Origin of the sequence: Rhizobium vallis (assembly GCF_003985155.1) — a bacterium.
GTDB lineage: Bacteria > Pseudomonadota > Alphaproteobacteria > Rhizobiales > Rhizobiaceae > Rhizobium > Rhizobium vallis.
The window spans coordinates 899,701-1,011,980 of sequence record NZ_ML133686.1 but is presented as its reverse complement, the minus strand read 5'-3'; the positions used below and the strand labels follow the sequence as shown (position 1 = coordinate 1,011,980).

Below are 112,280 nucleotides of genomic sequence, written 5' to 3'. Positions count from 1 at the left end.
CCCGGCCGATCGGCGAGACCAACGAGACCGAGCTGATCGCGCTGATGATCAATCGCTCGATCGAGCAGATCTACCACAAGGAAGACATTCCGATTGGCCAGACGATCGTCGACGTCAGGGGCCTCACCGGCCCGGGCTTCGAGGACGTGTCGCTGAGCGTCAAGGCAGGACAGATCGTCGGGCTCTATGGCCTGATCGGTGCCGGGCGCAGCGAATTTGCGCTTGGGCTCTATGGGCGCCAGCCGACAAGCGCCGGCGAGATCCACTGGATGGGCAAGCGCGTCGATATCAGGAACGAACGCACCGCGATGGAGCTCGGCATTGCGCTCGCGCCCGAAAGCCGGCGCGACCAGGGGCTCTGCCTCAACCTGCCGATCGGCCTCAACATCAACCTGCCGGTATTCGGACGTCTCAGCAACGGCCCGGTCATCAACCACGCGCGCGAATCGACGAATGCCGACAAGCAGATCCGCGATCTCAGCATCAAGACGCCGAGCCGGCGCGTTCCGGCCTCCAGCATGTCGGGCGGCAACCAGCAGAAGATCGTCATCGGCAAGTGGCTGAGCCACGGCGCCCGGCTTTTCATTTTCGATGAGCCGACCGTCGGTGTCGACGTCGGCACCAAGGCGGAAATCTACCGGCTCTTCGCCAAGCTTCTGAAGGAAGGGGCGGGCATCATCCTGATCTCCTCCTACCTGCCCGAGGTCTACGAACTGGCCGACCGGCTGCACGTCTTCCGTGGCGGCAAGCTCGTCGCGAGCCATGATTTCCACGCGGCGACGCATGAAGAAGTGCTCAGCGAAGCCATCGGCGTCTGAGCCAAAAGACTAAGAGGGAGAAAATCCATGACTGCCACCCCCACCGAAATCGTCGCACCGCCGCCGCGCCGGAAAATGAACATCCTGTTCGGCCTGACGCTGATCGGGCTGCTGATCTTCCTCTGGGTCGTGCTCGGCTTCGTCACCGAGAGCTTCTGGACGCCGCTCAACATCTCCAACCTGCTGCGCCAAGGGGCGATGACGGCGATCCTGGCGCTTGGCCAGACCTTCGTCATCATCACCGCCGGCATCGACCTTTCGGTCGGCGCCATCGTCGGCTTCTGCACGGTCGTCATCGCGTGGCTGCTGCAGGCGGGCATACCGCTCTGGGCGGCGATCGTGCTGACGTTGGCAATCGGTGTGGCGATCGGCGCCTTCCATGGCTTCGGCATCGTTCATATGGGCCTGCCGCCCTTCATCATCACGCTGGCGACGCTGACATCGCTGCGCGGCATCGGCCTGCTGATCACCAACGGCTCGACGATCAGCATCACCGACGAAAGTTTCAGCAATTTCGCCCGCGCCGATTTCCTCGGCGTTCCAAGCCTGTTCTGGATGGTCATTCTGGTGGCGGTCCCCTCCTTCGTCTTCCTGCATCTGAGCCGCTGGGGCCGCTATCTCTTCGCGGTCGGCTCCAATGCCGAGGCGGCGCGCCTTTCCGGCGTCAACGTCAAGGGGATGATCTACCTTGCCTATATCCTTTCGGCCGGCTTTGCAGCCTTCGTCGGCGTCCTGCTCGCCTCGCGTATTGCAATCGGCAACGCGACACAGGCCGACGGCTGGGAACTGCAGGCGATCGCCTCCTCAGTCATCGGCGGCACCAGCCTGTTCGGCGCGGTCGGTTCCGTGCATGGCCCGCTGATCGGCGCCTTCATTCTCGCCACCATCAACAACGGCGCGAACCTTCTGAACGTCAACTCCTTCTGGCAGCGCATCATCACCGGTCTGCTGATCATCGTGATCGTGTTCTTCGATCAGTTGCGCCGCCGCAAGAGCAATTGAGCGACAAAAGGACAGCCGGCCCTATCAGGCCGGCTTCCTCAATTCTAAAGCGCGTCGCAATCTTACAGATTGGCCCCCGCGCTTTAGGTCTTTGTTTTTACGCATGTCGTTATCGCAAAACCGCTCACACTTTTGCGCGACACGCCTTAGGAATGCGAGACCCGTCATGAAAGCAGTTCTTTGCCGGGAGCCCGGCGTGCTCGATATCGTCGAGCGTCCTTCGCCTGCGGCTCCCGCAGCGGGTTGGGTGCGCCTTGCCGTCAGCCATGTCGGCATTTGCGGCACGGATTATCATATCTTCGAGGGCAAGCACCCTTTCCTCGAATATCCCCGGGTGATGGGACATGAGATTTCGGCGACGGTGCTGGAGGCCGGCGATGGCGTGAGCCTAGCGGTCGGCACGCCCGTCATCGTCAATCCCTATCTCTCCTGCGGCCAATGCGTGGCCTGCCGCCAGGGCAAGCCGAATTGCTGCACCAACATCAAGGTGCTCGGCGTTCATACGGACGGCGCCTTCTGCGAAGAGATCTCCGTTCCGGCGGGCAATCTTTATCCCGCCAAAGGCCTGAGCCTCGAGGCGGCGGCAACGACGGAATTTCTGGCGATCGGCGCCCACGCGGTGCGCCGCTCGATAACAGGCGCCGGTGCGCGGGCGCTCGTCATCGGCGCCGGGCCGATCGGGCTCGGGACGGCGATCTTCTCACGCATCGCGGGCCATGATGTAACGCTGCTCGACACTAGCACCGAGCGGCTGCAGATGGCCTCCGAGCGCTTCGGTTTCACGTCAGGCATCGTGGCGAATGAGACGACGGCGGATGTCGTGCGCGAAAAAACCAATGGCGACGGTTTCGACGTGGTTTTCGACGCGACCGGTTACGGGCCGTCGATGGAGAAGGCCTTCTCCTTCGTCGCCCATGGCGGCGCGCTGGTGCTGGTCAGCGTCGTCAAGGACGACATCCGCTTCTCCGATCCCGAATTCCACAAGCGCGAGATGATGGTGATCGGCAGCCGCAACGCCACCCGCGTCGATTTCGAGCATGTGGCGGATTCGATCGCCAAAGGTCTGGTACCGGTGGAAAAACTCATCACCCACCGCACGACGCTTGCCGACGCGCCGCGTGATCTCGCCCGCTGGGCGCATGAGAAGAACGGGTTGATCAAGGCGGTGATCAGTATCGCTTAAAGGGTCGCCGCGATCGCGCGGCGCATCTCGCTCACCACGGCGACATCCGTCCGGTTCGTGCTTTTCGCCTCGAAGCCAAAGGCGACCGCGCGTGGATCGGCACTTTCGACCGGCGAACTGCAAGACCCGTGAACCTCGCGGGCGCCGGTCGCTCGCAGGATATGGCCAACATTTGCCGGGCGGATGCCGCTGCCGGGCATGATCGAAATACGGCTGGCCGCCTTAACCGAAATGCGCTTCAGCGTGTCGATGCCGTCTGCCGCCTTCAACGCGCAGCCTGATGTCAGGATGCGTTCGCAGCCGAGTTCGACCGCCTGCTCCAGCGCCTGATCGGCATCCGGCACCAGATCGAAAGCGCGATGCAGTGTCGAGCCGAGTCCCGCTGCGCGCTCCTTCAAACGGTGGATCAACGGCATGTCGAGCGTGCCATCGGGCCGGTTGGCGCCGATGACGACGCCGGCAAGGCCAGCGGCGCGCACAGCGTCGATATCAATCATCATCGCTTCCTCATCCGTCCTGCCGAAGATGAAGGGGCCGGCGTGCGGGCGGATCATCGCGTAGACCGGAATGGGCGCCCGGGCGGCGATCTTCATCAGGCTCGGCAGCGGCGTCAGACCGCCGAGCTCCAGCGCTGAACAGAGCTCGATGCGGCCGGCACCGCCTTCGATGGCGGCAGCAAGGCCGTCGGCGCTGTCCACGCACACTTCCAGCAAGATCGTCACGCTGCAGTCTCCCTGGTTCCGGCCGCCTGCCTCGCGGTTTGCGCGACGGGTTCCGACGTAATCCTCGCCGCCGTCTCGATGATGACAGTAGAGGCATCCGCGGCGGCTTTGCGATGGTTGAAGGCGACGTGATAGGACATCGGCAGATGCACGTCGAGATCGACGATGCGCACCCTGTCGGCGATCGGCAGGGCGCTGACCCGGCCGAGGAAGGAGACGTAGCCGTGATTGGCGACAAGGTCGACGATGACAGGCAGTGAATCCGCCGCGGTGATGTCCTGATTGCGCAGGCGCCGGTTGGGCGCGCGCCCATAACTGAAGGCCATCGCCGCATGACCGAGACCGGTGCGTGGGCTCGGCATGCAGATCGCGTGGCCGGCGACGAGGTCGGCGACGCTGGTCTCGGTACTGTCAGGCGGGGCGATCACCACCATCTCGGTCTGCAGCAGTTCGCGATGCCGGAAGCTTTCGAGGCCGAAGACCGAATCCAGGATCGCGACATCGATGCGGCCGCTCTTCAGTGCCTCGCGCAGGTCGTCGGCGGTCATCGACACCAGCGAGATCGCGTTGTTGTTGCGGCGGAGATTCCACTCGGAAACCAGCGAACCCAGGCAGCGCGCCACCCAGCTTTCCGATCCGGTCGGGATGATCGAGCCGATGCGCAGCGACCGGGCATTGCGCTGATAGCGCTCGTCGGCCGAGGATTTCAGCTCGTTCCACGCTTGGCTGATCGCCATGAAGATCTGGTAGGCGCGCCTGCCCTCCTCCGTCAGCACCGAGCCCTGCGCCTGCCGCTCGAAGAGGCGATGGCCCGAAAACTTCTCGAGATTGGCAAGCTGCAGCGAAAGCTGCGGCTGACCGAGACGAAGGCGGCGGGCGGCGCGGTTGATGCTGCCCTGGTCGGCGACTTCGAGAAAGCGCTCCATCGTGACGATCTTGACGGGAATGCGGGATGCCCAGGCCTCGTAGACATCAGCGGCCGCTACGCTGTCCTGGCCGCTCAATTGGCCGAACTCAGCAATCGCGGCGGTGATTGGCTCCAGGCCTTCCAGTACCCGGTCGCTTGCGAGCAGAGTCACCAACTCGCCGGAGGTGCGTTCCGTCAGCTTGATCGCCAGTTCGATCTCGAGATTATGAATTGCGGTGGACACGGTTGAGGGCGACAGCTGGAAGCGCCGCGCAGTCTCGCGGACGGAACCTGATGTCAGGACATGGCTTGCGATGAACAGGGCACCGAGATGCAAACGGCTACCTCCGGAAAGCGCTGGAAAAACCGGACGATATGATGTGTTCATGAAAAAAGATATCCCTGCCTTGGAATAGGCGGGCTATCGTTCCCGTCATAAAAAATCCGGGCGGCGGGAAACCGTGAAAGAGCACCGGAGCATCGTGGAAACACGCAAGGGGACAAAAACAAATCGCGCCGGCCTTGGAAAAGGGAATGCGTTTCCGCGCGCGGAAATGCATTCGCCGCCATAATCGTGCCGCGACCGCAAATACTGGAGGGCGCTTGCATCGATTTTTCGGGTAGGCACGCTATTTCCATGACGCACGTAATTCCGGCATGATGGCGGCCTCGTCGCCCTCGCCGGTGGACTTCATGTGCGCAAGTTTCCCGCCCGGGGGCTCGCGTCACTGCATAATTCCTGAAATCGGGACCGATTTCTGGATAAATTATGCAGCAATTCAAAGTGCTGCAGCGTCCTTCGCACGTTTGAAAAACGCGCGGCGCTGCAGGGTCAACGGTTTTGAAAAAGGGGATATTCCATGCTGAAGAAACTCGCACTTGCCGTTTCGCTCTCCGCCTTCGCGATAGGTGCGGCCCAGGCCGCCGACGTCGTCGTATCGTCGAAGATCGACACCGAAGGCACGCTGCTCGGCAACGTCATCGCGCTCGCTCTCGAAGCCAACGGTATCAAGACGCAGGACCGCATCGCGCTCGGCGCGACACCGGTCGTGCGCAAGGCGATCACCGCAGGCGAAATCGACATCTATCCCGAATATACCGGCAATGCCGGCTTCTTCTTCAACAAGGCCGACGATGCGGCCTGGAAGAACATCGACCAGGGCTATGAACTGGCGAAGAAGCTCGATTACGATGCCAACAAGATCGTCTGGCTGACGCCGTCGCCCGCTAACAACACCTGGGCGCTCGCCGTGCGCAGCGACGTCGCCGGCCCGAACAAGCTGAAGAGCCTCACGGACTTCGGTAAATGGGTTGCCGGCGGCGGTGCCGTCAAACTTGCTGCCTCCGCCGAATTCGTCAATTCGGCCGGCGCGCTTCCGGCCTTCCAGACCACCTATGGCTTCCAGCTGAAGCCCGACCAGACGGTCGTTCTCTCCGGCGGCGACACGGCGGCGACGATCAAGGCGGCCGCCGACCAGACGAATGGCGTCAACACCGCCATGGTCTACGGCACGGACGGCGCGATCGAAGCGGCGGAACTGACCGTTCTCGAAGACGACAAGAACGTGCAGCAGGTCTATGCTCCGACGCCGATCATCCGCGAAGAGGTGCTGAAGGCCAATCCGAAGATTGAGGAAGTGCTCGCGCCGATCTTCAAGAGCCTGACCGCCGACGAATTGCGCAAGCTGAACGCCAAGATCCAGGTCGATGGCGAGCCGGCAAAGTCCGTCGCCGAAGCCTATCTCAAGGAAAAGGGCTTCCTGAAGTAGTCATCGCTCGCTCCGCCCGATTGCGGGCGGAGCCTCCCTTTACTGACAGGGTTGGCCAGACAGGGTTGAATTGATGGAAGAAACTTCAGCGGTCCGCAGGTTGGATCGGCTCGGCGTGGTTCTGGTGGTCGGCGGTATTGCGGCGACAGCTCTGATGCCCTTCATCTATGTGAAGGCGAACCGCATCGCCGCCGGCAAGCCGATGTTGCTGATGCAGCTTCTTCCCCAACCCTCGGTCATCATCCTGACCGTCCTTCTCCTTCTCACCGCCTTCGCCACGCTGTTCCTGCGCAATGCCTTGGCGCGGCTCGTCATCGCGACCCTCTGTCTTGCGGCGCTGATCGTTGCAATCGGCCTGGTCTCAGCCGCGGCAACACCGCCCGGCAGCACAGTGGCGCGCATGACGCCCGGCGGCGGCTTCTGGGTGCTGTTTGCCGTGATAGGGCTCGTCATCTCGGATGCGCTTATCAAAATCCGGCTGGCGCCCTGGATGCGGGTCGCAGCCCTTGCGGCCTATACCGCGCTGCTCTTCCTCTCGCTCTCCTCAGGCCTGCTCGACAGCCTTTCGATCATGAAGGAATTCTCGACACGGGCCCCGCAATTCGAGACGGAGGCGATCTCGCATCTGCTGCTGGCGTTCGGCTCGCTTGCCATCGCCATCGTGCTCGGGCTGCCGCTCGGCATCCTCTGCTTCTGGGTGCCGAAGTTGCGCGCCGTCGTGCTGCAGGGGCTGAGCCTCATCCAGACGATCCCGAGTCTCGCGCTCTTCGGCCTCTTGATGCTGCCGCTCGGCTATCTCGCCACGCATGTGCCGCTTGCCGCCGCTATCGGTATTCGCGGCATCGGCACGGCGCCGGCTTTGATTGCGCTTGTGCTCTATTCGCTGCTGCCGATCGTCGCCAATACCGTCGTCGGCCTTCAGGGCGTCGACCCCTCGGTGCGCGACGCTGCGGCCGGCATGGGGCTGACGCGCTTACAGATCCTTGTTGGTATCGACATGCCGCTCGCCTTCCCGGTCATCCTCACCGGCATCCGCATCGTGCTGGTGCAGGCGATCGGCATGGTGACGATCGCCGCGCTGATCGGCGGCGGCGGCTTCGGAATCTTCATCTTCCAGGGGCTCGGCCAGACGGCGATGGACCTCGTCCTGCTCGGCGCCGTGCCGACCGTCTTTTTCGCCTTCTCATCGGCCGTCATCCTCGATGCGGTCATCGACAGCATCCGGGGGTCCGCCGCATGACCATGATCGAGATCAGGAACGTCACCAAGCGCTATGGCGCCGCCACCGTCGTCGACAATGTCTCGATGAGCGTCGAGAAGGGTGAGATCACCGTCATCGTCGGCACCTCGGGCTCCGGCAAATCGACGCTGATGCGGATGATCAACCGGCTGGTGCCGATCACCGAAGGTCAGATTTTCGTCGGTGGGCAGAACGTCGTCGATGTTGAGGTGACCGAGCTTCGCCGCAAGATCGGCTATGCCATCCAGGGGCACGGCCTCTTTCCGCACCGGACCGTGGCGCAGAATATCGCCACCGTACCCCAGCTTCTCGATTGGGATTCCACCCGCATCGCCAGACGGGTCGAGGAGTTGCTCGGGCTTTTCAACCTCGATCCCGCGACCTTTGCCGACAAGTATCCGCATCAGCTCTCCGGCGGCCAGCAGCAGCGTGTCGGTGTCGCCCGGGCGCTCGCGGCCGAACCGGAACTGCTGTTGATGGACGAGCCCTTCGGGGCGCTCGATCCCGTCATTCGCGGCAAGGCGCAGGACGACCTCCTGGCGATCCAGAAGCAGTTCGGCACGACTGTCATTCTCGTCACCCACGACATGGACGAGGCCTTCCATCTCGGCAACCAGATCGCCGTGATGAGCCAGGGCAAATTGCTGCAATGTTCGACGCCGGAAAAGATCCTGACCGAACCGGCCGATCCCTTCGTACAGCAACTGACCGGCACCTCAGACCGGGCGCTGAAGCTGATGTCGCTGCTGCCGCTGAGGGAAAGCATGGAGCCGGCCAAGGGCGGTCTCACTTATGCCCTGCCGCAATCGCTCAGTCTGCGCGATGCACTCGCCGAAATGATCTGGCAGGGGGTCGATGAGGCGGCCGTTCAGGACGCCGAGAAGGCGCCTGTGGGATCGATCTCGATGAGCCGACTTCTCGAACTGGGCCGCAAGGCATGAAACTCCTCGTCGCCAATCTCTTCCGCCTGGCGGCGCTCGCCTTGCTGCTGATCCTGCTGTTCAGGACGGAGTGGCTTTCCTTCCTGCTCACGCCGCTCACCAGCAACAACGCGCCGGCAGTCTATACGCAGAACAGCCTTGCCTCGCTTGCCGCCGGCCACCTGCAGCTGGTGGTCGGGTCGATCATCTGCAGCGCCGTGCTTGCCGTTGTCGGCGGCATCTTCGTGACGCGGAAAAGCGGGGCTGACTTCCTGCCGCTGTCGCGCGCCATCGCCAATGCCGGGCAGACCTTTCCGCCGGTCGCGGTGCTGGCGCTCGCCGTCCCCGCCACCGGCTTCGGCGCGATGCCGACGCTGATCGCGCTTTTTCTCTACGGCCTGCTGCCGATCTTCGAAAACACCGTTGCCGGCTTGAACCAGGTTTCGCCGCAGGTGCTCGACGCTGCCGACGGAATGGGCATGAACGGCACGCAGCGGCTCTTCCGCGTCGAGTTGCCGCTGGCCCTGCCGCTGATCCTCGAAGGGCTGAAGGTCGCGACCGTCATCAATATCGGCACCGCGACGATCGGCTCGACGGTTGCGGCAAAGGGGCTTGGCGAGGTGATCATCGCCGGGCTGATTTCCGACAATACCGCCTTCATTCTGCAGGGCGGCCTGATCGTCGGCCTGATGGCGGTGTTGATCTATGACGCCATGGGTCTTGTCGAAGCAGCGATTACCCGAAGAATCGGCTTGCGCGCGGCGTAAGAGGACGGGTACCAAGGCTGCAGTAATTCAAAGTGCTACAGCGTCCTTTGCGCGTCTAAAAAGGCGCGCGGCGCTGTAGTGCAATGGGAGGCAGCCTTGGCGAAGATGATCCACTCCATGATCCGCGTTCTCGACGAGACGCGCTCCGTCGATTTCTATAGTAGGGCGTTCGGCCTTGCGGTCGCCGACCGCGTCGATTTCGACACCTTCACGCTGATCTACATGAGCAATGTCGAGACCGGCTTCGAGCTGGAACTGACGGTCAACAAGGGCCGCATCGCGCCCTATGAGCTGGGCAATGCCTATGGTCATCTCGCCGTTTCTGTCGAAGAGGTGGCAATCGAACGCGAGCGGTTAACGAAACTAGGCCTCCATCCCGGCGAACTGGTGGAGCTCAACCGCGATGGCAAGCTCTTCGGCCTGTTCTTCTTCATCAGTGATCCCGACGGCTACAAGATCGAAGTGCTCCAGCGCCACGGCCGGTTTCTCTGACGCTTCTCAGGGCAGCACAGTTCCAACCCCAGATAATCCCACAGCCTCGAGCGGCATTATTCAGGAGCCCGCCATGATCGAGAAGACCGCGCTCAATTCCGGCTGGACGCTCTCCTGCAACGATACAGGAAGATCCGGTTTGCCGGCTGCAATAGCTGCGACGGTGCCCGGCTGCGTGCATCTCGACCTCCTCGCCAACCGGCTGATCCCCGATCCCTATATCGACGTCAACGAGATCACCAATGACTGGATCGGCAAAACCGACTGGACCTATTGCTGCCGTTTCGAAGCGGTGCCGGATGATGGCAAGGTGTGGGAATTCGTCTTCGACGGGCTCGATACGATCGCAGTGATCTCCCTCAACGGCGAAGAGATCGGCCGCACCTTCAACATGCACCGCACCTATCGTTTCGATGTGTCGGCACTGCTGAAGGCCAGTGCGAACGAACTTACCGTCACCTTCCGCTCGGCTTACGCCTATGGCGCGGAGATGGAGAAGCATTACGGCTACCGTCCCAATAACTATCCGGGACCGGGCAATCTGATGCGCAAGATGGCCTGCAATTTCGGCTGGGATTGGGGGCCGACGCTGGTGACGGCGGGCCTCTGGAAACCGGTGCGGCTGGAAAGCTGGGATCGGGCGCGGCTTGCCGAAACACGGGTATCGGCCACGCTTGCCGGCGGCGACGGGTTGGTGAAGGTACATGCGACGCTGGCGCGGCATGGCGATAAGGCGGCGTGCAGTCTAGTCGCCGAAATCGGCGGCGTGACTAAGACGGTGGCGATCGGCGCCGACGAAGACGAAATCGCCTTCGAGCTTACCCTGCCCTCGCCGCAGCTCTGGTGGCCGCACCATCTCGGCGCGCAGCCGCTCTACCCGATGACGCTGAAGCTGATTGACGATGCCAGCGGCGATCTGCTCGACGCTTACGAGCGCGAACTCGGCTTTCGCTCGCTGCGGCTCGATACCTCGGCCGACGAACACGGCTCGGCCTTCACCTTCGTCATCAACGACGTGCCTCTGTTCATCTGCGGAGCGAACTGGATTCCGGACGATTGTTTCCCTCCGCGGGTGACGACTGAGCGTTATGCCGCGCGGATCGAGGAAGCAAAGGCCGCCAATATTCATATGCTGCGCGTCTGGGGCGGCGGCATCTTCGAGACTGACGAATTCTACCAGGCATGCGACCGCATGGGCATGCTGGTCTGGCAGGATTTCCTCTTTGCCTGCGCCGCCTATCCCGAGGAGGAACCGCTCAGAAGCGAGGTCGAGGCGGAGGTGCGCGACAATGTCGTGCGGCTGATGCCGCATGCGTCGCTCATCCTCTGGAACGGCAATAACGAGAATATCTGGGGCTTCGACGAATGGGGCTGGCGGCCGATCATCAAGGCGGGCGAGAGTTGGGGGCTCGGCTACTATCTCGACCTGCTGCCGAGACTCTCAGCCGAACTCGATCCCGATCGGCCCTATTATCCCGGCAGCCCCTATTCCGGTTCGATGGAGATCGAACCCAATGCCGACGCACATGGCTGCAAACATATCTGGGACGTCTGGAACGATGTCGGCTACGAGGTCTACCGCAATTATATCCCGCGCTTCTGCTCCGAATTCGGCTGGCAGGCGCCGGCAGCCTGGGCGACAATCGAAGAAAGCGTGCACGATCAGCCGCTGACACCGCAATCGAACGGCGTCTTCCACCATCAGAAGGCGACCGAGGGTAACGACAAGCTGATCCGTGGCCTCGCCGGCCATCTGCCGGAACCGCAGACGATGGACGATTGGCACTTCGCCACCCAGCTCAACCAGGCCCGCGCCATCCGCTTCGGCGTCGAGCACATGCGCTCGCATCGGGACATCTGCAAGGGTGCGGTGGTCTGGCAGTTCAACGATTGCTGGCCGGTGACCTCCTGGGCCGCTCTCGATTCGGCCGGGCGCCGCAAGCCGCTCTGGTACGCGCTCAAGGCCGCCTATGATCCGCGCCTGCTGACGATCCAGCCACGCGGCAATGGACTTGCGGCGGTCGCTGTCAACGAACGCACCTTGTTCTGGCGGGCAAAGATCAGCGGCAAGCGCGTCAGGCTCGATGGCACCGTGCTGGCGGAATTCGAGTTCTGGCGCCTGCTCTGCGACCGCTTCGAGGCAAAGGAATTTCCGTTGCCCGGGGATATCATCACTCCCGACTTACCGAAGGACGAAGTGGTCGTCGTGCAGATGCTCGACAGGCGAGCCTTTCACTATTTCGTCGAGGATATCGACCTTGCCTTATCGGTCCCGCGGCTGGCGATCGATATCGCCAGCATCGAGGGCGGGTTCGCGGTGAAGGTGACGGCGCAAAATTTCCTGAAGGATCTTTGCCTGATGGCGGATCGGCTCGACCCGGATGCCGTTGTCGATTCGATGCTGGTGACGCTGTTGCCGGGAGAGAGTCATGTGTTTGCAGTGAAGACGACGAAGGAGATAGTGGCAGAAGATATCACCATCGGCACCGTGCTGCGATCGGCCAATGATCTCGTCGCAGGTTCGCGCTAGTGGCTGCCGAGCCACGACATTTGTCACGAACACCAAAAAGGCCCCGCACCCGCGGAGCCCTTCCAGTTCAGCCTATCGGACGAGATCACATCCAGTAGGGCGGCACACCATAGTAGTCATAGACGCGGCGGCCATTGTCGTTGTACCAACTGTCGTCATCGTCCGAATAGCTCGGTGCGCCTTCGATCTGCTCCTTGGTCAGGTCGATGCGATAGCCATCCAGCTGCGTGTCGTAATTCAGCTTTTCCCAGGGCAGCGGATAGTGGTCGTGACCGATGCCGAGGAAGCCGCCGAAGCTCAGTACCGCATAAGCGACGCGGCCGTCGAGCTTTCCGATGATCAGGCGTTCGATCGAGCCGATATGCCTGCCATCCGCACCATAGACACGGGTGCCTTCGACGCGGTCGCTGGCGATCAGCGAATGCGTGACCTTGGCATTCGGGTCACGGCGGCTGGCGTCAGTGTCCTGATTCAACATTTGCATCTCCTTCTGGTGTTCCTCAGGGTTGGGTATGCAAGATCAACGCCATGGCGGACTCAAAGTTCCCGACCCTTCGCCTCCCGCGCGACGACCGAATGTTGACGTTTACGTCAAGGTTAGTATAGCTTCATTCGGCTTGAACCGTTCAAGCAATGGCATAAGCTGCCGGACTGAGAGATGGAGGATCCTTCAGTCGATTCCCGGCAGCACGCCGGTGCAGCGGCCTCAAGGGAGAGAGGACACGATGAACAGCATTTCCGTCCATCCGCACGGAGATAAGCCCGGTAAGCCATGGCTTGCCAGTTATCCCGACATCATTCCGGCCGAGCTCCCGCCGCTGGAACATGCCTCGCTTGCCGAACTCCTCGAAAAATCCTGCGCCCGTTACGCCGACCGCATCGCCTTTTCCAGCATGGGCAAGACCGTGAGCTATCGCGAGCTGGAGAGCCAGACCCGCAAGCTCGCCGCCTGGCTGCAAAGCACCGGCCTTCAGAAGGGTGACCGCGTCGCCGTGATGATGCCGAACGTGCTGCAGAACCCGATCGCCACCTACGCCATCCTGCGGGCCGGCCTCATCGTCGTCAACGTCAACCCGCTCTATACGCCGCGCGAACTCGAACACCAGTTGCGGGATTCCGGCGCCAAGGCGATCTTCGTGCTGGAGAATTTTGCCCGTACGGTGGAGCAAGTTCTCAACAAGACGGACCTGCGCCACGTCGTCGTCACCTCGCTTGGCGAAATGCTGGGGCCGAAGGGGCTGATCGTCAATTTCGTCGTGCGCAAGGTGAAGAAGCTCGTCCCCTCCTGGTCGATCCCCCGGCACAAGAGCTTCAGCCAGGTGCTGCGCGAGGGCGCCGGCAAAAAGCTTCAGCCGGTGTCGCTTGCAGGCGGCGACATCGCCTTCCTGCAATATACCGGCGGCACGACCGGCGTTGCCAAGGGCGCGGTACTGACGCATCAGAACCTGCTCGCCAACAAGATGCAGCTGTCGTTGTGGCTGCGATCCGCCTTCGAGCGTAAGAAACAGCCGGAGGTCCTGAATTTCCTCTGCGCCCTGCCGCTCTACCATATCTTCGCGCTGACGGTGAATTCGCTGATGGGCATGTCGCTCGGCGCCCATAATATCCTGATCGCCAACCCGCGCGACATTCCCGGTCTCGTCAAGGAATTCGAGAAGTCGAAGGTGCATATCTTCCCCGGTCTCAATACGCTGTTCAACGCGCTGATGAACAATGCCGATTTCGCCAAACTCGACTTCTCTCCGCTGATCATGTCGCTCGGCGGCGGCATGGCCGTCCAGCGCCCGGTCGCCGAACGCTGGTTAAAGATAACGGGCACCGCGGTGACGGAGGGCTATGGGCTTTCCGAGACCTCCCCTGTTGCCACCGCCAACCGCTTCGATTCGCCCGAGTTCACCGGCTCGATCGGCCTGCCAATGCCCTCCACCGACCTCGACATCCGCGACGAGGCGGGCCAAACGCTGCCACTTGGCGAAATCGGCGAGATCTGCATCCGCGGGCCGCAGGTGATGGCCGGCTATTGGCAGAAGCCGGAAGAAACCGCGCGGGTGATGACGGCCGATGGCTATTTCCGCTCGGGCGACATGGGTTTCATGGACGAGCGTGGTTACACCAAGATCGTCGATCGCAAGAAGGACATGATCCTCGTCTCCGGCTTCAACGTCTATCCGAACGAGATCGAGGAAGTCGCCGCCATGCATGCCGGCATCCTCGAAGCCGCGGCGATCGGCGTGCCGGACGGACATTCCGGCGAGGCCGTCAAGCTTTTCGTGGTCAGGAAGGATCCGAACCTCACGGAAGCGGAGGTGAAGGCCCACTGCATCGCCAACCTCACCAATTACAAACGCCCGCGCTTCATCGAGTTCCGCACCGAGTTGCCGAAGTCGCCTGTTGGCAAGATCCTGCGCAAGGATCTGCGCGGCTGACTTTGACGATCTGATGAAATTCAGGCCATCCGCTTGCCGCGGGTGGCTTTTTTCATATTTGGAGCCATGGCTGAACTTGATTTGCGCTTGAGAAAGCGAATAGTTTCCGCAACCTTTCCGCCTCCAAAGGAGCCTGCCATGAACGCCATCGTCGACCAGCTGAAAAGCACCGCTGACGCCACCAAGGCGACCGATATCCGCGCCGCTTTCGCCGCCGATCCGCAGCGCTTTTCGCGTTTTTCCGTCTCGCTTGACGACCTGCTGATGGATTTTTCCAAGACGGCGGTGAACGACGACATTCTCAAGCTCCTGGTGAAGCTCGCGGAAGAAGGCGGCGTCGAGAAGAAGCGCGAGGAAATGTTCTCCGGCAAGGCGATCAACTTCACCGAGGACCGCGCCGTCCTGCACACGGCCTTGCGCAACCGCTCCAACACGCCGGTTCTGGTCGACGGCAAGGACGTCATGCCCGATGTCAACGCGGTGCTTGCCGCCATGGGCAAGTTTGCCGACGAGATCCGCTCCGGCACGTTGAAGGGTGCCACCGGCAAGGCGATCACCGACGTCATCAATATCGGCATCGGCGGCTCGGATCTCGGCCCCGTCATGGCGACGCTGGCGCTTGCGCCTTTCCATGACGGCCCACGCGCGCACTTCGTCTCCAATATCGATGGTGCGCATATTGCCGATATCCTGAAGCTCGTTCAGCCCGAAACGACACTCTTCATCGTCGCCTCGAAGACCTTTACGACCGTGGAGACGATGACCAATGCGCAGACGGCGCGCAACTTCATCGCTAAGGCGCTCGGCGAAGCGGCCGTGCAGCACCACTTCGCCGCCGTCTCGACGGCGCTCGACAAGGTTGCCGCCTTCGGTATCGACAGCGCTCGCGTCTTTGGCTTCTGGGATTGGGTCGGTGGCCGCTACTCGATCTGGTCGGCAATCGGCCTGCCGCTGATGATCGCCGTCGGCCCGGAAAATTTCGGCAAGTTCCTCGATGGCGCCCACGCCGTCGACAATCATTTCCGTAAGGCGCCGATTACCGGGAACCTGCCGATGCTACTCGGCCTGATCGGCTTCTACCATCGCAACGTGCTGGGTTATCCCACCCGCGCCATCCTGCCTTACGACCAGCGCCTGTCGCGCTTCCCAGCCTATCTGCAGCAGCTTGACATGGAATCGAACGGCAAGGGCGTCACCATCGACGGCACGCCGGTCGAGGGCAATTCCGGCCCCGTCGTCTGGGGCGAGCCCGGCACCAACGGCCAGCACGCCTTCTATCAGCTGATCCATCAGGGCACGAGCATCATCCCGGCCGAATTCATGATCGCCGCCAACGCTTTCGAGCCGGAGCTGCGCCATCAGCACCAGCTTTTGATCTCGAACGTTCTCGCCCAGTCGGAAGCGCTGATGAAGGGCCGCACCTTCGCGGAAGCCAAGAAGCAGCTGACCGACAAGGGCATGGACGACAAGAAGGCCGATTTCATCGCCCCGCACCGCGTCTTCACCGGCAACCGCCCGTCGATCACCTTCGTCTACGACAAGCTGACGCCCTATGCGCTCGGCCGCCTGATCGCGCTCTATGAGCACCGCGTCTTCGTCGAAGGCGTGCTCTTCCGCATCAATTCCTTCGACCAATGGGGCGTCGAACTCGGCAAGGAACTGGCAACGGGCCTGCTGCCGGTCGTCGAGGGCAAGCAGAGCGCGGCGTCGCATGACTCGTCCACGCAGGGCCTGGTTGCGGCGCTGGCGAAGCTTGCGAAATAAGCGGTCGAAATTACCCTCTCCCCGTTCTGACGGGGAGAGGGTGCCGACAGGCGGATGAGGCGCGGACTAAGGCTTAAAGCCCGATTTCTTTCGCCCAGGGCGGATTGGCGCCAGCGCGGGAGACCGTGACGGCGGCAGCTTTGGCGCCGAGGGCCAGGGCGTTGCGCAGGGCCTGTTCGTCAAGATTGGCGACCTGTGCCTTGGTCAGCAGGTTATCCATCTTCAGCGAGGCGAGGACCCCGGCATCGAACGTGTCGCCGGCGCCGACCGTATCGACGACGGTGACGCGCTGGCTCGGGACCGTCACCTTGCGCTCCTTGGTATAACCGGAAGCGCCTTCCGCACCCTTGGTGATAACGACGAGCTTGGCGCCATGATCAAGCCAATGGGCGGCGAGCGTATCATGATCGCCTTGCAGACCGAACCAGTCGAGATCCTCGTCGGAGAATTTGACGATGTCGGATTTGGCAGCCATGCGTTTGATCCGGGCCATATGCGACGGCTTGTCCTTGATGAAACCGGGACGGATGTTCGGATCGAGCGAGATGACGCGGCTTGCGGCTTCGCGGTCGAGCAGCGCTTCGTAGGTTTCGCCGCAGGGGCTTGGGATGAGGCTGATCGCGCCGAAATGCAGCGCCTCGCAATCATCGCCGAGAGCAGGCAGATCGGCCGTGGTGATCATGCGGCCGGCCGTGCCCTCATCGTAGAAGGCATAGGTCGCCTGGCCGTTGACGAGCTTGACGAAAGCGATGGTCGAGGGACGCTGCGTGATGGCGCAAGGGCTATAATCCACATTGCTCGCCTTCAGCGTCTCGAGCAGGATCTCGCCCATCATGTCATCGGCAATGCCGGTGAAGAAGGCCGTGGGAATGCCGAGGCGGCCGAGCGCGATGGCAGTGTTGAAGATCGCACCGCCGGCATAGGGCGCAAAGCCCTTTTCACCCAGGGTGGTGTCCCTCGGCAGCATGTCGATCAAGGCTTCGCCGCAGCACAAAATCATCGAATTCCTCCCAACAGCATTTATATGTTCATCAACCGCGTAAGTGAGCTTTTGTCAACCAGCTAGAGCGAAAGCTCACTAACGCCACCATTCCTTCCCGACCAGGCAAGCGGAGCATCGAGGAAGGCCTCGACTTCTTCAAGCGTCTTATCGTCGAAGAGCTTCTGCTCCTTGGCGACGGCGAGAACATTACGCCAGGTGGCGATGTGATGCAGGCGGACCTTGCCGTCGGCAAAGCGCTGCTGGCCAAAGATGCCGTAGAAGAACAGCGCGATGCCGTGATCGACGATGCCGCCTGCGGCACGGACTGCCTCGATGAACTTGAACATGCTGCCGCCGGCTGTCGTCAGGTCTTCGATGACGAGCACGCGCGAGCCTTCCGGCATGTTGCCTTCGATCTGAGCATTGCGGCCATGACCCTTCGGCTGCTTGCGGACATAGATCATCGGCAGGCCGAGGCGATCGGCAAGGAGGGCGGCGAAGGGGATGCCGGCGGTCTCGCCGCCGGCGATGCAATCGAACTGCTCGAAGCCGGCATCGCGCAGCAGGGTGCTGGCGGCGAAATCCATCACCGTCGAACGGATGCGCGGAAAGGAAAGCAGCTTGCGGCAATCGATATAGACCGGGCTCGCCATGCCGGAGGAGAGTTTATAGGGCTGGGCGGCATTGAAATGCACCGCCTTGATTTCCCAGAGCATCTTGGCCACCAGTTCGGCCATCACGGCGCGGTCGGGAAATGTGGTCTGGATCATCCGGCTCTCCTTCGCTTCGATCCCTGCGGCATAGCAGCAAGAGCCTGCAGTTTCCAGATCAAAGGCGGGGCACTCACGACAGCAGGCGACCGATATCGGCGATCTGCATCTTCTTGAACAGGGCAACCGCCTGAGCGCCCTCCTCGGTGTCCAGCGAAACCGCATAACGCACGGCAGCGGCAAGCAACTGCATCGCGAGCCGGGCGATCGCCAGCAGCGCCTCGCGGTCGCGATCCGGCCAAAGGCGGACAAGCACGGCGAGAAATGCCTGGGCATGAAATTCCATGTCCTCGGCATCGACCTGTTGCAACAGCTTGTCGGTATGGGTCGCATGCCAGATGTCGCGCATCACAGGCTCACGGCGGAAAAAGGCATAATATTCGTCGACGATAGTGGCGAGCGCGCCCTGCAGGTCCGCGGGGTCGGCGACCTTCGCCAGTTCCGCCTCGACGCACCGTCTGCCCTCTTCATTGAAGCGCTCGGCCAATGTCCGGATGATCGAGGTCTTGTCGGGAAAATATTGGTAGAGCGCACCGAAGGAGAGGCCGGCCTTTTCAACGATCTCGCTCATCTTCAGGCTGTCGCTGCCATGGCTTTCGATCAGCTCAGAGGCGACTGCGAGAATCTTTTCGAAACGTTCGCGACCGCGCTGCTGGCTCGGAATGCGGCGCAGCTGGCCGGAGTGCTGCGACTGGCGCCTGCGCGTTGCCACCGGCTGTTCCGACATCGTCTGCTCCTTTTCCAAGTTGACAAACAAAATAAGAGAGTTTATCTCATTTTGCAAATAAGAGAGTTTCTCTTGTTTTCAACATTTGGAAGGAGCTTCGACATGCAGAATTCCGAAATCGTCCTCGTCGGTGGATCGGGAAAGACCGGCGGCCGCATCATGAAACGTCTGGAGAAGCGTGGGCTCACCGTTCGCGCCGCGTCGCGCTCCAGCGTCCGTTCCTTCGACTGGGAGGACAGGTCGACCTGGCGCGGCGCGCTCGAGGGCGCATCAAGCGCCTATGTCGCCTTCCAGCCGGATCTTTCCGTCGCCTGGGCGGCGGACGCGATCGGGGCACTCGCCAAGGTCGGTCGAGAATGTGGCCTTGACCATATCGTGCTGCTTTCCGGCCGTGGCGAAGAGGGCGCAAGACATAGCGAGGCGGCGCTGAAGGCCTCCGGCATTGACACTACCATCCTGCGCGCCTCCTGGTTCTGCCAGAACTTCAGCGAGGGCGCGTTCGTCGAGCAGATCCTCGCCGGACGGCTGCAGTTGCCGGCGGGCGAAATCAGCGAACCCTTCATCGATGCCGATGACATTGCCGATGCCGCCGTCGCCGCCCTGACCGATCCCAGCCATCGCAACAAGACCTACGAACTGACCGGCCCGCGGGCGCTGACATTCCGTCAAGCGGTTGCCGAAATCGCTCAGGCCGCCGGTCGGCCGATCGAATATGAACAGGTCTCGATGGCTGAATTCACCGGTGGGCTCGCCGCCGCCGGCCTGCCGCAGGGCCTGATCGATCTTCTGGAGGAGCTCTTCGGCCAGGTGCTCGATGGGCGCAATTCCAACACGATGAGGGGCGTCGCCGACATTCTTGGACGCCCCGCAACCGATTTCAGCCAATATGCGCGGGAGACCGCAGCGACCGGACTATGGAGTGCCTGACCATGCAGATCCTTCTCGTCATATGCCTCATCGGGGCCGCTATCGGCAGCGGCCTCGTCGCCGGCATCTTCTTCGCTTTCTCGACCTTCATCATGACCGCCTTTTCCAGAATCCCGGCGGAACAGGGCATCGCCGCGATGAACTCGATCAACGTGACGATCGTCCGCTCGCCCTTCATGGCGCTCTTCGTGCCGACGTTGATCCTCTGCCTCGTCATCGCCGTACTGGCGGTGATCGACTGGCGTGGCGGGCTATCTTCGCTGATGCTGGTCGGGGCGGCATTCTATGTTATCGCCTCGTTCCTCTCGACCATCGTCTTCAACGTGCCGATGAACGATGCGCTCGCCAAGGTGAGCGGCAACGGGCCGGAAGCGATTGAGCTCTGGGCCACCTATCTCCGGGACTGGACATGGTGGAACCATGTGCGGACCATTGCCTCACTGCTTGCTTCGGTCGCTTTCGTTCGAGCGCTGATGATCGTCTGAGAAATGGCGGAGGAGCTATGGCCCTCCGCCCTTTCTCTATTTCTGCTCGCAGAAGGCGATGCGGTTGCTGAACGGGTCAGTGACGGTCATCTCCAGCCCCCAGGGCGCTTCTTCGACGCCGGGCTTCATGTAGCGGTAGTCCTTGCCTGAGAGTTCGGCATAGTAGGCCCGGACATTGGCGACGCGGACGAAGGCCTTGGCGCCGGGGCTGGCGTCGCCGGAATGTTCGCTGAGGTGCAGGACCATGCCGTCACGCGAGACCTGGCAATAGAGCGGGAAGTTTTCGCCGAAGCGGTGCTCCCAATCGAGAGTGAAGCCCAGGAAGCCGCAATAGAATTCCATCGCCTTTTCCACAGAGAAGATCCGGAAGATCGGCATCGGCGGCTCGATGCCGACGGCGGAGGAGGAAGCGCCTGCCGCATCGATCTTTGCCGAGAGGATATTCCACTGATCGAGCCCGAACTGGCGGGCGACGATTTCGAGCGTCTCGCTGTGGGTGAGAGAAATATCGCGGTCGGCGAGAGCCTGCCGCAATGTCTTTGCCATGAGCTTGGCATCGCGAAAATCGCGCATGATGTCATCCTTCCGTTGGCGGCAAACAGGAAGATCAGTGCCCGCGTCTGCTGACCCGTTCGCCATCAATCGCCAAACGGCAAGGGATGTGAAGGATGTATCTGGATGCATTCACCATAACGCCGAAGCATCGCGGGGCGGCTGGCCGCATCCGACCGGGGGCGATATTATGAGAGCGTCGGCCAGGAATCAAGACGCGGTGCGCGATGCCTCGAGCGGAACGGCCTGCAGGTGGCTCGCCAGCTCGATCCGGTTGCGGCCGGCGCGTTTGGCGACGTAGAGCGCCTTGTCGGCGACGCTCAGCATGGCGTCGAAATCCAGTGGCTTCGAGCGGCCGGGCGCAACGCCGACGCTGACCGTGCATTTCAGCACCTCGTCATCGATATGGATCTCGCGCGCTTCGAAGGCCCTGCGGATGTGCTCGGCTGCCAGTTCCGCCCGGCCGGGCATGATCTCCTTCAGCACCAGCGCGAATTCCTCGCCGCCGACCCGCGCGGCAATGTCGCCCGGGCGGCAATGGGCGGCGAGTTCATCGGCGAAGACCTTGATCACGTGGTCGCCGGCGGCGTGACCGAAGCGGTCGTTGACCGATTTGAAATGGTCGATATCGAAGACGATGACGGCGGTGGTCGTGCCCATCGGTCGCGTGCCGTATTCCTCAAACAGGGCACGGCGGTTGAGCAGGCCCGTCAGCGGATCGGTGATCGCCTCGAGGCGATGGCGGGCGGCAAGCCGCCATTGATGCAGCGCCAGCGATAGCGCGCCGATCCCGGTCATTCCGGCGATGCAGACGGCGAGGCTCAAATCCTCGGCCCAATTGCTGGGCGCCTTGCCGAGCACCAGCTTTCCGTCTGATATCAGCACGGCGGCGCAGAGGACGAAGGAGATCGCCGTCAGCGTATAAAGTGCAGTGAGGCCGAGGAGCGGCGCAGGCGCCTCGGCGCGGGCGAGCCAGTATTGCCGGGCGGTGGCAAAGAGCAGCAGGGCGATGGCGATATTGTCGGCGATGAAGGCGAGACCGTCATAGCCTGATAGCATCGGCACGACAGAAAAGATCATCGCTGCCAGCGCCCGGACCACGATGGCCGGGATGGACAGGCGACCCGTGAGAAACTGTTTTCCGGCTCCCCATATCGTGGCAAAACCGGCATGAAACAGCACGAAATTGGCGACGCCCAGCGATGTCTCCGCGGTGTCGACATAGGCGCTGTAGACAAAAATGCCGGCAACGACGAAGACTAGGCCGACAGTGGCGGTCAACAGCACCGTTTCGGCGCGGCGGACAATCCAGCTGCCCATCAGCGTCACGGCAAGGCATGCGGCGGAGACACCGAGCGCCAACAAGAGGGAGTTGTAGTCAAGCACCATGCTTTTCATCTCCGCAGCTATTCACGATTCTGCCAGCGTTCTTTGCGCATCTGAAGAGACGCACGGCGCTATGGTGTCGCGCCGGATGTTGACAGCTTATGGGGTCCGCGACGAAGAATGTCTTATGCATCCGTTAACAAATGATGCACTGCACAATGCAAATGTGATGCGTTTCACATCGCGCCGAGATTTAGAATGAATATTCCATTTAAAATTGAATTCTGAAAGCTTACGCCTGTCGTACCACTTGCCAATGCAGGGGAAACATCGGATCGAAGACCGACACGGGACCGGCACCAGTTTCTATCTTGGCGGGAAAGACGACCGGCTCTTCCTGGCGTGACAGGGTGATGCGCTCCTCGTTCGGCGCCAGACTGTACCAGGCCGGTCCGTTCAATGAGGCGAAGGCTTCAAGCCTGTCCAGCGCGCTTTCCTGTTCGAAGACATGGGCAAGGCAGCTCATCGTGTTGATCGAGGTGTAGATGCCGGCGCAGCCGCAGGCGCATTCCTTCAGCGGATCGACATGTGGAGCGGAATCCGTGCCGAGGAAGAAACGCTTGTCGCCGCTGGTGGCCGCCGCGCGCAAGGCCAGCCGGTGGTTTTCGCGCTTGGCGACCGGCAGGCAGTAATAGTGCGGACGGATGCCGCCGACGAGGATGGCGTTGCGGTTGATGATCAGGTGATGGGTGGTGATCGAGCCGGCGAGATTGCCCTTGGCGGCCTTGATGTAATCGACGCCGTCTGCCGTCGTCACATGCTCCATCGTCACCTTCAGCTCCGGCAGGCGCTTCCGCAGCGGATCGAGCACGGTGTCGATGAAGACGGCCTCGCGGTCGAAAATATCGACGTCAGGTGTCGTCACCTCGCCGTGGACGCAGAGCGGCAGACCAATCTCAGCCATGCGCTCCAGCACCGGCATCGCCTTTTCCATGTCGCGTACGCCGCCATGCGAATTGGTGGTGGCGCCGGCGGGATAAAGCTTGACGGCAGTGATGAGGCCGCTTTTGGCGCCCTCCTCCACGTCGTCGGGACTGGTATGTTCTGTGAGATAAAGCGTCATCAGCGGCTGGAAGCGGTGACCTTGCGGCAGGGCCTTGAGGATACGCTCTTTGTAAGCCTTGGCGTCTGATGTCGTGACGACCGGCGGCACGAGATTGGGCATGATGATGGCGCGGGCGAAAGTGCCGCTCGTATCGGCGATCACGCCTTCCAGCATGGCGCCATCGCGCAGATGCAGGTGCCAGTCATCAGGGCGGCGGATGGTGATCGATTGCATGGCAGACCTCCGAAGCGATGCGTCTGCGGTCTCGATAACACTAAAGCGCGTCGCATTGAAATCGATTCATGCGACGCGCTTTAGCTCTTTCATTCATGCATGTCGCTATCCCGGAACCGCTGCACACTTCCCGGCGACATGCATTGGCTTTTACAAGAAAACAATCACTGCCGCATCACGCCAGCGCGATCTCCAGCGTCACATCGGCCGGGCGGCGATTTTCGAGGATCAGCCGGCCGTTCGGCAGGTCGTTGCCGTAGACCTTGGCGCTGGCGGCCTCTTCGCTCAGCTTATAACCGCGCCAGCGCTCCCAAAGGCGCTCTTCCAGCACCTCGATCGGCGGGGCGAGCATGATCGTGAAGTCGAAGATGCCATCGAGTTCAGCCCATTTGCCCTGCGTGAAGAGCAGATAGTTGCCTTCGATGATGATGAAACGATCCTTCGGGTCGATCGGGCGGGCCGAGGCAATCGCAAGCTCGCGCGAGCGGTCGAAGACGGGGACGAGAACTTCCTGATCTGCCGGGCGAACCGCGCGGACGATATCCAGGAAGCCGCGTACATCGAAGGTTTCCGGAATGCCCTTGCGGGCAAGCAGGCCACGTTCAATGAGAACGGCGTTGTCCATGTGGAAACCATCCATGGGCAGCACCGCGACGCTCTCCCCTTTCGCCTTCAACGCGTCGGCGAGATTGTCGGCCATGGTGGATTTGCCGGCACCCGGCGGCCCGGCGATCGCGATCAGGAAACGCCTGGCATCGCCGGCGCGGTCAAGCACCTCGCCGGCGATTTCGTCGATGCGTGCGCTCATGCAGCGACGGGCTCCGTCGGCACCGCCTTGGCGCCGGTCATGAAGGCGACAGCGTCGGACATGGTGTATTCCTTCGGATCGATCACCGTCAGCCGCCGGCCGAGACGGTGGATATGGATCCGGTCGGCCACTTCGAAGACATGCGGCATGTTGTGGGAGATCAGCACGATCGGCAGGCCGCGGGCGCGCACGTCGAGGATCAGTTCCAGCACGCGGCGGCTTTCCTTGACGCCGAGCGCCGCCGTCGGTTCGTCCATGATGATCACCTTCGAGCCGAAGGCGGCGGCGCGAGCCACCGCAACGCCCTGACGCTGGCCGCCGGAGAGCGTTTCCACCGCCTGGTTGATGTTCTGGATGGTCATCAGGCCGAGTTCGGTCAGCTTGTCGCGTGCCAGCTTTTCCATGGCCGGCCGGTCGAGCATGCGGAACAACGACCCGAGGGGACCGGGTTTGCGGATCTCGCGGCCGAGGAACATGTTGTCGGCGATCGACAGCGCTGGCGACAGAGCAAGGTTCTGGTAGACGGTCTCGATGCCGGCTTCGCGTGCCTCCATCGGCGAGCGGAACTGCACCTGCCGGCCTTCGAGCGTGATCACGCCCTCGTCGGGAGTGACCGCACCTGAAATCGCCTTGATCAGCGAGGACTTGCCGGCGCCGTTGTCGCCGATCACGGCGAGGATTTCGCCGGGATAGAGGTCGAAATCGGCATTGTCGAGCGCGGTTACGCGTCCGTAACGCTTGACGAGACCGCGGGCGGTGAGAATGGGTTCGCGAGCCATGGTTACACCGAAACCTTTCTGATCCACTGGTCGATACCGACGGCGGCGATGATCAGCACGCCCGTCAAAAGGACTTTCCATTGCGGGTCGGCGCCAAGCATATTGAGGCCCATCGACACGACACCGACGATCATCGCGCCGAAGAGCGTACCGAGAATGGAGCCGCGGCCGCCGAAGAGCGAGATGCCGCCGATCACGGTCGCAGTGATCGCCTGCAGGTTATAGTCGGTGACCGCCGAGGAGGGTGAGATCGAGCCGTTGCGGCCGATGGAGATCCAGGCGGCGAAGGCAGCGATCACGCCCGATATGGTGTAGACGGTCAGCAGCACCTTCTTGGTCTGAATACCGGAGAGTTTGGCCGCCTCCGGATCGTCGCCGACCGCATAGACATGGCGGCCCCAGGCCGTGTGATTGAGGACGTACCAGAGCAAGAGGACGAGCAACACCATGGCGATGACGCCGAGCGTCAGAACGGCGCTGCCGAGCTTGAAGTTCGCGGCGAAGAGATGCAGCAGTGGCGCCTGTTCGTCGACGTCGGTGTCGCGGATCGTCTCGTTGGCGGAATAGATAAAATTCGTCGCCATGACGATATTCCAGGTGCCGAGCGTGACGATGAAGGGCGGCAGTTTCATGAAGGCGACGAGGGCACCGTTCAGCAAGCCGCACAGGCCGCCGACCAGGAGGCCGGCTATCACCGCGAACGGCGTCGGTATGCCGTAGGTGACGGCGACATTGCCCATGATGACGGCCGAGATCACCATGATGACGCCGATCGAAAGATCGATGCCGGCGGTCAGGATGACCAGCGTCTGGGCAGCGCCGAGAATGCCGACGACAGCGATCTGCTGCAGGATCAGCGTCAGCGTGTATGAAGAGAAGAAGCGCCCGGGAAGCGCAATCCCGAAGATGATGATCGCCAGCAGCAGCACGATCAGCGGCACGGCCGCCGGCGTCGAGTGCAGAAAATGCTGAATCCGCTTTATCAGCGAGACTTTCTGGTGCTCGAAGGACGCGACATTCTTGTCGCTGCCGTCGAGAACGCGTTCGAATTCCTGTGCTCCGGTCATTGTTCCTCCTCCGCATCCGCGCGCCGAATTCGCGCAGAGGCCGTCACCCTTGTTAATCCGTTCGTTGCTTAGCCGGTGGGGCGACGACACATCGTCCGTCCAAAACGGCCGGGGATCAAGCCCCGGCCGTTCTCTCTTTCAAAAGATCGGGCTCAGCCCCAGCACTTGGCAGTGCCTTCCTTGGTGTCGATCGACTTGACGCCGGAGACCGGCTTGTCGGTGACGAGCGAAACGCCGGTGTCGAAGAAGGACTTGCCTTCGGTCGGCTTCGGCTTTTCGCCGCTGTCGGCGAACTTCTTGATCGCCTCGATACCGAGCGACGCCATCAGCAGCGGGTACTGCTGCGAGGTGGCGCCGATGACGCCTTCCTTAACCGACTTCACACCCGGGCAACCGCCGTCGACCGAGACGATCAGCACGTTCTTTTCCATGCCGACGGCCTTCAGCGCCTGGTAGGCACCAACTGCGGCCGGTTCGTTGATCGTGTGGATGACGTTGATGCTCGGATCCTTCTGGAGAAGGTTTTCCATGGCCTTGCGGCCGCCTTCCTCATTGCCGTTGGTCACGTCATGGCCGACGATGCGCTTGTCGTCCTCATCGCCGATCTTGTCCGGGTTCTTCGGGTCGATGCCGAAGCCGATCATGAAGCCCTGGTCGCGCAGAACGTCGACCGTCGGCTGCGACGGGGTCAGGTCGAGGAAGCCGACCTTGGCGTCCTTGGCCTTGTCGCCGAGCGTTTCCTTGGCCCACTGGCCGATCAGCTTGCCGGCGAGCAGGTTGTCGGTGGCGAAAGTGGCGTCGGCGGCATCGGCCGGCTCAAGCGGCGTGTCGAGCGCGATGACCAGCACGCCGGCATCACGCGCCTTCTTGACCGAAGAGACGATGCCCTTGGTGTCGGAGGCGGTGAGCAGGATGCCCTTTGCGCCGTCGGCAATGCAGCTTTCGATCGCCGCGACCTGGCTTTCGCTGTCGCCGTCGACCTTGCCGGCATAGGACTTCAGCGAAACGCCGAGTTCCTTGGCCTTGGCCGTCGCACCTTCCTTCATCTTGACGAAGAAGGGATTGGTGTCGGTCTTGGTGATGAGGCAGGCGGAAACGTCAGCCGCCATCGCCGGAGCGGAAAAAGCGACACCAAGCGCGAGCGCGCCGAAAGCGAGAACTGATTTCTTCATGGACTCCTCCCAGAGTTTGCCGGCACCGCCCCTGCGGTCCGGAACTGCTAAAATGACACTTCGCCGTGGAGCGCCCAAGGCCTCCACAAGCTGTCCCGTGCCCTTGACGATGGCAATTAAGAGCGAAAAGAAATCGGCTTGTCAATAAATAAATCCGATTGAATTATTAATTCGATATGGCATGCTCGGCGCAAATCAGGCATAGGCCAACGATCGGGAGGAGCGGCCATGTCGTCCTTGGATGGACCGGAGCACACACCGGGCCCGCCGCCAATTCTAAATCCGGCCGGAGGTGCGAACCAGGTCAGGGTGCGGGCCTATAACGAACGGCTCGTGCTGTCGCTGGTGCGCCTATACGGCGCGCTGTCGAAGGCCGATATCGCACGCCGCAGCGGGCTTTCGGCGCAGACCGTCTCGGTCATCATGCGGGTCCTGGAAAAGGAAGGGCTGCTTTCGCGGGGCGCACCGGTGCGCGGCCGGGTCGGCCAGCCGTCGATCCCGATGCATCTCAACCCAGACGCCGTCTATTCCTTCGGCCTGAAGATGGGCCGGCGCAGCGCCGATCTGGTGCTGATGGACTTCGTCGGCCGCATCCGCATGCAGTTGCACCAGACCTATGCCTACCCCCTGCCGAACGAGATCCTGGCCTTCGTCACCTCGGGCATCCGGGAGATTGAAGACCGGCTCGATGAGAAGCAGCGCGGGCGCATCGCCGGCCTCGGTATTGCAGCACCTTTCGAGCTCTGGAACTGGGCAGACGAGGTGGGGGCGCCGCCGGGAGCCATGGAGGTCTGGCGGGACGTCGACCTGCAGGCGGAGGTCGCCGCGCGCGTGCCCCATCCGGTCTTCCTGCAGAACGATGCGACCAGTGCCTGCGGGGCCGAACTCGTCTTCGGCGTCGGGCCGTCCTACCCGGATTTCGTCTATTTCTTCATCGGCTCCTTCATCGGCGGCGGCATCGTCCTCAATTCGGCAATTTTTTCCGGCCGCACCGGGACGGCAGGCGCAATCGGGCCGCTGCCCGTGCGCGGCAAGAATGGCGAGACGAAGCAGCTGCTCGAAATAGCCTCGATCTTCGTGCTCGAAAACATGCTGCGCGAGCGCGGCATCGATCCCGAGCCGCTCTGGTATTCCGCCGATGACTGGGTGGATTTCGGCGAGCCCATGGAAACCTGGATCCAGGATACCGCCAAGGCGCTGGCGCAGGCGATCGTGGCGGCTGCCTCGATCGTCGATTTCAGCGCAGCGGTGATCGATGGCGGCTTTCCCAACTGGGTGCGTAGCCGCATCGTGCACGCGACGATCAATGAAGCCGCCAAGCTCGACCTGCAGGGCGTCGTCATGCCCGATATCATCGAGGGCGCGGTCGGCGCCCAGGCGCGTGCCATCGGCGGCGCCAGCCTGCCGATTTTCGCGCGCTACCTGACCGACCAAAACGTACTCTTCAAGGAGGTTGACCATGCTGAAGGAACTTGATCCGCTTTTGAGCCCGGAGCTGCTTTTTACGCTTCGCGCCATGGGCCACGGCGACGAGATCGCCATCGTCGACGGCAATTATCCCGGCGTCGAAGATGCACGCCGTCTGATCCGGCTCGATGGCCACCACCTCATCCCGGTTCTGAACGCCGTGCTCAGCGTGCTGCCGATCGACGATTTCGTGCCCGAAGCGATCTTCCGCTCGACCGTCAAGGCCGAACGCGACAAGCTCGACCCCGTGCATGAGGAGATGATCGCCTGCTGCGCCAAGCACGAGCCCCACCGGCAGGTGGTGCCGCTCGTCGGCCAGGATTTCTATGGCCGGGTAAAGGCCGCCCACGCGCTGATCCAGACCAGCGAGCCCCGGCTCTATGCCAACATCATCCTGCGCAAGGGCGTGATCTATCCGAAGGAATCGGGCACCCACACAGAGGTCGATCCCTTCGTTTATTAGAGCCCGTCAAATCGAGGCGCAGCCTCAATCAGCTTCCAACAGGCGGTCCACTAGTCCTTCTCGTGAACCGGCGTGGCAGGCGGCGCTTCGGCAGCCGCGAGCCGATCGAGGTTTGCGATCAAGCGCGTCAGCAGGTCAACGAGCAGCACGACCTCCCCATCCGTGAAGCCGCTCAGCACCTCCTGATTACCCCGAAGCAAGACGGCAACCGCGTCCGGCAGGCGCGCTTCTGCGGCCTCCGTCAGCGTGATGCGGCTGCTGCGCCGATCGGTCGGGTCGGGCGCACGCTCAATCAGCCCGTCCCGTTCCATGCGGGCAAGCATCTGCGCCATCGGCGGCTGCTCAATCTTGGCGAAGCGGGCAAGATCACGCTGCGTACTTGCCCGGCCATCCTGAAGTGCGACCAGCACCGGCAGATGTCCAACGCCGAAACCAAGCGGCTTCAGCCGCGCTTCGCTGAGACGGGCGAAACCGCGAGCCGCAAGGCTGATCAGGTGTCCTGGCGTCGAGAGTACATCCAAATTCATTCTACCTCACCCATCGTACCTTGCCCTTGCCCGCATCCAGATATATATGTGCATATATAATTGAGTCAGCATCCGCCGCAAGAGCCGCACCAAGCAAGGAGAGACCCAATGGACGATGACGTCAAAACCCTTGAACGCCTTTACGATCGCTTCAACGCGCGGGATATTGACGGGGTGCTGACAGCACTGACCGATGACGTCGCCTGGGCCAACGGCATGGATGGCGGTCATGTCCATGGCCGCGAGGCGATACGGGAATACTGGACGCACCAGTGGGCCATGATCGATCCGCACGTGGAGCCTGTGCGCTTCGATCGAACTCAGGATGGCGCGATCATTGCAGAAGTCCGGCAATCTATCCGCGATCTCCAAGGCAACCCGCTCCAGGAGCAGAGGCACGGTCTCAGGGACAAGACAGTCGGACATGTTTTTCGTTTTCGAGACGGCAAAGTGGCCCGCTTCGACATCGAAGATGCCGCTTAAAGCTTGAAAATCCTTCCGAGCTTCCGACACCTGCCCTGAACGCTCAAATCTCTCCGGTCGACAGGCCCCAGACGTCCGTCAGGACATCATTCAAACGGACTATCTTCAGAGAAAGGCAAACCAATGCCGTGCTCGTGAAGGGTCGACTTATAGTGACTAAGGTAAGACCAAAGCGTATTGCGAAGGTCGTTCAAATCCTCGTAACCCGGCTTTCCGCGACCAACTTTTTCGCATCCGACGTCAGCCTGGCAGCACAAGGCATAGAGGCTGTCACCTTGGACGAGAATACCGGGAAACCTTCGGCCGGGATGGCGCATCACGGCGGCATTGGTCCGGTCCGAAAAAATCTCGACGTCTTCGCTGTGCATCGGTTACTCGCATCATATAGATTGGGTTAAGGAATTTGAGCCTATCCGAACAAGAAGTTAAAGGGTTCTGCGCTTCCGTAAAAGGCTGAACCGCTCAGATCTCCCCGGCCGATGGTCCCCAGACATCCGTCAGGGCGAAACCGCCGGGATGCGGGTCGAAGGGGTCGAGGGCCACCTGGGTCAGGCCGAAGGTGAAACCGCGGCCGGTGATTGTCGGGATAACCGCCGGACGGCCGGCCACTTGGGTCACCGCCTGCAGGCCGACTTCGAATTCCGAGCCGATGATCGACTTCGAAATGAAGGTGTCGCCGACCTTCGCCCTGCCCCTGGCATGAAGGGTAGCAAGATTGGCGGAATTGCCGGTGCCGCAGGGCGAGCGGTCGGCGCGGCCGGGCCACATGGTGGTGCAGGTGCGCACCGTGCCGTCGGCCTCGGTGTCGCGGAACATCACATAGGCAACGCCTGATATCGCCGGGATCTCAGGATGGACAACCTTGATGTCGCGGTTGATCAGTTCCTTGAGAATCATGCCGGCCTGGACGAGACCGGCAGCATTGGCCTTCTCGATCGTCAGACCGATCTGGCCGACATCGACCAGCGCATAGAAAATGCCGCCATAGGAGATATCGGCCTTGATCTTTCCCCAATGCGGCGTCTCGACCCCGACATCAAGCTCATGCACGAAAGACGGCACCATGGTGAGCCTGACCTTCTCGCAGCGCCCGTCGCGGCAGGTTGCCGTCGCCTTGACGAGGCCGGCTGCGGTTTCGAGGGTGACAATGGTCTCCGGCTCCTTCATCTCGACGATGCCGGCTTCGAGCAGGGCCGTGGTCACGCAGATCGAATTCGAGCCGGAGCTCGCATGCGCCTGATCGGGCTGCAGGATGATGAAGGCGGCGTCTGCTTCCGGATGCCGCGCCGGCAGCAGCAGGTTGACGGAGCCGATCGGAGCGCCGCGCGGCTCCAGGCAAAGGAAGCGGCGAAGCTCGTCGCCCTTCGGATCGGTGTTCAGCCAATGCAGCTGGGCGGCGATGGTCTCGCCGGGGATCTTCGGCACGCCGCCGATTGCGACGCGGCCGATCTCGCCTTCGGCATGAACATCCAGCAGCTGGATCGTGCGCTTCCATCTCATATCGAAACCTCCAGATCAGACGTGAATATTGAATTCAAAACAGCATTCAGATTCTAAACCGATCGGCTTGCAATCATCCTGTTCTAGTATCGGTCGATGCGGAACGGGGTCATATCGAGGGACGGTTTCACTCCGGTCACCATATCGGCGATCATTAGCGCTGTCGTTGCCGAAAAGGTCAGGCCGAGATGGCCGTGGCCGGTCGCGTAGAAAACCTCAGGCATCTTCGACGACCGCGAAATGATCGGTATCGTATCCGGCAGCGCCGGGCGATGCCCCATCCATTCCGTCGTCTCCTCGACCTTCAGCCCCGGCAGCGCGCGCTGGGCATGGCGTACCAGCACCCTCGGACGACGGAAATCCGGAGCCGCATCGAGACCGGCGAGTTCGACATTGCCGCCGACGCGGATGCCGCCCGCCGTCGGCGTCACCATAAAGGCGCGATGCGGCCAGATCACCGAATAGCGCATGGAGATGCCCGGCGTCATGATCTGGGTGTGATAGCCGCGCTCGGTTTCGAGCGGGATCGGCTCGCCGAGCTTTTCTGCAAGGAACCGGGTGTGGACGCCGGCGGCCAGCACCACCGAACCCGCCTCGACACGTCTGCCATCCTCGAGGAGAACGACGGCAGTACCATCGCCCTTGCGCTCGATGTTCCTGACGGCCCCGGAGACGAAGGCTGCGCCCGCAGCGATGGCCGCGTCGGCCAGCTTCACCACCAGCTTGTGGGGATCGCGGATCGACTTGTTGTCAGGCAGCAGCACGGCCTTGGCGATCGCCGGCGAAAGGGTAGGCTCGTAATATTGGATGGCGCCGTTGCTCAAGACCTCGAATTCGAGACCGTAGCGCTGCATCATGGCGAGATGGCCACGATCGGCGGCAAATTCCGCCTCGGTCTCGTAGATGGCGAGACAACCTTCCTCCGTCATCAATTCGGGAGCGCCGATCGCCTGCAACATTTCTCGGAAATCGCCGAGCGCCTGGCGCGACAGGCTCATGCCGGCATCCTCAATTTCTCTGAGGCGCGAAGGCCGGCCGGCGGCGAGGAAGCGCAGGAACCAAGGCAAAATCCTGGCCGCATAGGACGGCCGCAGCCAGACCGGGCCTTCGGGATCGAGCAGCCAGCCGGGGATTTTCTTCCAGGTCGAAGGGCCGGAACCGGCGGCAAAATCGAGGGCGATGCTCGCCATATTGCCGAACGAGGCGCCGCGTCCCGGTTCACTCTTGTCGATCAGCGTTGCCTGCAAACCACGCCGCTGCAGCTCGAAGGCGATCGCGGCGCCGATCACGCCCGCGCCGACGACAACAACGTTCTTCTTCGTCTCATCCGCCATGAATCAACCCATCGCACGGCAGACAGAATTGCCGCGGGGATGTGATATATCACAACGGCTGTGATGCCTATGGAATTTTTACTGGCTTTCGGGCAGGCCAGCTCCGACGCTGTCGCCGACCGAACCGACGGTATTGTTCATCGACTGGCCGAGACGTTTCAGCTGGGCGTCATAGTTGCGCCGGGTGCGCGGATCGAAGATCGCGATCGGCGTGCTGACGGCGACGCTGACCGCACTTCCGGCGGTCTGGGCAGCCCCCATCGCCACGGCACCGACGGCCTCGCCGAGACCGACATTGGAATCGGTGATCGTCTGGCCCGCAATCAGCCGGTCGCCGATCAGCTTCACCACCTCAGGGCTTTCGGCGAACTTGCCATGGTTCAGCCGATCGCCGCCCTTGAGCTTGGTGAGGTCAAGCACGGTGATGCCGGCGGCCTCGAGCTTGCTGCGATAGGGTTCGGCGGAGGGATCGATCTGGCCGAGCCGATCGACATTGCCGGAGATGCGCCGCGACAGCGCCAGAGCGCGGTCGTCCTGCGAGACGAAGATGGTAAAGTGCGGCTTTTCCTTGCCGAGGCTCATGAATTGGCGGCCGAAGACATCGACGTCGAGATCCGGCGAGGCAAGGATGACGTTGTTGATCTTAGAGGCGACGTGACCGTTGCGGATCGCCATCTGCCTGAGCGCTTCGACGGTGAGCCAAGTGCCCATTGAATGCGCCATGATGGTGACGTCGCTGACCGCGGGATTGGCGGCGGTGCGGGTCAGCAATTCCTCCAGCGCGTCGCGGGAATAGTTGGTGCTTTCCTTGTCGTAATTATAATCGAAGATGCTGGCACGCGAAGGCCATGTGAAGACGACGGGGGCGACGTCAGCATGGGAATCGTGAACGATCTGCGCGAAGCGGTAGACGGCATCCTCATAACGATTGTTGAAACCGTGCACGAAGACCAGCACGCGGCGGCTTTTCGGCATATGGCTCTTCAGCCAGGTCTCACCCGCCCGCTCGCCTTCCAGCGGATCGACGGATACGGTGACGAAATCCCGCAGCGGATCGGCCGGCAGGCGTTTTGGCCACTGCACCTGGCCGACCTTGCGGTTGGCTTCCGGCGGGATCGAAACATCGACGGCATTGACAGTGAGCCCGGTGCCGCGCTCGCCGGAGAAAAGCACAGCGGGATTGTCGTCGGCAGCGCGCGTCGTCGCCACGAGAAGATCGACCTTCGACGTGCCGGGCGGCACGGTGCCGGCCGCCTGCATGACGCCGATCGGCCTGCCGCCGCAGCCGGCGATGACAACCGTTGCAACCAGAAGAGCTGTCAGAGCCGAATGCGAGGCGCGCCATTTGCCGATCATGACCAAACTCCAACCGGTTCATGCGCCGGACAGGCTGCACACGTTCAAATAGTCCGACGTCGCTTGCCGAGTCAAACCGGATGAGATGGAAAGCTTTGGGGGAAAAGAAAAGAGCCCGGCGCGGGAGGAGGTGCGCCAGGCTCTTGATCCTGACTGACAACTGGGAGGAGGAGTGTTGTCAGTCCGATGTAAGAGCGCTGGGAGGAGGAGTGCGCTGCTTACGAAGATAGTAATACCTAATTCATTCGATGGAGAACAGCGAAAATACCGCAATGCAGCAATGCATATAGCGCAAGGCTTGCCTCCAAAATAACAGGTCAACGCCTCATTTTACAGCATGTTTGACCAGGTGGTCAAAATTCTGCTGAAAAATGTGGCCCCGGGAAGTTTGCGCCCGCCCCTCATCCCGCAGCCGCCCCCTCTCCCCGTTTCCACAGGGAGAAGGTTAGGGTGAGGCGCAGCCACTAGCGCAAACCGGACTGCGTTGGCGCTTCCATCAAGCTGCCTTGAAGACCTTCCGCCCCTCGGCATCGAGAGCGGAGAACTCACCGTCTGACAGCGTGATATCAACCGCCGCGACATTTTCCTCGAGATGCTTGACCTTGGAGGTGCCGGGGATCGGCAGCATCACAGGGCTGCGCTTCAGCACCCAGGCAAGCGCGATCTGGCTTGGCGCGGCGCCATGTTTTCTGGCGATCGTATCGAGCAACGAGCCCGGCTTGGCGAGATCGCCGGCGGCGAGCGGATACCACGGGATGAAGCCGATATTGTGCTTGGCGCAATAATCGAGCACGTCCTCGCTGGTGCGATCGACGAGGTTGTAGCGGTTCTGAACGGTCGCGACTTTGAAATGCTTCGAGGCAGCCTCGATCTCGGCAACGGAAACTTCGCTCAAGCCCGCATGACGGATGAGGCCGGCATCGAGCAGCGATTTGATCGCGTCGAATTGCTCCTTGGCCGGCACCTTGGGGTCGATCCGGTGAAGCTGCCAGAGATCGATCTGCTCGACGCCGAGATTGCGCAGGCTCTTATGCGCCTGCTGGATCAGGTATTCAGGCCGGCCGACCGGCAGCCAGATATCAGGACCGTGACGGGTCAGGCCGCCCTTCGTTGCGACGATGGACTTGCCACCATAGGGATGCAGCGCTTCTCTGATCAGCCATTCGGAGACATCCGGACCATAGGAATCGGCCGTATCGATGAAGTTGACGCCGAGCTCCGGCAGGCGCTTCAGCGTGCGGATGGATTCGTCGTGATCGGCAGGCTCGCCCCAGATGCCCTTGCCGGTGACGCGCATGGCGCCGAAACCGAGACGGTTGATCTCGATATCGCCGCCGATCTTGAAGGTGCCTGACTTGGCCGCATTGTAATTGGACATGGTCTTTCCTCTCTCGGTCAATGAAATCGTTCTAAATCGGTGGAACTGTCGGAAGCGGGAAATGCCTCCGCGTTCGAAATTTCCGCCCGATCGACAGCAACGCCCGGCTGGTGATGACCCGCCCATCGAGGTGATATCGAGAAATGTGGCTGCTTGTGACGCTTGCACATATAGGACGGCGCCGACCGGATAACAGTGATGGGGCTGAAAATCGCGATCGAATTGACGGCTTGGTCACGGTGAAACCGGATAGCGAATTTCACCTACGGCCGGCTGCGCCGCATGAGATGATGCCGATGCTCAGCTGACCTGCGTCAAGATCTGTTCTTCGCCTGGTCGCCGAATTCCGCCAGCATCTTCCAGAGCTCGGCGAAAGTCTCGTGGACAAGATCCTGCAGCGAGGCACCCGGCGGGCGCTGCTGCCAGAGTTCGCCGCCGACGCGCATCGCGCCGATGATGATCGCGGCGAGCATGCGCATGCGGGGCTGCTCTTGCGGATCGTTTCCCTTGCGCAAAAGCAGCGCCTCGGTAAGCTTCTGCTCAAGCTTGGCATATTTCAGCTGATCGCGAGCCTTGAGCGCTGGGGTGCGATGAATGAGCTCATGAAGCGCCAAGCCGCTCTCATCTATCGTGCCGGCAACAGTTGCCGTGATCGCCGCCTCCACCGCCTTGACGGACGATTCTTCCACAGGCCTCGCCGCGACCGCCGCCATCAGGCGATCAGCAAAGGAATCCTGCCAGGCGAAAACGACCTCTTCCTTCGACGGGAAATAATCGAAGAAACTGCGCTTGGAGACATCGGCAGCCTCGGTGATGTCCTCGATCGTCGTGGCTTCAAAGCCGCGCCCCAAGAAGAGAGCCATGGCGGCCTGCTCGATGCGCTCGCGCGTCTGCCGCCGTTTGCGTTCCCGCCTGCCTTCCGTCGTCTTCGTCTGCTTGTTCTCAGTCATTCCCGCCCGACGATACTATTCAGCCGCCCGCTTCATTGGAGAAGGCGGCGACATCGTCGATCTCGGCTTCGCTCTTCCGATACCTCAGACGCTCGCGCGAAAGCTCCAGCGGCTCGCGGCGTGAAATCCTGTAGACCGAGGCCGGCGGCAGATTGCGCACGGTGCCGCCGATGCGCATCGCCTCCAATCCAAGACGATCGAGTATCGGCCGAGGCACCGGGCAACGCGGGCCATAGGTAAACTGATAGACGGCCCCGCCCGGCCGCATATAGGTGAAGACGCCAGCCATGATCGCGGCGATCTTGTCCGGCGACATGGACAGCAGGGGCAGGCCGCTGACAACGGCGCCGACCGGCTCGCCCTCGAAGATATCGGCCTCGGCGAGATGGGCTGCATCCATCTGCAGGAGCCGCGCCGTAGGGAAACGCGACTGCAGCGCTCCGATGAATTCCGGGCCATACTCGATCAGCGTCAGATCGGCCTCACTGACCCCGCGCGCCAGGAGCGCGCGGGTGAACACGCCCGTTCCCGGGCCGAGCTCGATGATCGGCCCGTCCAGCGCTGCAATTTCACTCGTCATGATCCTGGCAAGCGAATCGCCCGACGGCGCGATGGCGGCGACCCGAAGGGGATTGCTGATCCAGGAGCGGAAAAAATGCAGGAAATCGGAGCATGCAGTCTTTGCGATCATGATTGTCCCACCTGTCTGAAATTCGATTGATTATGAATGCGACCATCGCGGCTAGCATGGCAATTCCAAGGCAAACAGCGCTCCGCACCCCTGTTTCCACGACCTTTCTCTATCAGCATTTAGTGTATTTTTGCATTTAATGCAATATTTATTGAAGCAGGCCGCAAAGCAGCAGACTTTTCTGGAGGCGCAAGGCTCGCCGAACTTGCAAAGACCCCTGCCCCAGGCTTCCGGCCTATTGGAACGAAAAAGGCGGCCCTGGGCCGCCTTTCACGAACGCCGCGGCGTCCTCAGTAGTTGCAGCTGGAGCTGCTCGTCGGGTTGAAGCCGAGCTTGCAATCCATGTTCAGCGGCTTCTTCGATCGCATCATGTAAGGCATCGTCGAATCAGTGTCTGCGTTGCGCTGGCCGATCGAACCGGTCGTGCGCCTGTCGTGCTGTATTCTGGTCCCGTCCTGGGAAACCGGACGCTCGGCTGCGGGCTGTTCGACAGCGCTTGACTGAAGCGGAGCCGCTCCGGCCGAGAAAGCCGAGAGGCCGAGGATTGCGCCGAAGGCAGCGGCCATCAGGCCGCTCTTGAGGATAATGGTCATTTTCTTCTCCTTGGGAGGATTCAGGGAATTTACGCCGAGGAGTTAGGAAGCGGATCTGTCACATACTACGGCGCCACAAGGGAGGTCACAGAGTTGTGAGCGGCGCCCCGATCATGAAAAAGGCGACCGGTGGCCGCCTCTTTCATTTGCCGGCTCAATAGCCGTTATCACACGGCATGCTTCCGGGCCCGATCGATCCTGAAAACGTAGGGTTGCACATCGTCGCGGGTGCAGGCTTATTCACCGGCTGACGGACGACGGAGCCCGTGGTGCCTGCCTCGACGCCGAACGCGGCAAGCGGATACCAATAGCCATCGGAATGACGGCGCGTTCCGGGACGCTCCGTACGGAAGCCTCGATACCCGTTCCAAATGCCGGCATGATCTTCATTCTGCACCATTTTTACATCTACGACAGCGGGCGCCGAAGCCAGCTGAACGGGCGCTGCCTGCGCCGGGGCGGCCGGCGCGAGGGCAAGAAGGGCACAGATTGAGACGGTGGAAAAAACAATATTGGGCATTTTCATGATAAACCCTCCTTCGTGGATTTATGTCAGAAAAATGCCTTCTCGGCCTGCGGAGTTCCACCGTTCGGCGCAACTTCCAAAACTCGTGATTGCAAGCGATCTGGCGTGACTAAATCGCCTAAAAACGTGAAAAGTCGCGATTGGAGGAAGCGTTCGCAGAGCCTTCGGGCAGCCTTGCTACGAAACGTGAATTCTCTGTTCTCAATTCGCGTATAATGGCCGGTAGCCCTGGCCGGAGATGCAGGCCACATATTGCCTGTGAGCTGCGGCACGCGCGATCGTTTCCGCATCCAGATCATCGGCCTGCGCGTATCCCGTCAGTTGCGCGCGCAACTGATATTGCTTCCTCGCCTCGTCATACATGGCGTTGCCGTCGGTCACGCAAATACTGTTTGCGACGCTCGCCGGATTAACCGGCACACCGATCGCCAGGAGCACGGGCTCGTTCGCATGGTCGATGCAGCCGGCGAGAGCCGCCATCATGGCCACGACACCCAAAGCCCGAAAAATTCCCAACGCCATTGCATTCCTCCGGCCGACACGCCCGCAAATCATCAGACCCGCAGATACATCAGGAAGATTGCGCGAAACTAGGCTGGCGGTAAAACCAGCGTCACCGCCCAACAACTTCGGAATGGCATGCGCTGTGAAACAACAATGAGTTGCACAACAGCAGGAAGCGTCTAGAGTTTCCAGCACCGATCCTAATAGAGCGGGATCAGAGCTTCATCATCAAGGGTATCGTGATGAGCAAGGACGAAGGCCAGGCACCGAAGAAATCGTTTCTGGAGCGCATGACGGGTACGACCGCCCAGATCACCGCGCTGCTGATCGCCCTGACCGCGTTGCTCACGCAAATTCCAAGTCTGACCAAGACCGGCCACGACGCCGTCTGCGCCATGCTTTCCTGTTCCGGGGAATCCGCGCAATCAGCGGTCAACGGCAACTCGGACGCGCCGCTGCCATCAGGGGATTCCAATAGCAAGCTACAGGCGCTGGAAGCGGTAGGGATCAGCCGTGGCGTGATTCAGCCGGACTGGCTCAACAATGAGTATAGTCCTTATCCCTTCATCGGGGACGCGCTGCTAAAGCTGCTGGATGGCAAACGCCTCGTCCGACCCGTCGCGATAGACACGGTCGTCGGAACCTATGAGTACCAGACCAAATCGCCGCGCAGCGCCGCCGAAGTCGATCTCAAACATCTGAAGGCGTCGGTGGTCATGACCTACAACGAGACCTACGGCGAGACGCAAAGCGATTTCCAGGCGCTGCTTCGCACGCGTTAGGAAAACGGCCGACAGCGCCCGGTTTCCGGGATGCCTGAACAATCATTTTAAGCATTGAAAGAAATGGCGCACCCGAAGAGATTCGAACTCCTGACCCCCAGATTCGTAGTCTGGTGCTCTATCCAGCTGAGCTACGGGTGCGCTTGCAGAAGCGGCCGTGCCGCTTGCGTGGGCGGTTCTCTAAAGGGTCCTTTCGGACAATGCAAGAGCATTTCTGAAAAAATCGCGTGTTTGTATGCTGGCGGCCGGCGCGTTGCGAAACCGTCTCACTTTTCCAAGTTTGCCCGGCTGCGGTAATCCTCCAGCGAAACCGGGCGATCGGGGATCTCGATGCGGAACTGCGTGCCGACCGTCGGTTTTTCCACAAGCGCTATCGTGCCGCCATGGGCGAGCACCAGCTCGCGAGCGATCGTCAGGCCGAGGCCTGTGCCGCCGGAGCGGGCAGAACCGCGGAAGGCGGCAAAGAGGTTCTGGCGCGCCTTCAACGGCATGCCGGGGCCGGTATCATCCACGGTGATGCTGACGACGCTGCCGACGCGCTGGGCCGACACGGTGATGCGCCTGATAGAACCCGGGCCGCCCTCGCCCGGCGACGTCAGCGCCTGCAGCGCGTTGCGGCAGAGATTGTGGATGACGCGGAAAAGCTGCTCGCTATCGGCATCGACCTCGAGATCGGCGCCGATCTGCTCTGCGAATTCGATACCGGTCTGCGGCTCGATCGCCAGAATATCTTTGACCTCCTGGGTCAACTCCAACAGGTGGATGCGGCGGCGGCGCGGCGCCGATTCGCTCGCCTTGCCATAAGACAGCACCTCGGTGGTGTAGCCGACCGCGCGGTCGATGGTGCGCAGGAGCTTCGGCGCAAAGCTTTTGACCATGGGATCGTCGACGTCGACCAGCCGGTCCGACATCAGCTGTGCGGAAGCCAGGATATTGCGCATGTCGTGATTGATCTTGGAAACGGCAAGCCCGAGCGCGGCAAGGTTCTTCTGCTGCTTCAGGGTTTTCTGCAGCTCCATCTGCATCGAAGTGAGGTTGCGACCAGCCACCGCCAGCTCGTCACGGCCACCGTCGCCGATATAGACATGGGCCGGGTTCTCAGGATCGGAAGAGAATTGCTGCATGCTGCCGGTCAGCCGGCGGATCGGACCAATGAGGATGCGGTTGATCGCAAAAAAGATCAGCGTCGCCGTGAAAAGCGAGATCAGCACTGACAAGAGGAGGACATTGCGGGAATAGAAGAACATCGCCGTGCGCAGCGGCCTGTCCTTCATCACCACCTCCACGCCGGTGTTGGTGTCGCCGACAGGCCCATAGACGCGGATCATCCTGTTGCCGCCGAAGACCAAGGTGTCGAGTGCATCTCCTATTGCCGTCAGCGGCGGCACGTCGGTCAGATCGTAGGATTCGTCGACCGAGGTCGGCATGTCGGTCGTCGCAAGCAGCCGCGACGTGCCCTCCTTGCGCAGGACGATCGCCTTGGTGCCGGTCGCCTCCAGCGTCTCCTTCTGCAGCGCGCGCGGCAGTTCGATCGGCTGCAGCCCGTCGATGACGATGGCGGCGGCAGCGGCCGTGTTCAGCCTCTCCTGCAGCCAGCGCAGGCGCATGCTGGCGACCGAGGGGAAGAAGATCAGCACTTCGGCGAGCATGATGAAGAAGACGGTGAGCCAGAGCAGCTTGCCGGATAAGCCGCCGAACATGCCGGCGGACGGGCATCGTGCCCTTACGGCCTCGCCGGCCGTCGGGATTTCCGCGGAAGGATTGTCGCCCTGGTCTCGAACCGGCATTCTGGTCTCGCCCGATCGGCGGCACGCAGCCGCCCTCACCATTGGAGCTCTATATTAGACCAATACGCTCCGCTTTCAAATCTTTGCGAGCAGCGTCACGTCGCCACAAAGAAAACGCGGCCCGGAGGAAGGCCTCTCCACAACCCCTCCCCACAAGGGGACGGACTAATCTGCGGCGCCAGCGCGCAGCAAATATCAGCCTTTCCACGGATGAAACGATGAAGTGGGAAGCACCGCTGCGGCAGGTTAAACCCCTCCCCTTCTGAGGAGGGGTTTAGGGCGGGGTCTTTGCCCGGCGCCGACCGGGCAGCGGTGGCACAAGCTCAAAGAGCACTCCGAACGATATTGTCAAAAAACTAACGCCGCCCGGAGGCGGCGTTAGAAGACGGCGTGATCAGTAAAGCTTAGAACTCTTCCCAGCTCTGTTCGGCTGCGGCTGCATTGCCGCCGAAGGCGCGGGCGACCTTGCCGATCGCCCGACGGGCGGGCGAAGCGACGGGCCGGTGCGGCTCGTTGCGGACGAGCGCCACGGATGCCGGTGCATTATCCGACAGTTTGAAGCGGGCAATGAGGCCCACCAGCCCATTGGCTTCAGCCGAAAGCCTGTGCGTGGCGGCGGAGGTCTCTTCCACCATCGCGGCATTCTGCTGGGTCACCTGATCCATCTGGTTGACGGCGGTATTGACTTCCTTGAGGCCAGTCGACTGTTCGGTCGCTGCGGTGGCGATCGAATGGATATGGTCGTTGATGGCGATGACGCGGGTGCCGATTTCGGCCAATGCCTCGCCGGTCGCCTGCACCAGCTTGACGCCGACCTGCACCTCATTGCCTGACTTGGTGATCAGCGCCTTGATATCCTTGGCGGCCTTTGCCGAACGCTGCGCCAGTTCGCGCACTTCCTGGGCGACCACCGCGAAGCCCTTTCCGGCCTCGCCGGCGCGCGCCGCCTCGACGCCGGCGTTCAGCGCCAGCAAGTTGGTCTGGAAGGCGATCTCGTCGATGACGTTGATGATCTGGCTGATTTCGCGCGAGGCCTGCTCGATGCGGCCCATGGCCTCGACGGCATTGCCCACGACGACGCCGGAGCGGCCGGCATTCTCCTTGGCTTCGGACACCATGATGGTTGCTTCATGCGCCCGCTCGGTGGAATTCTGGACGACGGCGGTGATCTCGTCGAGCGCCGCCGAGGTCTCTTCGAGGGCGGCGGCCTGCTGCTCGGTACGCTTCGACAGATCGTCGCTGGCATTGCGCAGCTCGGCGGTGTTGCCATTCATCGCCTCCGTCGTCTGGCGCACTTCGCGCATCGTCGCCTGCAGCGTTGCGAATGTATTGTTGACGTTCTGCTGCAGTTCGGCGAAGGCGCCCTGGAAGTTGCCGCTCATCGTCTGGGTGAGATCGCCCTCGGCAAGGCTTGCGACGACGCGGCGGGTCTCGCCGATGCCGGCGTCGACACTCGACAGCAGCGTGTTGATGTTGCCGGCGAACTGATTGAGGCTCTCGTCCTGGTAATCCTTGCTGATGCGGTGGCTGAAATCGCCCGCCGCCGCCGCAGCCACGACGACCGACATGCTCGACTGCAGGTCGTCGCTCTTGGCGCGCATCGCCGCTTCCTGGGCGTTCAGGCGCTTCACGGCCAGGCCGTTCGCCTTGAAGATCGCGACTGCTGCGGCCATTTCGCCGATTTCATCCTGACGGCCGGCAAAGGGGACCTCGGCCTCGAAATTGCCGTCCGCGACCTGCTTGATCGCATGGGTAACGCGTTTGATCGGGCGGCTCAGATGGCTGGTGCCGATATAGAAGCCCATGCCGATGCCGACCGCGATACCGATGCCGGTGATGCTGAGGACGAGCATCAGCACCCAGGTGCGGAAACTCTCAATCTCGGCATTGACGGCTTCAAGTGCAGCTTTGTCGGTGGTGACGACCGCGTCGATTTCCGCCTGGAACGCCTTGCGGTTGGCGCGGTTGGCCTCATTGTTGCCCTGCTGGCTGGCAGCCTCGGGGCCGACTTCCGTTCCGAGACGGGCCGTTTCCGCGCGGAAGCTACGGAATTCCGCAGCGCGGGAGACGAGCTTGGCAAAATTGTCCTTCTCAGCTTCGGGAACAAGCGGCGCCCAGCCGGCGATGACCTTATCGATCTCGTCGAGGTCGGCCACTAGGCCTTTGGCGAAGTTCGGCGTATCCTTGATCTCCTTGGCGGCATAGATGCCGCGGGATTCCATGACCACAGCCGTGACAAAACGGTTGAGGCGTTCGCCGGCATAGGCGCGGGCAGCGGCGTGCTCGTAAGCCGTGAGGTTGCGATTGTACTCGTGCATGGCGGACAATGCCGTTGCACCGATCAGAAGCGCCACCGCGCCCATCACGGAAACCAGCAGGTTAATTTTGCCGCGGATCTTCAATGAAATGCCTCCTAGCTACATCCTTGCCTGGAAAGCAAATTCCCAGCCGATGATCGAATATCCGCTAAATTTCTTAAAGTTACATTTCTAATGTTTACGATTGTAGCTACCGAAAATTAGCCCTGCCGGCCTGCTCGGCGCACCTTCATATCCTTGAAAAAGCAGGCCACCCGCCGAAAAATCACCTCTCGTGACGGTGGCGTACAACCTGTCGGAGTGCATCGAAATTCTTAACACCAGAGTGCGAAAAATCACACCGAAGCGGCGCGTTGCTTGAAATTCTGCGGTATAATTGACTTTCGCGACCGTCATCCGTATAAGCCGCCGCACGTCCGGTCATTCAGGCCTTTCATGGCCTCGCCCGTTCGAAAAACAACGCTCCTTGCATAAAGCAAATTCAAGAAGGGCCGCACTCCGCGGTGTTTAAATAAATGAAGCGTACCTACCAACCATCCAAGCTTGTTCGCAAGCGTCGCCACGGCTTCCGTGCGCGCATGTCTACGAAGGGTGGCCGCAAGGTCATCGCTGCCCGCCGCGCGCAGGGCCGCAAGCGTCTTTCGGCCTAAGGCCGGGTTGCCCGATAAGAGATGGCGGGCGAATTGACGACCAGAAATCAGAAACACGCTGTCGGGCGGCTGAAAAGCCGCCCGCAGTTTCTTGCCGTCCGCGAAGGCGAAAAACGCCGGGGCGGCCTCTTCCTTCTCGAAGTCCTCGACCGGAAGGAACCCGACAGCCAAGCCCGCGTCGGTTTTACAGTCACCAAAAAACATGGCAACGCGGTCGAACGGAACCGCATGCGCCGCCGCCTGAAAGAGGCGGTGCGGCTTCATGCGGGGTTTGCAATGCAGCCCGGACACGACTATGTGGTTGTCGCGCGCAGGGACGTGCTTGAGGCGTCCTTCAAAGAATTGGCTGCGGAACTGAAATTTCGCGTGGAAACCAAGCCGAAACACCGGCGCTCCGGAGACGGGCGCCCCAGGAACGTATGATGGAAAACAACCGCAATTACTTCATTGCGATCGCTCTCTCGGTGCTGATCGTCCTCGGCTGGCAGTTTCTCTATATGAATCCGCGCATCGAGGCTCAGCGCAAGGCGCAAGAAGCCCAGAAGGCGCAGCAGCAGACCGAACAGGTTCAGCAGCCCGCGGCAAGCGGCCAGACGCCGGCCCAGACGAGCGGCGCGGCACCTTCCGGCCAGGCAGAAGCGACGGCGACGCGTGAGCAGGCACTTGAGAAGACCCCGCGCGTTGTCATCGACACGTCAGCGCTTTCCGGCTCGATCAACCTCGCCGGCGCCCGCCTCGACGACCTGAAGCTCAAGGCATATCACGAGACCGTCGACGACTCGAGCCCGACCATCACGCTGTTCAGCCCGGCCGAAACCAAGGACGGCTACTTTACCGAACTCGGCTATATCGGCGGCGACGCAACGGGCGCCGTTCCCGGCCCCTCGACGCTCTGGACCGCGCCCGAAGGCGCCAAGCTCACCGAAAAGACGCCGGTGACGCTTTCCTACACCAACGACAAGGGCCTGACGTTCACCCGCACCATCTCCGTCGACGAACGCTACATGTTCACCGTCGTCGACAAGATCGAAAATACCGGCCAGGCTCCCGCGTCACTTTCCTCCTACGGCCGCGTGACGCGCTACAACAAGCCGACGACGCCGTCCGCCTACGTTCTGCATGAAGGCTTCATCGGCGTCATCGGCGACGATGGCCTCGTCGAAACCAAATATACCGCCACGGAGAAGGAGCCGGTAACGCCGGCGAAATCCACCGGCGGCTGGCTCGGCATCACCGACAAATACTGGGCTGCAACGATCGTTCCGCCGCAGAGCTCCGCCTATGAGGCCCGCTTCTCGCATTTCAGCGATGGCCAGCCGCGCTATCAGGCCGACTATAAGGACGATGCCTTCACGGTTGCGCCGGGCCAATCGATCGAGCTCAAGAACCTCGTCTTCGCCGGCGCCAAGGAAGTGCCCGTCATCGACGGCTACGAAGTGTCCTACTCGATCCCGAAGTTCGACCGCCTGATCGACTGGGGCTGGTTCTATTTCATCACCAAGCCGATGTTCAAGCTGATGGACTTCTTCTTCCGCTTCTTCGGCAATTTCGGCGTGGCAATCCTGTGCACCACCATCGTCGTCAAGGCATTGTTCTTCCCGCTCGCCAGCAAGCAGTACGCTTCGATGGCGAACATGAAGCGCATGCAGCCGAAGATGGAGGAACTGAAGGCGAAATTCGGCGACGACCGGATGGGGCTGCAGCAGGCGACGATGCAGCTCTACAAGGAAGAAAAGATCAACCCGATCGCCGGCTGCTGGCCGGTGGCGCTGCAGATCCCGATCTTCTTCTCGCTCTATAAAGTGATCTACATCACCATCGAGATGCGGCACGCGCCCTTCTTCGGCTGGATCAAGGACCTTTCGGCGCCCGATCCGACGTCGATCGTCAATCTGTTCGGCCTGCTGCCATTCGAGGCGCCGACAATGTTGCATCTCGGCGTCTGGCCGCTGATCATGGGCATCACCATGTTCGTGCAGATGCGCATGAACCCGACGCCGCCCGATCCGACGCAGGCGATGATCTTCAACTGGATGCCGCTGGTATTCATGTTCATGCTGGCAAGCTTCCCGGCCGGGCTCGTCATCTACTGGGCCTGGAACAACACGCTCTCGGTGCTGCAGCAGTCGGTGATCATGAAGCGCCATGGCGTCAAGATCGAGCTCTTCAACAATCTGAAGGGCCTGTTCCGACGAAAAGCCGCGCCATCGAAGTGATGCCACTGTCGTCAAGCCCCGCTCCGGCGGGGCTTTTCATTTCCGACTGGCCGCCGGATGAAACAAGACATCACCACAAGACCGCCTGCAAGCTTGACATCTCCTTGCAAAACCACGAAGCCCGATAGAAGACCGAACCCGGAGATTGCAGAGCCCGCATGCCCGAAACCGAAAAGCCGCTCTTCGGCCACCCCTGGATTTTCATTCGCGGCGTACCGTCGCTCAACTTCCTGCCGCCGGAAGGGCCACTTGAGGTGGCCTTTGCCGGGCGCTCGAATGTCGGCAAGTCGTCACTGATCAATGCGCTGGTCGGTCAGAAAGGTCTGGCGCGCACCTCGAACACACCGGGACGCACGCAGGAACTCAACTATTTCGTTCCCGACGGCTATTCCGGCGAAGGCGATGACCTGCCGCCGATGGCGATCGTCGACATGCCTGGATATGGTTACGCGCAGGCGCCGAAGGAGCAGGTCGACAAATGGACCAAGCTCGTCTTCGATTATCTGCGTGGCCGCGCGACGCTCAAACGCGTCTATGTGCTGATCGACAGCCGCCACGGCATCAAGAAGAACGACGAGGACGTGCTGACGTTGCTCGACAAGGCCGCCGTCTCCTATCAGGTGGTCCTGACCAAGACCGACAAGATCAAGGCGCCCGCCGTGCCGAAGCTGCTTTCCGAAACGGCGGAAAAGATCCGCAAGCGCCCGGCCGCCTATCCCGCAGTGCTGTCCACCTCGTCGGAAAAGGGCGACGGACTGGACGACCTGCGTCAGGCGATCGCCGAAACCGTCGGCATCGCCAACTGGAAATAGAAGGGGCGCCCCGAAGAGCGCCCCATGGCCTCTGCCGATACGGATGGATTTACATCTTCGGCAGCAGCACCGTGTCGACGACGTGGATGACGCCGTTCGACTGTTTGACGTCGGCGATCGTCACATGAGCGACATCGCCGTTTTCATCAGTCAGCGTGATCTTGCCCATGCTTTCCCTGGCTTTGAGCACGCAGCCGCCGACAGTCTTGATGTCGTGCTCGCCGCCGTCATCCTTGATCATTTTGGCAACAGTCTTGGACATCGCGTCTGCCGCAACGACGTGGCAAGTCAGGACCTTGGTCAACTTTGCCTTGTTTTCGGGTTTCAGCAGCGCATCGACGGTGCCCTTCGGCAGGGCGGCGAAGGCTTCGTTGGTTGGCGCGAAGACGGTGAAGGGGCCTTTGCTTTCGAGTGTGCCGACGAGGCCGGCGGCCTTGACGGCTGCGACCAGTGTCGTGTGATCCTTGGAATTCATGGCGTTTTCGACGATGTTCTTCTTTTCGAACATCGCTGCGCCACCGACCACCGGGTTCTTCGCATAAGCGGTGAAGGCGACGGCCGACATGGCAGTGGCGAGCGCGGCGACGCGCAATGCAGACTTGATCATGATTTTCTCCTCTGGCCGGGCACCGTCCGCCGGCTTTATGCCTCAAGCGTCGTCCGGACATTTCGAACTACGGAGGGCCGTGCCGAAGAGTTTCAAACAGGAGAAATTGTTTTACGGCCGGCGCAGGGGGCCGCTTGCGATGACAGGCCCGGTCGCCTGTCCGGTCGGCGAGCCGCCGAAGGGTTCGAGGCTGACGGCAAGAGTGGCTCCATCAGCGACATGGCTGCGCAAATCGGCGGGAATGAGAAGTTCACCGCCTTCGCCCGGCTGGAAGACACCGAGCGATTTCGGCACGCCGCTGCCCGGCACCAGCCAGAGTTCCAGCGACTTCTCCTCCGGCTTGCCGGCCGCGACCGGCACGATCTTCAGCCGGCCGCTCTGCACCTCGAAGGAGGCGCGCAAATTGATGACGTTGTTTTCGCCCGAAAGCTCGGCCACCAGCGGTGCCGGCCCATGCGGCTGCGGCACCATACCGGAGGCGAAGATGACGGCGCTGACGGCGACGACGATGCAGGCAAAGGCCAGCGAGCGCCAGAAGACGGCGGAATTCCAGAGCCCCTGCGAAAAGGACGGGCTCCTTTCGCCGTCGCCGAAAAGCCGCGCCTCGATCTGCTTGAAGGTTTCCCGATTCGGGGCGACGCCTTCATACTCGTCATTGAAGGAGGAAAGGTTGGCTTCCCAGCGGCTGACGATCGCGGCGAATATTCGATCGTGGCGCATGCGCTCTTCCACCACCCGGCGATCCTGCAGCGACAGGACCCCAAGCACGTATTCGCCGGCGAGAACCTCGTCGCGGGAGCGGTTTCCCTTGCTTTTGTCGGGCGATGTCATCGTTCCATGCACTCTCTCAGTTTCAAGAGGCTGCGCCTGAGCCAGGTCCGCATCGTGTTCAGCGGGACACCAAACTGATCGGCCAGTTCCTGATAGCTCAGCCCTTCGACATAAGCCCGTTTCACCGCGACCGCACGATCAGCTTCCAACTCTTCCATGCAGGTGTCAATCCGCCTTCCTTCATCCTTTGTGACCGTCTGCTTTTCCGGGTCGGGTGCGGAATCGGCAAGATCATAGGCGCTGTCCAGCTCGTCGGCGATGGGCTTGCGCGCCCGCAGCACATCGATCGCGCGGTTGCGTGCGATCGCCGCCAGCCAGACCGACGGCGCACCCGATGCGGCGGAGAAGCTCCCGGCGCGCTGCCAGATGCTGATATAGACTTCCTGCAGAGCTTCCTCGGCTTCTGCGCGATCCCTCAAGATACGCAGGCAGATCGACAAAAGTTTCGGCCCGGTCTGGTTATAGAGGGCAACAAAGGCCCTGCGGTCGCCGAGCGCGACGCGGCCGATCAGGTCTGTGATCCCATCGCCTTGCATGCCGTTCCCCATTTCGTGCTTGCGGCTTTGCCGGACGGCGAAATCCGCCGGCTCCGCGCCACATACGAAAAACTATTGCATCCTGGATTATTCCCTCTGTCAGAAACTTGGGATAAAAGGCCGCGATCAATTCTGCGGAGTCCCCATGAACGAGTCCGAAAGCGAACTGCAGGCACGGCTTCTGGCCAAGGCGCTGCCTTTCATGCAGCGTTACGAGAACAAGACGATTGTCGTCAAATATGGCGGCCACGCCATGGGCAATCCCGAGCTCGGCAAAGCTTTTGCCAGCGATATCGCACTGCTCAAGCAATCGGGTGTCAACCCGATCGTCGTTCACGGCGGCGGCCCGCAGATCGGCGCCATGCTGAACAAGATGGGCATCGAATCGAAATTCGAGGGCGGGCTGCGCGTCACCGACCAGAAGACGGTCGAAATCGTCGAGATGGTGCTCGCCGGCTCGATCAACAAGGAAATCGTGGCGCTGATCAACCAGACCGGCGAGTGGGCGATCGGCCTCTGCGGCAAGGACGGCAACATGGTCTTCGCCGAAAAGGCGCGCAAGACCGTGAAGGATCCGGATTCGAATATCGAGCGCGTGCTCGATCTGGGCTTCGTCGGCGAAGTGGTCGAGGTTGACCGCACGCTGCTCGATCTGCTCGCCCGCTCCGAGATGATCCCCGTCATCGCGCCGGTCGCTCCCGGCCGTGACGGCGCGACCTACAATATCAATGCCGATACCTTCGCCGGCGCCATTGCCGGCGCGCTCAACGCTACCCGCCTGCTTTTCCTCACCGACGTGCCCGGTGTTCTCGACAAGAACGGCCAGCTCATCAAGGAGCTTTCCGTCGCCGAAGCGCATGCTCTGATCGCCGACGGCACGATATCGGGCGGCATGATCCCGAAGGTCGAGACCTGCATCGATGCGATCAAGGCCGGCGTGCAGGGCGTCGTTATCCTGAACGGCAAGACCGCCCATTCCGTCCTGCTTGAGATCTTCACCGAGCACGGCATCGGCACGCTGATCGTTCCCTGATCGAAAAGGTGCGCCCTTCACCGAGGTAAAGGGCGTAGTTTTTCGCCGTCTGTGGGATCGGCGTCAAAGCGGGCTGTAGATCGCCGCCGCGTCCTGCTTCAGCTTTTCCATCATCGACCGGTAAGGTCCCGGACCATAACTGACGCGGCCGACGCCGAGTTTTGCCAGCGTCTTCACGTCGGGGGCGCCGGTCCTCATCATAATATTGACCGGCAGCGGCGATGCGGCACAGATCTTCTCGATCAGGCCGGGGTCGATCAATCCCGGAACGAAGAAGCCGCTGCCGCCGGCCGCCGCATAGGCCCTGCCCCGCTCGATCGCCTCGTCCACCAGACCGGCATGTTTCGAAAGATCGCTCTCCGCGAGGAAGAGGTCGGTGCGGGCGTTGATGAAGAAGGGGATTCCCTTGCCTTCCGCCATGGCGCGAATGGCGCGGATGCGGGCGGCCTGCCTGTCGATGGGATAGAGCCCGCCGCCGCCGACCACCTGATCCTCGAAATTGATGCCGATCGCACCAACCTCCACCAGCTTGGCGACGTTGGCGGCCGCACCCTCCGGCTCGGCCGAATACGCGCCCTCGAAATCGACCGAAAGCGGCAGGTCGATGACAGCGGTGATGGATCTCGCCGTCTCGACCAGCACCGACATCGGCAGTTTTTCGCCGTCAGCATAACCGTGGGCGGCGGCAACCGACCAGCTGCCCGTCGCAAGCGCCTTGGCGCCGGCATCGGCCACCGCCTTCGCCGTGCCGGCATCCCAGATGTTGTAGAGAACGACCGGGTTGCCCTTTTGGTGCAATGCGCCGAATGCCTCGGCCTTTTGGTTCTGGTTCATGCTGTCTCCTCCATCTTTGCCTGTGTGCTGATTTTCTCTTCATGCCGCAGCAGCCATTGCTTGCGCCAGAGCCCGCCGCCATAGCCGGTCAGCGAACCGTCCGCGCCGAGGATGCGATGACAGGGCACGATGATGGCAAGCTGGTTGGCGCCATTGGCGCGACCGACGGCGCGCACGACTTCGGGACGCTCCATTTCCCTTGCGAGATCCCCATAGGCCCGCGTCTGACCGGCGGGGATTTCGACAAGCTGTGCCCAGACATGTTTTTCGAAAGGCGTGCCGCCGAGTGCCAGCGGCGTCTTGAAGACGGTGAGCCGCCCTTCGAAATAGTCTTTGATCTCAGCCTCGATCTGATCAATCGCTGGTGTGCGACCGATCGCGACCGAAGATCGGACGCGTTTCTGCAGCGCCTCGAGCTCTGTCGGCAGCGCCTTACGGTCGTGAAATTCGAGAAGGTGCAAATGCGTCTTGTCGGCAACTGCGATCATCGGTCCGAGCGGCGTCTCGAACCAGTCGGCAAAGAGCAATGCGCGGTTCTGCGAGAGCGACGGCGCCTTGCCGACGAGCCGCTGGAAAGCTGTCCGGAAGCCGCTTGGAGATTCGTATCCTGATTCGATCTGCGCATCGATGACGCGCGCGCCATCGGCGAGCTGCCGGGCCGCCTCGCCCAGCCTGCGATAGCGGACGATATCATGGAAGGTCATGCCGAGCGCCCGTTTGAAGGCGCGGCGCACGGTCGATGGATCATGGCCTCTGCGCACAAGCTCATCCTCGGTCCAGCGAACCTCCGGCTCGCTGTCGAGCCGTGCCAGCAGCTCATCGACAACAGGCTCCCTACCCGGTTGCTGCAGCGGTCTGCAGCGCTGGCACGGGCGAAAGCCGGAATGCATGCAGGCGGCAATCGTATCGAAGAAGATCGTGTTTTCCCGCTTCGGCTTGCGCGCCGGGCAGGTCAGACGGCAGAAGATGCCCGTCGTCTTGACGCAGACATAGGCCTGTCCCTCGTAATCCGCGCTGCGGGCGATCAGGGCGTCATAGAGCGTATCGTCGTCGGGGCGTTCGAAAAGCATGTCGGCTTTCTAGCATCCCGCGCCTGCGCCGTCCGCCGAAAATCGGGCGTCTATTTTATTCCGCCGCGTCGAGGCTTTTCACATGACGTTGCGGGCGCAGCATTGATTCCTCCTCTGCATCCTGTGGCGCGCCCCAGAAATTCTCGAGCGTCGGGCCATTCTTGAGATGGCGACGGCGGAAGAAAAATTCGACAATCTCGTGAAACCATACGCGGCGGCCCATCTGCGTATACCAGCGCATGGAATGGCGCTGTTCCGGATCGCGGTGGAAGAGAATACGCAGCAGCGCCTTCGGGCGCGCCTGAACTGCGACCTCGATCAGCTTGACGCAGGCGACGAGCACGATCGGATTCAGATGCCGCATCTTCAGGACCTGATGCTTGTAGTCCCATTTGCGGATATCGGTCTCGATCACCTGCCGATCGCGGGCGATACGGAAGAAGGGCGTCCAGCGATGCGGCGTCACGTAGAGCGCCTGGATCTGGTCGGGATCATAGGAGAGCAACTGTCGGAAGCCGCGCCAGAGATCTCTCAGCCTCTCCTCCTCGAAACCGACGACCCAGGTCGCCATGGAGAGGATGTCGTGCTGGCGCAGGAGGCGGATCGCTTCCCGGTCGGTTGTCTTGGCACCGCCCTTCTTGATCAAGGCGAGCGTCGCCTCATCGGTGTTTTCCATGCCGAGCAGCCAGCGCACGACACCCGCTCTTCGGTAGAGGTGCAGGATATCGGCATCGCGGACGATATCGTCCGCTCGGGTCGAGCCGACGATCTGCACCGGCACGTTCTCGGCGATCATCGCTTCGAGAAAAGCCAGCCATGCCTTGCGCGAGGAGGTCGGATTCTCGTCCGCCAGATTGATCAGTTCCACACCCTCTTCGCGATAAAGCCTGGCGATTTCGCGGGCAAACAGTTCCGGCGAGCGGTGACGCCAGCGGGTCCAGAAGCCGCGCTGGCCGCAATAATTGCAAAGGTGCGGACAGCCACGTGAAAACTGCATGACGACGGCACGCTTGCTGCCCCAGTAGCTGTAACGGCGATGATCGATCAGATCCCAGCCGACGCGATAGGCATCGAGATCGGCGATCGCCTGCGCCGGCTGCGTCGCCAGGATTTCGCCATGGCCATCGCGAAAGGCGATGCCGGGAATGGTTGCGAGCGGGCGGTTCGTCGCCAGGCAGTCGGCCAGGCGCCGCATCGTTTCCTCGCCTTCGCCGCGCACGAGAATATCGAATGCCTCCGTCTCGGCCAGAACCTCACGCCAGTGATAGGTCGGGAACACCCCGCCGTAGACAATGGAGATTTTGTGATCGCGGCATTTGATCGCCTCTGCGATCGCACGGGCAGTGGGATGGGCCGAGGTGGAGCCGGAATGGCCAATCAGCACCAGGTCTGGGTCACTCGCCAGCACCTCGCAGACAATGCCGGCAATTGTCATCGGTCCGAACTCGGCATCGATGAGACTGACGATATGACCGTCGTCGATCAGCGGGCCTCCGACCGAGAGAAGGCCGAGTGGCGGAAGATGATCATCGGGAATGCGACTGCCGATCGCCGTATGCGGCGGATTTATCAGAACGATCTTCATTGCGACTTTTACCCTTGCGGGTCCCCCTGTCTGACGCAGACAGAAGTCATCAGCGATCAATGGCGATATTCAGCCAAAATCTTCTTAAAGTTGTGAAAATCTGGCGGCATTTTTGCGGAAACCCACGTCCGGCGTAGGCCTGAGGCAAAAGCCTTTGGTTTCCGCAGCAGCCGTGCCATAAGACCGCCATGACAAAGATCGACCGCACGCCTGATAAAGCCGATTTCGAGCACGTAACCGACTGGGTCTTCGACCTCGACAACACGCTCTACCCGCATCATGTCAATCTCTTCGCGCAGATCGACCAGAATATGACCGCCTATGTCGCGGCGCTCTTACAGATGGAGCGGGAAGAGGCACGCAGGCTGCAGAAACAATATTACCTGGAGCACGGCACGACGCTGCAGGGGCTGATGATCCATCACGGCATCGACCCGAACGACTTCCTCGAAAAGGCGCACGCGATCGACTATTCGGCGCTGACGCCACAGCCGGAACTCGGCGAGGCGATCAAGGCGCTGCCGGGGCGCAAGTTCATCTTCACCAACGGCAGCGTCAAACATGCCGAAATGACGGCTGGCGCGCTCGGCATTCTCGAGCATTTCGACGACATCTTCGATATCGTCGCCGCCGACTACGTGCCGAAACCGGCGCAGGCGACCTACGACAAGTTCACCGCGCTGAAACGCGTCGAAACGAACAAGGCGGCGATGTTCGAGGACCTGCCGCGCAACCTCACAGTGCCGAAAGCGCTCGGCATGCAGACCGTGCTGCTCGTGCCGCGCAATCTGGAGCAAACGGTCGTCGAATGGTGGGAGAGGACCAGCGGCGAAGAGGATCACATCGATTTCGTCACCGACGATCTCGCCGCCTTCCTCGGCAAGATTACCGGCTGACGGCGGTCACGTTACGAAAGTTTCATTCAGCTTACCGATGTTTAACTGGGGCTTTCGGTCCTGCCGTCATAGCTTCTTCGTGAGGGGACACCTCACGAAAGGCAAACACGATGTACCGCAACAAGCTGATATTGGCAGCGCTTTCCTCTACCCTCATCTTCGGCGCAGCCGCCGGGACAGGTTTTGCAGCACCCGGTGACGGGCCGCGTCAGCATCCCGGCATGCACGGCCCGGGGGCGGCCGCCTTCCGCGAAATCACCTATGTCCGAATGCTCAAGCAGTTCGACACCAATAAGGATGGACAGGTCACCAAGGACGAGGCGACGGCCGGCGTCGACAAGCTCTTTGCCGAAATCGACACCAACCATGACGGCTCGCTGACCCCTGGCGAAATCCGCGAGTACCGGAAAACGCAGATGCAGGCGATGAGAGATCAGCGCAAGCAGGAGGCCGGCGACAACAAGGATGCGAACGCCGCGCCCGAGACATCGGACAATAACGATCAAGGACGACCGCCGCGCGATGGCCAGGATGGCCGCAACGGTCACGGCTGGATGCACCACGGCGGCAACATCATGCATGCCTCGCTCCTGATGGAGCGGATCGATACCGACGAGAACGGCCAGATTTCCAAGCAGGAAGCCGTAGCCGCCATGGACAAGCTTTTTGCGCGGATGGACCGCAACAAGGACGGCGTCATCTCGATCGACGACATGCCGGACCGGCCGTTCCTGTAAGGCCGGACGAACCATTGCCTCGGCTCTTTCCCTGCCACCGCGGGGAAAGAGATCTCTTGTCTCTCATGCAATCGAGACGCTGCGCTTGAGCCGTTATTCGCGGCGTTCGTAGAAATCCTGCACAATCTTCCATGCGGCTTCGGCCGTCTCGACGAAGCTGATCAGCTTGACGTCATCGGGCGCGATCGTGCCGAATTCGGCCAGTGCGTCGAAATTGATGATCTTCTTCCAGAACGCCTCGCCGAAAAGGATCAGCGGCAGGCGCTCCATGCGGCCGGTCTGGATCAGCGTCAGGCATTCGAAAAACTCGTCAAGCGTTCCGAAGCCACCGGGGAAGACCGCGATCGCCTTGGCGCGTACCATGAAATGCATCTTGCGGATGGCGAAATAGTGGAAGTTGAAGCTGAGCTCCGGCGTCACATAGACGTTCGGCGCCTGCTCGTGCGGCAGCACGATGTTGAGGCCGATAGACGGTGCACCCTCGTCGGCCGCGCCGCGATTGCCCGCCTCCATCACGCCCGGGCCACCGCCGGTGACGATGACATATTCGTGGAAATCGAACGTGGCCGAATATTTCGAGCAGAGTCGGGCGAATTTGCGTGCCTCGTCATAATAGACGGACGCCGCCTCCAGGTTGGCGCGCTGGATATCGTTGCGGGCCGCCCAGGCGCTCTGGCCGGGGGCAGGTATGCGGGCGCCGCCAAACATGACGACGGTCGACTTGATGCCGCGTTCGGTCAGCAGCATTTCCGGCTTCATCAGTTCCAGCTGCAGGCGGATAGGCCGCAGCTCCTCACGGCAGAGGAAATCCTCGTCGACATAGGCAAGGCGGTAGGCGGGCGACAATGTCTGCGGCGTCTTCGGCACCGCTTCGGCGCGCTGCCTGTCGGTCGAGCTGCTCTTCAGCGGGTCCCAGACGCCGTCCTTGCGCCGCGAACCGCCGTTTCGTCCCTTCGCCATGTCGAAATGCCTTTCAGTATTGCCGGTTGTGAAACCGGATATGTCGCTACAACGCCTTGAATCCAGATATGATCTTGTCGGAAAAATCATTCCGTTCTACGGGTGCATGCTGTAGAGCAGGACACACCGCCGCCGATCGCAACTCCGGAGACTGCTGTCTCCACGATAAAGATCGAAGTTTAAGGAATTCTCATGAGCGCCATCGACCTCGCATCCCTCGAAAAGATCATCGAAACCGCCTTCGACAATCGCGACAATGTGAACACGTCGACGAAGGGCGAGGTTCGCGATGCGGTCGAAGCGGCGCTCGATTTGCTCGATGCGGGCAAGGCCCGCGTGGCGACGCGCGGCGCCGACGGCGCCTGGACCGTCAACCAGTGGCTCAAGAAGGCCGTACTGCTTTCCTTCCGTCTCAACGACATGGAAGTGGTCAAAGGCGGCTCGGCCAATTCCACCTGGTGGGACAAGGTGCCTTCGAAATTCGAGGGCTGGGGCGAGAACCAGTTTCGCGCCGCCGGCTTCCGCGCCGTGCCGAACTGCGTCGTGCGCCGCTCGGCCTATATCGCTCCGAATGCGATCCTGATGCCGTCCTTCGTCAACCTCGGCGCCTATGTCGGCGAAGGCACGATGGTCGACACCTGGGCGACGGTCGGTTCCTGCGCGCAGATCGGCAAGCATGTGCATCTCTCCGGCGGCGTCGGCATCGGCGGCGTCTTGGAGCCGATGCAGGCCGGCCCGACGATCATCGAGGACAATTGCTTCATCGGCGCCCGTTCGGAAGTCGTCGAAGGCTGCATCGTGCGTGAAGGTTCCGTTCTCGGCATGGGCGTGTTCATCGGCAAGTCGACCAAGATCGTCGACCGCGCCACCGGCGAGATCAGCTATGGCGAAGTGCCGCCCTATTCCGTCGTCGTTGCGGGCTCGCTGCCGTCCGACAAGACCATGGCAAACGGCCAGACCGCGCCGAACCTCTATTGCGCCGTGATCGTCAAGCGCGTCGACGAGCAGACCCGCTCGAAGACCGGCATCAACGAGCTGCTCAGAGATTAATGACATCGGCAGATTGATCCGGTAAACAGACGGCGTCTTTTTACGCGAGGCGCCGCCTTGCCATGTCTTTGCCATTCCCGCCGGATAGTTCGACCACCATGACCGCTACCGATCCCGTCGCCAATCTCCAGACGCTGATTCGCTGCCCTTCCGTGACACCCGCCGAAGGCGGTGCGCTCTCGGCGCTGGACGCAATGCTTTCGCCGCTCGGCTTCAAGATCGACAGGGTGAAGGCGAGCGAAGAGGGGACACCCGACATCGAGAACCTCTATGCGCGGCTCGGCAGCGACGGCCCGCACCTGATGTTTGCCGGCCATACCGATGTCGTGCCGGTCGGTGACGAAGCCGCCTGGACGCATCCGCCTTTCGCCGCCGAGATTGCGAATGGCGAACTCTTCGGCCGGGGCGCCGTCGACATGAAGGGCGGCATCGCCTGTTTCGTCGCCGCCGTCGCCCGCCATATCGAAAAGAACGGCCCGCCCAAGGGTTCGGTTTCCTTCCTCATCACCGGCGACGAAGAAGGCCCGGCGATCAACGGCACGATCAAGCTCCTGCAATGGGCCGCCGAACGCGGTGAGCGCTGGGATGCCTGCCTCGTCGGCGAGCCAACCAATCCGGATCGCCTCGGCGACATGATCAAGATCGGGCGGCGCGGCTCGATGTCGGGCAAAATCACCGTGCACGGCGTACAAGGCCATGCGGCCTATCCGCACCTCGCCGACAATCCGGTGCGCGGCATACTGCAGCTGACGCAGGCGCTGATGGATCCGCCCTTCGATGGTGGCACCGCCGATTTCCAGCCGTCGAACCTCGAGGTGACCACCATCGATGTCGGCAATCCCGCGACCAACGTCATTCCGGCCAAGGCGTCGGCGAGCTTCAACATCCGCTTCAACGACGCTTGGACGGTGGAGACGCTGCGGGCCGAGATCCTGCGCCGTCTCGATACTGCTGCCAAGGACGGCCGGCTGCGGCCGGGCCGCGAGCCGGTGAGATATGACATCGTCTGGGCTGACCGGCCGAGCCATGTCTTCCTGACACGCAACAATGGGCTGATCGCCTCGCTGTCCTCGGCCGTCGAAAGCGTCACCGGCCAGTCGCCTAAGCTTTCGACCACCGGCGGTACGTCGGATGCGCGCTTCATCAAGGACTATTGCCCGGTCGTCGAATTCGGCCTCGTCGGCCAGACGATGCACATGGTCGACGAGCGCGTGGCCGTGTCCGACCTGGAGATGCTGACGGCAATCTACGAGACCTTTATCGCGCGCTGGTTCGCCAATGCCGGGTCTTAGAGAAGTTCAATATTATCTGGCCGGCCTCTGGCTGCTGATCCGGTTGGACCCGCGTGGCTTCCGCTTCCTCGACATGTCGGAGCGCGGCGTCAACCGCTCGTTCTGGGCAATAGTGTGGTGCCTGCCACCGATGGGCATTTCCTGGCTCTGGTGGCGGCAGGCCTTTCTGCGGTCGATGCCGCCGGAAGCCGATGTCAACTTCGCCTTCTATATCAGGCTCGGCCTCGTCGAGATCGCCAACTGGTTCGTGCCGTTGGTCTTTGCCGGGCTGCTGCTGCTTGCCTTCCGCATGGGCGAGCGCTTCGCGCCCGTCGTCGTCAGCGTCAACTGGCTCGGCGTGCCGCTCTCCTACATCAATGCGCTGCTGCTGGCGCTGGTGTTCTTCCTGCCCGGCGCCGTCGGCCTCGTCTCGATATTGCTCCTGGTCTTCATGCTGGCTCAGGTCTTCGCGCTGGCGCGTATTCTGCGGATGATCTGCCACGGCCATGCCTTGATGGTCGGCGCGCTGACGTTGGCGCTGCTCGTGCCGTCGATGATTCTTTCGGAATATCTGCAGCACTTCCTCGGTATCTATCCCGCCTGATCAGCTCCGCAATGAGCGGGGTTACGACGGATCATCGTCGTTTTCGTCGACCGGCCTTCGGCGGTCGGGGATAACCTCGGGATAATCCACCTGCATGAAATAAAGCCCATCCGGCGGCGCCACCGGGCCACAGGCCTTACGGTCCCGAGCCTCCAGTGCTGCCTGAACATCTTCCGGCGTCCATTTGCCCTCGCCGGCGAGCTTCAGCGTGCCGGCAAAGGAGCGGATCTGATTGTGGAGGAAGCTCTGCGCCGTGGCACGGATTTCGATCAGCTCACCGTTTCTCGTCACATCCAGCCGGTCGAGCGTGCGCACTGGGCTATTCGCCTGGCAATGGGCCGAGCGGAAGGTGGAGAAATCGTGCCTGCCGACCAGTTTCTGCGCGGCGGCATGCATAACCTCGTGGTCGAGCGCCTTCGGCACCCACCAGGCCTTTCCGGCTTCAAGCGCCAGCGGCGCCCGGCGGCTGACGATGCGATAGAGGTAGTGGCGCCTCAGCGCCGAGAAGCGGGCATCGAAGAATTCGGGAGCCGCCTCGACGTCGACAATCGAGACACGTTCGCCGGCGAGCCTCAGATGCGCGTTCAAGGCATTCTGCAGCTTGTAGGGCGACCATTCCTTCGAAAGATCGGCATGGATCACCTGCCCCATAGCATGGACCCCGGAATCGGTGCGCCCGGCGCCGCGCACCGACACCGTCTCGCCGGTCAGCGACAGCACCGCCGCCTCGATCGCGCCCTGCACCGAGGGGCCGTTCTCCTGGCGCTGCCAGCCGACATAGGGGCCGCCGTCATATTCGACGGTCATGCGGAAACGCGGCATCAGGAAAGCCTCGTGCGCGCGCCAAGCGGCGTACCCCTGAGGAAATCGGCTGCGGCCAGCGGCTTGCCGCCGGCCTTTTGCAGCCTGGTCAGCCGCACCGCGCCCGAGCCGCAGGCGATCACCAGATCATCCGTCAGCAGCTCTCCGACAGCGCCCTGCCCCTCTGCAAGTTCGGAGCCCAGCACCTTCACCCGTTCCGGCTTACCGCCGATCTCAAGCTCGAACCATGCGCCGGGAAACGGCGCCAGGCCGCGGATATGATTGTGCACGTCCCTGGCATCTCTGGCGAAATCGATGCGGGTCTCAGCCTTGTCGATCTTGGCGGCATAGAGCACACCCTCTTCCGGCTGCGGCGTCAGCGGCAGGTCGTCCATCTCGAGCTTCACCATGGCTTCGGCCATCGCCTTTGCGCCGGTGAGCATCAACCGGTCGTGCAGCTCGCCAGCCGTCATGTTCGGCCCGATCTCGACCTCGCGGGTGAGTGCGACGGCGCCGGTATCGAGCCCCTTGTCCATCTTCATCACCATCATGCCGGTCTTCTCGTCGCCGGCCATGATCGCCCGCTGAATGGGCGCGGCCCCGCGCCAGCGCGGTAGCAGCGAGGCATGGCCGTTGTAGCATCCATCCCTCGTGCCGTTCAAAATCGCCTCCGGCAGCAGCAATCCGTAGGCAACAACGACGCCGACATCGGCATTGAAGGCGCGAAACCGCTCGCGCTCCTCGGGGTCCTTGAAATTGACCGGGGTGAAGACCGGGAGACCGAGCAGTTCGGCCGCCTGGTGCACGGGCGACTTCTGCAGATCGAGCCCGCGCCGCCCGCCGGGCCTCGGCGGCTGGGTATAGACCGCGACAATCTCGTGGCCGGCATCGACGAGCAGGCGCAGGGTTGGAACCGAGAACTCCGGGGTTCCCATGAAGATGATGCGAAGAGACATTCTATCTCGCCAATTGAGGATCAGCCGTCTTCAAACGGGTTTACGAGCTTGAGATCAAGCCCCTCGAAATCTCTGGTGTTACGGGTGGCAAGCGTCGCGCCATTTGCAAGGCAGATGGCGGCGATCATCGCATCCTGGACTGAAATCGGCCGTCCTATGCTTTCGCGTTTCGCCCGCAAGCGACCGGTTGCTATAGCCGTTTCCAAATCCCAGCCGGCGATACGGTCGCGAAATTGGCCTCTCACCAAATTCTCGATAGCGCGAAAGAAGCGGTCCGATCCCGTCTTCAAGAGGACCCTTTCGGCTCCGTAAATCTGCTCCATCAACCCGACCGTGCAAAGCCAGATTCTCGAGCCATCCTGCCGCAATATCCACGCCTTCACCTTTTCATTCGGCAACGGCCTGGCGAACTCGGAAACCACATTCGTATCGAGAACGATCATTCGAAATCCTCGAACGGCCGGCCGAAATCCTTTTTCCGTGCGGCCTCGATTTCTTCCATGACCGCAGCAAATTCATCGTCTACCGCGTTTTCGTTGACGAAAGCGGCGCGTATTGCTTCATACGCTGACAAGGTCTCGGGCTTTGCTTCATTTTTTCGTTTAAGCGCATCCCGCAAAAGCTCCTTGGCCTCGTCAGAAAGGCTGTGTCCGCTCCGCTGCGCCGCGTCCGCAATGTCTCGCTTCATTGCTTCGGAAATGTTTCTGATTAGAAGATCACTCATTCGGCACCTCGCAATGATATCAGCGATATCATAGTGCCTCGCCAGCGAATTTTCAACGCAGCGCTCAGAGCGCCTTCGACTTCGCCGCCTTGGTGAACTTCTTGATCACCATCTCCCGCTTCAGCCGCGAGATATGATCGATGAACAGTACGCCGTTCAGGTGGTCGATCTCGTGCTGGAGGCAGGTGGCGAGCAGGCCGTCGGCTTCCACCGTCTGTTCCTTGCCGTCCCGGTCGAGATACTTGACCGACACGATAGCCGGGCGCTCGACCTCGGCGTAATAATCCGGAATCGACAGGCAGCCTTCTTCATAAACGGAGCGCTCGTCGGAGGATTTGAATATCTCCGGGTTGATGAAGACCTGCGGCTGTTTCTCCTCGCCCTCGCGCGATACGTCGATGACGAGCATGCGGCGCGGCACGCCGATCTGGATTGCGGCAAGGCCGATGCCCGGCGCGTCGTACATGGTTTCCAGCATGTCGTCGGCAAGGCGCTGCAGGTCGGCATCCACCCGCTCGATCGGCTTGGACAGCTGGCGGAGAACGGGATCGGGAAGAATGATGAGTGGCTTGATGGTCATGGCGTTCCCATAACCCATCTTTTCCGACTATGGAATTATCCGGCAGGCGGGGATTGCGCTTTTTTGCATCCCCACCTGGAATTTCGCCATATTCGCTTAGGCTGCCCGACGGACAGCGGTAGCGGAATGGCCCTCCGGCCGGGCGCGGAAGCGCCGCAAGAGCTCGATCAGGTTTTCCACCTCGTCCTTGAGGCGGCGGGTTTCGGCCGAGGAGTGCTCGACCATGTCCGAATTCTGCTGGGTGATCGCACCCATGTTGCGGACGGCCACGCTGACCTCGTTGACGCCGGTTGCCTGATCGCGGGCGGCGGCGGCGATATCGGCGACGAAACGATTGATGATATCGATGCGGCTGATCATGTCGTTCAAGGCTTCGCCGGTACTGGAGACGATGTCGACCCCCTCATTGACCTGAGTCGAACTCTGCGAGATCAGATTCTTGATCTCCTTGGCGGCGTCGGCCGTGCGCTGGGCGAGCTGGCGGACCTCCTGGGCGACAACAGCAAAACCCTTGCCGGCATCGCCGGCGCGCGCCGCCTCGACACCGGCATTCAGCGCCAGCAAATTGGTCTGGAAGGCAATCTCGTCGATGACGCCGATGATCTTGGAGATCTCGGTCGAGGATTTTTCGATGCCGGCCATCGCCGAGACGGCACTGGTGACGAGTTCGCCTGAGTTCTTTGCCTTCTGCTGCGTCTCACGCACGGCGCCGGAAGCCTTCTCGGCATTGGCGGCCGTCTGGCCGACGCTGACGGAAAGCTGCTGCAGGGCCGCCGAACTCTCCTCGACGCCCGCTGCCTGCTGGGCCGTGCGCAGCGCCAGATCGTTGGTCGCCTTGGAAATGACGTCGGCGCCGCCCATGATATGGCCCGAGGTCTTGCGCACGGATGCGAAGGATTGGCTTAGCGCCCTGACCGCGCGGTTGTAATCTTCAGCCATCTGCTTGAAATTGCCCGGCAGGTCGGTCGGCAGGGTGGCTTCAAGATCGCCATTCGACAGCGCTTCCAGGCCGCGGCGCAGTTGCTCCAGCGCCATTGCCTGGTCGGCCTCGGCTTGGGCGCGCTCCTCCTCCAACGCACGCCGCTTGGCTTCGAGCGCTTCGAGGTAGACCGAGATGGAATAATCCATGTCGAGCATGCCTGATTTGATGACGGCCGACAGCTTCTCGGCCAGCAGCTTGCCCTGCTTGCGTGCGAAGACCGAAGGCCACTGCTTCTCCATGATGCCCTTGACGAGTTCCGACATGAGGATGGCGTATCCGCCGATATACCAGCGCGGCTCCAGCCCGATGCGGGCATGCGTGCGGCCGACGGCGGTCACGCCGGCGACATAGCTCTCGTCGAATGCGCCGCCGGCGAGATTGGCCCAATGATCCTGCTGGCGCTTCTTGGCATGACCCATATGGGATTTGTCGGCGAAAAGACCTGCGACGGCGGAGGTCTTGGCGATCTTGGCGTAGAATTTGTCGAGGGCGCCGCCAATCAGCTCCGATATGACAGGGCGCAGATCCCGCATCGACTTGCGTGCAGCGTCATCCAGTTCGATGAAATCGAGGCGCTGCCTGAGGGCACTGTCGGTCTGCTGGGACGTCATGGGGATCTCTATACTTGGCGCGAACGCGCGGGAGGGAATTTTTGCGCCACAGGTTTTGGCGAATATAGTTGAGCAATCGTTAAATTGGCCCGTGATTTCTTCTGACGAACGAGGAGGAACAGCATCTTGCGAAGATATTGGGGAGCGCCAATTCCGTTCACGTTTTGATCTACATATCGCCATTTCTTCTGTTATGGTTTGGAATGACCAGTCATTCCGATTCGCTCACTCTTTCCCTTGCGTCGATCAGCCCGGCCATGCTGGCGCTTGGCGGCGGGGTTTTCGCTGCTCTCGTGCTGCTGGTGGTCGTCCTTCTCCTACGCAGCGCCAGCCTGCGCCGCGAACAGGCGGAAGAGGCAAGCTTTCGCGCTGGCGAAAGCGAGGCGCGCATGGCCGAGCTTTTGAAGATTCAGGCGGAAATGCAGGGCCGCATCGCGGCGATGACCGAGGTTTTCGGCGCGCGGCAGAGCGAGCTCAACCAGGCGATCAACCAGCGCCTCGATGGCATGTCGCAGCGAGTCAGCTCGACAATCACCGAGCAGACGAAATCGACACACGAGAACCTGCAGCGGCTGCAGGAACGGCTGGCGGTCATCGATGCCGCGCAGAACAATATCCAGACGCTCGCCAAGGATGTCGTCGGGCTGCAGGCCATTCTCTCCAACAAGCAGACGCGTGGCGCCTTCGGCCAGTCCAGAATGGAAACCATCATCGCCGACGGCCTGCCGATGGGCGCCTACGTCTTCCAGCCGACGCTGTCCAACGGCTCGCGGCCGGACTGCACGATCCGCATGCCGAACGACGCGCCGTCGCTTGTCATCGACGCTAAATTCCCGCTCGAAGCCTGGAACGCGATCCGCGACGCCGGCAGCCCCGAGGCCGGCAAGATCGCAGGCCAGCAGTTTCGCCGCGACATGGAAGTCCATATCCGGGACATTTCCGAGAAATATCTGATCCAGGGAGAAACCCAGGATACGGCCTTTCTCTTCGTGCCCTCCGAATCGATCTTCGCGGAAATCCACGAAAACTTCGAACCGGTGGTGCAGAAGGCGCACCGTTCGCGCATCGTCATCGTTTCGCCGTCGCTGCTGATGCTGTCGATCCAGGTCATCCAGGCCGTCCTCAAGGATCAGCGCATGCGGGCGCAGGCGCATCTGATCCAGGGCGAGGTAGCGATCCTGATGGACGATCTCGGCCGTCTCGACGAGCGAGTGCGCAAGCTGCAGGGCCATTTCGCCATGGCGCAGAAGGATATCGACATGGTGGTCACGTCAGCCGACAAGCTCACCAAGCGCGGCGCCAAGATCGAAGCGCTGGAATTCGAGGCGGGAGACAACAAGCCGGCGCGCGACAGCGAGCCGGCCGCCAAATCGGTGGAAAGCCGCACCGGCCTGCTCAAGCTGCGGGTGGTTGACGAGGAGTGACCGCTTCGGGCAGTGTCGCGCCCGCAATTCTATCGAAGAGTTGGAGCATGCTGTCGCGCGCAGGCTCCAGATGACGAGGCACCTTCATGATTACAGTTTTCGGGTCCATCAACATGGATCTCATCGCCACGACCGAACGCCTGCCGAAACCCGGCGAAACCGTTGCCGGCAACGGTTTTGCCACGGCCGCTGGCGGCAAGGGCGCCAACCAGGCGCTGGCGGCGCAGCGCGCCGGTCGCTATGTGCATATGGCCGGCGCCGTCGGCAAGGATGCCTTCGCCGCCGACGCCCTTGCCCTGCTCGATGATGCGGGAACCGACCTTTCTCTCGTCAGCCATGTCGATGGCCCCACCGGCACGGCGCTGATCCTTGTCGGCGGCGACGGAGAAAACATGATTGCCGTCGTTCCCGGCGCCAACGGCCTCGTCACATCAGCTGATGCCGCAACGGCGGTCGGCGGCATGGACGAAGGTGATATCCTGATGCTGCAGCTCGAAGTGCCCGTCGCGGCCGTCGAGCGCGCGCTGTCGGCCGCCCGCGCCAAAGGCGTCACCAGCATTCTCAACCTCGCTCCGCTGATCCCCGACGCGCCGCGTCTTGGCCGGCTTGCCGATATCGTCATTGCCAATGAGACCGAGTTCGAGCGGCTCGCGGGACAGAACGGCATGGATGCCGCCGCGCGCGAGGCAGCACTCGTCCGCCTGCATCAGGAGACCGGCCAGACGCTGATCGTGACGCTTGGCGGCGATGGGGTTATCGCTATTCGCGACGGGGCGATTTCAAGGGCTCAGGGCCTGGTGATCGAGCCCGTCGATACGGTCGGCGCGGGAGACACCTTCTGCGGCTATTTCGCCGCGAGCCTCGATGACGGGCTCGATTTTGCAACGGCGCTGCGCCGCGCGGCCGTTGCCGGTTCGCTCGCGTGCCTCAAGGCCGGGGCGCAGCCTTCGATCCCCTCGAGCGAGGAAGTCGCAGACAGGATATAGCTCCGTCTCTTTTGCGAAGCCGTCGAAAGAGACCCTTGATTTTAAGGGAATTCCTGCGGTTTTCCTCGGGCAAGCAGCTAAAGTTTCATTCAAATTTAAGAGATATCTGGCGATCTTGCTCGTGGTCGCCGGCTTCTGCTGTTTTTGAGATCCGGTCATCCACGCGGCTGCTCCATGACGGAGCGAGGCCTTCGCTCCTGCGCCGGAGAATGCCCATTCGGCGTATCCTTGCCCGAGGACCCTATGTTCATTTTTCGCATGAAATCGCTTGCGGCGAAGCTCATCGTCATTACAGGCATCGCCATCGCGCTTGTTCTGATCGTTTCGAACTTTTTCCTCATTGGCCAGACCCGGGATCGCGTCCAGACGCTGACGATGGATCAGGCCAATCTCGAGGCAAAATCGATCGCCAATGAAATTGCTGCCAATGTCGGCGAACTCGCCAGCGCCGCGCGCACCATGTCGGGCGTTATCGGCCGCGGCCATGAAGGCAAATCGCTCGATCGCAAGGGCATGATCAACGTGCTGAAGGCCAATCTCGAACAGAATGCCTTCGCCTTCGGCAGCTGGTTCTGCGAACAGCTCGGCGCGCTCGACGGCAAGACCACGGAGATCGCCAACAACAATGACGAAGGCACCAACAAGAACGGCGCCTTTACTCCCTACTGGTCGAAGACCAAGGACGGCGGCATCCAGTATTCGACTTTCGACAACGATTACGCCGCCGAATGGTGGAAGCTCGCCGCCGACAGCGGCAAGGGCGCAATCACGACGCCTTACATGGCCCAGGGAACCGACGTACCGACGCTGCTGACCTCGATCTCCTATCCCGTCCTGTCGGGCGGCAAGATGATCGGTGTCGGCGGTGTGGACATCTCGCTGAAGTCGCTGACCGACAAGCTGCAGGCCCTGCACCCCTTCGGCTCCGGCCGCGTCACGCTGCTGTCGCAGGCCGGCAACTGGATCGTCGCGCCGAAGCCCGACCTGATGACCAAGCAATATGACGGCGAAGGCGCCGACGTCGTCAAATCGGCGCTGTCGAACAAGCAGCCCGGTCTCGTCAAAGACCTCACCTACGACGGCCTCGATCCCTTCGACCGCGTCGTTTATCCCTTCGCTGTTCCCGGCGTCAACGCCACCTGGGTCGTCCTCGTCGACGTGCCGCATACGGCGATCAACGCACCGGTTCGCGACCAGACCTACCTGATGATCATCAATGGCCTGATCGTCCTCGGCGCCGTCATGCTCGCGCTCTATTTCGCCGTCCGCTCGTTCGTACAGCGGCCGCTTGGCGGTCTCGTCGCCAGCGTCAAGGCGCTCAGCGACGGTAAATATTCCGAACCGGTCGCCGCTCAGGATCGCACCGACGAAATAGGTTCCGTTGCCAAGGCGCTTGAAGGCTTCCGCTTCAAACTCGCCGACACCATGCGCCTCGAAAGCGAGGCCGCCAACCAGCGGCAGGCCGCCGAAGCCGAACGCAGCCGTTCGGAATCGGAACGCCAGGAATCGGTGTCGCTGCAGCGCCATATCGTTTCGATCGTCGGCACCGGGCTTTCCGAGCTGTCGCAAGGCAATCTGGGGTACCGCATCACCGACGACTTCCCCGGCGAATACGGCAAGTTGAAACAGGATTTCAACGCCGCCCTCGTCAGCCTCGAAGAGACCATCAACACGATGACCTTCAGCGTCGCCAATATCGGCTCCGGCACCGGTGAGATCAGCAACAGCGCTTCCGACCTCGCCAAGCGCACCGAACAGCAGGCGGCAAGCCTGGAAGAGACGGCGGCTGCACTCAACGAGCTCACCGCGCAGGTCGACTCCAGTGCCGACAATGCCCGCACTGCCGCCGACAACGTCAATCTCGCCTGCCAGGATGCCGAGAGATCGGGCGAAGTGGTGCAGAAGGCGATCGCCTCGATGCAGGGGATCGAACAGTCTTCGACGGAGGTTTCGCGGATCATTGGCGTCATCGACGAAATCGCCTTTCAGACGAACCTGCTGGCGCTGAATGCCGGCGTCGAGGCCGCCCGCGCTGGCGAAGCCGGCAAGGGTTTTGCCGTCGTCGCCCAGGAGGTGCGGGAACTCGCGCAGCGTTCGGCCAACGCCGCCAAGGAGATCAAGACGCTGATCAACACCTCGGCCGTCCAGGTCAAGGAAGGCGTCGATCTTGTCGGGCGCGCCGGCGGCACGCTGCACAAGATCGCCGAACAGGTGATGGGCATTAGCGGCCTCATCCGGCAGATTTCCGCATCGGCCAGCGAACAGGCCGTCGGCCTGAAGGAAATCAACCAGGCCATGAACCAGATGGACCAGGTGACGCAGCAGAATGCGGCGATGGTGGAGGAAGCGACTGCCGCAAGCGTCGCCCTCAACGACGAGGCACAGACACTGAAGGCGCTCGCCACACGCTTCAGGGTCTCGGGTTCCCGCAACGCCGCGGCCCTCGCCTCCGTCGCGCAGCAGATGCGTGCGCCCGTCGTCGCAGCCCCTTCGCATCGTGTTGCCGCGCCGGCTCCTCGCCGCGCGGCTGCCGTATCGCGCGGTTCGACTGCGGTGGCGCAGGACAACTGGGAAGAATTCTGACAGCTTAGCCGCTTACAGTGAAAAAGGCGCCTGGGAGACCAGGCGCCTTTTTCATTTGGGGATCGATATTTTTTGCGTATCGTTATCGCAAAACCGCTGCACGGTTTGCGTGACAGGCGTCAGGCGGCGTTCGAGGTCTGCTCTTCGTTGAGGAAAGCGTAGATTGCCGAGCCGGAATCGGTCGCGCGCAATTTTGCGACCAGATCATGATCGCGCAGGACGCGGGCGATACGCGACAGAGCCTTGAGATGATCGGCGCCAGCACCTTCGGGCGCAAGCAGCAGGAACACCAGATCAACTGGCTGGTCGTCCAGCGCCTCGAAATCGACCGGCTGCTCCAGTCGGGCGAAGATGCCGACGATCGAATGGATGTTCACAAGCTTGCCGTGGGGAATGGCGATGCCGTTGCCGACGCCCGTCGAGCCCAGGCGTTCGCGCTGCAGGATCACGTCGAAGATCTCCCGCTCGGCAAGCCCCGTGATTCTGGAGGCTCTTGCTGCCAATTCCTGAAGCAACTGTTTCTTGGAATTTACTCTGAGGGCGGGAATGATCGCATCCTGATGGAGCAAATCTGCCAATGCCATTTCTTTTTCCTTCTGTCGCCGGGATCAAATGAAGGAGCGGCGGCAATGACCGCCGCTCACCATCCTGATCTCAGCCTTTGATATTGGCTGAATCGATCCAGCCAATATTTCCGTCGTGCCGACGGTAAACAATGTTCAGATGTTCCTTGCCGGGGCTGCGGAACAGGAGAAGCGGCTCGTCGGTCATGTCGAGCGCCATCACGGCGGTAGCGACGGACATGGTCTTCAGCTGCTTGGTGCTTTCAGCGACGATCGCCGGGGCGAAATCGTCGGGAATTTCATCTTCGTGATCAGGAACGGAATCCATGACCGTGTAGGAGACCTCTGCAAAACCGTTCAGATGGTTTCCTGCATGATGGTCCTTCAGCTTGCGCTTGTAGCGGCGCAAACGCTTTTCGATGCGCTCGGAAGCGGCGTCGAAAGCAAGCTGGGGATCGGTTGCTTCACCAGCCGCATGCAAAACCACGCCACTGTCGAGATGGAGCTTGCAATCTGCGGAAAAACGGGAACTCGCCTTTTCCACGGTCACCTGGCCGGAATACCCCCCGTCGAAGTATTTCGTGATGGCCATACCAATTTGGTCCTCGATCTTTTGACGGAACGATTCACCAATTTCCATATGTTTCCCGGATACACGCACACTCATGGAGTTTCCCTTCTTATGTCGTTTGCGGGTATCAGTTTACGCCAAGCCTCAGGTTCATCCAAGCACTTCGCGCAATCTCAAGCAAGATCGCTGAAGCCTGCGGGTCCTTGGCGTCCTCGGGATGATGGGGATAACTCCTGACGCCGTTTGCGGCATCGATTGCGGCATCGATTGCGGCATCGATTGCGGCGGGCTTCTAGACAGAGGTTACCGAAAAGTCAATAGGGCCACAATCTGCGTCGGTCTCACCTCATCGATTTCCCGCGCTTTGCGCCGCACGGTATTCGCTTCTGCGAGGCATCGTCATGGCGGCGACACCCGCAATGACGCAAGCAAGTCCGATCCAGGCCGTCGAACTCAGCCTTTCGCCCAGGAAGACGATGCCGATCGCAACACCGATAGGCACTCTGAGATAGGCCTGCGAGGTCGTTCCGACCGATCCCAGCGTCTGGACGAGACGGAAATAGATCGCAAAGGCAAGGGCCGTCGAAAAGGCAGAGAGAGCAAGCAGCGCCAGGATCGAAGCCGCCGAAGGACTGAGCTCCCACGGCCGATCGACCACCAGGCTCACGGGCAGGAGAATGACGGCGCCTGAGATCAACGAGCCGGCGGCCGGCACGGCAGGATCGAGCCCTCTGAAGTTCTTGCCGAAAATCGCGGCACCTGCATAGCAGATGGTCGCCGCGATAATGGCGAGCTGCGCCATCAGGCTTTCGCCGAGACCACCGATCGCTTCGACGCCGATGACGAGACAGATGCCAGCAAGTCCGGCGATCACCCCGAAGAGCTTCCGCGTCGTTGCCTGCTCATGGCGAGTTATCAGCACCGTCAGCAGGAAGGTGAAGATCGGCGTAGCCGAATTGAGGATCACCGCCAGTCCGGCATCGACCGACTGTTCGGCCCAGGCGATCAACGTGAAGGGAATGACGCTGTTCAGACAGGCCTGGAGAAAAAACCGCCGCCATGTCTGGCGATCGCTCGGCAGCCGGACCTGCCGGTGCCGCAGGACGGCAAGCAGAATGGCGCCGGCGATCAATGTGCGTGCGGCGATCAAAGTCACCGGCGGGATGGTCTCGACGCCGATCTTGATGAAGGTGTAGGAGGAACCCCAGAGGGTCGCCAGTGCCAGCAGCAGGGAAAGTTCTCTGGCAAGGTTCGGATTTTGTGGCGTCATAGGTTGCACTTCGCTGTTATCTCAAAACATCAGAGAGATAGCGAGATTCATGGAAGGATGCTTCGATCAAGGCCGAAGCATTGCCGCGTCAGAAGCCGGCGACCTTGGCAAGCGCCCGCTTCTCGCGGCGGCGCTGGACCGAGGAAGCGATGTTCATCGCTTCCCTGTATTTGGCAACCGTACGGCGGGCGAGATCGATGCCGCCCTTCTTCAGCATGTCGACGATGTCGTCGTCGGACAGTACTGCGTCCGGGCTCTCCTGCATGATCAGTGCGCGGATCTTGTGACGGACGGCCTCGGCCGAATGGCTGTCGCCACCCTCGACGGCGCTGATCGAAACGGTGAAGAAATATTTGAGCTCGAATAGGCCGCGCGGCGTCAGCATGTATTTGTTCGAAGTGACGCGGCTGACTGTGGATTCATGCATCTTGATCGCCTCCGCGACCGTCTTCAGGTTCAGCGGGCGCAGGTGATCGACGCCGTGCAGCAGGAAGGCATCCTGCTGGCGGACGATCTCGCTTGCCACCTTCATGATGGTCTTTGCTCGCTGGTCAAGGCTGCGCGTCAACCAGTTGGCGCTCTGCAGGCACTCGGAGAGGAAGGCGTGATCCTCGCCATTCCTGGTCACGCGGGAAAAATAGGACTGATTAACAAGCACGCGCGGCAGCGTATCCGGATTGAGCTCGACCAGCCAACCGGAATCCGAGGAGGGCCTGACAACAACGTCAGGCATGATCGCTTCGGAAACGCCAGTCTCGAAACCGCTGCCGGGCTTCGGATTGAGCTGGCGGATCTCGCCGAGCATGTCGAGAAGGTCTTCCTCGTCGACGCCGCAGAGCCGCTTCAGCGTGGCGAAATCGCGCCGCGCCAGGAGTTCGAGATTTTCGACCAGTGCCTGCATGGCAGGGTCGTAACGATCTTTCTGCTTGAGCTGGATCGCCAGGCATTCGGCGAGGCTGCGGGCAAAAACGCCCGGCGGATCAAGCGTCTGAAGGGCGGCGAGCACGCGCTCGGTCTGCGCAAGACTCGTGCCCAGCCTCTCGCCGGCCTCGGCGATATCGGTCTGCAGATAACCGCAATCATCGAGCTGATCGACGAAGTTCTGCGCGATCAGCCGGTCGGCCATATCAGGCAGGACGAAGGGAAGCTGTTGAGCAAGATGATCGCGCAGCGATACCTGGCCGGCGACGAAATCATCGAGATCGTAGTCGGCGACCTCGCCGCTGCCCGGCATCGATTTCCACTGGCTGACAAGTTCCGGCGCATCGAGGCGCTGCGGCGCGCTGTCGTCGGGAAAGACATTGGTATAGTTGGCGTCGAGTTCGTCGTTCAGCCGGCTCGTGCTGGCGCTGCCGCCGTTGTCGTACCAGTCGCTGGAGAGCGCCTCGGTGCGGTTGTCGTAGCCGTCGTCCGAGGCGGCGTCCTCCGGCTGACGGCCATACTCTCCATCCTCGGCTTCGCCGCGCTCGCTGCCCGCCTCGCCGTCATTCGACGGAAATTCGAGCAGCGGGTTTTTCTCCACTTCCTGGGCGATGAACTGGGTGAGTTCAAAATGGGTCATCTGCAGCAACTGGATGGATTGCATCAGTTGCGGTGTCATCACCAGGGACTGGTTCTGGCGCAGGAAAAGATTGGCGGACAGTGCCATGACGGACGCGAAACTCCCCACGATTCCTTGGGAAACCGCGTCCGATCAACGCTTCAGGCCACGGAAATCCAACTTGGCCCAAAAATTGCTTTTTTATTGGATTTGGTCAAGTGGAACTATGCCACAAGGTGAATTTCTGCGACTGCCGAAAAGTGTGTGCGGTTTTCGGACGACATCATGCCGCCATCCTTTGAATTAGATCCACATTGAGATTTTAGGCCGATGCGGCCTAAAATCATTCGGATCTGGCGTCAAAGGCTGAAATTGTCACCGAGATAGAGCCGGCGTACTTCGGGATTGTTGACGATGTCGTTCGCCCGGCCGTGGGTCAGCACCTCACCGGCGTGAATGATGTAGGCGCGGTCGATGAGGCCCAGCGTCTCGCGCACATTGTGGTCGGTGATCAGAACGCCGATGCCGCGTGCCGTCAGGTGGTGAACGAGGTTCTGGATGTCGGCGACCGAGATCGGGTCGACGCCGGCAAAGGGTTCGTCGAGCAGCATGAAGGTCGGGTCGGTCGCAAGGGCACGAGCAATTTCGAGGCGACGGCGCTCACCGCCGGAAAGCGCGACGGCAGCGCTTTTGCGCAGCTTCTGGATATGAAACTCCTCCAGAAGTTCGTTCAGCTTCTGCTCACGCTCGGCCTTGTCCTTCACATGCACTTCGAGAACGGCGCGGATATTTTCTTCCACCGTCAGTCCGCGGAAGATCGAGGCTTCCTGCGGGAGGTAACCGACGCCAAGGCGCGAGCGGCGGTACATCGGCATGGTCGTGACGTCGTTTCCGTCGATCTCGATCGTGCCTTCGTCCACCGGCACAAGGCCGGTGATCATGTAAAAACAGGTGGTCTTGCCGGCGCCGTTCGGACCGAGCAGCCCGACGGCCTCGCCACGGCGCACCACCAGCGAAACGCCATTGACGACGCGGCGCGTCGCATAGGTCTTCGTCAGACCACGTGCGATCAGCGTTCCCTGATAACGACTTTTGTCGGCGGCACCCGCAGCTTGCGGCTCAGGCTTGCCGAACATGGTGGATAGCGATGTTAATTTCACGTGGGAGGCCGGCTTCTCAGTTCTGCTTCTGCTGCGTTGTAGACGGCTGCGACTTCGGATCGAGCTGAATCTGGACACGCCCGCCGCAGCTTTCAAGTTCCGCCTGTCCGGTTTGCATGTGAACGGTCAGCTTGCAGCCGGTAAAGACGTTCGGCCCGTCCGACAGGATAACCTTATTTCCGTCATCCGCCGTCAGGATGAAGGTCTGCGAGGCCATGTCGAAATTGCCATCATCGGCGGTCGCCGTCTGCGTGCCCGAGACCAGGTAAACCTTGTCCGTCACCAGGATCTTGTCGATATCAGCGCTTCCCGACGCGAGCGAGCCCGACTGCTGCGGCTTTGCCTCGGGTTGAGCCGGCGCAGCGGCACCCGACTTTGCCGCCTTGTCCTTGTAATAGACGGTCATCTTGCCGGACTGCATCGTCGTCGTGCCCTGCACGACCTTGACGTTGCCGGTGAAGAGGGCCGTGTGCTCCTGATCGTGGATTTCCAGCTTGTCGCTTTCGATCTGGATTGGCTGGTCGTTGGAAAGCTTCATGCCCGGCATAGTGGCCGTCGCCTGCTGCGCGCCCACGCCCGAGGCCGTCAGAATAAGGGCAAATGCGCCGGCAATGAATGCGATGCCAGTCTTGCAAGTGGAAATGCGACAATCTTTTGTCATGAATAACCCGGCTGGTTAGGTGCCCTGTTTATGAATGGTGGATGGATCGACATTCATGCGAACATTCCCCTCGAATGTGATCACGCGCCCCTTATCGGTTATCTCCATCGTCTTCGCAACAATGGAGGCGTTGTCCTTGGTGATGGTGACGGGGTCGTCACTCCGCATGTTTCCGCCTTTGATGTCGAGCCGGGCGGACTGGAAATTCGCATTGAGGCCACTGCTCAGCACCAGAGTGAAGGGGGCCGTCATGTGCAGGTTGTCGGTGGCGCGGTTGTAATCGGCGGTCGAGGCGACGACGCGGGCGATTAGCCCATCATTCATCGGCACGGCGGCCTTGATGGTCTCGAGCGTGATGAGATCGGGATTGCGGATATCCTGCAGCGCCCTTTCGGCAAGCATCGAATAGTTGATGCCGTCGGAATTGCGTCCCGAGATCGCCGGCTTTTCCATCACGACTTTGCCGTTCTCGATCTTGGCGCCTTCGATCTTGATGTTTTCGGGCAGATAGGTGCGGATCACCGAGACGGCAATGAAGACCGCCGAGACGACGAGGGCGGCCGCCGGCAGCAAAATCTTCAGCCGCCGCACGCGGGCGGAATGGAACAACGCATCGCCATAGGGGGTCTTGCCGGACCCCGCAAAAGCGACATTTCCGTTGTTCTTCAGGGTATCGAGCATAGGCCTCGTCCGTGTGCGGTGATCGCCGCGCCTTCATAACAAAGCCGGCCGCCAATCACAGTTCGTTTCGCATTATTACATTGGCTTGCCAATATGGAATTTTTTCTGCAACAAGCAACAAAACGGAAAAACATCAAAAAGTGGCATTCGTACGCACCACTGCCACCCTAATTTTAAAGGGGTTCGTCGGCGGTCTGCCGGAGCCGGAGCCAGCAGCTGGAGGTTTTTATGGACAGTTCGATCATCTCGGATCGCCGGCGGCTGCGCCGCAAGCTCTACTTCTGGCGTCTCGCCGCAGTGGCGCTCACCGTGGCGCTCGGTTTCGCCTTCTACGCCTTCACCATCGGCGATGCCGGGACGGCGCGTCCGCATATCGCCCATGTGACGATATCGGGGCTGATCGTCGATGACGACGAGCTTCTGGAGCGGCTGAAGAAAATCGAGACCGACAAACAGGTGAAGGCGGCGGTGATTTCGATCTCGTCGCCTGGCGGCACGACTTATGGCGGCGAAAAAATCTTCAAAGCGATCCGGGCGATAGCTGCCAAAAAGCCCGTCGTCTCCGACGTGCGCACGCTTGCCGCCTCCGCCGGCTACATGATCGCCACCGCCGGTGACACGATCATAGCGGGCGACAGCTCGATTACCGGCTCGATCGGGGTCATTTTCCAATATCCGCAGATCCAGCCGCTGCTCGACAAGATCGGCGTGTCGCTGCAGGAGATCAAATCCTCGCCGCTGAAGGCCGAGCCCTCGCCCTTCCACGAGGCGAGCGAGGAAGCCAAGGCGATGATCCGCAACATGGTGGTCGACAGCTACAACTGGTTTGTCGACCTCGTCGCCGAGCGGCGCAAGCTGCCGCGCGAAGACGTGCTGAAGCTCGCCGACGGCACGATCTATACCGGCCGGCAGGCGCTGAAGGTGAAACTCGTCGATACGATCGGCGGCGAAGCGGAAATCCGCGCCTATCTGAAATCGCGCGGTATCAACAGCGAATTGCCGATGGTGGACTGGGACAAGAAGAGCAATACGCCTTTCCTGCTCGCTGGGGCTGTTTCGCGGTTGATTACGATCTTCGGTTATGATGATCTCGTCAAAGGCCAGGATATCAATGGAATCCTGCCCCCAAAGTTGCTTCTTGACGGGTTGCTTTCAGTTTGGCAGGTTGGCCACGATTGATAAGAAATCAATAATTTAAGGGGGCGACTGTGATCAAGTCCGAATTGGTGCAGATTGTTGCGGCACGCAACCCGCATCTCTATCATCGCGACGTCGAGAATATCGTCAACGCGGTTCTCGACGAGATCACGGATGCACTGGCTGCGGGAAACCGAGTCGAATTGCGCGGCTTCGGCGCGTTTTCGGTGAAGAACCGCCCGTCTCGCTCCGGCCGCAACCCGCGGACCGGCGATACCGTCTTCGTCGAGGAGAAGTGGGTCCCCTTCTTCAAGACAGGCAAGGAGCTGCGCGAGCGGCTCAATCCCGGCCAGGCCGACGAAGAGGATTGAGCGGCGCAAGCTGCGTGCGGCGAAAGCGCACTTGATCTCGACGGCCGTTTTCCTATTCTGCTAGCGCATCGGCCCGAAAATCGGAATCGATTTTCGGAAATCACGATGCGTAGATTTAAAGTGTTACAGCGTCCTTTGTGCGTCTGAAAAGACGCGCGGCGCTGTAAGCATCAAACGCGCGCCTCAAAGACCGGCGCAATCCGGCATGTGGAGACCCCAAATGGCCAAGAAGATCGTCAACCTTTTGATTCTGCTGCCGCTCGGCGTCATCCTCATCGTCTTCTGCGTCGCCAACCGGCAGAGCGTCACGCTCGCCTTCAACCCATTCCGGCCTGATGATCAGGTGCTTGCGGTGTCTGCGCCCTTCTTCGTCTTCCTGTTCATCGCGCTGATATCAGGCATGCTGATCGGCTCGGTCGCCACCTGGTTCAGCCAGGGCAAACATCGCAAGCGCGCTCGCACCGAGGCCAAGGAAGCCATCCGCTGGCAGGGCGAGGCCGGCCGCCACAAGACGCGTGCCGAGGAAATCGCCGGGCAGCTGCCGTCCCGGTAAAACTCGTTCGACATTTCGACGACCGGCTTCGGCCCGTCAGGCCGGGAAAAAGCTCAATTCCTCATAATCGCCTTCCGGCGACGTACCGTTGCCGGTGACGCCGAAGCCGTGGGAGAGGTAGAACGCCTTCGCTCGCCGGTTCTTCACCAGGCATTTCAGCCGGTATCTGTGTTGCGGCCATTCCGGCAGCGCCCTTAGCAACGCCGTCCCGGCGCCGCTGCCTTGGAATTCCGGGCTGATATAGAGCATGTGAATGAAATCGTCCGCCGGCCACAGCGACAGGAAGCCCGCCACGCCGCCATCCCGCTCGCAGACGAAAATCGTCTCGCCATTGGTGTGGGCGGCGAAATCCTCGCGATGGAAATTACCGGGGTCGACCCAGACGAATGTTTCCCGGCGCACGGAAAGATAGATCTCCGCGAGCACTTCCTGATCTTCCGCCCGCGGCGGCCTGATGATCCATGTCATGATGCCGACTTAAAGCAAGCCCCTGCCCTCGCCAAGCCCAAAGCGGCTGGCACCGGAAAGGATCAGCCGGCCGCCATTTTTGCGACGACGGCGGCATTGAAATCCGAAAAGAAACCTTCGGCCAGTCTCTGGGAGGTCGAATCGAGCAGACGGCCGCCGAGCTGGGCAAGCTTGCCGCCGAGCTCGGCCTTCGCCCGGTAATGCAGGATGGTCTCCTCGCCTCTTTCCTCGAGCACGATATCGGCGCTGCCCCTGGCGAAGCCGGCAAGACCGCCCTTGCCTTCGGCTGACAGCGTATAGCTCTTCGGCGCATCGACGTTGGAAAGGGTCAGCAGTCCGTGGAGGGTTGCCGACAGCAGGCTGAACTTGACCTTGATCGTTGCCTCGAAGGAATCAGCCGACAGCCGCTCGATGCTCTGGCAGCCCGGAATGCAGCCGCGCATGATCTCGGGGTCGTTGAGCGCCGTCCAGACGGCGTCCCGCGGCGCAGCGATACGTTCTTCGCCGGTGAAATCCATTCGACAGCCTCATCTCCGATTCGCTCAACTTATCCAGCGGGAAAGCGCTTTGCCAAGGCGCAGCGGAATGTTATCTGCCGGGCTTGATCGGGAGCAAGGAATTGGCCGATGAACGACGACTTGAAGCCCTGGAGCGTGACGGCGAGCCGCATCACCTACGAGGACCGCTGGATACGGCTCAGGAGCGACGATTGCCTCACCGCCGATGGCACCGTTGTCGCACCGTTCCATGTGCTCGACTATCCTGATTGGATCAATGTCATCCCCGTTATGCCTGACGGGCGCGTGCTGCTGACGCGGGAATACCGGCACGGCCGCAGCGAGATCCTGCTCGGTCTCGTCGCCGGCGGTGTGGAACCCGGCGACATCGAGGCCGGCGATGCGGCGATAGCGGCAGCGCGGCGTGAACTCAGGGAGGAGACCGGCTATGAAGCCTCGACGTTCGTCAAGCTGCTCACCTCCTACCCAAATGCATCAAGCCACAGCAATGTGGTGACGAGCTGGCTGGCGCTCGACCTGACCAAGGCCGGCGAGCCGCGTTTCGATCCCGGCGAGAAGGTCGGGCTGCTGTTTGCGGATCTTGCCGATATCCTCGGCGACATCACCTCAGGCGCCGTCATCATGCAGTCGATGCATGTCGCCGCCCTCTACGCGGCGGCAAGCTGGCTTGGCATGCAAAGCTCCGAGGGCTTGAAATAAACGCTGTGCCGGGAGAACCTGTCCTCTTGCGGGGCAAGGTTCGGCGCGCAGTTGATCCCGCGCGGTCTTCTGGGCTAGAGGTCGCAAACCCATAAAGACATCCGACAGAGACGCGGAAGAGCACGTTGAAACAAAAAGAACGCCGGCCGGGCCAGAAGAAGACATCAGGTCCCTCCGGTGAAAACCGCCGGGACGACCGCGCGGATCGGCCATCGAAGCCGGTCACGCGGCCCGCGGCCGCACGCGAGGCGGTGCGCGAGACCCCGGCGCCGGTCGCGGCCGTGCGCCCTCTGACGGCGCGCAGCGGCGAGCGTCCGACCGAGCGCGTGCCTGTCATTCTCGAATCGCTCGGAGCCGGCGATTTCCACCTGATCGACAGCGGCAACGGCGAAAAGCTGGAGCAATACGGGCCCTATCGCATCATCCGCCCGGAGGGCCAGGCGCTGTGGCAGCCTTCGCTGCCCACCCATATCTGGGAAAAGGTCGATGCCGTCTTCACCGGCGATACGGATGAGGAAGGCACCGGGCGCTGGCGCTTCCCGAAGGGGGCGCTCGGCGAGACCTGGCCGCTCAACCTGCTCGGCGTCGATTTCCTCGGCCGCTTTACCTCCTTCCGCCACGTCGGCGTCTTTCCCGAGCAGATCGTGCATTGGGACTGGATGAAGGAGCAGGTCGAAAAGGCGGGCCGGCCGCTGAAAGTGCTGAACCTCTTCGGCTACACCGGTGTCGCCTCGCTGGTCGCAGCCGCAGCGGGTGCCGAGGTCACCCATGTCGACGCGTCGAAGAAGGCGATCGGCTGGGCCCGCGAAAACCAGGCGCTCGGGCGCATGGAGAAGCTGCCGATCCGATGGATCTGCGAAGATGCGATGAAATTCATCCTGCGTGAGGAACGCCGCGGCAGCCAGTACGACATCATCCTCACCGATCCGCCGAAATTCGGCCGCGGCCCCAATGGCGAAGTCTGGCATCTCTTCGAGCATTTGCCGCTGATGCTCGACATCTGCCGCGAGATCCTGTCGCCGAAGGCGGTCGGCCTCGTGCTGACGGCCTATTCGATCCGCGCCAGCTTCTATTCGATCCACGAGCTGATGCGCGAGACGATGCGCGGCGCCGGCGGCGTGGTCGAATCCGGCGAGCTTGTCATCCGCGAGGCGGGCACCGACGGCAGGACGCAGGGCCGCGCGCTTTCCACCTCTCTCTTTTCCCGTTGGGTACCGAAATGAGCAAGGACTTCCACGATCAGGGACCGCGCAGGGTCGGGCAAGTGAAGGAAGTCACTTCGCTCGCCAATCCCATCATCAAGGACATCAAGGCGCTGACGAACAAGAAGTCGCGGGAGGAAAGCGGTACTTTCCTGGCCGAGGGGCTGAAGCTCGTCATCGACGCGATCGAACTCGGCTGGACGATCCGCACGCTGGTCTATGCCAAGGCCGCCAAGGCCAAGCCGCTGGTCGAGCAGATGGCGGCTAGGACCGTCGCTGCCGGTGGGCTCGTACTCGAAGTCAGCGAAAAGGTCATCGCCTCGATCACCCGCCGCGACAATCCGCAGATGGTCGTCGGCATCTTCGAGCAGCGCTGGAAGCCGCTGCGGGATATCCGGCCGAGGGATGGCGAGACATGGGTGGCGCTCGACCGCGTGCGCGATCCCGGCAATCTCGGCACCATCATCCGGACGGCGGATGCTGCCGGCGCCTCCGGCGTCATTCTGGTCGGCGAAGCGACCGATCCCTTCTCGCTCGAAACCGTGCGCGCCACCATGGGCTCGGTCTTCGCCGTTCCGGTCGCGCGGGCGACGCCGGAAGAATTCATCGCCTGGCGGAAATCCGCCGGCGTTTCTGTCGTCGCGACCCATCTTGCCGGCGCGGTCGACTACCGCACGATCGACTACAGGAAAAAGCCCGTCGTGCTGTTGATGGGCAACGAACAATCGGGCCTGCCGGATCAGCTTGCCAGGGAAGCCGACGCGCTCGCCCGCATCCCTCAGCAAGGTCGGGCCGATTCCCTGAACCTCGCCGTTGCCACCGCCGTCATGCTTTTCGAGGCGCGCCGCCATCTCCTCTCACTTGCCGAGGGCAAATGACCGAACAGACGTACGCACGCCCCGCGCTCTTTTCGCGCCCGGCGCCGATCCTCCTCTTCATCGTCGTCGCCGTTCTCATCGATCAGGTTGTCAAGATCGCCGTCGATCACTACCTGCCGCTGCAGGAAGCCGTTCCCGTCATTCCGATGCTGGCGCTCTACCGAACCTACAATCTCGGCGTCGCCTTTTCCATGCTGTCGGGCATGGACGGCTGGTTCATCGTCGGCATGCGGCTCGTCATCGTCGCCTTCGTCATCTGGCTGTGGTACCGCACGGCGAAAGACCGCTGGCTCGCCCATCTCGGTTATGCGCTGATCATCGCAGGCGCGATCGGCAATCTCGTCGATCGCTTCGCCTATGGCCACGTGATCGATTACATCCTGTTCCACACCGAAAGCTGGTCCTTCGCCGTCTTCAACCTCGCCGACAGTTTCATCACCATCGGGGCCGGCTGCGTCATCCTCGACGAGCTTCTGCTGCCGAAAAAAGCCGGCCGCTAAAATCTTATCGAATTCCTGAAGGCATTCGGAACTGGCCGTATGTTAGCCAGATACCATGTACAACCTGGGACAGTTGCAGGATAGATTGTCCGCCGCCTTTGGTGGACCCGCCGCCAAGCCGCATGAGATGCGGATGGAGGCTTCTCTTTCGCGACCGGGCGCATCGCCAAATCGACAAGCAAATGACGACAAGAGGGAGCCCGCAGCCACGAGGGTTCTGCTGGTCTATTGGCTGGGCGGGGCCGGCCTTCTTGCCGCAATGATCCTCACCCTGCTTGCCCATGCCGGCGATCCGCTGCTCCTTTCGGGCGGCCTCGTTGTTCTCGGCCTTGCCGTGATCGCCAGTTACGCCGTCCTCATGGTCCGGCGGCGCGGAACCGGGCAGCCCGCCGGCAAATCGATGCCGGACTGGAACGACGGGGCAAAACTCTTTGCCGATGTGCACGACGTCCTCGGCGACATCACCGTCGGCCGCACCATGGACCGGCGGATCATCAGCGCCAACGACACGTTTCGCCGCCTGACCGGGCGGCTGCGTCCCGAAGGACGCACCTGCGAGGAGATCGGGCTGGCTTTCCGCCCCGGCCCGGTACCGCATTGCTACGACGTCGAGATTTCGACGCCGGAAGGCCAGCGCATCTTCCTCTGGCGCGACGTCGTCACGCGCGATCCGGCAAACGGCCGCCTGCTGCTGCAGAGTATTGCCCGTGACGTGACCGAGGAGCGGCTCCTCGCGCAGGCCCGCGAGGAAGCCAGACAGAAGGCCGAATATAACAGCGCCGCAAAATCCAGACTGCTTGCGACCGTCAGCCACGAGGTGCGCACGCCGCTTTCCGGCATTCTCGGCATGACGCATCTGATCGCCGAGACGCGGCTGACGCAGGAGCAACAGAACTATCTCGCCAACATCCGCCAATCCGGCCACGCACTGACGCAGCTCGTCGAGGATCTGCTCGATTTCTCCACCATCGAGGTCGGCCGCTTCGAGCTGCACCCTCGCTCGGAATCGCTGCGCAAGCTCTTGGAAAGCGTCGTCGAGATGCTTGCCCACCGCGCGCATGAAAAGGGTATCGAAATCGGCGCCACGGTGTCATCAGACGTGCCGGAGAATATGAGCTTCGACCCGGCGCGGTTGCGCCAGGTGCTCTTCAACGTCATCGGCAATGCCGTTAAATTCACCCAGGCCGGCGGCGTCTTCATCCGCGTTGCGCTCAAGGCCGGCGATCTGCTGATCACCGTGACGGATACCGGCCCCGGCATGACCGCAGACGAGCAGGCGCGGGTCTTCGGCGAATTCGAGCAGGGCGGGACCGTTGCCGACAAGAGCAGCGGCACGGGCCTCGGCCTTGCCATCTCCGCCCGCATCATGCGCGAATTCGGCGGCGCGCTGACCGTTGCCAGCGAAAAGGGCAAAGGTAGCGAATTCACGATTCGCTTCCCCGTCGACATCGGCAGCGAGCGGCCCGACCGGCGAAATACGCTGCTTGCCGGCAACAGCGTCGTGCTGTTGGCGCCCGCAGGGGCGGCGCGCACCGCTATCGCCGAGACGATCACCGCGCTTGGCGGCCTCTGCCATCTCGTCGGCGACGGCGAGAACGCACGCACGACACTGCTCGGCATGGCCGACGGTGGACGGCGGCCAACCGATATCATCGTCGACCATCGCATGTCGGCAGAATTTTCCGCCCATCTGGCCGACCGCGCTGAAATTGCAGCACTCGGCCTGCGCAAGGTTCTCCTCGTCAACCCGGAAGAGCGCAGCGCCCATCCGCTCGACCTCTTCGATGCCTGGCTTATCCGGCCGCTGCGCGAACAGTCGCTGATCGACGTGCTGCGCGGGCGCATGCGCGGCATGGAGAAACGCGACGCGCTGAACGACAATCAGCCGGGCTTTGGCCTTTCGGTGGCGGAGACGATCGTTGCGGCGAGCGGGCTCAGCATTCTCTTGGGCGAGGACGATCCGATCAATGCCATGCTGGTGCGCGTCATCCTGGAAAAAGGCGGGCATAAGGTGCGCCATGTCGAGGATTTCGAGACGCTGCTCGATTGCGCGCTTGGCGAGGCGAACGCCCGGCCCGATATCATCATCAGCGATCTCTCGATGCCTGGAGGCAACGGCATCGATATGCTCGGGCGGCTGCGCGGCCATGAAAGGCGGCTCGATCTCGCCCCGGTGCCGGTGATCGTTCTCACAGCCGACAAGAGCGACGAATCACGCCGCCAAGTGCTGCTCAACGGCGCCAACCGCGTCATGATAAAGCCGATGGATCCGGTGCGGCTCTTGACCGAAGTTCAGGCGGTGGCCGCACTTTCCGCCCGCCGGGCAAAGGCCCGGTAAGACGCGTAAACAACCGGCACGCTTCTTGCGTTGCAAAATGCATTATGTCACTTTCCTGTCGTATAGAAGTGTTTTATGGCGTCGATAAGCCGGCAACGGGAGAATCGCCATGTCCTCCATCGACATCCTGAATCATGACACCACCGCGGAGGCTGCACGGCCCTCAACGGCGGCTGTGCAGAAGGACGGCGATATTCTCGGCCGCATCGGCAATCTCGAGACCCGCCTCGCCCGCACGGCGCGCGAGATCGATGCCGCCCAGGCCGTCCGCTACCGCGTTTTCGTCAATGAAATGAAGGCGCAGCTGCCGCAGGACGCCATGCGCCGCCAGCGCGATGTCGACGCCTATGATGCCGTCTGCGACCATCTCCTCGTTCTCGACCGTTCGATCGAGGGCGACCCGGAAGACCAGATCGTCGGCACCTACCGGCTATTGCGTCAGGATGTCGCGATCGCCAATGGCGGTTTTTACTCGGCTTCCGAGTTCGAAATCGAGGGCCTGATCGCGAAGCATCCGGAAAAACGTTTCATGGAGCTTGGCCGCTCCTGCGTGCTGCCGGAATACCGCACCAAGCGCACCGTCGAGTTGCTTTGGCAGGGCAACTGGGCCTATGCGCTGAAGCACGGCGTCAGTGCCATGTTCGGCTGCGCCTCGTTCCCTGGCGTCTATCTCGAAAGCCATGCGCTGGCGCTGTCTTTCCTTTATCACACTGTGCTGGCGAAGAACGAATGGGCCGTCGGCGCCCTGCCGCATCTCGCCCGCAACATGGACCTGATGCCGGTCGAGGCTGTTAACCCGAAGCGGGCGCTGTTGGCTCTGCCGCCGCTGATCAAGGGTTATCTGCGCCTCGGCGCAATGGTTGGCTCCAGCGCGGTCGTCGACCATGCCTTCAACACGACCGACGTGCTGATCGTGCTGCCGATCTCCAGCATTTCGGACCGCTACCTGAATTACTACGGCGCCGACGCAGGCCGCTTCGCGAGCTAGTTGGCGCAAAGCGGACGATCATCTGCCTGCGAGACGCCAAAGTGAGCTTGGCCGATGGCGTGGCCTTATATGCCGGATCGTCTTCTCGTGTCCGACGGGTTCTCACCATACGCCGCCCGATAAATTGCGGCAAAACGGCCAAAGTGAAAGAACCCCCACTTCAGGCAGATGTCCCGCAGCGGCTCCCGGTTCCAGGGATTGCACAGATCCTCTCGGACGGCTTGTAAGCGGATTGCCCTGAGGTAGGCTGACGGTGAGGTTCCCTTGAAATCACGAAAACCGATTTCAAGAGCACGAATGGAAACGTTTGCCGCCTCCGCGACACTCTGCATTGTCAACGGCTGGGCGATGTTGGCATGCATGAATTCAATGGCTCGACGGACGTGCCGCGGCGCTATCAGATGGATTTTCTTGTCGAGCAGATGCGAAAGGCGATGAGGAACCAGCCGCACCACGAGATCGGCAAGCGCCTGGGTGAGGTTCGACATGGCGATTGGCGATTGAAATAGCGGCCCGTTGTTGCGCATGCCGATGATGATCGTTTGTGCGAGACTGCCGAACAGCCGTCCTACTGCCGTGGAAAAATCAATGACCGGTGCCAAGTCCATCGCCCCGACCAAGGGTGTCTCCAGAACGGAGGCGACGGCCTGAGCTATGATTGTCCAATTCAGACTGAGTGTGTCGGACCGGTGAGGCGCTGCTTGTACGGAAATCCATTCCGGCTCGATATTGTTCGTCAATAGCAGCCGCCCAGGTGTGGCTTCCACCACGGTCCGACCAAGCGCTACATTGAGAGCGCCAGTGCGCGGAACGATGATTGCCAGAGTCTCCGACCCATGTGCCGTTCTTGCACCCCAGTCGCCGGAATCCTGGTTGCTGACCAGCGACAAGCTTTCGTCACCCCAAAACCCGACCTTCCAGTCGAGTGGTTTCTCTCGACCGTTGCGCCATGCGTAGAACGAACCGAACCCCTTGGTCAGGGCCTCCACCATATCGTCGAAAGTTGTCCCCTGAAAACGGGCGGTGAAATTGGGGGACGCATTTTCTAGCATGGGAACCCAAAATGGCTGATGAAATATCTAAATAACTGAGCAGCGAAACCGTCTATTGCCCGCAGCCTTTTTCCAGTTCTATGCGGGCGAACTATGCCGCGCGTATAAGGTTATTGCATCAAAAGTATGACTTATAGGAAGGGCCGTGCCCTGCGCTTGCTTAGGCCGGCCTAGGATGCTTCGCAACGGAATCAGGGCGGTTTGTCCGCTAACGGAAAAGGCGGATGGGACCGGGATAGAGCGCGATCGTCTCGTCCGTCGTCAGCAGTTGAATGCCCTCGACGATCGATTGCGCAACGAGGATCCGGTCGAAGGGATCGGCATGGATCGGGGGAAGACGGTGCACCGCCAGCGTATGCATGACGGTGATCGGCAGTTCGCGATAATCGTTGTCGACAAGGGCGCGATAGAAAAGCGGCGGATCGAGATTGAAATCGTCACGGCCGATGGCGTGCTTGGCACTGAGCTCACCGAAGCTTGCCGGGCTGAAAAACAGCTGGTTGATCGGATCGGTGACCAATTCCCTCGCCGCCACCGGCAGTTTCGGCGAATCTTCGGCGAGCCAGATCAGCAGCAGCGTATCGAGAAGCAGCTTCATCGCGGCTCCGAAAAGCTTGAAAGTTCCTGCAGGTCCATCCGGTCGAAATCATCGGGCACGGAGATGCGCCCCTTCAGGAAACCGATACGGCGGACCTCCTGTGTGCCGGCATCGAGCGGCACCACCTTGACCAGCGGCCTGCCGGCCTTGGCGATCATGAAGATCTCGCCGTTGGCCGCGTTTTCAACCAGCCGAGACAGATGGGTTTTTGCCTCATGGATGTTGATGATTCGCATGGCGGCTCCGGCATCCATAAACTTAGTTCGGCCAACTTAGTTTATGGGACGGAATCGCGCAAGGATCGGAAAAGACCTTGAAGTCAGTCGGATGCTAAGAAGTTTAGCGCAAATTTCGCCGTTCGAAAGCCGGGTAAAGACTAATCCACAAGCGGTGCCCAACTGACGCGCTGTCAGCCGGACACCGAAAGCCGTCTCATTCAGAGCAGATGGAGTTCAAGAACCCGCGCCGTAGGCGGCGATCGCCGCCATGTTGACGATGTCGGAATCCTTGGCGCCCATCGAGGTGATCTGCACCGCCTTGTCGACGCCGACGAGGATCGGGCCGATCACGGTGGAGCCACCGAGCTCCTGCAGCATCTTGGTGGAGATCGAGGCCGAGTGGAAGGCCGGCATGACAAGCACGTTGGCGGGACCGGAAAGGCGGCAGAATGGATATTGCTCCATCACCTTGCGGTTCAGCGCGACGTCTGCGGCCATCTCGCCGTCATATTCGAAATCGACGCGGCGCTTGTCGAGGATCTTCACTGCTTCACGCACCCGCTCGGAGCGTTCGCCCGACGGATGGCCGAAAGTGGAATAGGCAAGCAGGGCGACACGCGGCTGATAGCCCATGCGCCGCGCCAGACCGGCGGCCTCTTCGGCGATATCGGCAAGTTCCTCAGCTGTGGGCATGTCATGCACCGCCGTATCGGCGACGAAGACCGTGCGGCCGCGGCAGAGCGCCAGCGACACGCCGATGATCCGGTGGCCGGGCTTTGCGTCGATGCAGCGGCGCACATCCTCGAGCGCCGTCGAATAGTTGCGGGTAATCCCCGTCACCATGCCGTCGGCGTCACCCAAGGCCACCATGGTGGCGGCGAAGTGGTTGCGGTCGTTGTGGATCAGTCGCTGGGCGTCGCGATGGAGATAACCCTTCCGCTGCAGCCTGGCATAGAGATAGTCAATATAGGCCTCGACACGGGTCGAGATGCGGGCATTGACGATTTCGAGGCCCGGCCGGTTGAGATCGATGCCGGCGCGTTCGGCCGTCGCACGGATCAGATCCTCGCGGCCAAGCAAAATGGCGGTGCCGAGCTGCTGGTTGGCGTAGGAAAGTGCTGCGCGCAGGACCTGTTCTTCCTCGGCCTCGGCAAAGACGATCCGCTTCGGGCGGCGGCGAACGCGCTCGTAGAGGCTGGCGAGCGTCGAAGCGATCGGATCGCGACGCCCCGAAAGCTCGCGGGCATAGCCCGCCATGTCGGTGATGACTTTGCGGGCCACACCGCTTTCGATCGCGGCCTCGGCAACTGCGACCGGGATCGCCGAGATCAGCCTGGGATCGAAGGGCACGGGGATAATGTATTGCGATCCGAAACGCGGCCGGTTGCCCTGGTAGGCTGCGACCACGTCGTCTGGCACGTCCTCGCGGGCAAGGTTTGCCAGCGCATTGACGGCGGCGATCTTCATCGCGTCGTTGATTGTGGAGGCACGGACATCGAGAGCGCCGCGGAAGATATAGGGAAAGCCAAGGACGTTGTTGACCTGGTTCGGATAGTCCGAACGGCCGGTCGCCATGATGGCGTCGTCGCGGATGCGCGCCACTTCTTCCGGCGTGATCTCGGGATCGGGATTGGCCATGGCGAAGATAATCGGCCGATCCGCCATCGAGCGGATCATATCGGCCGAGAACGCGCCCTTCTGCGACAGGCCGAAAATGACGTCGGCACCCTTCATCGCTTCTTCCAGCGTGCGCGTGTCGGTCTTTGCCGCATGCGCCGATTTCCACTGGTTCATGCCTTCGGTGCGGCCCTGGTAGATGACGCCCTTGGTATCGCAGAGGATGATGTTTTCAGGCGCAAAACCCATCGCCTTGATCAGTTCGACGCAGGCAATCGCCGCTGCTCCCGCACCATTGCAGACGAGCTTCGTCGTCTTCAGGTCGCGGCCGGTCAGCTCAAGCGCGTTGATCAAGCCGGCAGCTGCGATGATCGCCGTCCCATGCTGGTCGTCGTGGAAGACGGGAATGTCCATCAGTTCGCGCAGCCGGCTTTCGATGACGAAACAATCAGGCGCCTTGATATCCTCGAGATTGATGCCGCCGAAGGAGGGGCCGAGGAAGCGCACGCAGTTGATGAACTCGTCGACATTTTCGGTATCGATTTCGAGATCGATGGAATCGACGTCGGCGAAGCGTTTGAAGAGCACCGACTTGCCTTCCATGACGGGCTTGGAGGCCAGTGCGCCGAGATTGCCGAGGCCGAGAATGGCAGTGCCGTTTGATATGACGGCGACCATGTTGCCGCGCGCCGTGTAATCATAGGCCGTCTGCGGATCGGCGGCGATCGCCTTGACGGGTACGGCAACACCCGGCGAATAGGCGAGCGAGAGGTCGCGCTGTGTCGCCATCGGCTTGGTCGGGTTGATCTCCAGCTTGCCGGGCCGGCCCATTGCGTGAAAATCGAGCGCCTCCTGGTCGGTCACTGAGGTCACCGGCCGGTCCTTCTTATCGATATCGGGCATAAATCCTCCAACGTCCTGTGGGCGACGCTTCGCTCTTCCTCAAATGCTGTTGTCATCTATAGCGGCGCGCGGATAGGGTTGGCACCTGTTTTTTTGGGAAAAACTGCACCTCCGTGAACGCACGAATAGACATTGGGAATGAAGCCTTTTCGGCCGCTGAGTTGGCCACGGCGGAAAGCCGTGCCTCGGCGACGCCGATGATGGAGCAATATATCGAGATCAAGGCGAACAATCCGGGTTCGCTGCTCTTCTATCGCATGGGCGATTTCTACGAGCTGTTCTTCGAGGATGCGCTGGAGGCATCGCGCGCGCTCGGCATCACCCTCACGAAGCGCGGCCAGCACATGGGCCAGGATATCCCGATGTGTGGCGTGCCCGTGCATGCCGCCGACGATTATCTGCAGAAGCTAATTTCGCTCGGTTTCCGTGTCGCCGTCTGCGAACAGATCGAGGATCCGGCCGAGGCCAAGAAGCGCGGCGGCAAATCGGTCGTCAAGCGCGACGTCGTTCGCTTGGTCACGCCGGGCACGATCACCGAGGAAAAGCTGCTTTCGCCCTCGGAATCCAACTATCTGATGGCGCTTACCCGCATTCGCGGCGGGGCCGAACCGACGCTGGCGCTCGCCTGGATCGATATTTCCACAGGCGTCTTCCGGCTGGCCGAGACCGAAGCCTCGCGGCTGCTTGCCGATATCCTGCGCATCGATCCGCGCGAACTCATCCTGCCCGATACGATCTTCCACGATCCCGAACTCAAGGCCGTCTTCGACGTCCTCGGCCGCACCGCCGTGCCGCAGCCTGCCGTGCTCTTCGACAGCGCCAGCGCCGAAGGCCGGATCGCGCGTTATTTCTCAGTCGCGACACTCGACGGTTTCGGCACCTTCTCGCGCGCCGAGCTTGCGGCAGCGGCCGCCGCCGTCGCCTACGTCGAAAAGACGCAGATCGCCGAGCGACCGCCGCTCGGAAAGCCGGAGCGGGAGAGTGGGGCTTCGACGCTCTTCATCGACCCCGCCACCCGCGCCAATCTGGAACTGGCCCGCACGCTTTCAGGCGATCGCAACGGCTCGCTGCTGAAGGCGATCGACCGTACCGTCACCGGCGCCGGCGCGCGGCTTCTGGCCGAACGGCTGATGTCGCCGCTCACCGATCCCGTCCGCATCAATGCGCGGCTCGATTCGATCGGCTTCCTGATCGATGAGCCCTCGCTCTGCGGCCAGCTGCGCGACACGCTGAAACATGTGCCCGACATGCCGCGGGCCCTGTCGCGCCTGGCGCTCGACCGCGGCGGCCCGCGCGATCTCTCTGCGATCCGCCAGGGGCTCGAAGCGGCAGCCGGGCTTGCCGGCCTGCTCGGCAAGGCGATGCTGCCGGAAGAACTCGGCCAGGCGCTGTCGGGGTTGCAAGCCCTTCCCGCGAGCCTGGAAAACCTGCTTGCCGAAACGCTTGCCGACGAATTGCCGCTCCTGAAACGGGATGGCGGCTTCCTTCGCGACGGCGCCAGTGCCGAACTCGACGAGGTCCGGGCGCTGCGCGACCAATCGCGTCGCGTCATCGCCGGCCTGCAATTGCAATATGCCGAGGAAACCGGCATCCGGTCGCTGAAGATCAAGCACAACAACATCCTTGGTTATTTCATCGAGGTCACCGCTGGCAATGCCGGACCTATGACGGATACGGCCGAGGCGAAGGCCCGCTTCATCCATCGCCAGACGATGGCGAGCGCCATGCGCTTCACCACGACAGAACTTGCCGATCTCGAAAGCCGCATCGCCAACGCCGCCGACCGGGCGCTTTCGATCGAACTCGAAGCCTTCGACAGGATGACGACCGCGGTCGTTTCGGAGGCCGAGGCGATCAAGGCGGGCGCGCGGGCGCTTGCCGTCATCGACGTCGCCGCCGGTCTCGCGCTTCTCGCCGAAGAGCAGGCCTATTGCCGGCCGCAGGTCGATGGCTCGAAGATGTTTGCCATCGAAGGCGGGCGTCATCCCGTCGTCGAACAGGCGCTGCGCCGCCAGGCCGGCGGCCCCTTCGTCGCCAACAATTGCGACCTCTCGCCAAAGACCGACGACAAGGACGGCGCGATCTGGCTGCTCACCGGCCCCAACATGGGCGGTAAGTCGACCTTCCTGCGTCAGAACGCATTGATATCGATCATGGCGCAGATGGGCTCCTTCGTGCCTGCGACATCAGCCCATATCGGCATCGTCGACCGGCTGTTCTCGCGCGTCGGCGCATCCGACGATCTCGCGCGCGGGCGCTCGACCTTCATGGTCGAGATGGTGGAAACGGCTGCGATCCTCAACCAGGCAAGCGACCGCTCGCTCGTCATTCTCGACGAGATCGGCCGCGGCACCGCCACCTTCGACGGTCTTTCAATCGCCTGGGCGGCCGTCGAGCACCTGCATGAGGCCAACCGCTGCCGCGGCCTCTTCGCCACGCATTTTCATGAGCTGACCGTGCTTTCAGAAAAGCTTGGTCGGCTATCGAATGCCACGATGCGCGTCAAGGAGTGGGACGGCGACGTCATCTTCCTTCACGAGGTCGGCCCCGGTGCGGCGGACCGCTCCTACGGCATCCAGGTGGCCCGCCTTGCCGGGCTTCCTGCCTCGGTCGTGGCGCGCGCCCGCGACGTGCTGACCCGCCTCGAAGATGCCGACCGCAAGAACCCGGCGAGCCAGCTGATCGATGACCTGCCGCTTTTCCAGGTAGCGGTGCGCCGCGAGGAAACGGCCCGCGGCCCGTCCAAGGTCGAAGAGACGCTGAAGGCGTTGAGCCTCGACGACATGACGCCGCGCGAGGCGCTGGATGCGCTTTATGACCTAAAGAAGAAGCTGAAATAGGAGCGCGACCGATGTTCATGGAAAAGCTGGTTCGCGAAACGGAGCGCCTGTCGCTCATCTGCTCCATGCTCGACACGATGCGGCGCGCAGACAAGGACCGCAATGCGCGCGGCTGGACCTCGCCGATCGGCATGCTGAAAATCACCCGCTGTTGCGCTATGATCTGCGAGCTCGGAACGTCGATCGCAATGGCGGGCTACCGCGAATGCGACCGGCAGACGCTCGAGGAGATCATGCGCGAAACGCGGCAGGTGCTGCATTTGCTGAATGCGCGGGCCGCCGCCTGAGCTTTTCGGGAGAAGGGCGCTGTTGCGCCAAGCCGTGCTGTGGCTTGTCAACACCATTTCGCCAAATTTAAAGGTTCTTGCAGTATGAAGGCCCGTGTCAATCGCCGGGCAAAGAGGTTATAGCGCATGCAGACGAAACGTGAGGCGAGCCCGGATCAGGCAGCCCGGCATGAACAGGAAGCCGCCCCGGCGACAGCGATGCGCGACCTCGATTTCTCCAATATCCTCGATGTCGAGCTCTTGCATAAGCAATGCGACGCTATTGCCGAAGCCAACCGCAACCGGCCAGACGTCATGCGCGCCGATCTTCTAGCGGTGCTGAAAAAAGCAAGCACGGAAGGCCGGCAGAAAGCGCGCGCTGCACTGATGGCCGATGGCGGCGGGCTGAACTGCGCCTACCGGATATCCTGGCTGCAGGACCAGATCATCACCGTCCTCTACAATTTCGCCACCGCCCATATCTTCCCGCACCAGAAGGACAAGTTCGCGGTCACCGCCGTTGGCGGCTACGGCCGCGACACGCTGGCGCCGGGCTCGGATATCGACCTGCTCTTCCTCTTCCTGCCGCGACCGGCGGAGGAGACGCATAAGGCGGTCGAATTCATGCTCTACGTGCTCTGGGATATGGGCTTCAAGGTCGGCCACGCCACCCGCACGGTGGAGGAATGCATCGCGCTTTCCAAATCCGACATGACGATCCGCACCGCCATCCTGGAGATGCGCTATATCTGCGGCCTGCAGCGGCTGGAAACCGAGCTCGAGGCCCGCTTCGACAAGGAAATCGTCACCGGCACCGGCCCGGAATTCATCGCCGCCAAACTTGCCGAGCGCGACGAACGTCACCGCAAGGCCGGCGATACACGTTACCTCGTCGAACCGAACGTCAAGGAAGGCAAGGGCGGGCTTCGCGACCTGCACACGCTGTTCTGGATCTCGAAATATTATTATCACGTGCGGGACCAGGCGGAGTTGGTGAAGCTCGGCGTGCTGTCGAAGCACGAATACCGTCTGCTTGAGAAGGCCGATGACTTTCTCTGGGCGGTGCGCTGCCATATGCACTTCCTCACTGGCAAGGCCGAGGAGCGCCTGTCCTTCGACATTCAGCGCGAAATCGCCGAAGCCTTCGGCTATCACACCCGCCCGGGCCTTTCGGCGGTCGAGCGCTTCATGAAGCACTACTTCCTCGTCGCCAAGGATGTCGGCGATCTCACCCGCATCCTCTGCGCCGCTCTTGAAGATCAGCAGGCGAAGTCGATTCCCGGCCTTACCGGCGTCATCAGCCGCTTTACCCATCGCAACCGCAAGATCGCCGGCAGCGTCGAATTCGTCGAAGACCGCGGCCGCATCGCGCTCGCCGATGCCGAGGTTTTCAAGCGCGATCCGGTCAGCATCATCCGGCTTTTCCACGTCGCCGACATCAACGGACTGGAATTCCATCCGGACGCGCTGAAGCGCGTCACCCGTTCGCTTGCGCTGATCGACAACAGGCTCCGGGAAAACGACGAGGCGAACCGCCTGTTCATGTCGATTCTGACCTCGAAGCGTGATCCGGCGCTGATCCTGCGCCGCATGAACGAGGCCGGCGTGCTCGGCCGCTTCATCCCCGAATTCGGCAAGATCGTCGCGATGATGCAGTTCAACATGTATCACCACTATACGGTCGACGAACATCTGATCCGCACTGTCGAGGTCCTCTCAGAGATCGACAAGGGACGCGCCGAGGATCTGCATCCGCTCGCCAACAAGCTGATGCCCAACATCGAGGACCGCGAGGCGCTCTATGTCGCCGTTCTCCTCCACGACATCGCCAAGGGCCGCCTCGAGGATCATTCGATCGCCGGCGCCCGCGTCGCCCGCAAGCTCTGCACGCGCTTCGGCCTGTCGCACAAGCAGACGGAAATCGTCGTCTGGCTGATCGAGGAACATCTGACGATGTCGATGGTGGCGCAGACACGCGACCTCACCGACCGCAAGACGATCACTGACTTCGCAGACCGGGTGCAGTCGCTCGACCGGCTGAAGATGCTGTTGATCCTGACGATCTGCGATATCCGCGCCGTTGGTCCCGGTGTCTGGAACGGCTGGAAGGGCCAGCTCCTGCGCACGCTCTATTATGAAACCGAGCTGCTGCTCGCCGGCGGCTTCTCGGAAGTCTCCCGCAAGGAACGGGCCAATGCCGCGGCTGAGGCGCTGCATGCGGCACTTTCCGACTGGAGCCAGAAGGACCGCAATACCTATACCAAGCTGCACTATCAGCCCTATCTGCTCTCCGTGCCGCTGGAAGACCAGATCCGCCACGCCCATTTCATCCGCCAGGCTGATAAGGCTGGCCAGGCGCTCGCAACGACGGTGCGCACCGACAGTTTCCACGCGATTACCGAGATCACCGTGCTGTCGCCCGACCATCCGCGACTGCTCGCCGTCATCGCCGGGGCCTGTGCGGCAGCCGGCGCCAACATCGTCGACGCGCAGATCTTCACGACATCGGACGGGCGTGCGCTCGACACGATCCATGTCAGCCGCGAATTTGCAGACGATGCCGACGAGCTGCGCCGTGCCGCGACGATCGGACGGATGATCGAGGACGTGCTGTCCGGCCGCAAGCGCCTGCCCGAGGTCATCGCCACACGCACGCGCAACCGGAAGAAAAGCAAGGCCTTCGTCATTCCGCCATCGGTCAACATCACCAACAGCCTGTCGAACAAGTTCACGGTCATCGAGGTCGAATGCCTCGATCGGCCCGGCCTGCTGTCGGAGATAACAGCCGTGCTCTCCGATCTGTCGCTCGACATCCAGTCGGCCCGCATCACCACTTTCGGCGAGAAGGTGATCGACACCTTCTACGTGACCGATCTGGTCGGCCAGAAGATCTCGGGCGATAGCAAGCGCGCCAACATCACCGCCCGGATGAAGGCGGTCATGGCCGAGGAGGAGGACGAACTGCGCGAGCGCATGCCCTCCGGCATCATCGCGCCTGCCGCCACCGCCCGGACCTCGACCTCCACCGACAAGAAAGCCGGTTCTCCCGCATGAGCCTATACGCATGAGCCTCGTCAAGAAATTCGCGACCGTCGGCGGTGCCACCCTCGGCAGCCGCATCTTCGGCTTCGCCCGCGAAACGCTGATGGCGGCTGCCCTCGGCACCGGGCCGATGGCCGACGTCTTCTACGCCGCCTTCCGCTTTCCGAACCTCTTCCGCCGGCTGTTCGCCGAAGGCGCCTTCAACGCAGCCTTCGTGCCGCTCTTTGCCAAGGAGATCGAGGCTAACGGCACAGAAGGCGCCAAGCGCTTTTCGGAAGAAGTCTTCGGCGTCCTGTTTTCGGTGCTGCTCCTCATCACCATCGTGATGGAGCTTGCCATGCCGCTCTTGGTGCGCTTCGTCATCGCGCCGGGCTTTGCCGACGATCCCGACAAGTTCTCGATCACGATCCGCATGGCGGCCGTGATGTTTCCCTATCTCATGTGCATGTCGCTGACGGCGATGATGAGCGGCATGCTGAATTCGCTGCATCATTTCTTCGCCGCCGCCATCGCGCCCGTCTTCCTCAACGTGGTGATGATCGGGGCGCTGTTCTATTCGCTCTATACCGGCGCCGATCCGCTGGCGACGGCCTGGTATCTCTCCTGGGGCGTTCTTGCCGCCGGCGTGTTGCAGCTCGCCGTCGTCTATGTCGGCGTGCTTGCCGCCGGCATGAGCATCGGCTTCCGTTTCCCGAAGATGACGCCGAACGTCAAGCGCCTGCTGATCCTGGCGGTGCCGGCCGCGGTGACCGGCGGCATCACCCAGATCAACCAGCTGATCGGCCAGGCGATCGCCTCCTCGCGTGACGGCGCGATTGCAGCGCTGCAATATGCCGACCGCATCTACCAGCTGCCGCTCGGCGTCGTTGGTGTGGCCGTCGGCGTCGTGCTTCTGCCGGAGCTTGCCCGGGCGCTGAAGGGCGGCAATCTGCGCGAGGCCGGAAACCTGCAAAACCGCTCGATCGAATTCGTGCTGTTCCTGACGATCCCCGCCGCCTTCGCCCTCTGGATTCTCTCCGACGAGATCATCCGCGTGCTCTATGAGCGCGGCGCCTTCCATCAGGAAAACACCGCCGTCGTCGGCTCGATCCTGGCGATCTACGGCATCGGCCTGCCGGCCTTCGTGCTGATCAAGGCGCTGCAGCCCGGCTTCTATGCCCGCGAGGATACCAAGACGCCGATGCGCTTCTCGGCGGTCGCGGTCGCAACCAATTGCGCCACCGCACTCACGCTCTTCCCCTATATGGGCGCACCCGGCATCGCCGTTGCCGAAGCCACCGCCGGCTGGATCAGTACGGTCCTGCTGTTCACCACACTTTTGCGCCGCGGCCACCTGACATGGGAATGGGCGCTGGCAAAGCGCGCCGTGTTGCTGATCGCCTCTGCGGCGGTGATGGGCGTCGCAATCGTCTTCCTCAAGCAGTATTGGGCACCCTGGCTTGCTTCCGGTGCGCCGCTCTTGACCAAAATCGGCACCCTCGGGCTGCTGATTGCGATCTCCATGCTGGTCTATTTCGCCGCCGCCTTCCTGATCGGCGGGGCCGATCTCGGCATGATAAGGCGCAATCTGAACCGCAAGCCGGTTCCGGCAAAGGACGTGTGAACTCTAGCAGTCAACCCATCGCCTCTGCGGTCCGACATCGACATGAACGATGCCGTTGCAATAGCTGCCGATGCCGCCGATGCCGGGGGCGCTTCTTGCCGCTGCAATGATTGTTCGTTCTGACAGGCCCGGCATCCTGATGTCGGCCGCCAGGCATTTTCCATGCAGGGAACCATGACGGCTCGGGTGCGGCCGGTGGCCGGACGTTACGATCGGACGGCGCCCGGTCTTTGCGGCGATATGCGACAGGATCGCCCGCAGGCGCGTGGGAAAACAGCCGGCGCGAACACTGATGGTCTGGATCGCGTAGGCGAGGCGCGCCTCGTGTTTGGGAAGATAAACGGCAAGCCTTTTGGCGTCTTGACCAACGGCGCCGGTTGCTGATTGTAGGGCGAAAAGGCCTGCCATGGCGAGCAAACTGGCGTTTTGCATGGTCCCTCCGGTCGGTTATCACGCGAACGAGGATTTTCAGTTCAATAAAAGCTTTTCTGTGAAATTTTATACTCAATTATGACTAAACACCCTGATCAATTCGGCTTAAAATCTGGGATTCACCTGTCATAAAATGGAATAGACATCCAAACGGGAGACCGCATGACGATCCAGTCGCTTTTCCTTGTCACCCTCGTCGTCGACGATTACGACCGTGCGAAGTCCTTCTATTGCGACGCCCTCGGTTTCGATTGCCTGCAGGACGAGCAGCAGCCGGAGGGCAAACGCTGGGTGGTGGTGAAGCCCAAAGGCGGGGGTGGCGCCGCGTTTCTCTTGGCGCAGGCGGCAAACGACACGCAGCGGGCGGCGATCGGCAACCAGACAGGCGGCCGCGTCGGCTTCTTCCTTAAGACCGATGATTTCGCCCGCGATCATGCCGCCATGCTTGCCGCCGGGGTGCGCTTTCTGGAAGAGCCGCGGCATGAGGTCTACGGCACGGTCGCGGTCTTTGCGGATCCCTACGGCAACACCTTCGACCTGATCCAGCATGCCGCAGCCTGAACCTCTTGATTGCGACCGGCTGCCCGTGCATAAGCCGCGGCGTTAGCAACATGGGCAACTGGCCCTGGGGCCCTCCACCAGCCTATTGAGGACGACATGAGCGAATTCAAGAAACTTGTATTCTCCGGCGTGCAGCCGACCGGCAACCTGCATCTCGGCAACTACCTCGGCGCGATCCGCCGGTTCGTAGCCTTGCAGGAAGGCAATGACTGCATCTACTGCGTCGTCGACATGCACGCGCTCACCGCTCAACTCGTCCACGACGACATGCCGAGCCAGACGCGCTCTATCGCCGCCGCCTTCATTGCCGCCGGCATCGATCCGGAAAAGCATATCGTCTTCAACCAGTCGGCCGTGCCGCAGCATGCCGAGCTCGCCTGGATCTTCAATTGCGTCGCCCGCATCGGCTGGATGAACCGCATGACGCAGTTCAAGGACAAGGCCGGCAAGGACCGAGAGCAGGCCTCGCTCGGCCTTTACGCCTATCCGAGCCTGATGGCTGCCGACATTCTCGCCTATCGCGCCACCCATGTACCTGTTGGCGAGGACCAGAAGCAGCACCTGGAGCTTACCCGCGACATCGCGATGAAGTTCAACCTCGATTATGCCGAACATATCCGTAGGACGGGTTACGGCATCGACATCACCGTCGGCGACGAGCCCGTGCATGCCTATTTCCCGATGGTCGAGCCATTGATCGGCGGGCCGGCGCCGCGCGTCATGTCGCTGCGCGACGGCACCAAGAAAATGTCCAAGTCGGATCCTTCCGACCTCTCGCGCATCAATCTGATGGACGACGAGGATGCGATCTCTAAGAAGATCCGCAAGGCGAAGACCGATCCGGACGGCTTGCCGAGCGAAATCGAAGGGCTGCAGGGGCGGCCGGAAGCAGACAATCTGGTGGCGATTTATGCCGCACTCGCCGACAAATCGAAGACCGAGGTGCTCGCCGAATTCGGCGGCCAACAGTTCTCCATCTTCAAGCCGGCGTTGGTCGATCTGGCGATCCACGTGCTTGCGCCGATCACCGGAGAGATGCGCCGGCTGATGGACGATACCAGCCATATCGACGCGATCCTGCGTAACGGCGGCGAACGCGCAAGGGCTCGCGCCGAGGTAACGATGAAGCAGGTACGCGACGTCATCGGCTTCCTTTATTGAGGCATATCCCCTCGTCTCCTTCGGGGACGAAGGGCGAAAACTCAGCTTGCAATTTTTCGGCTTCGGGTGTCAGAGTCCGCGCCATGGTATCGAAGCGACTCTCACGGCTCGAAGGTCATCGCCGCAAGTTCATGGCGGTGATCGACGGTACGCCCGAATGCCAGCGCGCCGTTCATTATGCCGGCCGGCGCGCGAAGAATTCCAATGGCGGCCTGGTGCTGCTCTATGTGATCCCCGACGGCGATTTCCAGCAATGGCTCGGCGTCGAGGAGATCATGCGGGCCGAGGCGCGCGAGGAAGCCGAGGCGGTCGTTGCCAAGATCGCGCAGATCGTGCGCGAAACGATCGGCATCGAGCCCGAGATCGTCATCCGCGAGGGCGGCGCTGCCGAGCAGATCAACGCTATGATCGAGGAAGACCGCGATGTGGCGATCCTCGTTCTTGCCGCCGGCTCGGCGAAGGAAGGTCCAGGTCCGCTGGTCTCGTCGGTTGCCGGGCGCGCAGCAGCGTTTCCGATCCCGGTCACCGTGTTGCCGGATACGCTGACGAATGAGGAAATCGACGCTCTCTGCTAACGCATGACGCGGAAAAATATGAGCGGTTTTCGGACGGAAGCATGCTCTAACTATTTAAATTAGAACAGGATTCTGGATTTAGGCCGACCGGTCCTAAAATCATCCTGTTCCAGCATTTCTTGACTAGAAGTCTCTTGAATAGAGCCCGCATTGGGCTTATTTTCTTTTGAAGAATTCTAAAGACGGCCGAGGTCACGAGCCTGCCGCACGGAGAGCCAGATGTTCATTCAGACCGAAGCCACGCCAAACCCCGCCACGCAAAAGTTCCTGCCGGGCAAAGTGGTCATGGAAACCGGCACGGCCGAGTTTCGCAGTGTCGAAGAGGCCGAGGCATCACCGCTCGCCGCTCGCCTGTTCGAAATCCCCGGCGTCACCGGCGTCTATTTCGGCTATGATTTCATTTCCGTCTCCAAGGACGATGCTGAGTGGCAGCATCTGAAGCCCGCCATCCTCGGCTCGATCATGGAGCATTTCATGTCCGGCAAGCCTGTTATGGGCGATGCCTCCATTCTCTCTGAGGACGTCGATGCCGGCGACGAATTCTTCGACGAAGGCGATGAGTCGATCGTGCTGACCATCAAGGAGCTTCTGGAGACCCGCGTGCGCCCCGCCGTTGCCCAAGACGGCGGCGACATCACCTTCCGCGGCTTCAAGGACGGCAAGGTCTACCTGAACATGAAGGGTTCCTGCGCCGGCTGCCCGTCTTCGACGGCAACGTTGAAACATGGCGTCCAGAACCTGCTGCGCCATTTCGTTCCGGAAGTGCAGGAAGTGATTGCCGCTTAGAAAGCTCGAATTCGCCCGGCCGTTCATCTCCGGTTCGGCCGGACGGATTTATGAATAGGCGACAATAGTTTTTTCGGAAATTAGTGGCATGATCATTCTAGCGCTCGACACCGCAGGTGTGGATTGCGCTGCCGCTGTCTATGACAGCGGCAGGAATACGGTGCTGGGGGAGGCATCGGACATGATCGGCAAGGGGCATGCTGAACATTTGATTGGTATCGTCGACCGCGCGCTGGACCAGGCCGGAGTGACGCTTTCTCATATTGACCGCCTTGCCGTCACAATCGGTCCCGGCTCCTTTACCGGCATCCGCGTCGGCGTTGCCGCAGCCCGCGGGTTTGCGCTCTCCCTCGATGTACCTGCTGTCGGCGTCACGACGCTCGAAGTCATGGCAACTGCCCGGCGCGAGAAGACACCCGGCCGCACCGTGCTGGCGGCGATGGACGCCAAGCGGGATGAAATCTACCTTCAGCCCTTCGCTGCCGACGGCTCCCCGCTCGATGAGCCACGGGCGTTGAGTGTCGCGCAAGCCCAGGCATATGCTGCCGGCTTCGACGGCGAGATCACCGGCTCGGCGACGCCGCTTCTGCGGCCCGACGCCGGCGGCGATCACGCCAACATATTCCCGATCTCCATTGTGGCGCGCCTCGGTGCTGCCGCCTCCCCCGATGCCGGAAAGCCGAAGCCCCTTTATCTGCGCGGACCCGATGCCAAACCGCAGGCCGGGTATGCGATTGCCCGACGAGTATGACGATGCTGGAAGCCTATCTGACGCTGAAGCCCGAATTCGAGATCATCGCCATGGAACGCGAGGATTGCCGTGATGTCGCCGTCCTGCACGGCGAACGCTTCGCCCGGCCCTGGGGTGACGGCGAATTCCACAGCCTGCTTTCGCAGGAGACCGTGTTCGGCTTCGTCGCGCGCCAGACCAACGCCATCCTGAAAAAGCCGCTTCCGGGGTTCATCCTGGCTCGCCATGTCGCCGGCGAGGCGGAAATCCTCACCATCGCCGTGCAGGCGAAGGTCGCCCGTTCCGGGCTCGGCTGGCGGCTGATGCAGGCGGCAATTCGGGAAGCACGAGCACGCGGCGGCGAGAGCATGTTTCTCGAGGTCGACAACGGCAATACGGCAGCGCTTGGCCTCTACCGCAAGCTCGGCTTCGAGAAGGTCGGCGAACGTCAGGGTTACTACAAGCAGGAGAATGGCGCCCTCTCCACGGCGCTTGTCATGAAGCGCGTTCTTCGGTAGTTCCCTGTCGCAATAAGTATATCTTTGTAAAGGCGGGCCATGACCGACGTAGCCAAGACCCTTGAGGAGCTTTGCACCGAACGCGGCATGCGCATGACCGAGCAGCGCCGCGTGATCGCGCGTATCCTGGAAGACTCGCAGGACCACCCCGATGTCGAAGAACTCTATCGCCGCTCGGTGAAGGTCGATGCGAAGATCTCGATCTCGACGGTTTACCGCACCGTCAAGCTGTTCGAAGACGCCGGCATCATCGCCCGTCACGACTTTCGCGACGGGCGCTCGCGCTATGAGACTGTGCCCGAGGAGCATCACGACCACCTCATCGACCTGAAGAACGGCACGGTCATCGAATTTCGCTCGCCGGAGATCGAGGCGTTGCAGGAGCGCATCGCCCGCGAGCACGGCTTCCGGCTGGTCGACCATCGCCTCGAGCTCTACGGCATTCCGCTGAAGAAAGAAGATCTCTGACGCAATGACAGCCCGGGAGACCAGCATTTGATCGCCTGGCTGCGCATCGCCTTCGCTGCGGTCGTCATCGTCACCGTCAGCATCGTGCTCATACCGCTGCAGGTGCTGGCCCTGCGTTTCGATTGGCGGCTGCGACGCCGGCTTCCGCGCCTCTGGCACCGCGTGATCTGCTATTGCCTCGGCATCCGCGTCCGCGTGACGGGCAAGCTCGAAGACCGCCGGCCGCTGATGCTCTGCTCCAACCATTCATCCTGGATGGACATCATGGTGATGTCGACCGTCGCCGACGTCGCCTTCATCGCCAAGATCGAGGTGCGGGACTGGCCGATCTTCGGCACGCTCGCCAAGCTGCAGAAGAGCGTCTTCGTCGTGCGCGAGGAGAAGCGCAAGACCGGCCATCAGGCAAACGAGATCGCCGGGCGCATGGCCGACGGCGAAATCGTGGTGCTCTTTCCCGAGGGAACGACATCTGATGGCAACCGGCTGCTGGAAGTGAAATCCTCGCTGTTCGGCGCCGCCGCGATGGCCGTGCCCGCTTCGCCGACGGGAACGGTCGTGGTGCAGCCGGTGGCCGTCGCCTATACGAGGGTGCATGGCATCGCCATGGGTCGCTATCACAGGCCGCTCGCCGCCTGGCCGGGTGATATCGAGCTCTTGCCGCACCTGATGGATATCCTGCGCTGCGGGGCCATCGACGCCGAGGTTTCCTTCGGCGAGGCGGTGGAATATCGTACCGACACCAACCGCAAGGAGGTGAGCGCAACGATCGCCTTGCGCATTCGCAATCTGCTGAACAGCCGCCTGCGCGGGCGGGAAATCTTCTAGAGCCTTTCCTGGTCAGATTGAACCATTCTGTTGGCTCAAACGGAGTCGGATGGTCGACCGGCCGGCGCGCGTCGTAGCCCAGCTCTACGGCCAAGCCGGCCGGTCGATCAGCCGGCCCGTTTCAGCCAACCCGAAGGGCCGGGCATCTTTGCGCCAGGATCAAAGGCGATCGGCTCGGACGTACCTAGGGGTATGCCCTTCGCCAATCGCCTTTGCCCTGACAAAAACCTGCTCCGGCAGAATGCTTCAATCTGACCAGGAAAGGCTCTAAACAAGATTTCGATTTTCTCTGGCGGCAAAAACCACTAAATAGCGCGCCATGACACAGGACAGCGCCCTTCTCCAGGCCCCGGCGGCAACTCCCAACGAAGCCCCCGCGACGGCAGCAACAACCGCAAGGTCTTCATCAAGACCTATGGTTGCCAGATGAATGTCTACGATTCGACGCGCATGAGCGATGCGCTCGCCCGCGACGGCTACGAGCCGACGGAAGACATGGAAGAGGCGGATCTCGTCCTCCTCAACACCTGCCATATTCGTGAAAAAGCGGCCGAAAAAGTCTATTCGGCGCTCGGACGACTGCGCGAGATGAAAAAGAAGAAGGCGGCGGACGGCCGGGAGATGATGATCGGCGTTGCCGGCTGCGTCGCCCAGGCCGAAGGCGAGGAGATCCTGCGCCGGGCGCCGGCCGTCGACGTCGTCATCGGCCCGCAGACCTATCACCGCCTGCCGGAGGCGTTACGACAGGCCAAGCTGGGCCGCCGCGTGGTCGACACGGAATATGCGATCGAGGACAAGTTCGAGCATCTGCCGATCGCCGACAGCCGAAAGATCCGCGCCCGCGGCGTCACTGCCTTCCTGACGGTGCAGGAGGGCTGCGACAAGTTCTGCACCTTCTGCGTCGTGCCCTATACGCGCGGTTCTGAAGTCTCACGCCCGGTTTCCCAGATCGTCGAGGAAGCCGAAAAGCTCGCCGACAGCGGCGTGCGCGAGATCACCCTGCTCGGGCAGAACGTCAATGCCTGGCACGGCGCCGGACCGGGCGGCGAGGCATGGAGCCTCGGCGACCTGCTCTACCGTCTTGCCGAGATCCCGGGCCTTGCGCGGCTGCGCTATACCACAAGCCATCCGCGCGACATGGACGACCGGCTGATCGGCGCCCATGGCGACCTCAGGGCGCTGATGCCCTACCTGCACCTGCCGGTGCAATCGGGCTCGGACCGTATCCTGAAAGCGATGAACCGGCGCCACACGGCGGCCGAATATCTGACACTGATCGAGCGCATCCGCACGGTTCGGCCTGACATCGCGCTGTCGGGCGATTTCATCACCGGGTTTCCGGGGGAGACAGACCAGGATTTTGAGGATACACTGAGACTTGTAGAGGAGGTGCGTTACGCGCAGGCCTTCTCGTTCAAATACTCGACACGGCCGGGCACACCCGGCGCGGAACTGAAGGACCAGGTGCCGGAAGAGATCAAGGCAGAACGGCTGGATCGCCTGCAAGCGCTTCTCCTGAAGCAGCAGCAGGAATTTGCCGAATCCTGCATCGGCAAGGAGATCGACCTGTTGCTCGAAAAGCCCGGTCGCATGCTGGGACAACTAATCGGACGTTCTCCCTGGCTTCAATCAGTGAATGTTGATGCAAAAGCATCGCAAATCGGTGACATTATTAAAGTGCGAATCACCGGAACCGGAACCAACAGCCTGTTTGCCGAACGCGCAGAGGCTGCGGTTTAACCCAAGGAGCCTGACCGCTTGAACGGACAAGAATTGGTTTCTTCTTCACCGCGCCATCCCCCCCGCACGCCGAGCGATACCAATCACTTCGTCCTGACGTTCGAGAACAACCGGTTCGCCAGCGAGCTGTTCGGTCAATTCGACCAGAACCTCAAGCTGCTCGAGGAACGGCTCAACATCGATGCGCGGGCGCGCGGCAATTCGGTCGTCATCACGGGCGACGTCGTGACCACCAACCAGGCGCGGCGCACGCTCGATTATCTCTATGAAAAGCTCCAGAAAGGCGGCAGCGTGGAACGATCCGACGTCGAGGGCGCAATCCGCATGGCGGTCGCCGCCGACGATCAGCTCAGCCTTCCCACAATGGAACGCAAAGCCAAGCTGACCATGGCACAGGTTTCCACCCGCAAGAAAACGATCATCGCCCGCACGCCGACCCAGGACGCCTATATCAGGGCGCTCGAGCGCTCCGAGCTCGTCTTCGGCGTCGGCCCCGCCGGCACCGGCAAGACCTATCTCGCCGTCGCACATGCCGCCCAGTTGCTGGAGCGCGGCGCGGTCGAAAAGATCATCCTGTCGCGTCCTGCCGTCGAAGCCGGCGAACGTCTCGGCTTCCTGCCCGGCGACATGAAAGAAAAGGTCGATCCCTATCTTCGCCCGCTCTATGATGCGCTCTATGACATGATCCCTGCCGACAAGGTCGATCGGGCGATCACCGCCGGCGTCATCGAAATCGCGCCTCTCGCCTTCATGCGCGGCCGAACACTTGCCAACGCCGCCATCATCCTTGACGAAGCACAGAACACGACATCGATGCAGATGAAGATGTTCCTGACCCGTCTCGGCGAAAACGCCCGCATGATCGTCACCGGCGATCCGAGCCAGATCGACCTTCCGCGCGGCGTCAAATCCGGCCTCGTCGAGGCGCTGCAGCTTCTGAACGGCGTCGAGGGCATCTCGATCGTGCGCTTCAAGGATACCGACGTCGTCCGGCACCCGCTGGTCGGGCGCATCGTCAGGGCCTATGATTCCACCTACGCCGTCGAAGCTGAAGAAGCCAGCCGGCAGGACTGATGGCCGAACTCGATATCCAGATCAGCATAGAGGACATCGGCTGGCCCACCGAAGAGGCGCTGCTGGCGTTTTGCCAGCGCGTGCTTACCGCCGCCGCAGTCTATCTGCACGACAGCGAGAAGCAGCCTTTTCCGAAGATGCCGCCCGAGGTTTCGCTGGTCTTTACCGACGATGCCTCGATCCAGGACATCAACGCCGAATGGCGCGGCAAGGACAAGGCGACCAACGTGCTTTCCTTTCCGGCCTTTCCTGTCAAACCCGGCAAGATGCCCGGTCCGATGCTCGGCGACATCATCATCGCCAAGGAGACCGTGGAGCGGGAAGCTCACGAGCTCGAAAAGAGTTTCGACGACCATCTGACGCATCTTCTGGTCCATGGTTTCTTGCATCTTCTCGGCTACGACCATATGAATAGTGCCGAAGCCGAAATTATGGAGGGGCTGGAGACTCGCATTTTGGCGCAGCTCGGCCTATCTGATCCTTACGAGGGTCAAGACCTTAAAATGGAACCATGAGCGACTTTACGACGAAGCCGGCGGCAGACGCCAAGGACTCCGAGCCATCCTCTTCTTCGGACGAGGCGGGCAGTAGTAGTCGGCCATCCGGCCGATCCCAATCCTTTTGGTCGCGCGCCGCGCGCATCCTTCGCCCGCAGCAGGGATCGCGGCTGCGCGAGGATCTCGCCGACGCGCTGATGACCGATGCGGCCGGCGACGATGCCTTCTCGCCCGACGAGCGGGCGATGCTGCACAACATCCTGCGCTTTCGCGAGGTGCGCGTCGCCGACGTGATGGTGCCGCGCGCCGATATCGAGGCGGTGGACCAGAATATCACCATCGGCGAACTGATGATCCTCTTCGAGGAATCCGGCCGCTCCCGCATGCCCGTCTATGCCGATACGCTCGACGATCCGCGCGGCATGGTGCATATCCGCGACCTGCTCTCCTATGTCGCCAAGCAGGCGCGCAACAAGCGCCGCGGACCGGCCAAACCCGCCGCCGCCCTGCCGGCGATCGAGGTGGCGCCTGAGAACATCCAGAAGCCCACGCGTTCGGCCAAGCCGAATTTCGATCTCGCCCGCGTCGACCTGCAGAAGACGCTGGCCGAGGCCGGCATCATCCGCAAGATCCTGTTCGTGCCGCCGTCGATGCTGGCGTCCGACCTGTTGCGCCGCATGCAGGTGAACCGCACGCAGATGGCGCTCGTCATCGACGAATATGGCGGCACCGACGGGCTCGCCTCGCATGAAGACATCGTCGAAATGGTGGTCGGCGATATCGACGACGAGCATGATGACGAAGAGGTGATGTTCAAGCGTGTCGCCGAAGACGTCTTCGTCGCCGACGCCCGTGTCGAACTGGAAGAAATCGCCGAAGCGATCGGGCCGGATTTCGACATCAGCGAACAGGTCGACGAGGTCGATACGCTGGGCGGCCTGATCTTCTCCGCGCTCGGCCGTATCCCGGTACGCGGCGAGGTCGTCCAGGCGCTTCCGAACTTCGAATTCCACATCCTCGACGCCGATCCGCGCCGCATCAAGCGGCTGCGCATCACCCGCAAGCGCCACGCCATCCGCCGCCGTGCGAAGGTGGACGGTGACGTCGCCCCCGGCTCCGATGCCGGCGACGACCGGCCGGCCGAATCGACCGCCAACTGACACGACAAAGAGCCGCTTTTTTGAAAGACTGCGAACGGGTTGATTCGCGGTTTGATGGGAGTGCGCATGGAGCGGCTTGCGGACAGGGTTATCCTCGTCTGGGGGTTCAAACGGTCGTTGCTGGCCGTTGCAGCCGGAGCATTCGCCGTACTGGCGCTACCGCCCTTCGGCTTCTTCGCGGCGATGTTCGTTTCCTTCACCCTGCTCGTCTGGCTGATCGACGGCGCGGCGGCTTCGCCTGAAAGCGGGCTGATCGGCAGGCTGTGGCCGGCATTCACCGTCGGCTGGCTGTTCGGCTTCGGTTATTTTGTCGCCGGTCTCTGGTGGCTCGGTCATGCGCTTCTGGTCGATCAGGAGGAATTCGCTTGGGCGCTGCCACTCGCTATCCTCGGGCTACCGGCCTGTCTTGCGATCTTTTATGGCCTGGCAACCGCGCTTGCCCGTGTCTTCTGGTCTGATGGCATGGGGCGGATCGCCGCACTTGCGGCAGCCTTCGGGCTCGTGGAATGGCTTCGAAGCGTGATCTTCACCGGCTTTCCCTGGAACGCCATCGGCTACGGCATGATGCCCGTCCCGCTGATGATGCAGTCGGCGCATGTGATTGGGGCGATGGGGGTGACGGCCCTCGCCGTCTTCGTCTTTTCCGCCCCCGCCCTTGCCGGGACGCGGCAAGGCGCGCGGCCGGGCCTCACGCTCGCCGCCCTGCTGTTTGCCACCCATCTCGGCTACGGCGCTTATGCCCTCTACCTCGCGCCGCAGGCTGCGGCCTTGCCTGAAGACAAGCGGCCGGTGGTGCGGCTGGTCCAGCCTGATATCGACCAGGCGGCGAAGATGGACAACGACGCCGACCGCAGCGCAATCTTCGAGACGCATCTGAAGCTTTCGGCCGAAGCGCCGAAAAACGGCGGGCGCAAGCCTGACATCATCGTCTGGCCGGAAACCTCGATCCCGTTCATCCTGACCGACAACCAGGATGCGCTGACGCGGATCGCCGATACGCTCGACGACAACCAGATCCTGATCGCCGGCGCCGTGCGGGCCGAGGAGATGGGGCCTGGCACGCCGGTGCGCTACTATAATTCCATCTATGTGATCGACGGCAGGGGCCAGATCATCGCCGCCTCCGACAAGGTGCATCTGGTGCCCTTTGGCGAATACCTGCCCTTCGAGGACGTACTCACCGAATTCGGCATCCAGAACGTCGTCGAAATACCGGGAGGATTTTCCGCCGCCGCCACCCGGCATCTGCTGGCGCTGCCCGGCGGGCTCAATCTCTTTCCGCTGATCTGCTACGAGATCATTTTTCCCGGCGAAATGACCGGCGACATAAAAGACGCGAACGCCATCCTCAATATTACCAACGACGCCTGGTTCGGCATGACGCCAGGCCCTTATCAGCATTTCCAGCAGGCACGCGTGCGGGCGGTCGAGACCGGCTTGCCGCTGATTCGCGACGCCAATAGCGGCATTTCAGCGCTGGTAAACGCACATGGGGAAATTGTCGCGGGCCTCGATCTTGGAGAAACCGGGTTCATTGATGCAACCGTCGATAGGATCGGCGATGGGTTCGGAACCACATACCCCCATCAAACATACTTCTGGTTGACTGAGGCATTGCTGATTTTGATTGCGCTAATTTCTCGCGCAGGTTTTATTTTAGGGTTGAATTGACCAAAAACCCCTAAAATTGCATAGTAGTGACAATCGGCGTTCTTAACGTATGTTTATGAGTGGGTTCCCACTCCTTGCAACGTGGCGTTTTGGGATGGATCTGGGGCATGCCGGTTAGAAACAAGTTGAAATTCTTAGCTAGGGCACGACCATGATTGAAAACAAGAAGAAGCCGAATCCGATCGATATCCATGTCGGCAGCCGTATTCGCCTTCGACGTACGATGCTGGGCATGAGCCAGGAAAAGCTTGGCGAAAGCCTCGGCATTACATTCCAACAGATCCAGAAATACGAAAAGGGAACCAACCGCGTCGGCGCAAGCCGCCTGCAGAACATCTCGAACATTCTCAATGTTCCAGTTTCCTTTTTCTTCGAGGATGCGCCCGGCGAGCATTCCGGCGCTGTCGGTGGCATGGCCGAAGCCTCCAGCTCGAATTACGTGGTCGATTTCCTCTCTTCTTCGGAGGGCCTGCAGCTTAACCGCGCCTTCGTCAAGATTTCCGATCCCAAGGTTCGCCGCAAGGTCGTGGAGCTGGTGAAAGCGCTGGCCGCCGAAGCCGACGCCGACTGAACCATCGTCATCGCAGAATTCGAAAAGCGGTCGAAAGGCCGCTTTTTTGCGTTTTTGGGGCAAAATTTGTCACTTTGCCGCAGATATAAAGATATATTTATGTCCTTCTGCGCTTGTCATCAGGCCACGAACTGAGTACCTACTAGCTAGCTTTTGTTCTTTGAGGGGAATCCCGGAATGCGCGCGAATTATCTCTTTACCAGCGAATCTGTTGCCGAAGGTCATCCGGACAAGGTGTGTGACCGCATCTCCGACGAGATCGTCGATCTGGTCTACCGCGAAGCGGCCAAGACCGGCGTCAATCCGTGGGGCGTGCGCATCGCCTGCGAAACGCTGGCAACGACCAACCGCGTCGTCATCGCCGGCGAAGTCCGCCTGCCGCCGAGCCTGATGAAGAAGGACAAGGACGGCAACGACGTCATCAACCCGTCGAAGTTCAAGGCCGCCGCCCGCCGCGCCATCAAGGACATTGGCTACGAGCAGGACGGCTTCCACTGGAAGAAGGCAAAGATCGACGTGCTGCTGCACTCGCAGTCGGCCGACATCGCGCAAGGCGTCGACAGTGCTGCCGACCAGCAGGGCGACGAGGGCGCCGGCGACCAGGGCATCATGTTCGGTTACGCCTGCAAGGAAACGCCCGACCTGATGCCGGCTCCGATCTACTACTCCCATAAGATCCTGCAGCTGCTCGCAGTCGCCCGCAAGAAGGGTGACGGCGAAGTCGCCAAGCTCGGCCCCGACGCCAAGAGCCAGGTGACCGTTCGTTACGTCGACGGCAAGCCGTCGGAAGCGACCTCGATCGTGCTTTCGACGCAGCATCTCGACGAGAGCTGGGATTCGAACAAGGTGCGCGCCGTTGTCGAGCCCTATATCCGCGAAGCGCTCGGCGAGCTGAAGATTGCTGAAGACTGCAAGTGGTACATCAACCCCACCGGCAAGTTCGTCATCGGCGGACCGGACGGCGATGCGGGCCTCACCGGCCGCAAGATCATCGTCGATACTTACGGCGGTGCCGCTCCGCACGGCGGCGGCGCATTCTCCGGCAAGGACACGACGAAGGTCGACCGTTCGGCCGCCTATGCCGCCCGCTACCTCGCCAAGAACGTCGTGGCCGCCGGCCTTTCCGACCGCTGCACGATCCAGCTCTCCTACGCCATCGGCGTCGCCCAGCCGCTGTCGATCTATGTCGACCTGCACGGCACCGGCAAGGGTGTTTCGGAAGACCAGGTCGAAGCTGCGATCCGCCAGAACATGGATCTGTCGCCGTCGGGCATCCGCCGCCATCTCGACCTCAACAAGCCGATCTACGCCAAGACCTCGGCTTACGGCCACTTCGGCCGCAAGGCCGGCCGCGACGGCTCGTTCTCCTGGGAGCGCACCGACCTCGTCAAGGCACTCAAGGAAGCCGTGAAGACCAAGGCCGCTGCATGACGGATATGGAACGCCGGGGCCGCGCGACCGAAGCCTTTTTCGGTCGCCGCAAGGGAAAGGCCCTGCGCGAACAGCAGGCTGAAACGCTGAACAGCCTGCTGCCGGCATTCCTCATCGATCTCTCGGCGGCTCCCCAGGAGCCGCCGAAATCGCTCTTCCCGGTTCCTGTCGAGAGATTGCGGCTGGAAATTGGTTTTGGCGGCGGCGAGCACCTGATCCACCGGGCGCTGGAGACGCCATCGACCGGCTTCATCGGCGTCGAGCCCTTCGTCAATTCCATGCAGAAGCTACTGTCGCGCATCGGCGAGACCGGCGCGCGCAATATCCGCGTCTATAACGACGACGCGACGCAACTGCTCGACTGGCTGCCG

General features: G+C 61.6%; 111 protein-coding genes, 1 tRNA gene and 1 pseudogene (2 of these 113 only partly in view). 59 read left to right on the top strand and 54 right to left on the bottom strand.

The annotated features are described in order from the left end of the window. The 3 genes from EFQ99_RS05060 to EFQ99_RS05050 form a co-directional block, all read left to right on the top strand. Positions 1-818, top strand: the 3' portion of a protein-coding gene (locus EFQ99_RS05060; RefSeq protein WP_126919527.1) for a sugar ABC transporter ATP-binding protein. The gene continues 736 nt to the left of window position 1, outside the view; the window shows 818 of its 1,554 coding nt (coding positions 737-1,554); its start codon lies beyond the left edge, outside the window; the stop codon is at positions 816-818. Between the two features lie 27 nt (positions 819-845). Beyond that, the gene (locus tag EFQ99_RS05055; RefSeq protein WP_126919526.1) at positions 846-1,820 is read left to right on the top strand and encodes an ABC transporter permease; all 975 of its coding nucleotides are present in this window, start codon (positions 846-848) and stop codon (positions 1,818-1,820) included. A 166-nt stretch (positions 1,821-1,986) separates the two neighbouring features. After that, complete coding sequence (locus EFQ99_RS05050) at positions 1,987-3,003, top strand: zinc-binding alcohol dehydrogenase family protein (protein ID WP_126919525.1); 1,017 nt, start codon at positions 1,987-1,989, stop codon at positions 3,001-3,003. Here the strand turns inward: EFQ99_RS05050 and EFQ99_RS05045 are convergent. Further along, the gene (locus EFQ99_RS05045) at positions 3,000-3,725 is read right to left on the bottom strand and encodes a copper homeostasis protein CutC (protein WP_126919524.1); all 726 of its coding nucleotides are present in this window, start codon (positions 3,723-3,725) and stop codon (positions 3,000-3,002) included. The two genes, EFQ99_RS05050 and EFQ99_RS05045, sit on opposite strands and share 4 nt — an antisense overlap. Continuing rightward, the gene (locus tag EFQ99_RS05040; RefSeq protein ID WP_126919603.1) at positions 3,722-4,969 is read right to left on the bottom strand and encodes a LysR family transcriptional regulator; all 1,248 of its coding nucleotides are present in this window, start codon (positions 4,967-4,969) and stop codon (positions 3,722-3,724) included. The genes EFQ99_RS05045 and EFQ99_RS05040 overlap by 4 nt, the downstream gene beginning before the upstream one ends. Positions 4,970-5,492: 523 nt before the next feature. Here EFQ99_RS05040 and osmF point away from each other — a divergent pair. From osmF to EFQ99_RS05005, 6 genes are all read left to right on the top strand, one after another. After that, positions 5,493-6,401, top strand: a complete 909-nt coding sequence (osmF, locus tag EFQ99_RS05030) for a glycine betaine ABC transporter substrate-binding protein OsmF (protein WP_126919523.1) — start codon at positions 5,493-5,495, stop codon at positions 6,399-6,401. A gap of 73 nt (positions 6,402-6,474) precedes the next feature. Next, positions 6,475-7,641 (top strand): ABC transporter permease, encoded by a 1,167-nt coding sequence (locus EFQ99_RS05025; protein WP_126919522.1) that lies wholly within the window; start codon positions 6,475-6,477, stop codon positions 7,639-7,641. Then, on the top strand, positions 7,638-8,582 hold the full coding sequence (locus tag EFQ99_RS05020; protein WP_126919521.1) for an ABC transporter ATP-binding protein: 945 nt from the start codon (positions 7,638-7,640) through the stop codon (positions 8,580-8,582). The genes EFQ99_RS05025 and EFQ99_RS05020 overlap by 4 nt, the downstream gene beginning before the upstream one ends. Beyond that, positions 8,579-9,328, top strand: coding sequence for an ABC transporter permease (locus EFQ99_RS05015; RefSeq protein WP_126919520.1), 750 nt, complete (start codon positions 8,579-8,581; stop codon positions 9,326-9,328). The genes EFQ99_RS05020 and EFQ99_RS05015 overlap by 4 nt, the downstream gene beginning before the upstream one ends. 96 nt (positions 9,329-9,424) lie before the next feature. Continuing rightward, positions 9,425-9,820 carry a VOC family protein gene (locus tag EFQ99_RS05010; protein ID WP_126919519.1) on the top strand — a complete coding sequence of 132 codons (396 nt, stop codon included), beginning with the start codon at positions 9,425-9,427 and terminating at the stop codon, positions 9,818-9,820. A gap of 73 nt (positions 9,821-9,893) precedes the next feature. Further along, positions 9,894-12,350, top strand: a complete 2,457-nt coding sequence (locus EFQ99_RS05005) for a glycoside hydrolase family 2 protein (protein ID WP_126919518.1) — start codon at positions 9,894-9,896, stop codon at positions 12,348-12,350. Between the two features lie 85 nt (positions 12,351-12,435). Here the strand turns inward: EFQ99_RS05005 and EFQ99_RS05000 are convergent, their stop codons facing one another. After that, a complete protein-coding gene (locus tag EFQ99_RS05000) occupies positions 12,436-12,828 on the bottom strand; it encodes a PRC-barrel domain-containing protein (RefSeq protein WP_126919517.1) in 393 nt (130 codons plus the stop codon). A 247-nt stretch (positions 12,829-13,075) separates the two neighbouring features. On the opposite strand from EFQ99_RS05000, the gene EFQ99_RS04995 reads away from it, so the two are divergent. Both EFQ99_RS04995 and pgi read left to right on the top strand, forming a co-directional pair. Continuing rightward, on the top strand, positions 13,076-14,776 hold the full coding sequence (locus EFQ99_RS04995) for a long-chain fatty acid--CoA ligase (protein ID WP_126919516.1): 1,701 nt from the start codon (positions 13,076-13,078) through the stop codon (positions 14,774-14,776). Between the two features lie 138 nt (positions 14,777-14,914). Then, positions 14,915-16,540: a glucose-6-phosphate isomerase gene (pgi, locus tag EFQ99_RS04990; RefSeq protein ID WP_126919515.1), complete on the top strand. Its 1,626-nt coding sequence runs from the start codon at positions 14,915-14,917 to the stop codon at positions 16,538-16,540. Positions 16,541-16,613: 73 nt separating this feature from the next. Here the strand turns inward: pgi and EFQ99_RS04985 are convergent, their stop codons facing one another. From EFQ99_RS04985 to EFQ99_RS04975, 3 genes are all read right to left on the bottom strand, one after another. Next, positions 16,614-17,540, bottom strand: coding sequence for a carbohydrate kinase family protein (locus tag EFQ99_RS04985; RefSeq protein WP_126919514.1), 927 nt, complete (start codon positions 17,538-17,540; stop codon positions 16,614-16,616). A gap of 62 nt (positions 17,541-17,602) precedes the next feature. Next, positions 17,603-18,292, bottom strand: coding sequence for an orotate phosphoribosyltransferase (locus EFQ99_RS04980; RefSeq protein ID WP_126919513.1), 690 nt, complete (start codon positions 18,290-18,292; stop codon positions 17,603-17,605). 73 nt (positions 18,293-18,365) lie between these two features. Continuing rightward, complete coding sequence (locus EFQ99_RS04975) at positions 18,366-19,019, bottom strand: TetR/AcrR family transcriptional regulator (protein WP_126919512.1); 654 nt, start codon at positions 19,017-19,019, stop codon at positions 18,366-18,368. 102 nt (positions 19,020-19,121) lie between these two features. Between EFQ99_RS04975 and EFQ99_RS04970 the strand changes: the two genes are divergently transcribed. Then, positions 19,122-19,946 (top strand): NmrA family NAD(P)-binding protein, encoded by an 825-nt coding sequence (locus EFQ99_RS04970; protein WP_126919511.1) that lies wholly within the window; start codon positions 19,122-19,124, stop codon positions 19,944-19,946. Then, positions 19,934-20,431: an anthrone oxygenase family protein gene (locus EFQ99_RS04965; protein ID WP_425376262.1), complete on the top strand. Its 498-nt coding sequence runs from the start codon at positions 19,934-19,936 to the stop codon at positions 20,429-20,431. Before EFQ99_RS04970 ends, EFQ99_RS04965 begins: the two co-directional genes overlap by 13 nt. Before the next feature lie 36 nt (positions 20,432-20,467). On the opposite strand, the gene EFQ99_RS04960 is transcribed toward EFQ99_RS04965, so the two are convergent. The 7 genes from EFQ99_RS04960 to EFQ99_RS04930 all read right to left on the bottom strand — a co-directional run bounded on the left by EFQ99_RS04960 (position 20,468) and on the right by EFQ99_RS04930 (position 27,474). Continuing rightward, positions 20,468-21,004: a glyoxalase superfamily protein gene (locus tag EFQ99_RS04960; protein WP_126919509.1), complete on the bottom strand. Its 537-nt coding sequence runs from the start codon at positions 21,002-21,004 to the stop codon at positions 20,468-20,470. Between the two features lie 189 nt (positions 21,005-21,193). After that, complete coding sequence (locus EFQ99_RS04955) at positions 21,194-22,372, bottom strand: GGDEF domain-containing protein (protein ID WP_126919508.1); 1,179 nt, start codon at positions 22,370-22,372, stop codon at positions 21,194-21,196. 229 nt (positions 22,373-22,601) lie between these two features. Continuing rightward, on the bottom strand, positions 22,602-23,648 hold the full coding sequence (gene pyrC, locus EFQ99_RS04950; RefSeq protein ID WP_126919507.1) for a dihydroorotase: 1,047 nt from the start codon (positions 23,646-23,648) through the stop codon (positions 22,602-22,604). A gap of 175 nt (positions 23,649-23,823) precedes the next feature. Next, positions 23,824-24,456 carry a nucleoside triphosphate hydrolase gene (locus tag EFQ99_RS04945; RefSeq protein WP_126919506.1) on the bottom strand — a complete coding sequence of 211 codons (633 nt, stop codon included), beginning with the start codon at positions 24,454-24,456 and terminating at the stop codon, positions 23,824-23,826. Beyond that, the gene (locus EFQ99_RS04940; RefSeq protein ID WP_126919505.1) at positions 24,453-25,235 is read right to left on the bottom strand and encodes an ATP-binding cassette domain-containing protein; all 783 of its coding nucleotides are present in this window, start codon (positions 25,233-25,235) and stop codon (positions 24,453-24,455) included. The genes EFQ99_RS04945 and EFQ99_RS04940 overlap by 4 nt, the downstream gene beginning before the upstream one ends. A gap of 2 nt (positions 25,236-25,237) precedes the next feature. Continuing rightward, positions 25,238-26,302 (bottom strand): ABC transporter permease, encoded by a 1,065-nt coding sequence (locus EFQ99_RS04935; RefSeq protein WP_126919504.1) that lies wholly within the window; start codon positions 26,300-26,302, stop codon positions 25,238-25,240. 152 nt (positions 26,303-26,454) lie between these two features. Next, a complete protein-coding gene (locus EFQ99_RS04930; protein WP_126919503.1) occupies positions 26,455-27,474 on the bottom strand; it encodes a sugar ABC transporter substrate-binding protein in 1,020 nt (339 codons plus the stop codon). Positions 27,475-27,702: 228 nt separating this feature from the next. On the opposite strand from EFQ99_RS04930, the gene EFQ99_RS04925 reads away from it, so the two are divergent. Both EFQ99_RS04925 and EFQ99_RS04920 read left to right on the top strand, forming a co-directional pair. Beyond that, positions 27,703-28,950: an ROK family transcriptional regulator gene (locus EFQ99_RS04925; RefSeq protein WP_126919502.1), complete on the top strand. Its 1,248-nt coding sequence runs from the start codon at positions 27,703-27,705 to the stop codon at positions 28,948-28,950. Next, positions 28,934-29,404: an RbsD/FucU family protein gene (locus EFQ99_RS04920; protein WP_126919501.1), complete on the top strand. Its 471-nt coding sequence runs from the start codon at positions 28,934-28,936 to the stop codon at positions 29,402-29,404. Before EFQ99_RS04925 ends, EFQ99_RS04920 begins: the two co-directional genes overlap by 17 nt. 50 nt (positions 29,405-29,454) lie before the next feature. Here EFQ99_RS04920 and EFQ99_RS04915 read toward each other — a convergent pair whose 3' ends face one another. Beyond that, positions 29,455-29,931: a MarR family winged helix-turn-helix transcriptional regulator gene (locus EFQ99_RS04915; protein WP_126919500.1), complete on the bottom strand. Its 477-nt coding sequence runs from the start codon at positions 29,929-29,931 to the stop codon at positions 29,455-29,457. A 108-nt stretch (positions 29,932-30,039) separates the two neighbouring features. Here EFQ99_RS04915 and EFQ99_RS04910 point away from each other — a divergent pair, with 108 nt between their 5' ends. Continuing rightward, positions 30,040-30,414: a nuclear transport factor 2 family protein gene (locus EFQ99_RS04910; protein WP_126919499.1), complete on the top strand. Its 375-nt coding sequence runs from the start codon at positions 30,040-30,042 to the stop codon at positions 30,412-30,414. 86 nt (positions 30,415-30,500) lie between these two features. Here the strand turns inward: EFQ99_RS04910 and EFQ99_RS04905 are convergent, their stop codons facing one another. The 10 genes from EFQ99_RS04905 to EFQ99_RS04860 all read right to left on the bottom strand — a co-directional run bounded on the left by EFQ99_RS04905 (position 30,501) and on the right by EFQ99_RS04860 (position 39,264). Then, positions 30,501-30,782: a DUF6959 family protein gene (locus EFQ99_RS04905; protein ID WP_126919498.1), complete on the bottom strand. Its 282-nt coding sequence runs from the start codon at positions 30,780-30,782 to the stop codon at positions 30,501-30,503. Positions 30,783-30,876: 94 nt separating this feature from the next. Next, the gene (locus tag EFQ99_RS04900) at positions 30,877-31,914 is read right to left on the bottom strand and encodes a 4-hydroxyproline epimerase (RefSeq protein ID WP_126919497.1); all 1,038 of its coding nucleotides are present in this window, start codon (positions 31,912-31,914) and stop codon (positions 30,877-30,879) included. A gap of 83 nt (positions 31,915-31,997) precedes the next feature. Beyond that, entirely contained in the window at positions 31,998-33,248 is a 1,251-nt protein-coding gene (locus EFQ99_RS04895; RefSeq protein WP_126919496.1) for an NAD(P)/FAD-dependent oxidoreductase, read from the bottom strand. Between the two features lie 78 nt (positions 33,249-33,326). Further along, a complete protein-coding gene (locus tag EFQ99_RS04890) occupies positions 33,327-34,604 on the bottom strand; it encodes an alpha/beta hydrolase (protein ID WP_126919495.1) in 1,278 nt (425 codons plus the stop codon). 496 nt (positions 34,605-35,100) lie between these two features. Then, positions 35,101-35,982, bottom strand: a complete 882-nt coding sequence (locus EFQ99_RS04885; protein WP_126919494.1) for an aldo/keto reductase — start codon at positions 35,980-35,982, stop codon at positions 35,101-35,103. 314 nt (positions 35,983-36,296) lie between these two features. Next, the gene (locus EFQ99_RS04880; protein ID WP_126919493.1) at positions 36,297-36,932 is read right to left on the bottom strand and encodes a TetR family transcriptional regulator; all 636 of its coding nucleotides are present in this window, start codon (positions 36,930-36,932) and stop codon (positions 36,297-36,299) included. Between the two features lie 19 nt (positions 36,933-36,951). After that, complete coding sequence (locus EFQ99_RS04875) at positions 36,952-37,623, bottom strand: class I SAM-dependent methyltransferase (protein ID WP_126919492.1); 672 nt, start codon at positions 37,621-37,623, stop codon at positions 36,952-36,954. Positions 37,624-37,913: 290 nt separating this feature from the next. Continuing rightward, positions 37,914-38,216 (bottom strand): hypothetical protein, encoded by a 303-nt coding sequence (locus EFQ99_RS04870; protein ID WP_126919491.1) that lies wholly within the window; start codon positions 38,214-38,216, stop codon positions 37,914-37,916. Positions 38,217-38,370: 154 nt separating this feature from the next. Continuing rightward, positions 38,371-38,742 (bottom strand): cell surface protein, encoded by a 372-nt coding sequence (locus tag EFQ99_RS04865; protein ID WP_126919490.1) that lies wholly within the window; start codon positions 38,740-38,742, stop codon positions 38,371-38,373. A 201-nt stretch (positions 38,743-38,943) separates the two neighbouring features. Beyond that, positions 38,944-39,264 carry a hypothetical protein gene (locus EFQ99_RS04860; RefSeq protein ID WP_126919489.1) on the bottom strand — a complete coding sequence of 107 codons (321 nt, stop codon included), beginning with the start codon at positions 39,262-39,264 and terminating at the stop codon, positions 38,944-38,946. 224 nt (positions 39,265-39,488) lie between these two features. Here EFQ99_RS04860 and EFQ99_RS04855 point away from each other — a divergent pair, with 224 nt between their 5' ends. After that, a complete protein-coding gene (locus EFQ99_RS04855) occupies positions 39,489-40,028 on the top strand; it encodes a hypothetical protein (protein WP_126919488.1) in 540 nt (179 codons plus the stop codon). Positions 40,029-40,092: 64 nt separating this feature from the next. On the opposite strand, the gene EFQ99_RS04850 is transcribed toward EFQ99_RS04855, so the two are convergent. The 3 genes from EFQ99_RS04850 to EFQ99_RS04840 form a co-directional block, all read right to left on the bottom strand. Then, positions 40,093-40,169 (bottom strand) — tRNA-Arg (locus tag EFQ99_RS04850). Between the two features lie 125 nt (positions 40,170-40,294). Then, positions 40,295-41,815, bottom strand: a complete 1,521-nt coding sequence (locus EFQ99_RS04845) for an ATP-binding protein (RefSeq protein ID WP_126919487.1) — start codon at positions 41,813-41,815, stop codon at positions 40,295-40,297. Positions 41,816-42,219: 404 nt separating this feature from the next. Then, entirely contained in the window at positions 42,220-44,217 is a 1,998-nt protein-coding gene (locus EFQ99_RS04840; RefSeq protein WP_126919486.1) for a methyl-accepting chemotaxis protein, read from the bottom strand. Positions 44,218-44,648: 431 nt separating this feature from the next. Here EFQ99_RS04840 and rpmH point away from each other — a divergent pair, with 431 nt between their 5' ends. The 4 genes from rpmH (at position 44,649) to yihA (ending at position 47,811) form a co-directional block, all read left to right on the top strand. After that, complete coding sequence (gene rpmH / locus EFQ99_RS04835; protein WP_008524438.1) at positions 44,649-44,783, top strand: 50S ribosomal protein L34; 135 nt, start codon at positions 44,649-44,651, stop codon at positions 44,781-44,783. A gap of 21 nt (positions 44,784-44,804) precedes the next feature. Further along, a complete protein-coding gene (rnpA, locus tag EFQ99_RS04830; RefSeq protein WP_008524441.1) occupies positions 44,805-45,206 on the top strand; it encodes a ribonuclease P protein component in 402 nt (133 codons plus the stop codon). After that, positions 45,206-46,999 carry a membrane protein insertase YidC gene (gene yidC / locus EFQ99_RS04825; RefSeq protein ID WP_126919602.1) on the top strand — a complete coding sequence of 598 codons (1,794 nt, stop codon included), beginning with the start codon at positions 45,206-45,208 and terminating at the stop codon, positions 46,997-46,999. The genes rnpA and yidC overlap by 1 nt, the downstream gene beginning before the upstream one ends. Before the next feature lie 158 nt (positions 47,000-47,157). Further along, positions 47,158-47,811: a ribosome biogenesis GTP-binding protein YihA/YsxC gene (gene yihA / locus EFQ99_RS04820; RefSeq protein ID WP_126919485.1), complete on the top strand. Its 654-nt coding sequence runs from the start codon at positions 47,158-47,160 to the stop codon at positions 47,809-47,811. Positions 47,812-47,860: 49 nt separating this feature from the next. Here yihA and EFQ99_RS04815 read toward each other — a convergent pair whose 3' ends face one another. The 3 genes from EFQ99_RS04815 to EFQ99_RS04805 form a co-directional block, all read right to left on the bottom strand. After that, a complete protein-coding gene (locus EFQ99_RS04815) occupies positions 47,861-48,418 on the bottom strand; it encodes a fasciclin domain-containing protein (protein ID WP_126919484.1) in 558 nt (185 codons plus the stop codon). A gap of 111 nt (positions 48,419-48,529) precedes the next feature. Beyond that, positions 48,530-49,249 (bottom strand): anti-sigma factor, encoded by a 720-nt coding sequence (locus tag EFQ99_RS04810; protein WP_126919483.1) that lies wholly within the window; start codon positions 49,247-49,249, stop codon positions 48,530-48,532. After that, a complete protein-coding gene (locus EFQ99_RS04805; RefSeq protein ID WP_126919482.1) occupies positions 49,246-49,785 on the bottom strand; it encodes a sigma-70 family RNA polymerase sigma factor in 540 nt (179 codons plus the stop codon). The genes EFQ99_RS04810 and EFQ99_RS04805 overlap by 4 nt, the downstream gene beginning before the upstream one ends. Before the next feature lie 145 nt (positions 49,786-49,930). Between EFQ99_RS04805 and argB the strand changes: the two genes are divergently transcribed. Continuing rightward, complete coding sequence (gene argB / locus EFQ99_RS04800; protein ID WP_010065789.1) at positions 49,931-50,818, top strand: acetylglutamate kinase; 888 nt, start codon at positions 49,931-49,933, stop codon at positions 50,816-50,818. Between the two features lie 63 nt (positions 50,819-50,881). Here argB and EFQ99_RS04795 read toward each other — a convergent pair whose 3' ends face one another. The 3 genes from EFQ99_RS04795 to bchE are packed head-to-tail and all read right to left on the bottom strand — an operon-like array spanning position 50,882 to position 54,307. Then, positions 50,882-51,652 (bottom strand): isocitrate lyase/PEP mutase family protein, encoded by a 771-nt coding sequence (locus tag EFQ99_RS04795; RefSeq protein ID WP_126919481.1) that lies wholly within the window; start codon positions 51,650-51,652, stop codon positions 50,882-50,884. Next, entirely contained in the window at positions 51,649-52,722 is a 1,074-nt protein-coding gene (locus EFQ99_RS04790) for a bifunctional transcriptional activator/DNA repair enzyme AdaA (protein WP_126919480.1), read from the bottom strand. Before EFQ99_RS04790 ends, EFQ99_RS04795 begins: the two co-directional genes overlap by 4 nt. A gap of 55 nt (positions 52,723-52,777) precedes the next feature. Then, a complete protein-coding gene (gene bchE / locus EFQ99_RS04785) occupies positions 52,778-54,307 on the bottom strand; it encodes a magnesium-protoporphyrin IX monomethyl ester anaerobic oxidative cyclase (RefSeq protein ID WP_126919479.1) in 1,530 nt (509 codons plus the stop codon). 188 nt (positions 54,308-54,495) lie between these two features. Here bchE and EFQ99_RS04780 point away from each other — a divergent pair, with 188 nt between their 5' ends. Together EFQ99_RS04780 and EFQ99_RS04775 are read left to right on the top strand one after the other, a co-directional pair. Further along, positions 54,496-55,203 carry a pyrimidine 5'-nucleotidase gene (locus EFQ99_RS04780; RefSeq protein WP_126919478.1) on the top strand — a complete coding sequence of 236 codons (708 nt, stop codon included), beginning with the start codon at positions 54,496-54,498 and terminating at the stop codon, positions 55,201-55,203. Positions 55,204-55,313: 110 nt separating this feature from the next. Then, positions 55,314-55,940, top strand: coding sequence for an EF-hand domain-containing protein (locus tag EFQ99_RS04775; protein ID WP_126919477.1), 627 nt, complete (start codon positions 55,314-55,316; stop codon positions 55,938-55,940). A gap of 93 nt (positions 55,941-56,033) precedes the next feature. On the opposite strand, the gene EFQ99_RS04770 is transcribed toward EFQ99_RS04775, so the two are convergent. Next, positions 56,034-56,900: an LOG family protein gene (locus tag EFQ99_RS04770; RefSeq protein ID WP_126919476.1), complete on the bottom strand. Its 867-nt coding sequence runs from the start codon at positions 56,898-56,900 to the stop codon at positions 56,034-56,036. A gap of 192 nt (positions 56,901-57,092) precedes the next feature. On the opposite strand from EFQ99_RS04770, the gene dapD reads away from it, so the two are divergent. The 3 genes from dapD to EFQ99_RS04755 all read left to right on the top strand — a co-directional run bounded on the left by dapD (position 57,093) and on the right by EFQ99_RS04755 (position 59,825). After that, positions 57,093-57,950 (top strand): 2,3,4,5-tetrahydropyridine-2,6-dicarboxylate N-succinyltransferase, encoded by an 858-nt coding sequence (gene dapD / locus EFQ99_RS04765; protein WP_126919475.1) that lies wholly within the window; start codon positions 57,093-57,095, stop codon positions 57,948-57,950. Positions 57,951-58,048: 98 nt separating this feature from the next. Further along, positions 58,049-59,242, top strand: coding sequence for a succinyl-diaminopimelate desuccinylase (gene dapE / locus EFQ99_RS04760; protein ID WP_126919601.1), 1,194 nt, complete (start codon positions 58,049-58,051; stop codon positions 59,240-59,242). After that, positions 59,229-59,825, top strand: coding sequence for a hypothetical protein (locus EFQ99_RS04755; protein WP_126919474.1), 597 nt, complete (start codon positions 59,229-59,231; stop codon positions 59,823-59,825). The genes dapE and EFQ99_RS04755 overlap by 14 nt, the downstream gene beginning before the upstream one ends. 21 nt (positions 59,826-59,846) lie before the next feature. Here the strand turns inward: EFQ99_RS04755 and truA are convergent, their stop codons facing one another. The 6 genes from truA to EFQ99_RS04725 all read right to left on the bottom strand — a co-directional run bounded on the left by truA (position 59,847) and on the right by EFQ99_RS04725 (position 64,479). Continuing rightward, a complete protein-coding gene (truA, locus tag EFQ99_RS04750; RefSeq protein ID WP_126919473.1) occupies positions 59,847-60,647 on the bottom strand; it encodes a tRNA pseudouridine(38-40) synthase TruA in 801 nt (266 codons plus the stop codon). After that, positions 60,647-61,582: a methionyl-tRNA formyltransferase gene (gene fmt / locus EFQ99_RS04745; protein WP_126919472.1), complete on the bottom strand. Its 936-nt coding sequence runs from the start codon at positions 61,580-61,582 to the stop codon at positions 60,647-60,649. Before fmt ends, truA begins: the two co-directional genes overlap by 1 nt. A 20-nt stretch (positions 61,583-61,602) precedes the next feature. After that, the gene (locus EFQ99_RS04740; RefSeq protein ID WP_126919471.1) at positions 61,603-62,025 is read right to left on the bottom strand and encodes a type II toxin-antitoxin system VapC family toxin; all 423 of its coding nucleotides are present in this window, start codon (positions 62,023-62,025) and stop codon (positions 61,603-61,605) included. Then, positions 62,022-62,306 carry a FitA-like ribbon-helix-helix domain-containing protein gene (locus EFQ99_RS04735; protein WP_126919470.1) on the bottom strand — a complete coding sequence of 95 codons (285 nt, stop codon included), beginning with the start codon at positions 62,304-62,306 and terminating at the stop codon, positions 62,022-62,024. The genes EFQ99_RS04740 and EFQ99_RS04735 overlap by 4 nt, the downstream gene beginning before the upstream one ends. A gap of 64 nt (positions 62,307-62,370) precedes the next feature. Beyond that, entirely contained in the window at positions 62,371-62,886 is a 516-nt protein-coding gene (gene def, locus EFQ99_RS04730; RefSeq protein ID WP_126919469.1) for a peptide deformylase, read from the bottom strand. 96 nt (positions 62,887-62,982) lie between these two features. Beyond that, complete coding sequence (locus EFQ99_RS04725; protein ID WP_126919468.1) at positions 62,983-64,479, bottom strand: globin-coupled sensor protein; 1,497 nt, start codon at positions 64,477-64,479, stop codon at positions 62,983-62,985. 203 nt (positions 64,480-64,682) lie between these two features. Here EFQ99_RS04725 and EFQ99_RS04720 point away from each other — a divergent pair, with 203 nt between their 5' ends. From EFQ99_RS04720 to EFQ99_RS04710, 3 genes are all read left to right on the top strand, one after another. Next, a complete protein-coding gene (locus EFQ99_RS04720; protein WP_126919467.1) occupies positions 64,683-65,903 on the top strand; it encodes a DNA recombination protein RmuC in 1,221 nt (406 codons plus the stop codon). An 86-nt stretch (positions 65,904-65,989) separates the two neighbouring features. Continuing rightward, the gene (locus EFQ99_RS04715; protein ID WP_126919466.1) at positions 65,990-66,889 is read left to right on the top strand and encodes a ribokinase; all 900 of its coding nucleotides are present in this window, start codon (positions 65,990-65,992) and stop codon (positions 66,887-66,889) included. 243 nt (positions 66,890-67,132) lie between these two features. Then, the gene (locus EFQ99_RS04710) at positions 67,133-69,472 is read left to right on the top strand and encodes a methyl-accepting chemotaxis protein (protein WP_126919465.1); all 2,340 of its coding nucleotides are present in this window, start codon (positions 67,133-67,135) and stop codon (positions 69,470-69,472) included. A gap of 119 nt (positions 69,473-69,591) precedes the next feature. Here EFQ99_RS04710 and ptsN read toward each other — a convergent pair whose 3' ends face one another. From ptsN to lptC, 7 genes are all read right to left on the bottom strand, one after another. Continuing rightward, positions 69,592-70,056 carry a PTS IIA-like nitrogen regulatory protein PtsN gene (ptsN, locus tag EFQ99_RS04705; RefSeq protein ID WP_126919464.1) on the bottom strand — a complete coding sequence of 155 codons (465 nt, stop codon included), beginning with the start codon at positions 70,054-70,056 and terminating at the stop codon, positions 69,592-69,594. A gap of 70 nt (positions 70,057-70,126) precedes the next feature. Next, the gene (gene hpf, locus EFQ99_RS04700) at positions 70,127-70,702 is read right to left on the bottom strand and encodes a ribosome hibernation-promoting factor, HPF/YfiA family (RefSeq protein ID WP_003570772.1); all 576 of its coding nucleotides are present in this window, start codon (positions 70,700-70,702) and stop codon (positions 70,127-70,129) included. A gap of 250 nt (positions 70,703-70,952) precedes the next feature. Continuing rightward, on the bottom strand, positions 70,953-71,876 hold the full coding sequence (locus tag EFQ99_RS04695; RefSeq protein WP_126919463.1) for a DMT family transporter: 924 nt from the start codon (positions 71,874-71,876) through the stop codon (positions 70,953-70,955). Positions 71,877-71,964: 88 nt separating this feature from the next. Continuing rightward, complete coding sequence (rpoN, locus tag EFQ99_RS04690; protein WP_126919462.1) at positions 71,965-73,524, bottom strand: RNA polymerase factor sigma-54; 1,560 nt, start codon at positions 73,522-73,524, stop codon at positions 71,965-71,967. 251 nt (positions 73,525-73,775) lie between these two features. After that, positions 73,776-74,552 (bottom strand): LPS export ABC transporter ATP-binding protein, encoded by a 777-nt coding sequence (gene lptB / locus EFQ99_RS04680; RefSeq protein WP_008524521.1) that lies wholly within the window; start codon positions 74,550-74,552, stop codon positions 73,776-73,778. Between the two features lie 40 nt (positions 74,553-74,592). After that, positions 74,593-75,237 carry an LptA/OstA family protein gene (locus EFQ99_RS04675; RefSeq protein ID WP_126919461.1) on the bottom strand — a complete coding sequence of 215 codons (645 nt, stop codon included), beginning with the start codon at positions 75,235-75,237 and terminating at the stop codon, positions 74,593-74,595. 15 nt (positions 75,238-75,252) lie between these two features. Continuing rightward, positions 75,253-75,918: an LPS export ABC transporter periplasmic protein LptC gene (lptC, locus tag EFQ99_RS04670; protein ID WP_126919460.1), complete on the bottom strand. Its 666-nt coding sequence runs from the start codon at positions 75,916-75,918 to the stop codon at positions 75,253-75,255. 228 nt (positions 75,919-76,146) lie between these two features. Between lptC and sppA the strand changes: the two genes are divergently transcribed. The 3 genes from sppA (at position 76,147) to EFQ99_RS04655 (ending at position 77,979) form a co-directional block, all read left to right on the top strand. Then, positions 76,147-77,097 (top strand): signal peptide peptidase SppA, encoded by a 951-nt coding sequence (gene sppA, locus EFQ99_RS04665; protein WP_126919459.1) that lies wholly within the window; start codon positions 76,147-76,149, stop codon positions 77,095-77,097. A 29-nt stretch (positions 77,098-77,126) separates the two neighbouring features. Next, positions 77,127-77,426 carry an integration host factor subunit beta gene (locus EFQ99_RS04660; protein ID WP_003544934.1) on the top strand — a complete coding sequence of 100 codons (300 nt, stop codon included), beginning with the start codon at positions 77,127-77,129 and terminating at the stop codon, positions 77,424-77,426. A 220-nt stretch (positions 77,427-77,646) separates the two neighbouring features. Continuing rightward, the gene (locus tag EFQ99_RS04655; RefSeq protein ID WP_126919458.1) at positions 77,647-77,979 is read left to right on the top strand and encodes a LapA family protein; all 333 of its coding nucleotides are present in this window, start codon (positions 77,647-77,649) and stop codon (positions 77,977-77,979) included. Positions 77,980-78,015: 36 nt separating this feature from the next. Here EFQ99_RS04655 and EFQ99_RS04650 read toward each other — a convergent pair whose 3' ends face one another. Beyond that, positions 78,016-78,447 carry a GNAT family N-acetyltransferase gene (locus tag EFQ99_RS04650; protein ID WP_126919457.1) on the bottom strand — a complete coding sequence of 144 codons (432 nt, stop codon included), beginning with the start codon at positions 78,445-78,447 and terminating at the stop codon, positions 78,016-78,018. Between the two features lie 62 nt (positions 78,448-78,509). Then, on the bottom strand, positions 78,510-78,965 hold the full coding sequence (locus EFQ99_RS04645) for an SRPBCC family protein (RefSeq protein WP_126919456.1): 456 nt from the start codon (positions 78,963-78,965) through the stop codon (positions 78,510-78,512). Positions 78,966-79,073: 108 nt separating this feature from the next. On the opposite strand from EFQ99_RS04645, the gene EFQ99_RS04640 reads away from it, so the two are divergent. The 6 genes from EFQ99_RS04640 to olsB all read left to right on the top strand — a co-directional run bounded on the left by EFQ99_RS04640 (position 79,074) and on the right by olsB (position 85,570). Continuing rightward, positions 79,074-79,664 (top strand): NUDIX hydrolase, encoded by a 591-nt coding sequence (locus tag EFQ99_RS04640; protein ID WP_126919455.1) that lies wholly within the window; start codon positions 79,074-79,076, stop codon positions 79,662-79,664. Between the two features lie 125 nt (positions 79,665-79,789). After that, positions 79,790-80,887, top strand: coding sequence for a class I SAM-dependent methyltransferase (locus EFQ99_RS04635; protein ID WP_126919454.1), 1,098 nt, complete (start codon positions 79,790-79,792; stop codon positions 80,885-80,887). Next, on the top strand, positions 80,884-81,744 hold the full coding sequence (locus EFQ99_RS04630; protein ID WP_126919453.1) for a TrmH family RNA methyltransferase: 861 nt from the start codon (positions 80,884-80,886) through the stop codon (positions 81,742-81,744). Before EFQ99_RS04635 ends, EFQ99_RS04630 begins: the two co-directional genes overlap by 4 nt. Next, positions 81,741-82,244 (top strand): signal peptidase II, encoded by a 504-nt coding sequence (gene lspA / locus EFQ99_RS04625; protein ID WP_126919452.1) that lies wholly within the window; start codon positions 81,741-81,743, stop codon positions 82,242-82,244. The genes EFQ99_RS04630 and lspA overlap by 4 nt, the downstream gene beginning before the upstream one ends. A gap of 55 nt (positions 82,245-82,299) precedes the next feature. Continuing rightward, positions 82,300-84,582, top strand: a complete 2,283-nt coding sequence (locus EFQ99_RS04620; RefSeq protein ID WP_126919451.1) for a PAS domain-containing hybrid sensor histidine kinase/response regulator — start codon at positions 82,300-82,302, stop codon at positions 84,580-84,582. 109 nt (positions 84,583-84,691) lie between these two features. Beyond that, complete coding sequence (olsB, locus tag EFQ99_RS04615; protein ID WP_126919450.1) at positions 84,692-85,570, top strand: l-ornithine N(alpha)-acyltransferase; 879 nt, start codon at positions 84,692-84,694, stop codon at positions 85,568-85,570. 65 nt (positions 85,571-85,635) lie between these two features. On the opposite strand, the gene EFQ99_RS04610 is transcribed toward olsB, so the two are convergent. The 4 genes from EFQ99_RS04610 to EFQ99_RS04595 all read right to left on the bottom strand — a co-directional run bounded on the left by EFQ99_RS04610 (position 85,636) and on the right by EFQ99_RS04595 (position 89,958). After that, positions 85,636-86,622 carry an AraC family transcriptional regulator gene (locus EFQ99_RS04610; RefSeq protein ID WP_126919449.1) on the bottom strand — a complete coding sequence of 329 codons (987 nt, stop codon included), beginning with the start codon at positions 86,620-86,622 and terminating at the stop codon, positions 85,636-85,638. Between the two features lie 208 nt (positions 86,623-86,830). Beyond that, a complete protein-coding gene (locus EFQ99_RS04605; protein ID WP_126919448.1) occupies positions 86,831-87,220 on the bottom strand; it encodes a type II toxin-antitoxin system VapC family toxin in 390 nt (129 codons plus the stop codon). Further along, complete coding sequence (locus EFQ99_RS04600) at positions 87,217-87,456, bottom strand: type II toxin-antitoxin system Phd/YefM family antitoxin (protein WP_126919447.1); 240 nt, start codon at positions 87,454-87,456, stop codon at positions 87,217-87,219. The genes EFQ99_RS04605 and EFQ99_RS04600 overlap by 4 nt, the downstream gene beginning before the upstream one ends. Positions 87,457-87,672: 216 nt before the next feature. Further along, entirely contained in the window at positions 87,673-89,958 is a 2,286-nt protein-coding gene (locus EFQ99_RS04595) for an NADP-dependent malic enzyme (protein ID WP_126919446.1), read from the bottom strand. A 113-nt stretch (positions 89,959-90,071) separates the two neighbouring features. On the opposite strand from EFQ99_RS04595, the gene mutS reads away from it, so the two are divergent. From mutS to murJ, 4 genes are all read left to right on the top strand, one after another. Then, positions 90,072-92,798 (top strand): DNA mismatch repair protein MutS, encoded by a 2,727-nt coding sequence (gene mutS / locus EFQ99_RS04590; protein ID WP_126919445.1) that lies wholly within the window; start codon positions 90,072-90,074, stop codon positions 92,796-92,798. Positions 92,799-92,809: 11 nt separating this feature from the next. Next, positions 92,810-93,085, top strand: coding sequence for a hypothetical protein (locus EFQ99_RS04585; protein ID WP_126919444.1), 276 nt, complete (start codon positions 92,810-92,812; stop codon positions 93,083-93,085). Between the two features lie 126 nt (positions 93,086-93,211). Continuing rightward, positions 93,212-96,118, top strand: a complete 2,907-nt coding sequence (locus tag EFQ99_RS04580; protein ID WP_126919443.1) for a [protein-PII] uridylyltransferase — start codon at positions 93,212-93,214, stop codon at positions 96,116-96,118. Positions 96,119-96,128: 10 nt separating this feature from the next. Then, entirely contained in the window at positions 96,129-97,709 is a 1,581-nt protein-coding gene (gene murJ, locus EFQ99_RS04575; protein WP_126919442.1) for a murein biosynthesis integral membrane protein MurJ, read from the top strand. A 3-nt stretch (positions 97,710-97,712) separates the two neighbouring features. Here the strand turns inward: murJ and EFQ99_RS04570 are convergent, their stop codons facing one another. Beyond that, entirely contained in the window at positions 97,713-98,141 is a 429-nt protein-coding gene (locus EFQ99_RS04570) for a YcbK family protein (protein WP_126919441.1), read from the bottom strand. A 162-nt stretch (positions 98,142-98,303) separates the two neighbouring features. Between EFQ99_RS04570 and EFQ99_RS04565 the strand changes: the two genes are divergently transcribed. From EFQ99_RS04565 to trmB, 16 genes and pseudogenes are all read left to right on the top strand, one after another. After that, positions 98,304-98,702 (top strand): VOC family protein, encoded by a 399-nt coding sequence (locus EFQ99_RS04565; protein ID WP_126919440.1) that lies wholly within the window; start codon positions 98,304-98,306, stop codon positions 98,700-98,702. Between the two features lie 96 nt (positions 98,703-98,798). Continuing rightward, on the top strand, positions 98,799-99,863 hold the full coding sequence (gene trpS / locus EFQ99_RS04560) for a tryptophan--tRNA ligase (RefSeq protein ID WP_126919439.1): 1,065 nt from the start codon (positions 98,799-98,801) through the stop codon (positions 99,861-99,863). Positions 99,864-99,946: 83 nt separating this feature from the next. Next, positions 99,947-100,438: a universal stress protein gene (locus EFQ99_RS04555; RefSeq protein ID WP_126919438.1), complete on the top strand. Its 492-nt coding sequence runs from the start codon at positions 99,947-99,949 to the stop codon at positions 100,436-100,438. A gap of 219 nt (positions 100,439-100,657) precedes the next feature. Next, a complete protein-coding gene (locus EFQ99_RS04550; protein WP_126919437.1) occupies positions 100,658-101,224 on the top strand; it encodes a NifU family protein in 567 nt (188 codons plus the stop codon). A gap of 88 nt (positions 101,225-101,312) precedes the next feature. Next, complete coding sequence (gene tsaB, locus EFQ99_RS04545; protein WP_126919436.1) at positions 101,313-101,975, top strand: tRNA (adenosine(37)-N6)-threonylcarbamoyltransferase complex dimerization subunit type 1 TsaB; 663 nt, start codon at positions 101,313-101,315, stop codon at positions 101,973-101,975. Continuing rightward, positions 101,972-102,472 (top strand): GNAT family N-acetyltransferase, encoded by a 501-nt coding sequence (locus EFQ99_RS04540; protein WP_208722719.1) that lies wholly within the window; start codon positions 101,972-101,974, stop codon positions 102,470-102,472. The genes tsaB and EFQ99_RS04540 overlap by 4 nt, the downstream gene beginning before the upstream one ends. Before the next feature lie 39 nt (positions 102,473-102,511). Next, positions 102,512-102,940, top strand: coding sequence for a Fur family transcriptional regulator (locus tag EFQ99_RS04535; protein WP_126919434.1), 429 nt, complete (start codon positions 102,512-102,514; stop codon positions 102,938-102,940). A gap of 27 nt (positions 102,941-102,967) precedes the next feature. Then, on the top strand, positions 102,968-103,765 hold the full coding sequence (gene olsA / locus EFQ99_RS04530) for a lyso-ornithine lipid O-acyltransferase (protein ID WP_126919433.1): 798 nt from the start codon (positions 102,968-102,970) through the stop codon (positions 103,763-103,765). Positions 103,766-104,084: 319 nt separating this feature from the next. After that, positions 104,085-105,505 (top strand): annotated as a pseudogene (miaB, locus tag EFQ99_RS04515) (tRNA (N6-isopentenyl adenosine(37)-C2)-methylthiotransferase MiaB). 18 nt (positions 105,506-105,523) lie between these two features. Beyond that, on the top strand, positions 105,524-106,579 hold the full coding sequence (locus EFQ99_RS04510; RefSeq protein ID WP_126919432.1) for a PhoH family protein: 1,056 nt from the start codon (positions 105,524-105,526) through the stop codon (positions 106,577-106,579). Further along, entirely contained in the window at positions 106,579-107,094 is a 516-nt protein-coding gene (gene ybeY, locus EFQ99_RS04505; protein ID WP_126919431.1) for an rRNA maturation RNase YbeY, read from the top strand. The genes EFQ99_RS04510 and ybeY overlap by 1 nt, the downstream gene beginning before the upstream one ends. Continuing rightward, on the top strand, positions 107,091-108,236 hold the full coding sequence (locus EFQ99_RS04500; RefSeq protein WP_126919430.1) for a hemolysin family protein: 1,146 nt from the start codon (positions 107,091-107,093) through the stop codon (positions 108,234-108,236). The genes ybeY and EFQ99_RS04500 overlap by 4 nt, the downstream gene beginning before the upstream one ends. A gap of 66 nt (positions 108,237-108,302) precedes the next feature. Continuing rightward, positions 108,303-109,907 carry an apolipoprotein N-acyltransferase gene (gene lnt / locus EFQ99_RS04495; RefSeq protein ID WP_126919429.1) on the top strand — a complete coding sequence of 535 codons (1,605 nt, stop codon included), beginning with the start codon at positions 108,303-108,305 and terminating at the stop codon, positions 109,905-109,907. Between the two features lie 151 nt (positions 109,908-110,058). Next, entirely contained in the window at positions 110,059-110,478 is a 420-nt protein-coding gene (locus tag EFQ99_RS04490) for a helix-turn-helix domain-containing protein (protein WP_097615058.1), read from the top strand. Between the two features lie 177 nt (positions 110,479-110,655). Further along, entirely contained in the window at positions 110,656-111,909 is a 1,254-nt protein-coding gene (gene metK, locus EFQ99_RS04485) for a methionine adenosyltransferase (protein ID WP_126919428.1), read from the top strand. Continuing rightward, positions 111,906-112,280: the 5' portion of a tRNA (guanine(46)-N(7))-methyltransferase TrmB gene (gene trmB / locus EFQ99_RS04480; protein ID WP_126919427.1), read on the top strand. Its footprint extends 327 nt past the window's final position; only the first 375 of its 702 coding nucleotides appear in the window; the start codon lies at positions 111,906-111,908; its stop codon lies off the right edge, out of view. Before metK ends, trmB begins: the two co-directional genes overlap by 4 nt.

Excerpts from the sequence above, each read along its gene's own strand:
- EFQ99_RS05055 (WP_126919526.1), top strand. The coding sequence starts at position 846 with ATGACTGCCACCCCCACCGAAATCGTCGCACCGCCGCCGCGCCGGAAA.
- EFQ99_RS05050 (WP_126919525.1), top strand. The coding sequence starts at position 1,987 with ATGAAAGCAGTTCTTTGCCGGGAGCCCGGCGTGCTCGATATCGTCGAG.
- osmF (WP_126919523.1), top strand. The coding sequence starts at position 5,493 with ATGCTGAAGAAACTCGCACTTGCCGTTTCGCTCTCCGCCTTCGCGATA.
- EFQ99_RS05025 (WP_126919522.1), top strand. The coding sequence starts at position 6,475 with ATGGAAGAAACTTCAGCGGTCCGCAGGTTGGATCGGCTCGGCGTGGTT.
- EFQ99_RS05020 (WP_126919521.1), top strand. The coding sequence starts at position 7,638 with ATGACCATGATCGAGATCAGGAACGTCACCAAGCGCTATGGCGCCGCC.
- EFQ99_RS05015 (WP_126919520.1), top strand. The coding sequence starts at position 8,579 with ATGAAACTCCTCGTCGCCAATCTCTTCCGCCTGGCGGCGCTCGCCTTG.
- EFQ99_RS05005 (WP_126919518.1), top strand. The coding sequence starts at position 9,894 with ATGATCGAGAAGACCGCGCTCAATTCCGGCTGGACGCTCTCCTGCAAC.
- EFQ99_RS05000 (WP_126919517.1), bottom strand. The coding sequence starts at position 12,828 with ATGTTGAATCAGGACACTGACGCCAGCCGCCGTGACCCGAATGCCAAG.
- EFQ99_RS04995 (WP_126919516.1), top strand. The coding sequence starts at position 13,076 with ATGAACAGCATTTCCGTCCATCCGCACGGAGATAAGCCCGGTAAGCCA.
- pgi (WP_126919515.1), top strand. The coding sequence starts at position 14,915 with ATGAACGCCATCGTCGACCAGCTGAAAAGCACCGCTGACGCCACCAAG.
- EFQ99_RS04985 (WP_126919514.1), bottom strand. The coding sequence starts at position 17,540 with ATGATTTTGTGCTGCGGCGAAGCCTTGATCGACATGCTGCCGAGGGAC.
- EFQ99_RS04980 (WP_126919513.1), bottom strand. The coding sequence starts at position 18,292 with ATGATCCAGACCACATTTCCCGACCGCGCCGTGATGGCCGAACTGGTG.
- EFQ99_RS04975 (WP_126919512.1), bottom strand. The coding sequence starts at position 19,019 with ATGTCGGAACAGCCGGTGGCAACGCGCAGGCGCCAGTCGCAGCACTCC.
- EFQ99_RS04970 (WP_126919511.1), top strand. The coding sequence starts at position 19,122 with ATGCAGAATTCCGAAATCGTCCTCGTCGGTGGATCGGGAAAGACCGGC.
- EFQ99_RS04965 (WP_425376262.1), top strand. The coding sequence starts at position 19,934 with ATGGAGTGCCTGACCATGCAGATCCTTCTCGTCATATGCCTCATCGGG.
- EFQ99_RS04960 (WP_126919509.1), bottom strand. The coding sequence starts at position 21,004 with ATGCGCGATTTTCGCGATGCCAAGCTCATGGCAAAGACATTGCGGCAG.
- EFQ99_RS04955 (WP_126919508.1), bottom strand. The coding sequence starts at position 22,372 with ATGGTGCTTGACTACAACTCCCTCTTGTTGGCGCTCGGTGTCTCCGCC.
- pyrC (WP_126919507.1), bottom strand. The coding sequence starts at position 23,648 with ATGCAATCGATCACCATCCGCCGCCCTGATGACTGGCACCTGCATCTG.
- EFQ99_RS04945 (WP_126919506.1), bottom strand. The coding sequence starts at position 24,456 with ATGAGCGCACGCATCGACGAAATCGCCGGCGAGGTGCTTGACCGCGCC.
- EFQ99_RS04940 (WP_126919505.1), bottom strand. The coding sequence starts at position 25,235 with ATGGCTCGCGAACCCATTCTCACCGCCCGCGGTCTCGTCAAGCGTTAC.
- EFQ99_RS04935 (WP_126919504.1), bottom strand. The coding sequence starts at position 26,302 with ATGACCGGAGCACAGGAATTCGAACGCGTTCTCGACGGCAGCGACAAG.
- EFQ99_RS04930 (WP_126919503.1), bottom strand. The coding sequence starts at position 27,474 with ATGAAGAAATCAGTTCTCGCTTTCGGCGCGCTCGCGCTTGGTGTCGCT.
- EFQ99_RS04925 (WP_126919502.1), top strand. The coding sequence starts at position 27,703 with ATGTCGTCCTTGGATGGACCGGAGCACACACCGGGCCCGCCGCCAATT.
- EFQ99_RS04920 (WP_126919501.1), top strand. The coding sequence starts at position 28,934 with ATGCTGAAGGAACTTGATCCGCTTTTGAGCCCGGAGCTGCTTTTTACG.
- EFQ99_RS04915 (WP_126919500.1), bottom strand. The coding sequence starts at position 29,931 with ATGAATTTGGATGTACTCTCGACGCCAGGACACCTGATCAGCCTTGCG.
- EFQ99_RS04910 (WP_126919499.1), top strand. The coding sequence starts at position 30,040 with ATGGACGATGACGTCAAAACCCTTGAACGCCTTTACGATCGCTTCAAC.
- EFQ99_RS04905 (WP_126919498.1), bottom strand. The coding sequence starts at position 30,782 with ATGCACAGCGAAGACGTCGAGATTTTTTCGGACCGGACCAATGCCGCC.
- EFQ99_RS04900 (WP_126919497.1), bottom strand. The coding sequence starts at position 31,914 with ATGAGATGGAAGCGCACGATCCAGCTGCTGGATGTTCATGCCGAAGGC.
- EFQ99_RS04895 (WP_126919496.1), bottom strand. The coding sequence starts at position 33,248 with ATGGCGGATGAGACGAAGAAGAACGTTGTTGTCGTCGGCGCGGGCGTG.
- EFQ99_RS04890 (WP_126919495.1), bottom strand. The coding sequence starts at position 34,604 with ATGATCGGCAAATGGCGCGCCTCGCATTCGGCTCTGACAGCTCTTCTG.
- EFQ99_RS04885 (WP_126919494.1), bottom strand. The coding sequence starts at position 35,982 with ATGTCCAATTACAATGCGGCCAAGTCAGGCACCTTCAAGATCGGCGGC.
- EFQ99_RS04880 (WP_126919493.1), bottom strand. The coding sequence starts at position 36,932 with ATGACTGAGAACAAGCAGACGAAGACGACGGAAGGCAGGCGGGAACGC.
- EFQ99_RS04875 (WP_126919492.1), bottom strand. The coding sequence starts at position 37,623 with ATGATCGCAAAGACTGCATGCTCCGATTTCCTGCATTTTTTCCGCTCC.
- EFQ99_RS04870 (WP_126919491.1), bottom strand. The coding sequence starts at position 38,216 with ATGACCATTATCCTCAAGAGCGGCCTGATGGCCGCTGCCTTCGGCGCA.
- EFQ99_RS04865 (WP_126919490.1), bottom strand. The coding sequence starts at position 38,742 with ATGAAAATGCCCAATATTGTTTTTTCCACCGTCTCAATCTGTGCCCTT.
- EFQ99_RS04860 (WP_126919489.1), bottom strand. The coding sequence starts at position 39,264 with ATGGCGTTGGGAATTTTTCGGGCTTTGGGTGTCGTGGCCATGATGGCG.
- EFQ99_RS04855 (WP_126919488.1), top strand. The coding sequence starts at position 39,489 with ATGAGCAAGGACGAAGGCCAGGCACCGAAGAAATCGTTTCTGGAGCGC.
- EFQ99_RS04845 (WP_126919487.1), bottom strand. The coding sequence starts at position 41,815 with ATGCCGGTTCGAGACCAGGGCGACAATCCTTCCGCGGAAATCCCGACG.
- rpmH (WP_008524438.1), top strand. The coding sequence starts at position 44,649 with ATGAAGCGTACCTACCAACCATCCAAGCTTGTTCGCAAGCGTCGCCAC.
- rnpA (WP_008524441.1), top strand. The coding sequence starts at position 44,805 with ATGGCGGGCGAATTGACGACCAGAAATCAGAAACACGCTGTCGGGCGG.
- yidC (WP_126919602.1), top strand. The coding sequence starts at position 45,206 with ATGGAAAACAACCGCAATTACTTCATTGCGATCGCTCTCTCGGTGCTG.
- yihA (WP_126919485.1), top strand. The coding sequence starts at position 47,158 with ATGCCCGAAACCGAAAAGCCGCTCTTCGGCCACCCCTGGATTTTCATT.
- EFQ99_RS04815 (WP_126919484.1), bottom strand. The coding sequence starts at position 48,418 with ATGATCAAGTCTGCATTGCGCGTCGCCGCGCTCGCCACTGCCATGTCG.
- EFQ99_RS04810 (WP_126919483.1), bottom strand. The coding sequence starts at position 49,249 with ATGACATCGCCCGACAAAAGCAAGGGAAACCGCTCCCGCGACGAGGTT.
- EFQ99_RS04805 (WP_126919482.1), bottom strand. The coding sequence starts at position 49,785 with ATGCAAGGCGATGGGATCACAGACCTGATCGGCCGCGTCGCGCTCGGC.
- argB (WP_010065789.1), top strand. The coding sequence starts at position 49,931 with ATGAACGAGTCCGAAAGCGAACTGCAGGCACGGCTTCTGGCCAAGGCG.
- EFQ99_RS04795 (WP_126919481.1), bottom strand. The coding sequence starts at position 51,652 with ATGAACCAGAACCAAAAGGCCGAGGCATTCGGCGCATTGCACCAAAAG.
- EFQ99_RS04790 (WP_126919480.1), bottom strand. The coding sequence starts at position 52,722 with ATGCTTTTCGAACGCCCCGACGACGATACGCTCTATGACGCCCTGATC.
- bchE (WP_126919479.1), bottom strand. The coding sequence starts at position 54,307 with ATGAAGATCGTTCTGATAAATCCGCCGCATACGGCGATCGGCAGTCGC.
- EFQ99_RS04780 (WP_126919478.1), top strand. The coding sequence starts at position 54,496 with ATGACAAAGATCGACCGCACGCCTGATAAAGCCGATTTCGAGCACGTA.
- EFQ99_RS04775 (WP_126919477.1), top strand. The coding sequence starts at position 55,314 with ATGTACCGCAACAAGCTGATATTGGCAGCGCTTTCCTCTACCCTCATC.
- EFQ99_RS04770 (WP_126919476.1), bottom strand. The coding sequence starts at position 56,900 with ATGGCGAAGGGACGAAACGGCGGTTCGCGGCGCAAGGACGGCGTCTGG.
- dapD (WP_126919475.1), top strand. The coding sequence starts at position 57,093 with ATGAGCGCCATCGACCTCGCATCCCTCGAAAAGATCATCGAAACCGCC.
- dapE (WP_126919601.1), top strand. The coding sequence starts at position 58,049 with ATGACCGCTACCGATCCCGTCGCCAATCTCCAGACGCTGATTCGCTGC.
- EFQ99_RS04755 (WP_126919474.1), top strand. The coding sequence starts at position 59,229 with ATGCCGGGTCTTAGAGAAGTTCAATATTATCTGGCCGGCCTCTGGCTG.
- truA (WP_126919473.1), bottom strand. The coding sequence starts at position 60,647 with ATGCCGCGTTTCCGCATGACCGTCGAATATGACGGCGGCCCCTATGTC.
- fmt (WP_126919472.1), bottom strand. The coding sequence starts at position 61,582 with ATGTCTCTTCGCATCATCTTCATGGGAACCCCGGAGTTCTCGGTTCCA.
- EFQ99_RS04740 (WP_126919471.1), bottom strand. The coding sequence starts at position 62,025 with ATGATCGTTCTCGATACGAATGTGGTTTCCGAGTTCGCCAGGCCGTTG.
- EFQ99_RS04735 (WP_126919470.1), bottom strand. The coding sequence starts at position 62,306 with ATGAGTGATCTTCTAATCAGAAACATTTCCGAAGCAATGAAGCGAGAC.
- def (WP_126919469.1), bottom strand. The coding sequence starts at position 62,886 with ATGACCATCAAGCCACTCATCATTCTTCCCGATCCCGTTCTCCGCCAG.
- EFQ99_RS04725 (WP_126919468.1), bottom strand. The coding sequence starts at position 64,479 with ATGACGTCCCAGCAGACCGACAGTGCCCTCAGGCAGCGCCTCGATTTC.
- EFQ99_RS04720 (WP_126919467.1), top strand. The coding sequence starts at position 64,683 with ATGACCAGTCATTCCGATTCGCTCACTCTTTCCCTTGCGTCGATCAGC.
- EFQ99_RS04715 (WP_126919466.1), top strand. The coding sequence starts at position 65,990 with ATGATTACAGTTTTCGGGTCCATCAACATGGATCTCATCGCCACGACC.
- EFQ99_RS04710 (WP_126919465.1), top strand. The coding sequence starts at position 67,133 with ATGTTCATTTTTCGCATGAAATCGCTTGCGGCGAAGCTCATCGTCATT.
- ptsN (WP_126919464.1), bottom strand. The coding sequence starts at position 70,056 with ATGGCATTGGCAGATTTGCTCCATCAGGATGCGATCATTCCCGCCCTC.
- hpf (WP_003570772.1), bottom strand. The coding sequence starts at position 70,702 with ATGAGTGTGCGTGTATCCGGGAAACATATGGAAATTGGTGAATCGTTC.
- EFQ99_RS04695 (WP_126919463.1), bottom strand. The coding sequence starts at position 71,876 with ATGACGCCACAAAATCCGAACCTTGCCAGAGAACTTTCCCTGCTGCTG.
- rpoN (WP_126919462.1), bottom strand. The coding sequence starts at position 73,524 with ATGGCACTGTCCGCCAATCTTTTCCTGCGCCAGAACCAGTCCCTGGTG.
- lptB (WP_008524521.1), bottom strand. The coding sequence starts at position 74,552 with ATGTTCGGCAAGCCTGAGCCGCAAGCTGCGGGTGCCGCCGACAAAAGT.
- EFQ99_RS04675 (WP_126919461.1), bottom strand. The coding sequence starts at position 75,237 with ATGACAAAAGATTGTCGCATTTCCACTTGCAAGACTGGCATCGCATTC.
- lptC (WP_126919460.1), bottom strand. The coding sequence starts at position 75,918 with ATGCTCGATACCCTGAAGAACAACGGAAATGTCGCTTTTGCGGGGTCC.
- sppA (WP_126919459.1), top strand. The coding sequence starts at position 76,147 with ATGGACAGTTCGATCATCTCGGATCGCCGGCGGCTGCGCCGCAAGCTC.
- EFQ99_RS04655 (WP_126919458.1), top strand. The coding sequence starts at position 77,647 with ATGGCCAAGAAGATCGTCAACCTTTTGATTCTGCTGCCGCTCGGCGTC.
- EFQ99_RS04650 (WP_126919457.1), bottom strand. The coding sequence starts at position 78,447 with ATGACATGGATCATCAGGCCGCCGCGGGCGGAAGATCAGGAAGTGCTC.
- EFQ99_RS04645 (WP_126919456.1), bottom strand. The coding sequence starts at position 78,965 with ATGGATTTCACCGGCGAAGAACGTATCGCTGCGCCGCGGGACGCCGTC.
- EFQ99_RS04640 (WP_126919455.1), top strand. The coding sequence starts at position 79,074 with ATGAACGACGACTTGAAGCCCTGGAGCGTGACGGCGAGCCGCATCACC.
- EFQ99_RS04630 (WP_126919453.1), top strand. The coding sequence starts at position 80,884 with ATGAGCAAGGACTTCCACGATCAGGGACCGCGCAGGGTCGGGCAAGTG.
- lspA (WP_126919452.1), top strand. The coding sequence starts at position 81,741 with ATGACCGAACAGACGTACGCACGCCCCGCGCTCTTTTCGCGCCCGGCG.
- EFQ99_RS04620 (WP_126919451.1), top strand. The coding sequence starts at position 82,300 with ATGTACAACCTGGGACAGTTGCAGGATAGATTGTCCGCCGCCTTTGGT.
- olsB (WP_126919450.1), top strand. The coding sequence starts at position 84,692 with ATGTCCTCCATCGACATCCTGAATCATGACACCACCGCGGAGGCTGCA.
- EFQ99_RS04610 (WP_126919449.1), bottom strand. The coding sequence starts at position 86,622 with ATGCTAGAAAATGCGTCCCCCAATTTCACCGCCCGTTTTCAGGGGACA.
- EFQ99_RS04605 (WP_126919448.1), bottom strand. The coding sequence starts at position 87,220 with ATGAAGCTGCTTCTCGATACGCTGCTGCTGATCTGGCTCGCCGAAGAT.
- EFQ99_RS04600 (WP_126919447.1), bottom strand. The coding sequence starts at position 87,456 with ATGCGAATCATCAACATCCATGAGGCAAAAACCCATCTGTCTCGGCTG.
- EFQ99_RS04595 (WP_126919446.1), bottom strand. The coding sequence starts at position 89,958 with ATGCCCGATATCGATAAGAAGGACCGGCCGGTGACCTCAGTGACCGAC.
- EFQ99_RS04585 (WP_126919444.1), top strand. The coding sequence starts at position 92,810 with ATGTTCATGGAAAAGCTGGTTCGCGAAACGGAGCGCCTGTCGCTCATC.
- EFQ99_RS04580 (WP_126919443.1), top strand. The coding sequence starts at position 93,212 with ATGCAGACGAAACGTGAGGCGAGCCCGGATCAGGCAGCCCGGCATGAA.
- murJ (WP_126919442.1), top strand. The coding sequence starts at position 96,129 with ATGAGCCTCGTCAAGAAATTCGCGACCGTCGGCGGTGCCACCCTCGGC.
- EFQ99_RS04570 (WP_126919441.1), bottom strand. The coding sequence starts at position 98,141 with ATGCAAAACGCCAGTTTGCTCGCCATGGCAGGCCTTTTCGCCCTACAA.
- EFQ99_RS04565 (WP_126919440.1), top strand. The coding sequence starts at position 98,304 with ATGACGATCCAGTCGCTTTTCCTTGTCACCCTCGTCGTCGACGATTAC.
- trpS (WP_126919439.1), top strand. The coding sequence starts at position 98,799 with ATGAGCGAATTCAAGAAACTTGTATTCTCCGGCGTGCAGCCGACCGGC.
- EFQ99_RS04555 (WP_126919438.1), top strand. The coding sequence starts at position 99,947 with ATGGTATCGAAGCGACTCTCACGGCTCGAAGGTCATCGCCGCAAGTTC.
- EFQ99_RS04550 (WP_126919437.1), top strand. The coding sequence starts at position 100,658 with ATGTTCATTCAGACCGAAGCCACGCCAAACCCCGCCACGCAAAAGTTC.
- tsaB (WP_126919436.1), top strand. The coding sequence starts at position 101,313 with ATGATCATTCTAGCGCTCGACACCGCAGGTGTGGATTGCGCTGCCGCT.
- EFQ99_RS04540 (WP_208722719.1), top strand. The coding sequence starts at position 101,972 with ATGACGATGCTGGAAGCCTATCTGACGCTGAAGCCCGAATTCGAGATC.
- EFQ99_RS04535 (WP_126919434.1), top strand. The coding sequence starts at position 102,512 with ATGACCGACGTAGCCAAGACCCTTGAGGAGCTTTGCACCGAACGCGGC.
- ybeY (WP_126919431.1), top strand. The coding sequence starts at position 106,579 with ATGGCCGAACTCGATATCCAGATCAGCATAGAGGACATCGGCTGGCCC.
- EFQ99_RS04500 (WP_126919430.1), top strand. The coding sequence starts at position 107,091 with ATGAGCGACTTTACGACGAAGCCGGCGGCAGACGCCAAGGACTCCGAG.
- lnt (WP_126919429.1), top strand. The coding sequence starts at position 108,303 with ATGGAGCGGCTTGCGGACAGGGTTATCCTCGTCTGGGGGTTCAAACGG.
- EFQ99_RS04490 (WP_097615058.1), top strand. The coding sequence starts at position 110,059 with ATGATTGAAAACAAGAAGAAGCCGAATCCGATCGATATCCATGTCGGC.
- metK (WP_126919428.1), top strand. The coding sequence starts at position 110,656 with ATGCGCGCGAATTATCTCTTTACCAGCGAATCTGTTGCCGAAGGTCAT.